This is a genomic window from Cytobacillus sp. Hm23 (assembly GCF_051842895.1).
Taxonomy (GTDB): domain Bacteria; phylum Bacillota; class Bacilli; order Bacillales; family SM2101; genus Nanhaiella.
On record NZ_JBPXRQ010000012.1, the window covers coordinates 1 to 115343 of the forward strand.

A 115343-nucleotide genomic window follows, 5' to 3' on the forward strand; every position below is an offset into this window, starting at 1 on the left:
TTATAATTACGATAGGTACCAAAAACGATTAAATGGCCTTAGCCCTATGGAATATAGAGCTAAAGCCGCTTAAGTGACTTTTTATTATTTCCGCTGTCTACTAGACAGGGAGCAGTTCAATAATATAGTCAACCTCTACATACGTTATTCAGATACTAATTCTCTAACAGCTTGACGATCGTATGTAAGACGAGCCCCATCTCCTGCTTTGAGGATTATCTTGTTCTCATCAATTGAATCAACGATTGCGTGTAAACCACCAATTGTGATGATTTTATCACCTTTTTTTAGTTCATTTTGCATTTGCTGAACAGCTTTTTGCCTCTTTTGTTGTGGTCGAATAAGAATGAAGTAAAAGATTACAAACATTAACAGCAAGGGCAAGAAACTTAAAATCCCTTCCATTTTTTCACCCCCTTTTATGTAAATGCTCAAAAGTCAATGCCTTATGAACAAAACCTCTAAGCTAAAATTGTTTGGCATTTGGTTTATTGAAACCGTAGCGATCAAAAAACTCCTCTCGGAAGTCTCCAAGACGATCCTCACGTATCGCTTGTCTGACCTGCTCCATCAATTTTAACAGAAAATAAAGGTTATGATAAGACGTTAATCTAATTCCAAACGTTTCATTACATTTTAACAAATGTCGAATATAAGCTCGCGAATAATTTTTACACGTATAGCAATCACAATGTTCATCTAAAGGATTAAAGTCTCGAGCATATTTTGCATTTTTCACTACGAGACGTCCTTTACTAGTCATCAAGGTCCCATTCCGAGCAATGCGTGTAGGTAACACACAATCAAACATATCAATACCCCTAATAGCACCATCTATTAAAGCGTCTGGAGACCCTACCCCCATTAAATATCGCGGTTTATTAGTAGGCAATAACGGTGTTGTAAATTCCAGCACTCGATTCATAACATCCTTTGGTTCACCAACCGATAATCCACCAACAGCATAACCAGGAAAGTCTAGTGAGACAAGGTCTGCTGCACTTTGTTTACGGAGTTCCTCATACTCTCCACCTTGAACAATTCCAAACAACCCTTGATCATGAGGTCTATTGTGAGCTGTTAAACAACGCTCTGCCCAACGGCTCGTACGCTCTACAGATTTTTTCATATAATCAAATTCAGCAGGGTACGGAGGACATTCATCAAAAGCCATCATAATATCTGAACCGAGTGCATTTTGAATTTCCATTGCTTTTTCTGGTGATAAGAACAGCTTATCGCCATTCAAATGATGACGAAAATGGACACCTTCTTCTTCAATCCGCCTGAAGTCACTTAAGCTAAATACTTGAAAGCCTCCTGAATCTGTTAATATTGCTCTATCCCAATTCATAAATTGGTGTAAGCCACCTGCTTCCTTAACAATATCATGTCCTGGACGTAGCCACAGATGATATGTATTACTAAGAATGATACCAGCACCCATTTCCTTCAAATCCTCAGGGGACATCGTTTTTACTGTTGCTAACGTGCCGACTGGCATAAATACAGGTGTTTCAAATGAGCCATGAGGAGTATGTACTCTACCTAAACGAGCACCTGTTTGTTTGCAAGTTTTAATATGTTCGTAAGTAATTGCTGTCATATACTAATCCTTTCCTATAAGGTATTTCTGTATTTCTTATATAACATGCTTAGTTGTTTTTGCAGTGTTACTTAATCAACATTGCATCGCCAAAACTAAAAAAGCGATAATTTTTTTTAACTGCCAAGTTGTAGGCTCTTAATATATTTTCTCTTCCTGCTAAAGCACTAACAAGCATAATGAGTGTAGATTTTGGTAAATGAAAATTTGTTAACATTGCATCTATTGCCTTGAATTGGTACCCAGGGAAAATAAATATATTAGTCCAACCACTACAAGAGGTAAATTTTCCAAGATGGTCTCTTGCAATTGTTTCTAACGTCCGAGTTGAAGTTGTCCCAACTGCTACGATCTTTCCTCCACTTTTACGCACATCATTTAACAATTTTGCTGTACCCTCTGTCATTTGATAATATTCTGCATGCATATCGTGCTCTTCAATTGATTCAACACTTACAGGTCGAAAAGTACCTAATCCAACATGAAGTGTAATAAAAGCAATGTGCACACCTTTATTACGGAGTTTTGTTAAAATTTGCTCAGTAAAATGGAGCCCAGCAGTAGGAGCAGCAGCTGATCCTATTTCACGTGCGAATACCGTCTGATAGCGCTCACGATCTTCAAGCTGTTCTTTTATATATGGAGGTAATGGCATTTCTCCTAAAGCGTCTAGCACTTCTACAAATATACCTTCATACGTAAACTTTAAAGTTCTTCCTCCTTGTTCACTAGTATGCGTGCATTCCGCTTTTAATCGCCCATCGCCGAATAAAATGATGGTTCCTTCTTTTACTCTTTTTGCAGGTTTAACTAATGTTTCCCATTCATCGTTATTTTGTTGCTTTAATAGCAACACTTCTATTTTCGCACCAGTATCTTCTTTTTCACCAAATAAACGGGCGGGTAATACTTTCGTATCATTTAAGACGAGACAATCACCTTCATTGAGAAAGGATACAATATTTTCAAATTGTTGATTGTTGATCTCACCAGTTTGTTTATCTAACACCATTAATCTTGATGCTTCACGATTCTCAAGCGGTGTTTGAGCAATTAATTGTTCAGGTAAATCAAAATCAAATAAGTCTACTTTCAATGCTGTCACCTCATAAGCGTTGTTCTCTATTTCACGTTTGATACATTATTAATAGCTTCATTCAATTTTATGAAATTGATAAGAATCTAATTATTTCAGACGATTTAAGACAAAAAGTATGAGCGTTAATAATACGCTAAGAATAATTGAAGTTACAATCGGGAAATAAATAGTCGAGTTACCTTTTTTAATAACAATATCACCAGGCAATTTACCAAAAGAAATAAATTGCATTAAAAATCCAATGATAAAAATTACCGCACCCACTATCATCACAACTTTCGGTATTCCTGTCAAATGTTTGGCACCTCCATACCGAAATGATCGTAAACGAGGTTCGTTACCATTCTTCCCCTAGGAGTACGTTGTATAAAACCCATCTGCAATAAATATGGTTCATATACATCTTCAATAGTTTGTGCTTCTTCCCCTATCGTAGCCGCAATTGTTTCAAGACCAACAGGTCCTCCACGAAATTTTTCTATTATTCCTTTTAATAGTTTATGATCAATATGATCTAATCCTAATCGATCAACTTGTAATAATTCTAGGGACTTAATAGCATTGTCATTTGTAATATCTCCATCACCTCGTACTTGAGCAAAATCTCTCACACGTCTAAGTAAGCGGTTTGCTATTCTTGGTGTTCCCCGTGATCTCCTTGCTATTTCTACTGCAGCCTGAAGGTCAATATTTACGGAAACAATATCAGCAGTCCTTTCAACAATTGTGGTGAGCTGCTTTTCATTATAATATTCCAATCTACTCAAAACACCGAACCGATCACGAAGAGGAGCTGATAATGAACCCGCTCTCGTCGTTGCACCAACTAGAGTAAATGGGGGGAGATCTAGTCTAACAGATCGTGAACTTTCGCCTTTTCCTATTACTATATCAATACAAAAATCTTCCATAGCTGGGTATAAAACTTCCTCAATTGTCCTTGGCAAACGATGAATTTCATCAATAAAAAGAACATCACCAGGCTCTAAAGATGTTAATATCGCTGCTAAATCACCGGGACGTTCAATTGCAGGCCCTGAAGTTGTTCTAATGTTCACATTCATCTCGTTAGCAATAATCGTTGCTAACGTTGTTTTCCCCAGTCCAGGTGGACCATATAGCAATACATGATCTAATGTTTCTTGACGCTGCTTTGCTGCTTCAATAAATATTTCTAAGTTCTCCTTAACCTTTTCTTGACCTATATACTGCTTTAAAGTTTGTGGACGTAAACTCTGCTCTAATGATACATCATCAATATCTGCTTCACTACAAACAAGGCGCTCCTCCATCGCTTCAAGCCTCCTACGTTAATAGCCTTTGTAATGCTTTTTTGATATACTGATCAGTCGTAAGCTGTTCTTCAAGTAAATGTTTTTTCACCTTATTAATTTCTCTTTCTGCATAACCGAGAACTTTTAGAGCTTCTATCGCTTCAAGTAGCGCCTGTGGCCCATTCTCTTGTTCTTCTATACTATCATCTGAAGTAAATAAATTTGGCACTGCTACTAAGTCCTCAAGTTTACCTTTTAAATCAAGAATCATTTGTCTAGCAGTTTTTTTCCCTACTCCTGGAAATTTCACTAAGAATTTTTCATCTTCTTGTTCAATTGCTTTGACAACCTGCACTGGCTGTCCAGCAGCTAAGATTGCAAGTGCTCCTTTTGGACCAATTCCAGAGACTTGTAAAAGTTTACGAAATAATGCTTTTTCTTCTCTTGTTTGAAATCCGTATAAAGCTAGAACATCTTCACGAACGTACTGATATGTATAGATAGTTTCCTCTCTTTGTACGTGAAAAACATAAGGGTTTGGTGTTTGAATCTCATAACCAATCCCATTATTTTCAATAACAATATATTCCGGGTTTATATATTGAATACTCCCTTTGATAAATTCAATCAACTTTCTCTCTCCTCATCTTTGCTGTACATCATTTTACCATACTTTATTCACAATGAAGCAAAATCTTGTACAAGAAAGAATATGTTAATTGAAGTCACTGTTAAAAACATATTTTAGAGAAGAAGCGACAACGTTTGCCAACCAGCTTGAAAATATACCCATTTATTATATTCAATTATGGGACACTAGCTTGAAAGTGCTTAAACGCCTCAATGACTTGATTATATTTATCCTTTGATTCAACAGGAATACCTCGTTTTAATAACTCATGTTGGTGACTTTCGAGTTTACCTATATCAATTTGATAAAAAGATTGAATGACTCGACTCCCACCTGCTGGTTTCCCTTCAAAAATCATCAATACACCGTTATCATTAATACCGAAATACCCATTTGCCTTCAATAAAGGGGAAATATCTTCAATATGTCGCATAAAAACAATTTGTTCGTCATTTTGTTCAACTAGTTGCCAGTCAGCGTATAGCGCCCAAAAGTCTTCCATTGACCAAATCGTTTCATTTACAATTTCTTCACTTACTTCACCATCTAAATAGATTCTTTCAAGAATGACCTTTATATATAACGGACCGGAAACTTCGTAAACGTCCGATTCAGCATTCCTTTTATCATTCATGAAATGTAATCTCATATCATTTCCGGTAGCTATAACTGAAGCTAGCAAACTAAAAATAAATAAAATCATACTTGTTATCGCTATTTTACTAAACAGTCTCATTATCATCACCTCTAAAATCAAGTGCTACAATATTATTCTGACCATTTAATAAAATTTTTAATCTAAATTGCAAATATGCCTCATATTATCCAATACAAAAGGGTCAGAAAACCCAATACATATATATAGTATATGTATTGTGAGTTCAGACCCTCTTGTACTTTTTTATCTTGTACGTGTATTTAATGAACCTTCAAACAAATCGTTAATTGATTTATTAATTGTTTCTCGAGGTCCACCGTTTCGGATATCATTATCTATTTGACGAATTAATGATAGTGTTCCCGTATCTGTTACAACCTTCACTTTTTTTCCATTAGCGAGCGTACCGATGGATTGTTGGACATCATTAATAACTTCTCGTTGATTTCCTGTTGTATCACAGGCAACAATAATATCATTTCCACGAACTAACGTACGTGCTGCCCTTACATTCGGGACAGTTTCTGCTTTCCGTGAAATATCTTCAGCAAGTCTTCCTTCATAATTGGTGTAATATGATGACCTTGCTGGTGTAGTCAAGTTATTTAAGTGCCCATGATAATTATACCCTGATTGATCTGCAAGTGGCTCGCGGTTAACTGTTGCTGGAAAACGCATTGGAGCATTGTTATAATTTGTACTTTTTTTATAAGCAATATTCCTTTTGTTATTTGTAACGTTTCTATCCATAAATTCTGTTATCGCACCATCATTATCATTCATCATATAAGCATTACCAGTATTTTGGTTATACCGATTATTGTTTATATTCTCATTTGAATAATATCCGATTGGCCTTGTACGTTCGTTGTATTCAAGTGCTCCTTCTTTAGCAGTTGTATTACAAGCTGCTAGCACTCCAACAAGTAATAGCGATCCTGATATCGAAAATACAGATTTCCGCAACGTTTATCCCCCCATACCATTCTTTGCGTCATCATGTGTGAACATCATTTACAAAATTGATGCTCATCATTATGTTGGCATTTAGGCATTCAGGTTATACTAAAACTCCTACGGTAACTGCTTACAGTTTTGGAGAGACAGCTGCAAGCTCTCGTTTTTAGTGTGAGCGGTTATGTAATAAATAATAATTTGACGATCTTTTTCAGGAATTACTTCGTCTTTAAAATATTTATCGCTCATCTCATATGTTGTCCTCATCTCAAAGCGTGGATTATGTGCATCACCTAATGTAGCAGCTTCTTCAGTCCATACTTGTGCTTCCATTATTTAATTTCAATTTTTGAAAAAAGCTACTGATGAGCTTCAGTCAAATCTACGACATGATGATCAAATCAACCCTTCCATTTTTTAAAATTTATAAAGCATCTACTTGATCTTGGGGGTTGCTCTTACATAGCATGATAAGACCTATGAATCATTGGAAAATCCTTTTTTATAGACGAGCAACGACAGCTGAATGCATACCTCCGCTAATTCCGTTTATAACTTTTTCCTGATCCAACTACAAGTTGTGAGATTTTCTCCTTCATAATTAATCTTCACTTCAATTTTTTGTTAAATATATGATCAAAATGACATTACGATGGGTAAATGAACTTTTTAACAGCCTTTCTGAAATTTTGAAGTACTCGTACAACTTTGCATATACGTTGTCATAGTCTTTTACAGAATTGTATAACATATATATGGTCTACGTAAGCAACAATCAAACGTAAGCGGACTAAAAAAAGAAGGCTTTATGCCCTCTCATTGATATGTGTATAATTAGTTGTTATCACAATTTTTTCCGCATAAAATTACTCATTACAAGACAAAAAGCATTGCTTTCGCTGCTTTTTATAAATGTTCAAGACGTTTGAATTAGATCATAAGCCAAGCCAACAACAAGGATACAATTATCATCTTGTTGTTGGCTTATAATTGACACCGATGAAAGTAAGTATGCCATTTGCTTTAATTGTCTTCATTATCGTAATGTGGCATTGGATAAATAGGTTGGTACGGTGGAGCTGATGGATAATAATACTGATATGGTGCCACCCTATGGTGTGATTGATGATTATTATATGCCTGTTGTTGCATCATTGGGTTAACACCGTAGGGTTGTTGATTAGCGTATGATGGCATTACCCCTGCTTGTTCTGGAATCGTAGGTGCATTTTCATAAGACATTACATTTTCCTTATTCTCTATTTCTTCATCTGGGCTTAGCGCTTCTGGAGATACTCCCTCAGGTGCAGGTGGCATTGGGTAAGGTTCGTAACCAAATCCATACCCTGGCTGAATAGGTGTAATTGGGACACAATATGGTGCAGGTGGCATCATATAAGGTGCTTGTGGTGCCATTGCTGGTGATACCCCCATTGGAGGACTTTGCTCAACACTTGGCATTACATTTGATATAGGTGCGATATTTTGGTTTTGCTTCATTGCCATTTCTTCTTCCATAGGCATAACGTTAGCTTTCATTGTTTCTTCTTCCATTTCTGGCATCATCATCGGACTTACTGCTTGTGGATAAAAGTTAGGAGGTGGAGTTGGCTGATATCCGTATGCTGGAGCAACATATTGTGGTGTAGGTGGGTAATATTGTGGCATTTGTGGCATCTTTGGCATTTCTAATTTCTCCTCCATCACATCTTCAGCTTCTACCTCTTCCGGTTTCATCATACCGGGTAAAACATTACTAGGTTTTTCCGGATACTCAGGTGCAGCTGCAGGTTGTTGATTTACAATTGGCATATTCACTGTATAATAGTTATTCACATCTATTTCAGGATAGTAGGGTGTATGCTTTTTCGCCATAGGAGGAACATACGGTACTTTGTTTTCTTCAGCCATTAATGCTTTGTTCTGAGTTTTTTCTACCGGTTTAACTTCTTCCTTTTTCTCTTCTGCCATGACAGGCAATGGTTTTTGTGGCTGATTAATTATTGGCTCTTCCACTTCAGCCTCGACATTTGATACTACGTTTACTTTTGCTTCTTTTTTCACATTATTGTTAATAGCCGCTTCTTTTTTTACATGAACATTCCCAGTAGGTACTTTAATTTTCATCCCAGGCAAAATCATATCCGGGTTACTTAATTGCGTATTCATATTTTTTAATTCTGTAAAATCAACCCCATATTTTTGAGCAATTTTCCATAATGTATCACCTTTTTGGACAATGTGGATTTTCACTATTAGGCTCCCTCCTCACAAATCAGTCTTTACAGTGTATGTGAACTTAGGCATTTTGCCACTATTCTTCACCAAAACATATGCTGTATTAACTTAAATTATGTATAACAACTATAAAAAACTCCTGATAAAATACCAGGAGTTTTCTTGTTAATTCATACTTAATAAGGGCTGTTTGCGCATTAAAAATGTTTCTTCGTTCAAGGGAATAATTCTAAGTCCAATGATAAAGTAATTGACATGTTTCCACATTAACAAACGATATTGCTAACAATATCTATACTAAATATTTCTTGAGCTGCAACATAGTTTATAAAGAGTTAGTAACTTAAATTATGCTCTTGCAAGCATTCTTTCTAACGCCTTCAATGAATCTTCTGCAACTTGTTCTGGGACAATAATTTGATTATGAACTTTTCCATTTTCAAGTTCTTCTAATGCCCAAAGTAGATGCGGTAAATCGATACGATTCATAGTTAAACAAGGACACATTGCTGGATTTAACGATACAATTTCTTTATCAGGATGATCGTTAATTATGCGATTAACTAAGTTCATCTCTGTGCCGATTGCCCATTTACTTCCAGCTTCCGCTTTAGAAATTGTTTCTATAATATATTTAGTTGATCCTGCATCATCTGATAATTCAACGACTTCACGACTACATTCAGGATGAACAATAATATTCATATCAGGTTTAGTGGCGCGTATTTCTTTAATATTCTCAACAGTGAAATTTTCATGGACAGAACAATGCCCTTTCCATAAAATTACCTTTACTTCTTCCAAGTCACCTTCATATTCGAATTTATCCGAGATTGGATTCCAAACAGCCATTTGTTCCAAAGGAATCCCTAAATCGTAGGCAGTATTTCTTCCTAAATGCTGGTCAGGCAAAAATAAAATCCTTTCTTTCTGTGTGAATGCCCATTCAAGCATTTTTTTTGCATTTGAAGATGTGACCGTAGCACCACCGTTCCTTCCAACAAACGCCTTAATTTCAGCTGTTGAATTGACATATGTTAAAGGTAAAATTGTATCCCCAAATTCGGCTTTCATCTTGTTAAAACCGCGCTCAGTTTGTTCAAGGTTTGCCATATCAGCCATCGAGCATCCTGCTCGCATATCTGGCAAGATTACTTTTTGATTGTCGTCGGTCAATATATCTGCTGTTTCAGCCATAAAGTGCACTCCACAAAACACAATATATTCTGCTTCTTTATTTGCAGCTGAAACTTGTGCTAGTTGAAGAGAATCACCTGTCGTGTCTGCGAATTGAATAACTTCATCTTTCTGATAATGGTGACCTGGAATATACAATTTATTACCGAACTTTTCCTTTATTTCCGACACACGTCTAACCATTTCTTCAGTTGATAATTCTCGATATCGCTCAGGCAATCCTTGATGTTTTTCACTTTGAATTAAATCTAGTACGTTCATTTTCAGTTCTCCCTTCCTTCTATTTAACTCTCATGCTAATATCTAAAGCCTTGACAGAATGTGTAAGCATTCCTAAGGATATATAATCTACACCAGTATCTCTGTATAACGGTAAGCTTTCAAGATTGATTCCTCCTGATGCTTCTGTAATTATACTTGTGGGCACTAAAGAAACATATTTTGTAATTGCTTCAGGCGTACAATTATCAAACATAATAACATCAGCCTTTGCTTGCACTGCTTCGAGTACTTGTTCTTCTGTCTCCGTTTCTACCTCAATTTTCACCATGTGACCAACTTGCTGTCTTACGGCTGCAACAGCCTTTGTAATTGATCCACAAAAAGCTATATGATTATCTTTAATCATTACACCATCATAAAGACCTATGCGATGATTATATCCACCTCCACAAGAAACAGCGTATTTTTCAAACATACGTAATCCTGGTGTCGTTTTTCTTGTATCGCATATCCTCGTATGATCACTATTTAATCGCTTAACTACTTCATTAGTGAGTGTTGCAATGCCGCTCATCCGTTGTATTAAGTTTAATATCACACGCTCACCGATGAGAATATTTTGTATCGAGCCTTCAATAGTTGCAATAACATCACCAGCAGCTACGATATCACCATCGGCCTTATGTGTCTCTACAGTAATATTAGAATCAAGTATTTGATAGCCTTCTTTAATAATGTCCTCTCCGCAAAAAAGCCCATCACCTTTAGCTATCATTTTTGCTATACCTTGTTGATGAGTTGGAAAGATTGTTTCAGATGTTACATCTCTCTCACCAACGTCTTCTAAAAAAAATTGCTCAATGTCTTTCCGTAACTTAATTTTGTTCATACTGTCATCTCCTGTTACTTACTGCATAAGTAGAAGCTTCATATTTATGTCTAATTATTTCTTCTCCTAACCATCCTAGATCATCTTCACTAGGATAATCAGTACGATAATGTCCTCCTCGACTTTCTGTTCTTAACAGAGCAGATGATGAAATAAGCCAACCTACCGTCACCATATTAATGATGGTAACTTGCTCATTAGTCAATTGAGATACATCAACATATTTCTTATCATTCGTTAGATATTGTTCAAACCATGTTTTTGCATCAAACAAGCTGTTTTCATCTCGAACAATACCTACATTCTGCATCATCACAGCTTGTATTTGTTGCTTAGTAGGAAGATTTGTTGAATACTGTCCAATTTGGTCTCGTTTTTTTAGATGGTTGCTATTTTTTAAACTTAAGTTTGATTGTAAAATATAGTCTGATAAGAGTTGTGAAAATACGATTCCTTCTAACAATGAATTACTTGCTAATCGATTAGCTCCATGTACTCCTGTACATGCTGTTTCACCTACAGCATATAAGCCTTTAATAGACGTTTTACCTTGATGGTCTGTCCTTATGCCCCCCATAAGAAAATGAGCTCCTGGTACGACTGGAATAATTTTATTGTTAAGGTCTATCTGCTGTTCTTGGCAGAGTTTAGTTATTGTTGGAAACCTTTTATCAAAATCATCGATGGTGGATATATCTAAAAATATTTCTTCACCTTTATTCATTTCCGAGTAGATGACTCGTGAAACAACATCGCGAGGTGCAAGGTCGCCTAACTCATGTACACCTTCCATTATTTTTCTGCCTTCTTTTGTGACCAATGTTGCCCCTTCACCACGTACAGCTTCAGATACTAGACCACCAGCAATCCCATTCGCATATAACATCGTTGGATGAAACTGAATAAATTCTAAATCAACGAGCTGTGCACCTGCACGATATGCCATCGCTAAGCCGTCACCAGTAACCGAATCATTATTCGAAGTTCTACTGTACATTCCACCGCAACCACCTGTTGCTAGCACCGTGTGTACAGCATAATATTTCGTTGTTTGTCCTTTGCTATTTCTAGTCATAACGCCAGTGCATACGTCATTGGTCACGAGTAAATCTATAGCCATCTCATCCTCAATGATGGTAACTTTATCTTTAATCCTATTGTGTAAATAGGTCATCAGTCGTCTTCCTGTAGCATCTCCCCCAGCGTGAAGGATCCGTGATGCTCGATGAGCCCCTTCTTTACCAAGTTGCAGATGATTACTAGCGCTTCTATCAAACTGCATACCATTTTCAATTAATTGTTGTATATATAAAGGTCCTTGTTGTACAAGAAGCTTAACAGAATGCTCATTATTATGATTACGTCCCGCTATAACTGTATCATAATAATGTGCCATCCAATGATCATTTTCATCAACTACACAAGCAACCCCGCCTTGTGCTAAAGATGAATTATTATCATATTTTGTGGACTTTGTGATAACAATCACATTTTTATGCTTACATAAACGTTCTGCAGCAACTAATGCCGATATGCCACTACCAATAATAATTACATCTACTTTAGGCATATTTCCGCCCCCTAGATTACAACTGTCTTGACACCTATATTGACATATATTTAAACTAAAGACAAGAGATATTTACTTTTTTTCATAACGAGGTGCAAATGATGATTTATCTAGACTATGCTGCTACAACACCTATATGTAGTGAAGCAATGCAGGTTTATGAGCATACTTCTACAACTATTTTTGGAAATGCTAGTAGTTTACACGATTATGGAAGTAGGTCGAATGAAGTATTAGAGGCTTGTAGAGCTGAATTAGGAAAATTGTTTAATGGAAAGAAGAAGGGTATTTTTTTTACTAGTGGAGGTACGGAGAGTAACTTTCTTGCTATCAAATCACTTATAGAAGCTCACCGTCATAAAGGCAATCACCTTATTACTACTGAAGTTGAGCATTCATCTGTATTAAACGTATTCCGACAATTGGAGTTAGAAGGGTTTAACGTAACATATTTATCAGTTAATCAACACGGTCAAATAGATTTAGATCAATTGAAAAGTGAAATAACACCAAATACAATTTTGGCCTCTATTCAACATGCTAATTCAGAAATTGGAACGATTCAACCTTTAGCAAAAATAGGGGCACTACTAAAAGAACATCATGTTCTTTTTCATAGTGACTGCATTCAAACATTTGGAAAGATTCCAATTGATGTACAGAAATTTAACCTTGATAGTATTTCTATCTCAAGTCACAAAATATATGGACCAAAAGGTGTTGGGGCAGTATATATTCACCCTGGAGTAGAATGGAGAACACAATATCCTCATTCTACTCACGAAAATGGCTTTAGGCCTGGCACAATAAACGTACCAGGAATTGCGTCATTTGTTGCTGCTGCTCAAATATCCTGTCGTAATATGGATAATGATATCGATCATTTTTCTACATTAAGACAAAGCCTGATTTCTGAGTTACATGCACTTAACAGAACTGTCGAAGTTATTGGTCATCCTCATGATCAACTAAAGCATATCGTTGCTATAATTATCCAAGGTATTGAAGGTCAATATACTATGCTTGAATGCAACCGTTTCGGTATCGCTATATCTACTGGCAGTGCATGTAAAGTAGGTATGCAAGAGCCTTCAAAAACTATGCTTGCCATAGGAAAATCTAAAGAAGAAGCCAAACAATACGTACGTTTATCTTTCGGTAAATACACAACAATTTCTGATATTAATAAATTCATCTCAGTTTTAGACAAACTTGATCAACAGTTTCAAAAAACAGTTAATTAAGGAGGTATAGAATGGATACCGAACAAAAAATATTTGGTGAAACGAGAAGGAATCTTATACTAAAGTGGCTAAAAGAAAGTCAGGGGCCAGTTACTGGAGGAGAACTCTCACGGAGGACAAAAGTAAGTAGGCAAGTCATTGTACAAGATATTTCTTTATTAAAAGCGCGACATGAACCAATTTTGGCAACTAGTCAAGGATATTTATATGTACAGCAACAACAAAAACAACTATATTCCCGAATTGTTGTTTGTCGTCACACCCCTGAACAAACAGAAAGAGAACTTACTTTACTAGTTGATCTTGGTGTAACAGTAAAAGATGTGACAATTGAACACCCGGTGTATGGTGATTTAACTGCATCTGTCATGGTTAGTAATCGTAATGAGGTCAAACAATTTCTCAAAAAATTAACTACGACGAATGCTCCATTACTCTCTGAACTAACTGATGGTATTCATATGCATACATTAGAGGCTAATGAAATAACTAAACTTGACGCAGCCTGTGAAGCGTTAAAAGAAGCTGAATTCTTAGCCTAGTAACAAAGAAAAGCGGAAGTGCCTCGGTCATCCCCGACAAGCACTGGAAGCAAAAAAATGTAAAGGTGCTACTTTTTTGCTGAAGTGACCTCGAGGGGATAGGCGTTTTAGCTAGACAATTTGAAAAACGGAAGGTGCTTGCTCATCGGCGACAAGCACGGAAAGCAAAAAAATGTAAAGGCATTCTCTGCCTTTACATTTTTTAGTGAAGTGGCTGAGCAGATAGCGTATGAAGCTAGTCTTGCTATTTTAAATATGAAAGTATGGATAGCTTCCTAATATGTTTACAGAGCAACCTAGAGCTTCCAACTCAGCAATTGCACCTGGTATTAGCACATCATCCATTTCTTTTTCTATATCAATAAGAAAAAAATAATTTCCTAGACCGGTCTTCATTGGTCTGGATTCTATTTTTGATAAGTTCAATTTCCTCCATGCAAAAGCTGAAAGGACTTGGTGTAGTGCACCAGATTGATCATCTAATGGCAGAGAGATCATTAAGGTGGTTTTATAGCCTGAAACTTTTTTACTTGTATGAAGTTGTTTATTACCTTTATGCAACACGACAAACCTTGTATGATTATTTTGGTAATCATGAATGTTTTCACGGACGATTGATAATCCATATTCCAATGCAGCTAATTCATTAGCAATCGCAGCTACCTTTTCACTTTTGTTCTCCCTAACATACTTTGCAGCTGCACTAGTAGAAGTAGTGTAGTCATGGGTAACACCTTTTAAATGCTTATGCAAAAATTTATGGCACTGTGCAATAGCGTGAGAATGTGAAAATACTCGTTCAACAGCTTGCCATTCTTGTTGATGATCTGGATGTACCATTAAATGTTGCTTTATGGGAGCTACTATTTCACCTACTATCGGAACAGTTTGTTCATGAATTAGATAATCAACGGTTAAATTGACAGATCCCTCTAATGCATTTTCTAGAGGTACTACACTTAATTCTACGTCACCATGACTTACTGCGTCGATACACTCTGGTATTGTGTGAAACGGTATTCTTTCTACAGGTGAAAAAAGCTTAGAAACTGCTAGGTCTGTAAATGACGCTTTTGGTCCTAAATAGCCAATTGACAGTACCACAAGTATCCCCTCTCCTATTATATATATAAATTTATATTAAGTAGTCTTTAGTTGTGTTGTACATATGAAATACGTGTCTATAAGCCCAACTGATTTTATGCACCTGAACTCAATACTTCAACATTCAAAACAAACTCTAAACGGTTTAGCTTTGAAAGTAGTGTATTGATTTCTTCAGTCATTCCAGCTGTATCGAGGGATAAAGTAACATTCGCCTTTCCATGAACAGGTATTGTTTGGTGGATCGTTAATATGTTACATTTTGCTGCCGAAACAAGTTTCAGCAATTTAGATAACGTACCAGAGCGATCCTCTAGATGAAAGAACAGAGTTATAATTTTCTCCTTTACAATTGTATTAAAGGGGAAAACAGCATCACGATATTTGTAAAACACACTTCGACTAACATCAACCTTTTGAACAGCATCTGCAACAGATTTTGCCTTTTTTCGTTCAATTAGTTCTTTGGCCTCGAGTACTTTTTTCATTGACTCTGGCAGTGCATCTTCTCGAACTAAATAAAACTTATCTCCCACTTTGCCCCAAGCCCCCCTCAATGTATATTTTTCTTAAATCCTCTAAGGTTCCAAAGCGGTTAGATTTATAAATTGACATATTATTTTTATTTGGATTTAATCTATAAATTCAAACTCAAATTCAAGTATCTTAACAAGGTCTCCATCCTTTGCTCCCTGTTGGCGTAATGCATCATCAATACCCATACCTCGTAGCTGACGGGAAAAGCGTCGTACAGATTCATCTCTAGAGAAATCTGTCATTTTAAATAATTTTTCTACATGATTTCCATATACTACAAACGAACCATCACTTTCGCGTGATATTTGGAAGTTAGGTGTTTCTTTAATATGTTTATACAGGACGCTTTGACTTTCTTCTTGATCTTCATTTTCATCATATAAAAGAAACTCTGGTGTTTTTTCAACCAGATCAGCAATTTCAAATAATAGGTCACGCAAGCCTTGTCTTGTTACTGCCGATACAGGAAAGATTTTCACATCATCACTGTTTAGCTTTTCTTTAAACTGCTGTAAATTTTCTTCTGCATCAGGCATATCCATTTTATTTGCAACGATGATTTGTGGTCGTTCTGTTAGACGTAGGTTATATTCACGTAATTCTTCATTAATTATCTGATAATCATCATATGGATCTCTGCCTTCCATTCCAGACATATCTATAACATGAACAATTACTTTTGTTCTTTCAATGTGCCGTAAAAATTGATGACCTAGTCCAACACCTTGATGAGCTCCCTCAATAAGCCCTGGTAAATCTGCCATCACAAAGCTACGATTATCTTCAGTTTCTACAACACCTAAATTTGGAACAATTGTTGTGAAATGGTATTCAGCTATTTTTGGCTTCGCTGCAGAAACTGTTGAAAGCAATGTTGACTTACCAACGCTTGGAAAACCTACTAATCCTACATCAGCTAGTACTTTCAACTCCATCGTAACATAGCGTTCTTGACCTGGTTCACCATTTTCAGCAATTTCTGGTGCAGGATTGGCAGGTGTTGCAAAACGTATATTCCCTCTTCCACCACGTCCACCTTTCGCAATGGCAGCGCTTTGCTCATGGATTGTTAAATCAGCTAATACCTCTTTCGTATCATCGTCGAGTACAACAGTTCCTGGAGGAACTTTAACAACTAGCGGATCAGCATTTTTGCCATGCATACTCTTAGACATTCCATGTTCTCCACGGGACGCTTTAAAATGTCTTTTATAGCGGAAATCCATCAAAGTTCTTAGACCTTCATCTACCTGAAATATTACGTCAGCACCTTTGCCTCCATCACCACCGGCAGGACCGCCTTTTGGTACATATTTTTCACGTCGAAAGGCAACCATTCCATTTCCACCATCGCCACCTTTAACATATATTTTGACTTGATCGACAAACATTTTTCTTCCTCCGATCTTAGTAATTAAGAAACGCGCAAGGCGCTGGCCTATTAGCAACATATATACCGTTCAGTCGAAAGGTTGTACTTTACCTTCTAAGCAAGTTCCCTTATGACCTCAGGCCGAAGCACCTGGAGCTAGCATTTAGAAAGCCGACGCACCTTATCATCCTCAACATCCACTGAAGCTATTGAAGACGTTTTTTGCCTTCAAGATCGTATGACGAGTAACGAGAGGAGATTGGCACTAAAGCTATATATTCAACAAAACTTAGGTCACGTTAAAGTAAAGATACTTCTAGCGACATTTCAGTGGTATGTATATCGTAATCAGTAATAGATATTTGTTCTTTGCTATTGTTATTGTTTACCCACAAAGTTATTTTATCTGTCTCTGATATTATGCCACGAAAGTCAAAAAAGAAACGGACATCGTTGTTACGTATATCGATTGAAATATTTAAATGGTGATTTCCATTTGGGTGAACCGAATTTTCTAAAAGCTCTACCAAACTTTTTGTCCAATCTATCATACTTTGATCGTATTTAGATAAATCTTGGATTTCCCCAAGCACCTCATATTCAATGAATACTTTATGGCTTTCCCAATTAAAAGTCATTAAATATGCTGCTAATGAAGGTAATTTTAAGTTCGAAAGCTTGGCCTCATACTCAGCTTCAATCACCATTTCTTCAATAATTTCTTTTACTCTATCAAGGTTATTTAGTTCTATGTTTCCTTTTATTAATTGTAGGTTATTTAACCAATCGTGACGCGAGTGTCGCAATAACTCAACGATATCCCACTGTTTTTTCATATTTCCACTCCTAATGACACAAAATAGTGGTTAATATATTAAAATGAAGAAAACTCTAACCATAATGGTTAGAGTTTGTTTAAATGTTACGCTTCTTGAGCAACAGGGTACACACTAACTTGTTTGCGGTCACGACCTAACCGTTCAAAACGTACCACGCCGTCAACTTTTGCGTATAATGTATCATCCCCGCCACGGCCAACGTTGACACCTGGATAAATTTTTGTACCGCGTTGACGATATAAAATTGATCCACCTGTAACTGTTTGACCATCAGCACGTTTAGCACCCAAACGTTTCGAGATTGAATCACGTCCGTTTTTTGTACTACCTACACCTTTTTTAGATGCAAAAAATTGAAGGTCTAATCTTAACATGATATTCACCTCCTATTTGATTTTTATTATTATTGTTTAGTAATTTTGATGTAATCCCCATACTCTTGTTCAATCGATTTCAAAGAAACGAGCATTCCTTCAAGCAATAGCTGAATTTTATCAGCTACAACTTTGTCAATGTTAGATGGTACTTCACAGTACAGGTAACCATCTTGTTGTTGAATGATTGGCTCGGTATTTGTTAATGCATAAATAGCATTAATAGTACCAATTGAAACAGCTGAGGCACCAGCACAAACAATATCTTTACCATGCGCAGCTTGATACGCATGACCACTCATCGTAAATGATTGTATCGTCCCATCATTTGCACGGTCGATCTTAACGTTTATCATAGTACACCTAGATTATGCGTTGATTTTTTCAATGACAATTTTTGTGTAAGGTTGACGATGACCTTGCTTTTTACGCACGTTTTTCTTAGGTTTATATTTGAAAATAGTAATTTTCTTTTGACGGCCATGTTTTTCAACTTTTGCTGTTACAGTTGCACCAGCTACAGTAGGACTTCCAACTTTAACGTTGTCTCCACCTACGAATAAAACCTTATCAAAAGTAACAGTTTCACCATCAGCCACGTTTAGCTTTTCAATATAAATCTCTTGACCTTCTTCAACTTTAAGTTGTTTTCCACCAGTTTCAATAATTGCGTACATACTTGCACCTCCTTAATAAACTAAGACTCGCCAGTATTCAGGCGTTTCGAAAGCATCGAAAACTTATTTATGTACCTGATCTGAGCGGTTGTAGCACGGTGCTACAAACAAACACAAATAAAATGATAGCATAGAAAAATGTTTACTGTCAATAAGTGTTTTCTACTTTCGACTTATTTACTTTTTCAAGAATATCAGCATATGTACCCATTTGCTTTATTTCATAAAATGCTTCTGTTTTCATAGATGTTGTTGTTAAAAAGATTGATAACCGTAACATCGTTTCTAACCTTGTAAGATGCTCATCATTAGGACCGCAAAATACCTTTTTAATGCTTTCTGTCGTCTCTATCCATATTGCTTCAAAATCTGTTTGACGATATTCCATCATTTCACGATCAAGTTTATATGCAATTTCTTCATTTGAAAGCACCCTACCTATACCATCACATTTCTCACAAGATGTTGTTAATTGTATAGGTATACTATCTCGTACTTTTTTTCGTGACATTTCTAGAATACCTAAACGTGTATATCCAAAGACGTTAGTTCTTGTCCTATCTTTGCGCAATTCTTTTGTAAGTACATGACTAACTTGTCTTTTGTCTTCTTCGTTTTTCATATCAATAAAATCAATTAAAATAATTCCTCCGATATCACGTAATCGAAGTTGTCTAGCTATTTCTATTGCAGCTAACTTATTTATGCGTACAATAGTATCACGAATCGCAGATTTTCCTAAATACTTGCCAGAATTCACATCAATTACTGTTAATGCTTCTGTTTGCTCAATAATGATATACCCTCCATTATCTAACCAAACAATTTTTTTTAGCAATTTATCTATTTCATGGTCTAAATGGAAAGCTGAAAAAATATTTATTTTATTCGTATACAATGAAACACTTGGCGTAGTTTCTTCTTTGATACCGGTCAATCTTGTTTTTATTTCCTTATAATAGTTCTGTTCATCTACGATGACTTCTTTAATTGTTGATTGAGGGATTTCTCTAAATATCTTATCAACAAAATGATTACCATGATGTAAAAGATAGGGTGGTTTAGTCATTTGCTGTCTTAGTTGAAGTTGTTGAAAACGTTCCTTTAAAAATATTAACTCTTGAATGACAACCTCTTCATCAGCCTCTTTACAAGCAGTTCTAAAAATAACTCCTTCATTTCCTTCGCACCAATCTTCACCCAAGCTCTGTAAAAAAGTTCGCTTTACATTATCTTCAATTTTTTTCGATACTGCAACATAATTACCAAATGGTAAATATATAACATAACGACCAGGTATCTCAATGATACCGCTTAACTTCGCACCCTTATTACCGATTTCTTCTTTAATTCCTTGGACGAGTATTATTTCACCTTGATGGACAAAACTTGATATTGATGTTTGGTGTTTTTCCTTTACTGATGAAGGCGACAAATGATAGCTTAAAAGTTGATTTAGATGTATAAACCCTTTCTTATCTGCCCCATAATCTACAAAAGCTGCTTGTATACCAGGATGAACATCAGTAACTCGACCTACGTAGATATTTCCTACAACCTCATGATTATTAGGTTGCTCAATATGATATTCAACGAGCTTATTATCTTCTATTATTGCCATTCTTTTTTGTAAGCTCGTTGCGTTAATAATCAGTTTTTTTTCCAATATTCAATGCCTCATTTCGTGAACGATCGATATTTTTATATTTTACCGCCACATACAAGATAAGTGCAAGCTCCGACCAACCCTTACGAATAATGAAGGCTTTTCGTCTTGCTATATTTACATTGATTGTTGCTTTTTGTACTAAGAAATAAATAAGTATAAACTAAAGCGTTCGTGGTATCTTTTCTCATTTAAAATGAGGACAATTGTATAAAATTTATTTATTGCTGTTCTAATTTAATCTCAAAAGCAACAAACTTTACGAAAAAAGCTTTATATTAATGATCATCTTTGCTTTTTATCTTTTAATAATAGAATATATATAAATTAAGGGCTCAAATGATGATCTAATCTTCTTTATTTCCATGACAAACATTTAAAACATGATTAGGGCGTAAAAAAATAAATGTTACGACTACAGCCTTAGAAGATTTTAGATACTAAAAGGTCTTGCTTGACAAAAAAAAAAGCCCATAGATTATAATTAATACTCATACAACAAATCACCAATTGGTTGCGTCACTAGCTTTTCAGAAAAATACGCATGTAATAATTCGTTTTCATCTAGAGAAGCACTTTCCTTCTCTCCACGTTGAACAATAATGGAATGTTTATAACCTCTTTGAAACTTTAGTAAAACATGATGAATTTGTTCTACATCATCAACAACTATAGACTTTAACTGCTGAACGGAATCTTGTTTGCCGTAATACCTCTCTAGCAAAAATCTCATAAACACATAATGACGTTGACGCCATTCAATAATGAGTGAGTAAGCTAAGAAGCCAATGATCATCCAAAAATTTAATTGAAACGGATAGGTAATTAGAAATACTACGACCATTGCTACAATTAGTATGAACGAGCAGTAGAGTGTCCTCTTATGTGCATTGCTAAAAGATTCTTTTAAAGATAGTATTACAAATAATAATTTCCCTCCATCTAGCGGCCAAATAGGAAGTAAATTTAAAGAAAAGATCACTAAATTTTGATTTACAAATAATTGAAAGCTGTCTTCTGACATTAACGAAGTAGTGTATAGTAGGTAGCCAACCCCCAATAGCCATATATGTTGAAGTGGACCTGCTAAAATCACAATTAACTCTTGCTTGATTGGTCGATTCCCATGTTCATCTACCTCAGCTACTCCACCAAAAGGTAACAAAGCAATGCGTTTAATTCGCCATGAAAAAAAATGAGCCGCAAGCACATGACCCATTTCGTGAACAAAAACGATAAGAAAGAGCATGATAAGTTCCCTTACATGTCCAGTTATAATGCCGATCCCTATCAAAAACCAAAGCAATGGGTGAATGTAGACTTTTGATAACAACGCAATGATGTTATTCAAATGAGATCACCTGTATCGGATCAATAAATTCAGTACCTTTTTTAATTGCAAAATAATATGTTCCCTTTGTTTGATCACCATCTTCCATCACATCACCAATCACTTCACCTTTTTCAATAAATTTAAACATTTCAGTTGAGATTGACTGCAAATTTCCATACCACGTTTCTGTTTTATTTGCATGTTGAACGATAACTGTTTTCCCAAGCCCTTCCTTCTTACCAGCAAAGGATACCCAACCATCATCCATCGACTCAACTTGTGTTTTGCTTACTGTTTCAATAACAATACCCTGTCCATCAGTCTCAAAATCTTGTAATACTTTTCCTGATGCAGGGACAGCATATTCAAACTGTGAAAATTCAGTCTTATCTTCCCCTGCAATATTGCGTTCAGGAAGGAGAGCAATCGGTTTTCCGAATATATTTTCATACCATGCTGAAACAGAAGCAAATTGAAATTCTTGCTGAAATGTTCGGGTAACAAAATCCCTACCTGATTTAAATGTATCTGATTCGTTTTTAAACATAATTGCTACAATTAATACTAGACATATAGAAAATAATACTTTAAACATAAATTTTTCTTTTTGAAATAGTGGATGAATATCATTAGTTTCATGTTGAAATGAAGAGTTCGGCATTGGTATTTTGTGATGTTCATCACGAAACAGTTCCTTTGAGGGTTGATCGCGAGGTGGACGTATCCCTCTATCTTTTTTTCTTTTTGCAATACGTTTTCTAATTTCATCAGCACGATGATGTCCCATTTATCTCACACCATTCCCCTTTAAGAGCATGTTCAAAAATAGTGAAGAATTACAAGATCGCGTAGCTACAAGCACCAGAATAAAGCTACTACACTGAGAAAAAATTCTGCTGCTTGTTTTAAGGAATTAATTTTTCTGAAAAAACTCTCGGAAGCATCTTGGCATACGTAATGTCATTTACGCATACAGCAGATGTATTGGAGTCCCACTTTACGGATTTAGAATATCCTGTTCAAATTCTACGGTCCTTCTTCCCAAACTTTTTGAACGATCTCTTTAATCAATTGTTTGTACTATTTTATGACTTGTCCGGATTGATTAGAACAAAAAATCAATTAGAAGATGGTGAAAAAAGTCGTTGTACTAGAATGATTTATTTAGATCAAATGTGTTGTATACATACTCATTTGAAAAAACTACACTGATAGAAGTGGTTGTCTACAATGTTTAAAACTGAAGGATTTTTTATAGAGCTAAACACAATATAACAACCGTTACTGCATCTTTTCTTTTCAAATTTTGAAATGACGTTACGATTTTTTTGATAGGAGCCTAAATATATGAAAAATAAATCACTATACAACAAATCATATTATTAAGAGATTGCTAATCTTTCATAATAAAAATGCTGTGCTTGGATCGATTGTTTGTCCCAGGTTAGTAGCAATTAAGTTTATGAAAAGACCCATAAAAAAACTTCTGATTAAAAAGAGACTAATCAGAAGCCATTAAATATACTTGATAGAGTAATGATATAAACCTTCTCTATTCTATTTATACTCTCACACCAAAGAACTTTTTAATTTTTGAAAACATACCTTTCTCCCCAATGTCTAAAGATTGGAGAGGAACAGATTCGCCTAACACCCTTCGTGCAATATTTCTATAAGCAACACCAGCTATATTCTTTGGATTCATAGCTATCGGTTCACCTTCGTTGGATGCTTTAATTACCTCATCATCGTCTGCTACGATACCGATCAAATCAATTGAAAGATGAGCTACAACATCATCCACGTCTAGCATATCCCCGTCTTTTACCATTTTATTACGTATTCTATTAATTATTAGTTTTGGTGGTTCTATGTCCTCTTCTTTTTCAAGTAAACCTATTATACGATCCGCATCTCGAACAGCTGATTTCTCTGGTGTTGTTACGACAATTGCCTTATTTGCCCCCGCGACAGCATTTCTGTATCCTTGTTCGATTCCTGCGGGGCAATCGATAAGAACATAATCAAAGTCCTGTCTAATTTCGGAAACTAGTTTTTTCATTTGATCAGGGGTTACAGCTGTTTTATCACTTGTTTGTGCTGCAGGAAGTAAGTATAAATTATCATCAAACCTCTTATCTTTTACTAAGGCTTGATTAATCTTTGAACAACGCCCTTCTACTACATCTACTAAATCAAATATAATTCGATTTTCTAGACCCATTACGACATCTAAATTCCGAAGGCCAATATCTGTATCTACAAGACACACACGTTTGCCTGCTAGCGCTAAAGCGGTTCCTAGATTAGCAGATGTTGTTGTTTTGCCTACTCCACCTTTTCCTGATGTTATGACTATAGCATCTCCCACTGTCACATTCCCCTTTCCAACCGCGTTAATATAGGTCTTATATGAGTTAGCAGTTGTAAACGATCTACTATTATTTTGTTATCATCATTTATATAAGCACATTCCATACCATGTGAACTATCATCATCATATTCCGGTGCTCGACTAATAATATTACAGATTTTCAATTGTGAAGGTTTCATTACTGATGCAGCAATTACGGATTGTTTATCGTTATTTGCACCCGCATGGGCAACTCCACGCAGAGCACCTAAAACAAAAATATTACCGCCAGCTACAACCTTCCCACCCGGATTCACGTCACCAATAAGTAGTAAATCGCCTTGTACATGCAATACTTGCCCTGAACGTATTATTTTGCATACAGGAACAACCTCTGTTTCTCGTTTCCACGTTAATGCTTCCTCTTTGGAAATTACATTCCCCTCTATTGAATCTACAACAAGTTGCTTCTTTGAACGAATGAGCACACGAATTTGTTCTTCTTGTTCATTTGTTAGGAAACGATTACCAATCTGCAAATGAACAGCTATGAAAGGACCTTCCTCATCCCCTTGAAATGTTAGTGATAGCTTTTCTTCTAGCTCTTGTAACAAGCTTTGGAATGAGCATGTATCATCGAGATGTAACGTCAATCCTTCTTTCGTTCCTTTTATCGTAACTAATTGTTGTTTATGCTTATTCACGTCGTTCACCTCAATGAATATATATTTCGACAAAGGTTGAATATTTCCTCTAAGATGATTGTCAAAAAATCTGTTAATTAACTTGTTATAGATATAGCTAAGGCTAGCCTTTTCTACCATCTTCCGACACTTTTGTTAAGTATCTTTTTAAAGGATAAGAGAAAATAACTAGAAATATACTATTTAACACGATAGTCGGATATAATCGATTCATACTAAAATCATTTATTGACATTTGTGTACTTGTAATTAGTGCATAGAGTCCATATACATAATACTCTATGAAAGAAATCATAAAAAGACATATAACTGATACAATAACTAAATTAGATTGGAGAAACTTCATAAGCTTAAAAACTAAATATGCAGCAACAGGATACGAAAACATATATATCCCAATAACTTCTGTATATACTACATCATATAATAATCCAAATATTGCTGCATATATAATACCGATTAATTTATCACGATAAACTGTAATAAAGATAAACAAAATTAACGAAAACCTTGGAACATAAATAAAATCTTTTAAAAAACGTTCAGGTGGAAATATGTCTATGATTGTACTTTCAGCTATAAATAAGAAAGTAGCGAAAAGAGGAAGATAAAAACGTCGCACTATTCTTCCCCCTCGATATCTACTGGTGTCATAGTCCGTTCTAGTACGATGACGTGATCGATTGTTGAAAAATTCGCTTCTGGCTTAACATACGCTAATTGCAATAACCCAGATTCATCTGGCACTACATCTATTACTTTACCAATTGGCAATCCACTAGGAAAAACGCCACCTAACCCAGATGTAATGACGTCTTGATCGACCTTCACTTCGACATTCGTAGCTTTCTTAAGTTTTAATAATAGTGCCTCACGTTCATCATCATAGCCTTCTATAACACCATCTACATTGCTTTCTTCATCCTCACCTAGAACAACTGCAGCAACCCGATTTATTCGATTTTGATTCGTATCACTTAACAGTTGAATAGTTGATTTAAATTGTGAGGTCTGCTTCACTTTTCCTATTAAGCCTTTTGAGGTAATGACTGCCATGTCGACTTTCACACCGTGTTTTTCACCTTTATTTATATATATATTCTGATACCATTGATCAGGATTTCTTCCAATAACCGTCGCTTGAATCGGAGTATAATCTGTAAGACTTGTTGTTTTTTCTAATATAGCACTAAGCTCTTCATAATCTTGTTCAAGAATTTGATACTTGTCTTTTAACGCAACGTATTCTTCCAGCCTGGCCTTTAACATTTTGTTCTCTTCGTATGTATTCTTTAAGTCATTCACATTTTCAAAGAAGCCCGCAACATATTGTGCGGGCTGATGAACGATGGATTGTACCCAACCAACGGTGTCTTTAATAAACTGTTCTGGCCATGTTACCTGCTCACGGTCTCTTAATGAAAACCCAATCAATGCCACTAAAATAATCACACATATTAATAATATTATTAATCGTTTATTTAAGAAGAATTGTGGCATGATTTGCACCCTCTTAAGTTAATCATATTAGTCATTAACTTGGTTTTTGAATAAATGAATGTGATCTAATGCTTTTCCAGTACCTATCGCAACACAATCAAGCGGATTTTCTGCAATAAGAACTGGCATTTTCGTTTCTTCACTAATAACCTTATCTAAGTTTCTTAACAACGCGCCGCCGCCAGTCAAAACAATTCCTCTATCCATAATATCTGCGGCTAATTCAGGAGGTGTATTTTCCAACGTATTCTTTACTGATTCAACAATAGAAAATACTGTATCGCGCATTGCTTGAGTGATTTCGTCTGCAGAGATTTCTATCGTTTTTGGCAACCCTGTAACTAGGTCACGGCCTCTAATTTCCATCCCTTCAACATCATCTGATATACTTGCTGATCCAATCTCTACTTTTATTAATTCTGCGGTACGCTCACCAATTAATAAGTTGAACGATTTACGAATATATTGAATGATCGCTTCATCCATCTCATCACCAGCAACACGTATGGATTGCTTAGTAACAATCCCTCCTAAAGAAATAATCGCAACCTCAGTCGTACCTCCACCAATATCGACAACCATGCTACCAGTAGGCTCCCACACCGGTAAATTTGCACCGATAGCTGCTGCAAACGGCTCTTCAATCGTGTATGCTTCACGGGCACCAGCCTGTTTTGTAGCATCCTTAACAGCCCGTTTTTCAACTGCAGTTACACCAGAAGGTATACATACCATTACATTCGGTTTACGCGCAAAAACACTTTTATTTTTCAATGCTTGCTTAATATAATATTTCATCATTGTTGCTGTTGTTTCATAATCTGCAATTACCCCATCCTTCATCGGGCGTCTTGCCACAACATTTCCAGGTGTACGTCCAATCATATTTTTAGCTTCATTACCAACAGCCACTATTTGTTTAGAATCTTTTTGAAAGGCCACTACTGAAGGTTCCCTCACGAGTATACCTTTGCCTTTTACATACACTACTGTATTTGCTGTACCTAAATCTATTCCAAGGTCTCTAGTACCAATGCCAAACATTAATTGTATCTTCCTTTCTGCTACGAAATACATATAATTATTGTAGTAAACTTTTGCTTGTCCACTTTGAAAGTGATTTGTATAGCTATTTTCAGCAAAACACTTGCTGTTTTCATATTACGACATATACAACTAGAGTACGTGCCATCTTCGCTTATTAAATAAGATGACCATCGAGTAGAAAAACTACTAGTTGATCTAATTTGATAGCATTATTAACAAAGTTTACGAAAAGAGAGTTAGTAAAAAACTCATAAATAATATTATATCGTACCACCGATTAAAATAACAGTGCTACAAATATCCTTTTTCCTTTAAACTTACGAATTTATTATCACCTATTATAATATGGTCTAATAAGTCGATTCCTATAATCTTACTACACTCTGATAGTCGCTTAGTTACTTCAATATCCTCACGGCTAGGTGCCGGGTCTCCAGACGGATGGTTATGGGAACAAATGATTGAAGCTGCTGAACGGCGGAAAGCTTCTTTAAACACTTCTCTAGGATGCACAATTGACGCATTTAGGCTACCAATAAAAACTGTTTGCCTATGCATCAATTGATTTTTTGTGTTTAAATATAAAACGACAAAATGCTCTTGTGTAAGAAATCGCATGTCATCCATGACGTAACTTGCAGCGTCTTTAGGTGTTTTAATAACATACCTTTCTTCAAATTGCAGTCTCCCAATACGCATACCTAGTTCCACAGAAGCCATAATTTGAACAGCCTTTGCGACACCAATTCCTTTAAGTTCTGTAATTTCTTCTATTGAAGCGTCCTTTAATAAACGAAGTCCTTCAAAGTGTGTTAGTAGCCGATTCGATAATTGAAGAACAGATTCATTTTTCGTTCCAGTTCTCAAAATGATTGCTAGCAATTCATGATTAGAGAGACAATTGGGTCCGTCAGTGATAAGCCGTTCTCTAGGGCGCTCGTCTTTTGGGAAGTCACGTATCATCACTTCGCTTACATTCATATTTCCCCCCCTTAGTATAGAATACGCATTATTATTTAGTTATCTTTGGGTAATAGCCGATTTTTTTTAGCTCGCGAACAGTTCTAGCTACTGGTAAACCTACAACTGAAAAATAATCACCTTTAAGTTCTTTTACTAACAGTGCACCTAATCCCTGTATACCGTAGGATCCTGCTTTATCAAATGGTTCACCACTATCAATATACTCAGTAATTTCTTGTTCAGTTAATTCCCAAAAGGTTACCTCTGTGGATTCAAAAAACGTCTTTTCCAATTGAGGAGAAATGAGCGCTACTCCTGTAAGCACTTGATGCTTGGAACCAGATAGTTTTGTTAATGTATTAAACGCATCATCTCTATTTTGTGGTTTACCTAGTAACTCACCGTTACTTATAACGATAGTATCAGCCCCAATTACATATGAATTTGGATTGTTGCTTGAGATATTTTTTGCTTTTTGGTATGCAAGTGACATGACGACGTCTTCAGGAGGTAAATGAGCTTCAATAATTTCTTCAATATTACTTACAGAAACAGTAAATGGTATGTGAAGGTTTTCTAAAAGTTCTTTTCTACGAGGAGATCCAGAGGCTAAAATGAGGTTATTCATACTATCACCCTTTATTTTATTTCGTACAGTTTGGAAGATACAACAGTATCGTAACAAATTATTAGCTCATTAACAATTCATATTAGTATATTTTGGATCATATTTATTTTTCACTCTCATTTATTACACTAGATTTCTCTAAAAACAGTACAAATTACTTGATTGGAGAAAATATTTTTATCATTATTAATGGATAGTTGGTTTATAGTTACTCTTATTATATTACGTGTTTTTTCTAGTAAACTAGAACACCGCGCTTCATTCAAATTTAGATTATGTAAATGAGCATATTTTAAACCCTGAAATAGAAAGTTAATCTTAAGTAGGATAAATAACGAAACAGGGCTTCAAGTGCTGTTAGCAAATAAATAAGAAATTCCATAATTAGTATAGAAATTAAACCCCACAGTTTTTTTAGATAGGAATAGACATTATGATGGGTCGTAAGGAGGTCATATACAATTTTTATAGTATATGCAGCTAAAGGAGTGGTTTGTCCTTTTAGAGAGCAATGTTGTCCAACTATCGGTAGACTCATTGCCCATGAAATATTCGAAGTGAACGATCAACGTTCCAAACAAATATAAAGATCCAACATTTAAGGACAAATGGTACCAAGGCGCATTCGGGACCAAGAAGTCAAAGTACACATATCTTTATACATATAAATACGCATTGTAAAAAAAATGTTTCTTACTAACTCCGGTGAAGAATAATAAAACAATTGTAAGTAATAAACTTTAGCATAAAACCTAACCTTCAAAAGTGATAAAACAAAGTAAATAGTATGAAAATCTGAAAAGGGTAATTGACCTTTGCTCAATTCCCCCTTTAGTTAACAGCCCTATCAACTATATTTTTTATAATGGTTGTTTTCGCATTAATTGCTGCTTCTCGCAATCATCTTATCGTATAATACGAGAATATTCAGTAAAGCTTGCTGACTATTCATTATGGATGTGCGGTTACCATTTTGCTTAAAGATTTTCAATTGTTCAACCGCTGTAGTAAGTTCCTTAGCATGCTGCTGTATTGATGTCGACGATGTATTCAAATCTAGCTGAGACATCATCAAAGAGTTTTGTTCTAAACTATTCCACACTTCTTCATTCAGTGACTTTCCAGAAAGTAATATAGCTGATGCCTCAATAAGGCTTTCATACATCTGTCTGCTTTGCCCAATATAATTCTTTTCTTCATCACTACTAGTAGTAATTGTTCCCCCCTCAATGACAAATTGCTTGTTATACGTCTCTAATCCTCTATCAGTAAAAAGTTGACTAAGAGAGTCGACAGATGCCTCTGTACTGCTAAGCCCAATAAACAAAGAATAGTTATCTGCGCTTTTTATTAGAATTGATGGGATACCATTACTTGTTAATTGCTGTTGATATTCGTGTCCAGTAGATTCTTGAGAAAAAGCACCTCCTTGAACAACTTGTACAACGAGAGGTTCAAAAATGCCTATTTGAGTATTACTAGAAGGCTGGTTAGAATTGGTAGCACCTGAAAAATCAGCTGAGTCTTCCAATGGTATATTTTCTTCTAGTGCTTGTTTTGGCTGCTCGTCAGAAATTAATTGTAACATTAGTAAACCCAACCCAATTCCAATGACAATTGCCAATAGTATGGACACCAAAAAGTTTTTTGATGAATACGGAAATTTATTGTTTATTTTAGGAAATCTTAATTTACGCCTCGATGTATCACTATGTCCTTTATGACGCAAGTCTTCAATTGACACTATATCTTTATGCTGAATGGTGTTTTGTTGTTTATCAGGTAAAACCCACAAAAATTCCTCTTCACCTTGATCTTTTGTTGTAGCAACTTGTTTCTTCCCGACAGACAGGTTCTTTTTTTTTCTTTGAACCCCATTTTGTTCTTTTCCGTTAATTTTAATTGATATTTGTTCTTTTTGCTCGTCCACACTTTCACCACCTAGTGTCACATTTCTTAGCTTGCTCCAATGGTAGCATAGGGTTTCAAAAAAAACACAAGACTTTTGTCGTCTTAATATTAAAGGTTTTCGTCAAATTTCTTAGTTGCTTTTTTGCCTCGATTTTAATATTGGCCGTTTTCGCATTGGTTGTTGTATTTCATATTAAGGAATAAACACCTACACAACTAGAATTCAGTGCACCCTTTCTTCTATATAACGATGACTTACAATATAAAACAACTTTTTTTGTACTAATTATGTTAAAAATAGCAACAAAGTCTACGAAAAGAGTCTTAATATTAAATAACAATCATCTTGTTAACATACCACGATATTATTTTTTCACTAAAATAATAACTGATAATTGTTCCAAGCAAAATAAACGGGACAAACGGAATCGGGATTTTCCGATTTAGCCTGCTTAATAACATCCCCAATAATCCATACAAAGCACCAAATAATGTTGAACAAAAAAATGCTAACAACACCCCTTTAGAGCCAAGGACAATCCCTAGAAGACTAAACAGTTTAATATCTCCACCACCTAGCCCTCCTCTGCTTATTATTGAAATAAAGCTTAGTAAACAAAACGAAATAAGCGCGCCTATGATAGCATCCCACCAAGGTGTTAACGGTAGCAAAATACGTTCAATCACAAACACAACTGTGAAAAATAACAAGATTTTGTTTGGTATTAGCATGAAAGTAATGTCTGAAACAAAAAGGATCATCAACATCGAAATCATTGTCCAACAAACTAATAATTCCATCGACCAACCCAATATCAATGGGGAAATTGTGAAAAGAATTGCAGTCAATAATTCAACAAAAGGGTAAAGAGGTGAAATAGGTGATTTACATTTATGACATTTTCCTCTTTGAATGATAAATGAGAAGACAGGGATAAGCTCAAGTGACGTAAGCTGTTTCTTACAGTTAGGACAAGCCGAGCGAGGAGCAACAATCGACTCCCCCTTTGGAACACGTAGGCCAATAACATTGAAAAAAGAGCCGAGAATTAGTGATAATAAAAAAATATATAGATACACATATACCATATGATTAGCTCCATCTACATATATTTTGACCAGTTTCTTCTAAACTCATATGCTAAGCTGCAACGCATTATTTACAGCGGCTGGATGATTCTATTTGTATACTTTGTTGTTATTTACCGATAAATCTGAGCACAACAATTAGTTTTTTTTATTACTATCTTCATTTGATAGATCAATTGATACCATAATTACTACTTTTAAAATAAAGACCAATCAACAAAGCATCCATTATAAAATTTTCATTATAATGTAAACTATTGTGCAAGCGCAGCTACTTTATTTCTCCCTGCTTGCTTCGCACCTGTATACATTGCTCTATCAGCTGTACGAATGAGCTCTATCGGATTTTCTCCATCGTAAGGAGAGGTCGCAATTCCTATACTGGCAGTAATTTTAACTTGTTGGACTTTCTCATCAGATAAATTCCCAGTAATATGAAATGGTCTTGTTGCGATCTTTTTCCGAATGTCCTCCGCCAAAGAAAATGCTGATTGACGGTCATAGAGGGGTAATAGAATAATGAATTCTTCTCCTCCATAGCGTGCCACTGTTCCTTCATTCCCTACAACCTCTGTTAACAGCATAGCAGTATCACGAAGAATGTCATTTCCGCTTTGATGGCCATATGTATCATTCACCGCTTTAAAATGGTCTATATCAATTAAGATGATGGATAGCGTCTTGTACCAATCTTTTTTTGATAATACGTCCATTTCTTGACTTAATAAGCCTTCAAAATATTGATAGTTGTATATTTTCGTTAAACCATCATGTTCACTTTTATGCTTAGCTTCTTCGTAATGACGCGCATTTTCTATCGCTACAGCCAAATAAGATCCTAATAAATCTACTAGCATTAACTGATATTTTTTATATGCTCGTTTCTTATGGGAAGCTAAAACAATGACAGAAACAACAGTATGGTTTCGCACAACAGGGACAGCCATAACACTTTCTACCGTTACTGGTAAACAGCCATTCATAACCGATTTCCAGCTGTTACGAGAATGATAAATAACTGGTTTCTTAGAAGCCCAAACCTCTCCAGCAATCCCTTCATACTTTTGTAATGGAGGAATTGTGAGCTTTTTTTCCTCAGAACATTCATAATACCTAATTAAATTAAGAGTATCATCATTAACCACATCTAAAATATATGCTAAATCTACTGGAAACATCATCGTGAGCTTCTCTAAAAATAAATCTATTACTTGTTCCACTTCTAGCTGTTCTGCAAGTTGATGACCTATTTCACTAGCACGTTGTAAATAATTATTGACTTTTCGGCTTGAATTATAGAGTTGAATCATAGTTACGATACATATAAATGGTAAGCCTGTATAAATTAATGCATGTATACCTAGTTGTTCATATAATAAAAATAAAATAAGTCCAAAAGGGATAAGAAGGCAAGTGGTTATTACTTCCCATAGCATGTCTCGACTTAACAGTGACTTTTTTATTTTTCTTTCGTATTTCACATAATCAATTATTGCTAAAAACAGTTGGTTTGAAATAAAAATAGCTACTAAATAACCAATTATTGGTATAACCAACTGAGTTAAACTGACTATTTCATCACCATGGGTGCCTCCTAGGCTATAATATACTAAGCCTCCTATGATAGAAATTGATACGAACATGATTGAATTTAATGGGTAACGATATAAATCGCTTTTGCTAATACGTAACCTTAATAGAAGTACGACGATAGAAAGCTGCATTAACACCATCTCAACAAATAAGCCAAACGATAAAAACACAGCTAATAACACAGCTTGGCCAAAAAATATCGGCGTCTCATTAACAATGATAGGAAAAAAACAAACAATAATCATTAAGATTAAAAATAAAAGAATATCCTGAGCATTCTCATATAATAAAGGACTCGTATTTGAAAATACTAAGTATAAAACTAAAGGTGTATATATGGCCCAAAATACCCATAATATGTTTTTGAATTTCAAATATCGTCCTCCTCTACCACATATTTCATATTTACCAGTTTATTGTCTATATTTTACCAAATTTTCAGACAAAAGTCATATGTTATATGAAAATACTAGGATAAACATCCCAATATATGTAATCGTACTTCTGATATAAAATATAGTGAACCTGTGATAATAAGAACGTCATCTTTAGGCATGGAGTTTAGCTTTTCATTTATAACTACTTTCCAATCTTCCTCGTAATCCTTATTACTTCTACTACATTGCTCATACAATTCTCTTGCTGATAAAGACCTAGGAAAATCGAACGAAGTACATGTAAGTCGTTCAGCAATATCAGCTAAAGGGTTAAGCATATCTCCAATGTGTTTATCTGCTAATGCAGAAAATATGATATGTATCTTCTTATCGTTAAAGTGATCGTTAAGAGTTTCAGATAAGGCTTGAATTCCTTCTGGGTTATGTGCACCATCAATGATAACCACCGGTTCTGTCATAAGTGTTTCAAAACGACCAGCCCAAAATGCGTTCTTTATTCCATCACGAATATGTACTTCTTCTATGGTCATTGAAAAATGTGTTTTCAAATATACGGCTGCCATTATTGCTAGGGCCGCATTTTTCACTTGATGAGCACCTTTCATCTTAGAGTTGAGATCATTTATTGTTAAAAAAGGAGTTTTAATTGAGAATGATTCACCGCTTTTTGTCGATTGATAATTGGCAATAGTAAAATCAAGGTTATATTGATATACTTGAGAATTTGTAGACTGTGCTTTTGCTAAAATGACTTGTAAGGCTTCTTGCTGTTCAACCGAAGTAATCACTGGTGAGCCTGGCTTTATAATTCCACTTTTTTCATATGCAATTTCTTCAACCGTTTCGCCAAGAATGGCAGTATGATCAAATCCGATGTTCGTAATAATGGAAAATAATGGGTTAATAACATTCGTAGAATCTAACCTACCTCCTAGACCTGTTTCAAAGATTACGAGGTCAACTTCCTTTGTTTTTGCAAAGTAAACCAATGCCATTGCAGTGATTACTTCAAATTCGGTTGGCGAACCTAACTCAGTATGTTCTAACTGTTCTGCTAACGGTTTAATCTCATTAACTAAACTGACAATTTCCTCATCATGAATTGGAACACCATTGATGCTAATACGTTCATTAAATTGTTCAATGTAAGGTGAAGTAAAAGTACCTATGTTGTAGCCTGCCTCTTGTAAAATTGTTCGCAAATAACATACCGTCGAACCTTTACCATTTGTCCCAGCAACATGAATTGTTTGAATATGTTGTTCAGGATGAGCCAAACGCTCCATCATCCACTCCATTCTTTTTAGTCCTGGCTTCATACCTAAACGAAGTCTTGAATGAATCCAATCTATAGCTTCCTTATATGTAATTACCATAAAACTCCTCCCAAATAAAAATTTAATTAACGTAAAGCTCTTGCTTCTCTAAGCTTCCCTGACAAAAACCACAACTCGCGTGATCTATTAAAAGCTTATTTTAACGGCTAAATCATATCTAGGATTGTTGCATCTAGATTATAGAAAAGTGCAGCTCTTTGATTATCCTTCGCAAACACTGCAGCTTTGTTATATTAAAAAACACGAACCCTCTCAGGTTCGTGTTATATTTTAGTCTATTCATCATTCATTTGTCTACAAATGAATTTTGAATAATCCTTGGTAAAATGCCCCTCATTCATCATGCCTTTCACATGAGTCCGATCTTTATTAATGATTATCCTTTCAGTTCGGCGATACGAGCACGAACCGTTTCACGCTTTTCAACATAATCCTGTTCTTTAGCACGTTCTTCAGCAATTACTTTTTCTGGAGCTTTGTTGACGAAACCTTCATTACTTAATTTCTTTTGAACGCGATCTACTTCTTTATTCAACTTTTCCATTTCTTTTTGTAGACGTTGCACTTCTTCTTCGATATTAATTAAACCTTCTAGTGGTAGAATTAATTCTGCACCAGTTACTACAGCTGTCATAGACTTTGCAGGTGGTTGTAATCCTACACCGATCATTAATTCACTTGGATTACAGAATCTATCGATATATGAACGATTGTCTTCTAGACGAGTAGCTACATTCTCATCTTTTGCATTAATGTGGAGCTTAATCTTCTTACTCATTGGTGTATTCACTTCAGCTCGAACATTGCGGACTGATCGAATAATATCAACGAGTAAGCGCATATCATTTGCAGCTTGTTCGTTTGAAAGTTCTGAACGAACCTGCGGCCACTTAGCAACTGTTATTGAGTTACCTTCATGAGGTAGATTTTGCCAAATTTCCTCGGTAATAAAAGGCATGAACGGATGTAATAAGCGTAGAGTATTATCTAATACATATGCCAATACACCTCGTGTCGTTTTCTTTGCCTTGACATCATCCCCATATAATGGGAGCTTAGCCATTTCTATATACCAATCACAGAAATCATCCCAAATGAAATTGTATAACACACGACCAACTTCACCAAATTCATATTTATCTGCTAAAGTAGTAACCTTTTCAATTGTCTCATTAAGTCTTGTTAATATCCATTGATCTGCTACCGACTTCTCTCCTGTTAAGTCTATTTCTTCATACTTAAGGCCATCTAAATTCATTATTACGAATCGCGATGCATTCCATATTTTATTAGCAAAGTTCCAAGTAGCCTCAACCTTCTCCGTGCTATAACGTAAATCTTGACCTGGAGAGCTACCTGTCGCCAAGAAATAACGTAAGGAATCAGCACCATATTGGTCGATGACATCCATTGGATCTACGCCATTTCCTAAAGATTTACTCATTTTTCTTCCATCTGAAGCACGTACAAGTCCATGTATTAATACATCATCAAAAGGACGTTTCTCAGTAAACTCGAGAGCTTGGAAAATCATTCTTGACACCCAGAAGAAAATAATATCATAACCAGTAACGAGAACATTCGATGGGTAATAACGATTGTAATCCAATGAAGATTCATCAGGCCATCCCATCGTTGAAAACGGCCAAAGTGCTGAGCTGAACCAAGTATCTAATACATCATTGTCTTGTTCCCAGTTTTCAACATCAGCTGGTGGTTCATGATCTACATAAACTTCACCTGTCTCCTTATGGTACCAAGCAGGAATACGGTGTCCCCACCACAATTGACGAGAAATGCACCAATCACGAATATTTTCCATCCAGCGTAAATACGTTTTTTCAAAGCGATCAGGGACAAAATTCACCTTATCACCTGTTTGCTGTAACTTAATCGCTTCATCAGCTAATGGCTGCATTTTCACAAACCATTGTGTTGACAAATACGGCTCAACTACAGCCCCACTTCGTTCGCTATGACCTACTGAATGCATATGCTCCTCAATTTTAAAGAGCACTCCTTGCTCTTCTAAATCTTTCACAATTTGCTTACGGCATTCGAAGCGATCCATCCCTTGGTATTTACCAGCATTTTCATTCATCGTTCCGTCTTCATTCATTACAAGAACTCTTTCAAGGTTATGACGGTTGCCAATTTCAAAGTCATTTGGATCATGGGCTGGTGTAATTTTTACCGCTCCAGATCCGAACTCCATATCAACATAGTCATCACCTACGATTTTCAGTTCTCTTCCTATTATTGGTAATTTAGCTGTTTTTCCAATCAAATGCTTATAGCGCTCATCCTTTGGATGAACTGCTATAGCAGTATCTCCAAGCATCGTCTCAGGACGAGTTGTAGCAATTTCGATATACCCTGAACCGTCCGTTAGTGGATAACGCATATGATAAAATGCACCTTGCACATCTTTATGAATCACTTCAATGTCTGACAAGGCTGTCTTCGTTTGTGGATCCCAGTTAATGATATATTCTCCACGATAAATAAGACCTTTTTTGTACAATGTTACGAAAACTTCACGAACAGCTTTAGAAAGCCCTTCATCAAGTGTAAAACGCTCGCGTGAATAATCTAGACCTAAGCCAAGCTTTGACCACTGCTGACGAATATGACTAGCGTACTCCTCTTTCCACTTCCACGTTTCCTCAACAAATTTTTCTCTTCCTAAATCATATCTAGATGTTCCTTGTTCACGAAGCTTAGCTTCAACCTTTGCTTGAGTAGCAATACCCGCGTGATCCATTCCAGGTAACCAAAGAACATCAAACCCTTGCATACGCTTCATACGCGTCAATATATCTTGTAATGTTGTATCCCAAGCATGACCTAAATGTAGCTTACCTGTTACATTTGGTGGGGGTATCACAATTGTATAAGGTTCTTTTTCACTATCTCCAGTTGCCTCAAAATACTTTCCTTCCAGCCAAAACTTATAACGATCTTTTTCAACTTTATTTGGATCGTATTTTGTCGATAGCATTTGTTCATTTGTTTCCATGTTAGTTCCTCCTGACTAATAACTTAAAGCTCTTGTCATAAATTTAGTTTAAGAAAATTAAAATAGCAACGTTCGAAAAACGCCAATCAATGCGAAAAGCAGCCTATCTAAAAAATAAAAACTCCTCCATCCAAAAAAGGACGAAAGGAGTTTATTTTCCGCGGTACCACCTTAATTCTTAAACTACATTATTACACAATGAAGTTTAAGCGCTTATACAATAACGGTTGCATCCGGCTTCTTCTAATTGACACATCGATCTTTCAAAGAAGCAGCTTAAGGGTGACTTTCTAATAATAGCGATCCTAAGAAATTTCTCAGCTATAAATTTCTCTCTCTGAAGGAGCTATCTATTGTACTCTTCCCTGTCTACGCTTTTAGATATTGTTCAATTATCTTGAACGCATCTCTTATATGTTTGTCAATAGTATCATATTTATATTCTATATACTACCGAAAAATTGTTTTTGTCGTCAATCATCTTAGCCAAATTTTTTTAAAGTTATTCATTAGTGAGCTAATTAGATGGGTGAATGCACTATTTCATTGATGATGGCATACTTTAATATATGTTTAGTTTCGAGCATTTTATTGTAAAGGCTGTTTTCCAATGAGGTGTTTATAGTCTTAAAATAAACCTCTAATTGTACCAAGCATTTTCCCTTCTTTTGCAATTTCAAAAAACCTCACCTATTCGAAAGGCTCTTTTCATAAATTTTGTTAATATTTTCAAAACCTCTTATAAATTCTAGCACTATTCAGTCCATGAAGTTCTAGTTGTTTGCATAGTGATATGGTAGTACGAAAAACAACTATTAATTCGAAAACAGCCATAAGAAAAGTGCATATGTGAAAATCACTAGCTTATTTAATTGTAAGGAGGCTAGCTATGAGACGGAAATACACACCTTTTTCTCTCCCACCATGGGCGCGTCAGCTTCGCGATATTTGTGGACAAATGATCATTCCTATTGCAGTCTTTCAATTACTTCGTACCATCTTTTTTCCGACTACGTTTGATGTGTTTATACTTGCTTTATTAGTCGTTATTGCAGTAGCATTTGAATTTAATTGGATTTAAAAAATCCCATACACAACATATGAAATGTTATATATGGGATTCTTTTTATTCATTATTAGGCATTTGTTCTTCACCAATTAACTGCATAATAACAAACTCAATGTTTTTCATTTGCCAATATGCCCGTAGTAATTGTTCAGTACCCTGAAGCTCATTGTTATTTGTTGTACGTGATAAATGTTTGCGAACAATATTATATAATTGTTCAGGATATGAACCGTAACTATATAGCAAAAAACGTTCTTCTTCCTTTAATGAGTTAAATTGTTGATAATGCTGAATCCACTCGACACATTCATGGTTATTCACCGGGTACGTTCGTAATGTACGGTGTAGTAATGTAACTAAATCATATACGGGAGAAGCGATAGACGACCTTTCAAAGTTAATAAAGTAACCTTTCCCTTTTTCGTTGCTTACGACGTGTTGAGGTGAAACATTTCCATGTATGATTGAAACACGAGAATGCTTTTTTTGTTTCATCTTTTCAAACCATTGATCTAGATTTCGTTCAGCAAAATGAATAGCTTGCATGATTTCGTGAAAATACGTAACAAACTGCAATTCAAATGGTGACATATACCATTTACTTTCACACACTTCCATATACCTTTCCAAAAAGACCCTTTGCGTTCTCCATGATTCTTTTATATCATTATATGATTTTGCTATTTGATTATCTGTATACGTAATGTCCTTCGATGTCATATAATGAAGTCTCGCTAATTCTCGAATCATTTGCTGAAAGAAACCTTGACGATTTTCATGTTCAAACCATGGCATTAAATAAAAACAATTATTGTCGAAGTGTACAAGAAAGTTTCCATTGTTAGTTCGATAAATAGGAATAATATTCGTAAATCCACGTTCGAATAAAGATTGCATTGTCTTAATAAATGAACCGTCTTTATATTTACCATCCAATCTCTTCAATGCAAACGTTCCTGACTTGGAATATACTTTGACAAGCTTCTTTCCAATCTGCTCAACATTATCGGGTATTATTCCATAATTAGCTAGAATAGGACTATGATAATTTAATACTTTTACTGTTTTATCATGACCCTCATTTTTCGTAGTCATGTTAATTATTAAACTTTGCTATTGATGTAGATAGGTATATATAATATTTGGCCTTCATAAATGTCATGTTCTTGTTCGAGATGATTTACTCGCAAAAGCTGTTGAACAGATACATCATATCTTTCTGATATGGAATGTACGGAATCACCTTGTTGAACAAAACACATTTTCACTTGTGAAAAATCTCCTTCGTGCTCCTCTTTGCCAAAGATCTTAGTTAAATATAGTGCATTTTCATCACGTATTGCTTCAGATTCGTCCCCTACCATCGCTTCTTCTCTGACCTTTATTTCCTTTGTTTGAACCTCAGCACGTTCTTCACTGTGCCTTTCAAAGTTTAATACTAAATCAGTTTCTTCTCTACCTTTTAATTCAACCTGTGGACTATATACGTCTATATTTGGCACATTACTTTCAGCACTTTCTGCTGAATCTAAAACATCTTCTTCCACTTGTTTTCTGACTTCAACTTCGAATGGATCATACAAGTCTTCTTCAATTCCAACTTGAACCACATCTTCTCCATCATTTACATGTCCAACTGAATCGACTTCATTTACTTCCACCCGTTCGATCCCGTCCTGTCCCTCATCATGCTCAATGATTTCCTCATAATACTCACTTTCTCTTATAACCTCAGATTGGTGATGATCATATATTCCACTTATAGAAAGGTCTGCAAACACTTCTAAACATCTTGTTTGAGGAATTTCATAATCAAATGAATTTATTGAAATATACACGTCATCCATACGATCAATTCGAGTCTTCGGAATTGTTATATCAACAGGAAAAACATGCTTTAGCTCACTTACGCCATCTTCTCGTGTAATAACAGTATTAACAACCCTCCCAGGAAACGCTCTGACGTCTTCATGTACAGCATTTTCATCTATTCTGTATTCACCTGATAGCTGAAGCGAACCACGAATAGTAATATATTGATCATGCTCTTCGATCATAATATCAGGATCTAAAGAAATTGATAAAAGTTCAGAGACTTCCTGTCCCTTTTGAAACCAAACCGACTCTTCAATTGAAAATCGCAGCGACGATTGCTCTTCTTGTGTCACCTTACTCCTCCTTTCAAACAAGTACCATTTTTACTATGACATTACAGATTTATGAATGAAATTGATCATTTATGTATAAAACGTTGATAAAACATGAAAAAGGTGTAGATAAAGTTGATGATACACTTTATCTACACCTTATTTTTCTATGTTCATTTACTTACGATTTAAGCTTTGAAAAAGCAATTTCCGCACTGTGAATTGTATGTTGAATATCTTCATGCGTATGTGCAGTTGATAAGAATAGTCCTTCAAACTGAGATGGTGGCAAAAAGACACCTTGTTCAGACATAGCTTTATAAAATGTTGCAAAATAAGCTAAATTAGATTTTTTTGCCATTTCATAATTTGATACTTGTTCATCTGTAAAGAAGAAGCCGATCATTGAACCAGCGCGATTGATTGTATGTGGAATTTCATATTTACGCGCTGCTGCTGAAAGACCTTCCTCTAAAAGGTCTGCTTTTTGTTCAAATTGTGCATATGATTCTGGTGTTAACTGGATCAATGTTTCATAACCAGCTGTCATTGCAAGTGGGTTACCAGAAAGGGTACCTGCTTGATAAATTGGTCCACTCGGAGCAATTTGATTCATTATTTCCGCTTTTCCACCGTATGCACCTACTGGAAGACCACCGCCAATAACTTTTCCTAGGCATGTTATATCTGGGGTAACACCAAAATACCCTTGTGCACAATTATATGCAACCCTAAATCCTGTCATAACTTCATCAAAGATTAATAATGAACCATATTCTTCAGTAATTTCCCTTAGTCCTTCTAGAAAGCCCTCCTGAGGTGGTACAACCCCCATATTACCAGCAACTGGTTCAACGATCACACCAGCAATATCTTCACCAAATTGCTCAAAAGCATATTTGACACTATTGAGATCATTATAAGGAACTGTAATAGTATTTTTCGCAACACCCTCTGGCACACCAGGACTGTCAGGTAAGCCGAGTGTCGCAACTCCTGATCCAGCCTTAATTAATAATGAATCTCCGTGTCCATGATAACAACCTTCAAATTTCATTATTTTATTGCGAGAAGTATAACCTCGGGCTAAACGAAGAGCACTCATTGTTGCCTCTGTACCTGAGCTAACCATTCTAATTACTTCAATGGATGGTACGCGCTCAATAACAAGCTGGGCAAGATCATTTTCGATTAATGATGGTGCTCCAAAGCTTGTGCCATCTTCAGTTACTTTTTTAATTGCTTCTACCACTCTTTCATTTGCATGTCCATGAATAAGTGGTCCCCACGACAAAACATAATCTATATATTCATTTCCATCAATATCGTATATTTTTGATCCTTTACCTTTTTTCATAAAGATCGGATTCATATCAACAGATTTAAATGCACGAACAGGACTATTCACTCCACCTGGCATAAGTTGTTGTGCTTTTTCAAATGCTTCAATTGACTTTTGATAGCTTCGCATAATTAGCCACCTTCCTATAAATTATCAATGGAGTTACTCAGAGGTTGTAGAGTATCTACATTCCCTGACTTTTAAGTTTCTTAACATGTTTACTTCTCAGTTAACCAACGGGCTGCATCTTTAGCAAAGTAGGTTATGATTAGATCAACTCCAGCTCGCTTCATACTAGTCAATTTTTCTAAAACGACCTCTTGTTCATTCAACCAACCATTTTGTGCTGCTGCTTTAATCATCGAATATTCACCGCTTACGTTATAAGCTACAATTGGGATGTTAATATTGTTTTGCATATCTCTAATGATGTCTAAATATGAAAGAGCTGGTTTGACAATGAGAAAGTCAGCTCCTTCTTCTACGTCAGATTGAGCTTCACGAAGTGCTTCCAAACGGTTTGCTGGGTCCATTTGATATGTTTTACGATCCCCAAACTGTGGAGCACCATGAGCTGCATCTCTAAAAGGGCCATAAAAAGCAGATGCATACTTTACACCATAAGACATAATTGGAATATACTCAAAGCCCGCTTCATCTAAGCCTTGACGAATTGCTGCTACAAAACCATCCATCATATTAGAAGGAGCAATAATATCAGCCCCGGCTTTTGCCTGGCTTATCGCTGTTTTCACGAGTAAATTTAATGACGGGTCATTCAAAACTTGTCCATCTTGGATAATTCCGCAATGCCCATGATCTGTATATTGACAGAGGCATGTATCAGCTATAACGACAAGTTCAGGAAAAGATGCTTTAAGTTGTCGTATAGCATCTTGAACAATTCCGTGGTCATGATATGCTTGAGAGCCAACATCATCTTTCTCATTAGGTACCCCGAAGACAATGACAGATGGTACCCCAAGTTCAACAATTTCGGCTACTTCTTCATTAAGACGATCAAGTGAATATTGATAAACGCCAGGCATGGATGAAACAGGGTTTTTCTGGTTCTCCCCTTCTACCACAAATAGAGGATAAATGAAATCTTCAACGTGTAAATGTGTCTCTCGTACCATTCTTCGGACATTAGCTGTTTGACGTAGCCTACGATAACGGGAAAAATTAATATCTTTCATGTAACAAATCCTTCCTTTCATATACTCACATGATTTTCACAAAAGTCCGAGTTAAATAAATTTGCTTATCACTTAAAAATGTTATTCTATGGCTCTTTTCGTAAACTTTGTTGCTATTGTTATCCAATTAGTACCAAAAAAAATGCTTTAACATGGTTAGTCATTGTTGTACAGAAGAATAGATACCACGAACTCTAGTTGTGTACGTGTTTGGCTCTTAGTACGAAAAGCAACAATTAATGCGAAAACAGCCTATTCTAATTAATTTGACACTCGGTTATAATACAGAACAAGCTCTTGCAGCATACTATCAAGCGTATACTCTTTTGGACATATATGCACGGTTATACCAAGTTTAGTTGCTGCTTCTTTCGTAATTGGACCGATACAAGCGACTATACAGCCCCCGATGTAATGGTCTATTGAATGCCCATTTAATAATGATACAAAGTTTTTGACAGCTGAGGAACTCGCAAATGTTATGACATCTATGTCATCATTTGAGAGTAATTTAAATAAATTATGTTTACTCTGGCTGTTCTCAATTGTTAGATAAACGACCAAATCTGTTACATCATATCCGTTGCTAATTAACCGAGACTTAAACCTATCACGTGAAAGATTCCCTCGAACATTTAAAATTCGATCTCCCGAATTCAAATATGGATATAATGCCTCTAATAAACTTTCTTGTACAAACTGTTTTGGTACAACTGACGCTTCGTGTCCATACTGTTGTAATGCTTCTAAAGTTCTTTTTCCTACTACAGCAATCTGCGGAAATAATACGTTACATTCTAGCTGCTCCTTAAATTGTTGAAAAAAGAAATGTACGCCATTTACACTTGAGAAAATAAGCCATTGATATTCATGTAGCTCATTCACAATCATTTTGTTTTCATGTGTATAATTTGCAGGGATGATAGAAATTAATGGAATTTCTACAGCGATACCTCCAAGTTCTACAATTTTCTCAGCAAAGCCTTTTGCTTGCAGTTTACCTCTTGTCACAAGTATTTTTTTGTTATGAAGAGGTAACATATTATCCATTATTGATTAAGCTCCTCTTTCACTTGATCTATGAGGTTTTTGGCACCCATTTTCGTAAGCTTCATAGCAGCTAATATACCTACTTCTACTGGGTTTGTTCCGGTGATCGTTTCTTTAAAGATTGTTTCGCCATCAGGTGCTGCTACGAGTGCATGTAATACAATTTCATCATGTTGGTTAATTTGAGCATACCCCGCAATTGGAACTTGACAGCCACCTTCCATCTTATCAAGAAATGTACGCTCTGCTTCAGTAGTTCGGGAAGTTTCTTTATCATTTAATTTTGCCAGTTCAGTCAAAAGGTCCGTATCATCACTGCGACACTCAATTCCAAGTGCGCCCTGACCGACAGCAGGTAAACAACTTATCGGCTCAAGATATTCAGTTACTACATCATCTTTCCACCCCATACGTGCTAATCCTGCTGCTGCTAAGACAATCGCGTCATATTCGTTATTTTCTAATTTCCTTAAGCGAGTATCAATATTACCTCGAATCCATTTAATCTCTATATCGGAGCGAAGTGCTAGCAGCTGTGCTGCTCTTCGTAAACTACTTGTTCCAATTATTGCTCCACTTGGAAGCTGTTCAAAAGGAATGTCATCTTTTGAAATTATGACATCTCTTGGGTCCTCACGTTTTGGAATACAGCCAATCGTTAAATGTTCTGGTAAAACAGCTGGCATATCCTTCATACTATGAACGGCCATATCAATTTCTTTATCTAGCATAGCTTGTTCGATTTCTTTAACAAACAACCCTTTTCCGCCAACCTTTGATAAGGTTACATCAAGAATTTTATCACCTTTTGTAACAATTTCTTTCACTTCAAACTCAAATGGAACGCCTAATTTCTTTAAAGTATCTATTACCCAATTAGTTTGAGTTAACGCTAATTTACTTTTACGAGAACCTACAATTATTTTTCGCATGATTTCCTCCTAAATCATTAGCAAAGTGGAAGCGGTTATATCTAATTCCAGCAACCACTATCGTTTTATTTAAAATGCAGTACTATTAATGAAATCTAGATAGACTTCCGAATAGAAAAAAATTAATAAGAAGTACTAAAAATGAAGCCACATTCCATGTCGCAAGCGTTTTCCCTTGTAAATTCCTACCCACACGCATATATAGATAAACCCCGTATACAATTAAAACCGTAAACGAGCCAAGGACTTTCACATCATACCAATGAAAATTAGGAATTTGGATATAAGCCCATATCAAGCCTAAAATTAACCCTAGTAGTAGCATTGGTACCCCAATTACATTTAACACATAAGACATATGATCCAATTTAGTGAGGTCTTCTATACGCAGCAATCGTTTTCCCCATCTCTTTTGTTTTAGCAAATTATATTGAATCAAATATAGTGTTGTAAATATAAAAGATAATGTAAATGCTCCATATGACAATATAGTCATTGTAATATGAATCACTAATAATTCTGACATGAGTTGCTCGGCGCCAGCGACAGATTGTTCATGATTAGGCGCGAATGTATGTAAGGCCATTACAAAAAAGCCTAGAACGTTCGTAAAAAAAACAATAAAGTCCACTCGTAACAGACGATTAATTACAAGTGATAACGTAATCAATACCCATGCATAAAAATAGAGTCCTTCAAAAAGCGTCAAAATGGGAAAGCGCCCTGTTTCGATCATTCTCAGAAACAAAAAAATTGTTTGTAAACACCAAACAATAGAAAGTAACCAGAAGGCAACTTTATTAGCCTTCCGGTTATTATGAAGAAAGTCAACAAAATATAGCAGTACACTTACTGCATATATACATACGGTAAACTCATATAGCCTTGTCAAATATATATCTATCATTTTCGTCTCCTCACTTATGAACTATGAAGAGATAGCTGTTTTGCAGTCGCAAGCTGTTGAACTTGCTGCTTGTCTAGCTCAACCTTTACCGCTTCTTCAATATTAAATATTTTCATAAAGAGCTGTAATGACTCTTCAGCATTATCTTCCGCTGCTATTTCTTTTGCTCCCAAGATTGGATCTTTTAGAAATTGATTAACAATGCTCTTTGTATGTTTATTAATTACTTTTCTTTCTCGTTCTGAAAGGTTCGGTAGTTTACGATCGATGCTTCTCATCGTTTCAGCTTGAACTTCAAGAGCACGTTGTCTAAGTGCAGAGATAACAGGTACAACCCCTAATGTATTAAGCCATTGTTTAAACATCACTATTTCTGACTCAATCATTAACTCAATTTGTATTGAAGCCTTTTCTCGCTCCGCTAAATTAGCTTGTACTATATCCTCTAAATCATCAATATCATATAGAAATACATTATCAAGCTCTGCAAGCTTTGGATCTAAATCGCGAGGAACAGCAATATCGACCATAAATATAGGTCTACCTTTTCTCATTTTTTTTACTTGTTCCATCATAGTTTTGTTTATAACATAACCCTTAGCTCCAGTCGAACTTATCATTATATCAGCTTCTACTAAAGCCTGCTGTATATCTTCTATTGACTTAGCTTGTCCAGAAAAGCGCTCGGCTAGGGATTCAGCTTTTTCCATCGTTCTATTAACTACCGTAACTTGTTTTACACCATTGCCATGAAGATTTTCGACTGCTAGTTCTCCCATCTTACCTGCACCTAAAATTAACACATGTTTATTTGTTAACTGACCAAAAATTTTCTTAGCAAGCTCAACTGCAGCATAGCTGATAGACATTGCATTTGAAGAAATTTCTGTTTCCGAATGGGCACGTTTTGCTAATGTGATAACTTGTTTAAATAACTGGTTGAAAATTGTGCCAGTCGTTTGCGCTTCCTGAGCTAATAAGAAGCTTGATCGAACCTGACCTAATATTTGTGTCTCACCTAAAACCATTGACTTTAAGCCACATGTGACATTAAATAGGTGCTCAATCGCACCATCACTTTCAAATATCGTTAAATACGGCGATACCTCATCTTTATCTAAATTAAACCAGTCTGCTAAAAAAGCTTTTATATAGTATCGACCTGTATGCAATTGATCAACAACAGCATAGACTTCAGTTCGATTACATGTTGAAATAATAACATTTTCTAATATACTCTTTTGCTTTTGCAAAGCTTTCATTGCCTCATGTAATCTATTTGCATCAAAAGTCAATTTTTCGCGAATTTCGACAGGTGCTGTTTTATAATTTACCCCAACAACGATGATATGCACTGTAACTTTGCACCCCCTAATATACCTATTCTCCCATATACATAAAACTATATCTATTATAACATGTATGAAATATTGTCATTTTTTTAAATGTGAACACAATATGAACATATGTTAAGATTAATTAAATACGTACTACATTGTGTAGAATATCAAAAACAGCTTTGTTTATCAAGTAAGCTCTATTAAATTCAAGGAGGTTTTCATGAAGAAACAGAGCATTTTTTCAAGTATAATCCTTATAGGGTTTGGGATTTATTTGCTCATTCAACAACTAAACATCAAAATAACTCCAGGTTTCTACACATGGCCTACTTGGCTGTTAATCATCGGAACAGCTTTGCTAGCTCACGCATACATAACTAAGCAATATAACAATATTTTACCTGGATTCATTTTATTTGGCTTTGGCATACACTTTCAAAATTTCTTTAATTTACCCTTTTGGCCAGATAATCATGTCATGCTATTATTTATTATATCCATAGGATTATTATTACAGTATACAAAATTAAAAACCGGATTGATTCAAGGGTTACTATTATTGTTTATAGCTCTATTGTTTCTATTTAATAACGAAATTATGAATTGGATTGGCAATCTCGAAAATACTACATCAAGCATATCAAGTTTCTGGCCATTCATTCTTATTGCTATCGGTTTATATATTCTATTTTTCAGAAAGGGCTAAGGCTAGACAATTAGAAAAGTGTAGGTGCATGTCCAATCATACAACACAAATTCTAAATGTATGTCTTCATACTGACTCTTCAGACAATCGCTAAAGTTCTTTCGCTTGATGGCACTTGTTGCTTATGGGTGAAAGGGCGAAGCGACCTTGAGGCATGAAGCTGACACTAGAAAAGCACAGGAGCCTCTTTTTTCCCTCAAACATATGCAATTCCGATTTAACAAGCTAATAATCAGACTCTCTTCTGTTGTGCTAGCAAAGGTATTATTCGAATGTTAAAACTTTCTACTAGCAAAGACGACATGAAATTCTAGTTGTATCGTGCTTATTTCTCAATACTACAAATATTGCATACTAAAACACACTATTATTAAACACAAAAAAGTAAGCAGAGTATAAAATTACCCTGCTTACCGTGACTATCATTACACAAACTTAATTACATAAACTTATTTAAAGCTGACCAGGCCTCTACTTTTCCTTTGCCTGTTTCAGATGAAAATAGTATTAACTGATCGTTAGGATCGAGTTGTAGGTCCTGACGAATAACTTTAGCATGTTTTTCCCATTTGCCCTTTGGTATCTTATCTGCCTTTGTTGCAATTACAATAGTAGGAATTTCATAATGCTTTAAAAAGTCATACATAATCACATCATCGTTGGAAGGTGGATGACGAAGATCTATCAATAAAATTACCGCACGTAATGGCTCACGTGTAGTAAGATACTTCTCGATCATTTTCCCCCATGCTTCCCGTTCCTTCTTAGACACTTTTGCATAGCCATATCCGGGTACATCAACAAAATATACTGATTCATTAAGCAAATAAAAGTTTAAAGTTTGTGTCTTACCTGGTTTTGATGATGTTCTAGCTAAATTTTTGCGATGGATCATTTTATTTATAAAGGAAGATTTACCAACATTTGATCTTCCTGCTAATGCAAATTCTGGAAACCTCTCCGCATTTGGATACTGCTCTGGCTTCACCGCACTAATAACTATTTCTGCATCTGTAACTTTCATATAGTATCTCCTAAAATCGCATGTTCCAAGACTTCATCTAAATGAGAAACGAGTATGAAGGTCAAATCATTCCTCACACTTTCTGGAATATCCTCAATATCTTTTTCATTATCTTTAGGAACAATAATTTTCCTTAAGCCAGCTCGATGAGCACTTAACGTTTTTTCTTTCAGGCCTCCTATAGGAAGCACTCTTCCACGAAGGGTAATTTCTCCAGTCATACCAACTTCTTTACTAACAGGATAATCCGTTAATGCAGAAATAAGTGCTGTTGCCATAGTAATTCCAGCTGATGGACCATCTTTAGGCACTGCACCTTCAGGGACATGGATGTGGATATCATTCTCTTCATGGAAATTAGGATCAATATGAAGCTCTTCTGCTCTAGATCGTATGTAACTGAATGCAGCTTGTGCTGATTCTTTCATTACATCACCAAGTTTCCCAGTTAAAACAAGCTTCCCCTTACCTGGAGAAAGTGAAACTTCTATTGATAACGTATCTCCTCCAACAGGAGTATATGCAAGCCCAGTTGCCACACCAACTTGGTCATCTATTTCAGCTTGGCCGTATCGGAATATTTTTTTTCCTAAAAATTCTTCAATATTTTTATCAGTAATAATTACTCTTTTGCGTTCTTCTGCAACAATTAACTTAGCTGCTTTTCTACATATTGTTGCTAGCTGACGTTCTAATCCACGGACGCCTGCTTCACGTGTGTAATACCTAATAACACTCTGTAATCCATCATCTCTAATTTGTAATACTGCTTTTTTCATACCATGTTCTTTCAACTGCTTAGGAAATAAATGGTCCTTTGCAATATGCAGTTTTTCAATTTCAGTATAACCAGCAATCGTTATTATTTCCATTCGATCTCGGAGCGGTCCTGGAATTGTAGATAAATCATTAGCAGTAGCAATAAATACTACATTAGATAGATCATATGGTTCTTCAATATAGTGGTCACTAAATGAATGATTTTGTTCTGGATCAAGTACTTCTAGCATTGCAGAAGATGGATCTCCACGAAAATCACTTGACATTTTATCAATTTCATCCAACAGAAATACCGGATTGATAGTTGATGCTTTTTTCATACCTTGAATAATTCTACCTGGCATCGCCCCTACATATGTTCTCCGGTGACCCCTAATCTCTGATTCATCACGGACACCACCAAGGGAAATACGGACAAAATTTCTATTTAACGATTTAGCTATAGACTTAGCCAGTGATGTCTTACCTACCCCTGGAGGGCCGGACAGGCATAAAATTGGACCTTTTAACGATTCGGTTAACTGTTGCACTGCTAAGTATTCAAGAACACGTTCTTTCACTTTTTCTAGACCGAAATGCTCATCGTTTAGGATCTTTTCAGCTTTTTTGACATTTAAACTATCCTCTGTAGAAACAGACCAAGGTAACATAATTAACCAATCAATATAATTTCTAATTACACCACTCTCAGCAGAGCTAACAGGTATTTTCTCATATCGATCTAGCTCTTTTAAAGCAGTTTCTTTTACTTGGTCAGGCATCCCAACTTCATGTATTTTACTTTTTAGTTTTTCAATTTCACCAGTTTTTCCTTCTTTATCTCCTAACTCTTTTTGTATTGCTTTCATTTGCTCACGGAGATAGTACTCTTTTTGCGTTCGTTCCATTGACCGTTTTACAGTTTGTCCTATTTTTTTCTCTAAGTTTAAAACTTCACGTTCATTATTAATGATAGTAATAACTTGATGAAGACGTTCTTTAAGATCTGTTGTTTCCAATATCTCTTGCTTCTCTTTAATCTTTAACGGTAAATGGGAAGCAATGATATCTGCCATTCTCCCTGGCTCTTCAATATCTGACACTGTCATAAACGTTTCTGCCGATATTTTTTTTGATAGTTTTATGTATTGCTCAAATAATTGTAGCATTGTCCTCATCAACGCTTCTTCTTCATTGCCTTTCACCTGCGGATCTTCATATGTATTAATTTTTGCAGAGTGATAAGTACCTTCATCATAATATGTCTCGATTTCAGCTCTACTAATCCCTTCTACTAAAACCCGAATTGTACCATTTGGCAACTTAAGCATTTGCTTAACATGGGTTAATGTCCCCATTTCGTACAGATCATCGATCGTTGGTTCTTCTATCGAAACATCTACTTGCGATGATAAGAAAATATGTCGGTCTTCCATCATTGCTTTTTCGAGCGCTTTCACAGATTTATCACGACCGACATCTAGATGCAATACCATTGTTGGATAGATTAATACTCCTCGGAGAGGCAGGAGGGGAACGATCATTTGTTTATTCTTACCCATCGGAAAAATACCTCCAATTATATAAAACACTAAATACTTGTATTGAACTATTGTATAGTACATTTTTTCCTTTGTAAAATAGAAACAACTATCACTACATTTATTGAAGGAGAGTTTTTTACTATTTGAAAAGCGCCACAGTTCAAAGAGTGTAACTTACAAGGCACTTTACCCTATGGCTCATTTCAAAATTCTACTGTTATTGTTACTAAATTTGAAAGGCTCTCTTTTCTTAAAATTTGTTGCTGGACAGCAACAAACAAATTAATGTAAGTGACTTTATTTAAAATGAGAAAAGATTTTATTTATACGTTTTTATTTCTTAAAAGCAACAATCAATGCGAAAACAGCCATATAAAAAATACGATAAGGTTTGTTAGAGAAGAAAAGTTACTTATTTACTAAATACTGAAACCAACCATTAATAAAACCTTTTCAAATAACGATCATTAAACTGATTCTTTTTCCTGTAGTTTTGCTGGAGATGATATGATTGATTCAGTATGATGAATCTTTGGCTTTATTAAAGCAATATCGAATACTTCATTTAGGTGATTGACAGGAATAATCTCAATTCCTTCTATGCCTTTTAAAAGCTTTTGCATATTTTCCGATGGTATGATCACCTTTTTTGCTCCTGCTTGTCTTGCAGCTTTCACCTTCGCAACAACACCACCAATTGGTTTAACATTACCGTGAATACTAATCTCCCCAGTCATCGCTACAGTTCTATCAACTTTCACTTTATTAATTGCAGAATAAATACCAGTCGCCATTGCAATCCCCGCAGAAGGACCATCAACTGGAAATCCGCCAGGAAAATTGACGTGTATATCAAAATCTGATGCAGGGACGCCCATAGAACGAAGAACAGTAATTACATTTTCAATAGACCCTTTAGCCATACTTTTTCGTCTAATTGATTTAGCCCTATCTCCAATACTTTCCTCTTCTGCAATACCTGTGATATTAATTGTACCTTGATCTTCTGCAGGAATAATCGTTACTTCAATTTCTAGTAACGCTCCAGTATTTGGCCCATATACAGCTAAGCCATTAACTAGACCTATCTTTGAATTAGCACAAATTTTCTTTTCATAACGTGGTACAAGCTGAGAGGACTCAATCACCCACTCTATATCCTCATCGTATATGCTCTCTCTTTCCTCAGAAATTGCAATCCCTGCAGCAACTTGAACCATATTGACTGCTTCACGACCATTCCTAGCATAATTTGATAAAATATCTAAACCTTTATCATCTATCTCCATTTGTACTTTCTGAGCGGCATTGCTAGCTACAACCTTAATTTCATCTTTATCTAACTCACGGAAAAACACCTCTAAACATCGAGAACGAATCGCAGGAGGTATTTCACTCGGTGTTCTAGTAGTCGCTCCAATTAACCGAAAATCTGCTGGTAAACCATTTTGAAAAATATCATGAATATGATTAGGAATTTGTGAATTTTCTTCACTATAATAAGCACTTTCCAAAAATACTTTTCGATCTTCAAGAACCTTTAGTAGCTTATTCATTTGAATAGGGTGAAGCTCTCCAATCTCATCAATAAAAAGCACACCACCATGGGCGTTCGTCACAGCACCTTGCTTTGGCTGCGGTATACCTGCTTGCCCCATGGCCCCCGCACCTTGATAAATTGGATCATGTACTGAGCCAATTAGTGGGTCAGCAATTCCCCTTTCATCAAAACGAGCAGTAGTAGCGTCAAGTTCAACAAAAACCGAAGATTGGTGAAATGGTGATTTAGAGCTTTTCTTTGCTTCTTCTAATACTAATCTAGCCGCAGCCGTCTTTCCTACACCAGGTGGGCCATATATAAGGACATGTTGAGGGTTTGGCCCACATAAAGCAGCCTTTAAAGAACGAATTCCATCTACTTGTCCGACAATTTCTTGAAAACTTGACGGCCGAACTTTCTCGGCTAATGGCTCAGTTAATGAAATAGAACGAAGTTTTCTCAAATGTTCCATTTCTTTACGTGATTCTTTATCAATTGATATTTTTTGAGTGCGTTGATTCCTTAATAAATTCCAAAAATATAGCCCAATAATTACACCAAAAAATAACTGGACGAGTAAGGCGATGCTAGTCCAACTCATATCAATTCCCTCCTGAACGTATGAATCCATCATTAATTGATAGTATCTCCGTGCAGAAGTTTGTATAAACACATTTTTTTCATACATTAAAATTAGTGGAAATAAGTCACTGACTACTTAACACCGGTAAATTAGCTTCCCACTTTCCTAAAATTATTATTGGAATAAACCCTAAAAACCTCTAAAGGTAAGTAATATCCTTTAGAGGTTATGTTTCCAAACAACTTTTAAGCTGATGTTTTTCGATCTTTTAACTCTGAACCATCATCAAGTATTAATTTTGGTGGAGTATTATGCATAACAGTATCTGCCGTTATAATACACTTTGATATGTCCTCTCTAGAAGGAAGCTCAAACATAACATCCAGCATAATACCTTCAATAATTGAACGTAGACCACGAGCTCCTGTTTTACGTTCAATTGCTTTTTTGGCGATTTCAATCAGAGCATCTTCTTCAAAATCTAACTCTACATTATCTAACTCAAGCATTTTCTGATACTGTTTCACGAGTGCATTTTTAGGTAATGTAAGGATTTTCACTAATGCATCTTCATCAAGTGGTTCTAAGCTTGCGATTACAGGTAATCGACCTATAAATTCTGGAATTAGTCCAAACTTCAGCAAATCTTCAGGTAGAACTTTTGATAACAGCTCCTTCTGATCATGCTCTTTTTGTTTCATGTCTGACCCAAAACCGATCACCTTTTTACCTAAACGGCGTTTTATAATTGGCTCAATGCCGTCAAAGGCACCACCACATATAAATAAAATATTTGTTGTATCAATTTGGATAAACTCTTGATGTGGATGCTTCCTTCCACCTTGAGGAGGAACGCTAGCAACAGTGCCTTCTAAAATTTTTAACAATGCCTGTTGCACGCCTTCTCCAGAAACATCACGAGTAATGGAAGGGTTTTCTGATTTACGAGCAACTTTATCTATCTCGTCAATATAAATGATACCCTTTTCAGCCTTTTCAACATCATAATCAGCTGCTTGTATTAACTTTAACAAAATATTTTCAACGTCTTCACCTACATATCCAGCCTCAGTAAGTGATGTAGCATCAGCAATAGCAAATGGTACATTTAAAATTCTTGCTAATGTTTCAGCTAGCAAGGTTTTACCAGATCCAGTTGGACCAATCATTGCGATGTTACTTTTTGAAAGTTCAACATCATCAATTTTACTATTTGAGTTAATTCGCTTGTAATGATTGTATACTGCTACTGCAAGGGATTTCTTTGCAGCATCTTGACCAATAACATACTCGTCAAGGATTTCGCGAATTGCAATTGGTTTCGGAACTTCTTTGAATTCTACTTCTTCTTCAGTCCCTAATTCCTCCTCCACTATTTCAGTGCATAATTCTATACATTCATCACATATATATACACCTGGACCGGCAACTAATTTACGAACCTGATCTTGTGTTTTTCCGCAAAACGAACATTTTAATTGTCCTTTTTCTTCGTTAAATTTAAATCCCATATTTTCACCCCTTATTTCATTTTTTCTTATGGAGGATGTTCAAAGCAACAGCGCCTTATCCTTCTATGTTCTTGTTATCCTCATATTACAATCAAAATTACCGATTTAAAAAAGTTATGTATTGCATTTTATCACAAATGTACTTGCTAACAAAAATAATGCGCTCAACACTATGTATAACAGCTGATCATCTTTATTAATACAACATTATAACTCATAAGGATAAATAATAACAGTAGAATGCACTGACCTATTTATCGTTTATGAATTAAGCAATTTTCTCATTAGTTGTTTTTTTCCTACTGAGAAATAAATACGCACACAACTAGTGTTCGTAGCTTCTTTTCTTCTGAAACATGATGACTAACATAACATCTAGAGCCATTTTTTATGGGGCTAAATTGGTGAGAATAGCACCAAATTTTACAAAAAGAGCCTTTTTTTAAAACGAGCTCTTCTAACTTTTGATCATTAGCAACTTGGTTAGATAAGAGCCATTAATAATTACTTTACCCATACTCATTTAAAAAAAATAACATTATTGTTAGCAATACATGGAAAAACAAGACGCCTGCAATATTCCTCTGATTAGATAAAACAAGGCACGATGTACTTCGTGCCTTGTTTTACTTCTTACTTATTATTATGCAACATCTTTACGATTCTCTACAAGAAAATCAATTGATTTACGAATTTTTAAATCTCCTTTGATGCTATCTAAATTCCCTAACATCTTCTTAATTTCTTCTATAGGCATGTTGTACATACCTGCCATATTTTCAAGTTCTTTTTCAATTTCTTCGTCTGTAACATCAAAATTCTCAGCTTCAGCAATTGCTTCTAAAGTTAAGTTAATTTTAACGCGCTTTTCAGCCTCTTCCTTCATTTGCTCTCTGAGTGCCGCTTCATCTTGACCAGAGAATTGTGTGTATAACTCAAGGTTCATACCTTGCATTTGTAGACGCTGTTCAAACTCTTGAACCATTCTATCTGTCTCAGTTTTAAACATCGCTTCAGGAATTTCTACTTCAGCATTTTCAGCAGCTTTTTCTATTAATGAATTTCTAAGGTTATCCTCTGCTTCACGCTTTTTAGTTTCTTGTAATTTTTCTTTCGTTTTTGTTGATAATTCTTCTAAAGATTCAACTTCATCATCAACATCTTTTGCAAACTCATCATCTAAGACTGGAAGTTCTTTTGCTTTTATTTCATGAACTTTCACCTTAAACGTTGCTGGCTTGCCAGCTAATTCTTCAGAGTGGTATTCTTCAGGGAAAGTTACTTCAACTTCTTTTTCAGCACCTGCTTCTAAACCAACTAGCTGATCTTCAAAACCAGGAATAAATGTACCTGATCCGATCTCTAATGAATAATTTTCAGCTGTTCCACCTTCAAATGCTTCACCATTAACAAAACCTTCGAAATCCATGATTACTGTATCACCGTTTTCAACAGAACCTTCTTCTTTTAAAGTTAATTCTGCTTGGCGTTCTTGAAGTTGCTTAAGTTCATTATCGACATCTTCATCAGTTACAGTAGCATCAAGTTCTTCAACTTCTAAGCCTTTATATTCACCTAATTTAACTTCCGGTTTCACTGTTACCTTCGCTGTGAAAATAAGTGTTTTACCTTTTTCCATTTGTTCAATATCAACATCTGGGCGATCAACTGGTTCAATTCCAGTTTCCTCTACAGCTGCTGAGTATGCCTCAGGTAATAAAATATCTAAAGCATCTTGATATAAAGACTCTACGCCGAACCTTTTTTCAAATAGGCTTCTTGGCATTTTACCTTTACGGAAACCAGGAACGTTCACCTGTTTCACAACTTTGTTAAACGCAGCATCTAGTCCTTCATTAACTTTTTCCGCATCTACTTCAACAGTTAGGACACCTTGGTTCCCTTCCGATTTTTCCCATTTTGCAGACATAAAAATTCCCTCCAACATCTATTTATATGCTTCATTAGTCAAATATGATAGATAACGAATTGATTGTATCATTATCTTTTTGCGCACTTATATGTAGCTTCAAATTTACTACAATACAACCACTACATTATAACACAGAATAATTTGCTTTCAACACAAACTGATTTTTTTATATAAATTAATTAACAGTTAAAGATTCCCAGCTATGTAGCTAGTATGACTATTTAATGTTCAACTCATTTATTATAAAGGAAGGTCCTCAATCTTATAGATGGCTTCACATGCTTGCATTAATTGTTCATTATTTACATCATACTTGGATACTATACTATGTCGGTCATGATCAAACCCCTGCATCTCCAAGGCTATTATATGTAATGCTGCAGCCCAAAGATTTGCTTCCTTAGGTTCAGGGTATAAAGGAAATAAAATGAACAAATGTCTAAACCAAATCTCTTGAATTACTTCATATAAAGTCGGATTTTCATTCAAAACATTCTTTTCCAGTATTGTTAAAACTTCTTTTGTAAAAGGATCCTCTCTACTATCTAAAAGCTCGGTTGGTTTTATTGTTATATCTCGATTAAATTTAATGATACTTATATCAAACTCTACTTCTTGCTCCATTAAAACTTGTAATAAAGCAGATTTAATAAGTGGTGATTTGTTTGGGTTAATTAAATATGTCTCTATAGTTTGTCTCTCACGTCGAACATTTTGATTACGGAGAAGTTGAATTGCTTTCCAGTGTTCTTCAATATCATCGCCTTGGTTGAGCATTTGATCGAAAGTGTCACCTTCGGCAATGTTATCGTTATTACCACTCTCCACATTATTGACATTCATTTTTCTACTGAAGTCTAGAAGTTTAAATAGATTTTCAGCATATTCTGAAGGGATATTTCCCTCTTGAAGTATAGCCTCTATCGTAGTAATGATTTCATTGTAATGCCCTTGCTGTAGCAGAATAGACGTATATATTTGTAAAACTTGATAATAGTCGCCAATTCCTTTTTGCAGCATGCTATTACATATTTCTTTAGCTTCCTCAAATCTATTTAATTCGAACAGGCATAAAACAGTACCTAATTCAATTTCAGGGTGATCTCTTTCTAATTCACCTGCTTGATCAAACAACAAAAGTGCTTCTTGAAATTGCTTATGCTGTAGTTGATCAAACCCCTTTTCTATAAGCCGTTCTTTTAGATTAGGGAAGGGAAGGATATTTTCTCTTTGTTTTCTGTTATCTGCCATCAATTTTACCGCCCTATAGCCATTTTCGTACTTTTGTGTTATTAAGTTTATCAAGTAAGTGAACAGAAAACAAGAAGCGCCTCGGAAAGAACCTAGGCGCCTCTACTACTTATTTAATTTCTCATATTGTGATATGTGTTTTTCATAAACAAAAGTCAAGTCTATTTCATCCCAGCCTTTAATTAACAACTCTTTTCTATATTGATCAATGTGAAATCCTTTACTAAAGCCTTTCTCATCCGATATAATTTGATTCTCTAAATCTATTTGTAAAGTATAGTTAGAACTATTTCCTTCATATAATATATACTTTACATCTTCTCTATCTAATTTAATTGGGAGCAAACCATTTTTTAAGCAATTCCCATAAAAAATATCAGCAAATGATGGAGCGATAATTACTTTAAATCCATAGTCTTGTAATGCCCACGGGGCATGTTCACGAGAAGAGCCACATCCAAAATTTTCATTTGCAACAAGTATTGTTGCTCCAGCGTTTTCCTGTTTATTTAATTCAAAATCAGGATTTAATGTATGATCATCAAGATACCGCCAGTCATAAAATAAATATTGACCAAACCCTGTTCGCTCTATTCTTTTTAAAAATTGCTTAGGTATGATTTGGTCGGTATCAACATTTACACGATCTAACCCTGCTACCTTACCAGTGTGAATATGAAATGGTTCCATACCCCTATCTCTCCTTTAACTTTAAGATAAGTGCTATTTGGGGAATCCCCAGTAGTTCCAACTGCCTACTATGTCACTTTCAAGACTACACAGTAGCTTTTTGTAGTTTTCTAATATCTACAAACCTACCATAAATAGCAGCTGCTGCTGCCATTGCAGGACTGACTAAATGTGTTCTAGCACCTTTCCCTTGTCTTCCTTCAAAATTTCGGTTTGATGTTGAGGCACAACGTTCTCCCTCTGGTACAACATCTGGATTCATACTTAAGCACATGCTACACCCTGATTCACGCCACTCAAAACCTGCTGCAATAAAAATATCTGCTAAGCCTTCCTCTTCCGCCTGACGCTTCACCTCTTGTGAACCTGGTACAACTAGCGCTCTTACCTGACTTGATACCTTGTTCCCTTGCGCAATTTTAGCAGCTTCACGAAGATCGCTTATCCTTGAATTTGTACATGAACCTATAAATACATGTTGAATTTCTATATCAGAAATTTGCGTACCAGCTTGTAAGCCCATATATTGTAGTGCGCTAACTACAGCCCTTTGATCTGCTTCATCATCAAAGTCTAGAGGAGAAGGTATTACTTGCTCGATCGTCACACTCATCCCCGGTGTTGTTCCCCATGTAACAGTTGGGGCTATTTCACTTCCGTCAATTTCAATGACTCTATCAAAGGTTGCATTTGAATCACTTGCTAGATGCTCCCATTTTTTCACAAGTCTATTATACTCTTCACCCTCGGGAATATGCTTCTTTCCTTTTAAATACGAAAATGTTGTTCTATCTGGACTAATTAAGCCAGCTTTTGCACCTGCTTCTATTGACATATTACATATGGTCATCCGTTCCTCCATCGACATATTACGGATTGTATCACCTGTAAATTCAATAATATGACCTGTACCGACATTCACACCATATTCTCCAATAATAGATAAGATGACATCTTTTGCTGAAACACCAGCAGCTAACTTACCATTTATATTGATTTTTAATGTTTTAGGTCGGTGTTGCCATAACGTTTGAGTTGCCAATACGTGCTCAACTTCACTAGTACCAATACCGAATGCTAAAGCTCCAAATGCTCCGTGAGTCGATGTATGGCTATCACCACATACGATTGTTTTTCCAGGCTGTGTGAGACCTAATTGAGGGCCTATAACATGAACAATACCTTGATCAGGACTGTTTAAATCCGCCAAATGAATGCCAAATTCTTCACAATTTTTTTCAAGAGCAGTCATTTGATTTTGTGCGACTTCATCTTGGATGATGTAGCGATTGAAAGTAGGTACATTGTGATCCATCGTCGCAAATGTTAAATCTGGGCGTCTTACTTTCCTATTATTTAAACGTAACCCTTCAAATGCTTGTGGGGAAGTAACTTCATGAACGAGATGAAGGTCTATATACAATAAATCAGGCTTGCCTTCTTCTTGATATACAATATTTTTTTCCCATATTTTTTCTATAATATTTTTTGGTTCCACGAATAAATTCACCTCTCAATAATGTCAAACCTTATTCAAACATCATTCGTGTAAATACACTATATAAGTTTCCACCGAATAGGTCTAAAGACCTATCCGGTGGATGTACAAAGGTTTCCTACTTAAGCCTGCCTATAATTTACGCGTATATTGACATAATGTTTGATATTGCAGCATGGTCTAGTACAGCTGCTTTAATCCGATCAACCATTTCTTCCGTATTAATCGCTCTTTTTCCTTTTTGTACAACATCAGGAGTACGGTGTCCAGCAGCAAGCACTTGATTTACAGCATTTTCAATTGCTTTTGCTTCTTCATCCATTTGAAAGGAGTTTCTTAGCATCATAGCAGCAGACAATATCATTGCTACCGGATTCGCTTTATTTTGACCTGCTATATCTGGTGCTGACCCATGAATTGGTTCATACAAGCACGGACCAGTAGTTGACAGACTTGCCGATGGAAGCATTCCTAAAGATCCAGTCAACATTGATGCTTCATCACTTAATATATCACCAAACATATTTTCAGTTACAATGACATCAAACTGTGTTGGATTTTTTATTAATTGCATCGCTGCGTTATCGACCAACATATGCTCTAATTGAACATTTGGAAAATCTTGCGCTACCTCCTCAGCTACTTCTCTCCACATGCGACTAGACTCAAGTACATTTGCTTTATCAACAGAAGTAACTTTGCTACGACGGTTCTTAGCCAATTCAAATGCAGTGACTAATATTCTCTTCATTTCTTTTCGTTTATAAAAAAGTGTATCTACGACAGATTCTTCTCCTCTATCTATCGTTCGAGCACTTGGTTTTCCAAAATATAATCCCCCTGTAAGCTCTCGTACGATGAGTAAATCAACACCAGTAATTATATTCTCTTTTATTGGTGACGACTCAATTAAACTAGGGTTAAATGATACAGGCCGTAAATTTGCATATAACTCCAATTCTTTACGGATTTGTAATAAGCCCTTTTCAGGACGAAGCTCAGGTGGGTTTTGATCCCATTGTGGTCCTCCAACAGCACCTAACAATACAGCATCACTTTGTTTGCAATCATTTAACGTCTTTTCTGGTAACGGACTGCCTGTTTGCTCAATCGCTGCTCCACCAATTAAGCTATATATAAAGTCAAATTGATGATTAAATCGCTCTCCTACAGCTTTTAATATTTCTACTGCCCCTCTAGTAACTTCTGGACCAATTCCATCTCCGGGTAACACGGTAATTTTCTTTTTCACTTTTTATTCCTCCAATCTCAATTTATCATTGTTAACTTATTGGTTTATTTAGAGGGCATACGATAGTTTTCTTTTGTTAAGCTGTTATTTCATCGTCACTTCTTCTACAGTATTCTTATATTTTTGTAGGTATAATACTCTATTTATCGCATTAATATATGCTTTCGCAGAAGCTTCTAACACGTCTTGATCCAAGCCTCTTCCACTCGTCTCTTCACCATTTACACGAACATTCACATATACTTGTGCTAACGCATCCCTACCTCCACTAACTGATTGTATTTTGTAATCTAATAGTTTTACGGAAGCATGGACCATTCTTTCTAATGTATTGTAAACAGCCTCTACGCTACCTGCTCCAGTTGCCGCCTCTTGAATGATTTCACCTTCCAATCCTTTAAGGGTAATAGTGGCAGTTGGCACTTGGTTAGTACCGTATTGTACTTGTAGAGAAATTAATTCATATTGTGTATCTCCCTTCCCGAATCTTTCCTCTAGCACTAATGCAATTAAATCATCATCAGTAATGTCTTTCTTCTTATCCGCTAAATCTTTAAATAACTTAAACAATGAATTAATTTCTTCATCTTTCACTGAGATCCCTAGCTCTTGAATACGCGTTCGGAATGCATGTCGTCCAGAATGTTTACCAAGCACCATTGCATTTGTATTTACACCGACTAATTCAGGCGAAATAATTTCGTACGTTGTTTTTTCTTTTAACACACCATCCTGATGAATTCCTGCTTCATGTGCAAAAGCATTTTTACCAACTACAGCTTTATTTGGTGGTATGACCATACCTGTTAGTTTGCTTACTAAGTCACTTGTTCTTTTTATTTCATTTAATTGGATATTTGTTTTAGCATTATAGAAATCTTTTCGAATATGAAGAGCTACAGCGATTTCTTCTAAAGAAGCATTTCCAGCACGCTCGCCAATCCCGTTTAATGTTGCTTCTACCTGTGTTGCACCATGTTCAATGGCACTTAGGGAATTAACAACTGCCATCCCTAAATCATCGTGACAATGAGCGGACAAAGAAACTTTTTGAATATTCGGAACATTTTTATTAAGATAGCTGAATATTTCACCGTATTCCTTCGGGGTTATATATCCTACAGTATCTGGAATATTAATGACACTTGCGCCTGCTTCAATTACTGCTGTTATAATTTTTGCTAAAAATGGGAGCTCTGAACGACAAGCATCTTCAGCAGACCATTGAATGATAGGAAACCGCTGTTTGGCGTATTTAACAGCCTCCACTGCTGATTCAAGTACTTGCTCTGGGCTTTGCTTTAACTTATATTTCATATGAATTGGGGATGTTGCGATAAAAAGGTGAAGTCGAGGTTGAGCTCCACCTTTTAACGCATCCCATGCTGCATCTATATCTGATTGAACTGATCGTGAAAGTCCTGTAACTGAACTGTTTTTAATAACAGCTGCAACTTCTCTCACTGATTGTAAGTCACCGCTTGAAGCAGCCGGAAAACCTGCTTCAATAATATCAACACCTAGACGTTCAAGCTGTTTAGCAATTTCTATCTTTTCCGATAAGTTCAAATTGACTCCAGGAGATTGTTCACCATCTCGAAGCGTTGTATCAAAAATTTTAATTGTCTGCACTTGTTCCAACTGCCTCCTTCTTTTGTTTAATAAATGGCATCATTTTTCTTAATTCACGCCCCACTACTTCAATTTGATGCTCATTTTCCCGTTTATTAATCGCTGTAAATTCAGGACGATTTGCTTGATTTTCTAAGATCCATCCTTTTGCAAATTTACCTGTTTGGATATCTTCTAATACTTTTTTCATTTCTTGCTTAACAGAATCAGTGATTACTCTAGGGCCTGATACAAAATCTCCCCATTGTGCTGTATCAGAAATTGAGTAACGCATACCTTCTAAACCATCTTCATACATTAAATCGATAATTAATTTGAGCTCATGTAGACATTCAAAATACGCAAGTTCTGGCTGATATCCCGCTTCTACTAATGTTTCAAATCCAGCCTTAACAAGTGATGTTAAGCCTCCACATAAAACCGCTTGTTCACCAAATAGATCTGTTTCTGTTTCTTCTTGGAACGTTGTTTCAAGTACCCCAGCTCGAGCTGAGCCAATTGCTTTGGCATATGCTAAAGCAACCTCTTTTGCTTCACCTGATACATCCTGATATAGAGCGAATAACGCTGGCACTCCAGCACCTTCTTTGTACGTTCTTCTAACAAGATGTCCTGGACCTTTTGGTGCTACTAAAAATACATCAACGAAGCTTGGTGGTACAATTTGATTGAAATGAATGTTAAATCCATGTGCAAATACTAAAGCATTCCCTGGTTTAAGACCTTGTTCAATTTCTTCTTTATATACTTTCGTTTGAAGTTCATCAGGTAATAAAACCATGACAATATCAGCTTGCTCGGCTGCTTCTTTAACCGATTGTACCGTAAATCCATCTGCTACTGCTTTGTCCCATGAACCACCTTTTCTTAAACCTACTACAACATCTACTCCACTTTCACTTAAATTTAGGGCATGTGCATGACCTTGAGAACCATACCCGATGATTGCTACCTTTTTTCCTGTTAAATAACTATCGTTTGCATCCCCGTTATAATATACTTTTACCATGATTTAATCTCTCCCTTTTTAGACGATTGAATGTGATTTTATATTTGTTACAGCTTTTTGCATACCACGTGCAAATGCTGTTGTTCCTGTTCTAGCTATTTCTTTAATTCCATAAGGTTTTATTAACTCAATGAGTGCTTCAATCTTTGATGATTCTCCAGTTACTTGTATAACTAGGCTATCCTTACTAACATCAAGTATTGATGCTCGAAATGGTTCGATTAAACCATATATTTCATTCCTAGTTGCTGGAGGTGCAACTACTTTAATTAACGCTAATTCTCTCGCAACGATAGCTTGATCAGTTATGTCCATTACCTTCAAGACATCAATTTGCTTATTTAGTTGCTTTGTTATTTGCTCAGCGACTCGTTGATCCTCAACGTGAACAACACATGTTATCCGAGAAACTCCAGCTACTTCTGTTGCTCCAACTGTTATACTCTCGATGTTATAATGACGTTTTGTAAATAAACCTGTAATGCGATTTAAAACACCAGAACGATTATTAACAGTTAATGTGATAATACGTTTCACAATTTCACCCCCACCATCTCATGTAATCCTTTGCCTGGGGCTACCATCGGATAAACATTCTCGTCAGAAGTAACATGGAAATCGATGAGAACTGGTCCATCAATTTCTAAAGCTTCTTGCAACACTTTTTTTGCTTCTGCTTCCGTTGTTGCTTTTAACCCTTTAATTCCGTATGCTTCCGCAAGCTTCGCAAAATCTGGTTGATTTGGAATAAGTGAATGTGAATACCGTTCATCATAAAATATTTGTTGCCATTGTCTAACCATTCCTAATGATTGATTGTTAATAATTACAGCTTTGACAGGTAAATTAAGTTCCTGCATAACTGATAGTTCCTGACAGGTCATTTGAAACCCTCCATCACCGACAATTGAAATGACAGTAGCTTCTCTATCAGCAAGCTGGGCACCTATAGCTGCTGGTAACCCAAAACCCATTGTACCTAGACCTCCAGATGTAACCCACCTATTTGGATATTTAAATTTGTAGTATTGTGCAGTCCACATTTGGTGTTGCCCAACGTCAGTCGTAATAATTGCTTCACCATTTGTATTTTCATAGATTAATTCAATTACTTTTTGTGGTTTAAGTTCGTTCGTATTCTTTTGATAAACTAACGGATATTCTAGTTTTCGGTTCGCTAGCTTCTTGTGCCATTCACTTGAAGGTCCACATTTACCATTTTGAGCAATGAGTTCTTTTATTGCTTCTTTTGCATCTCCAACTACTGGAATTTGCGTCGGTACGTTTTTACCGATTTCAGCAGGATCAATATCAATGTGGGCTACAACTGCATCTGGTGCGAAATGCTTCAAATTACCAGTTACTCGATCATCGAACCTAGCACCTATACTTATGAGTAAATCACATTCATATAGAGCCATATTGGCTGTATATGTGCCATGCATACCCGCCATGCCAAGGGATAACTCATGCTCTGCTGGAAAGCCACCTAAACCTAATAACGTGTGAATAACTGGAATGCTTTGTTGTTCAGCGTATGCCTTCAATTCGTTTGAAGCATTTGCATGAAGAACTCCAGCTCCTGCAAGAATTACCGGTTTTTGCGCTTGACTGACTGCTTCAACTAATTTACGAATTTGAAGATGATTTGGCTCCCTAGTAGGCTGATACCCTGGAAGAGATATTTTTTGATCGTAATCAAAATGACCTTCAAGTATTGCCATATCTTTCGGAATATCAATTAATACCGGTCCAGGACGACCTGTCGTTGCAATATGAAATGCCTCTTTTATCACCTTTGGTACGTCTTTAACATCTCTAATTTGATAATTGTGCTTCGTAATTGGTGTAGTAATTCCTAGAATATCTGCTTCTTGGAATGCATCTGTTCCAATCACTGAAGATGCTACCTGACCAGTAAATACAACAAGTGGTAATGAATCTATCATTGCATCAGTTAAGCCAGTTACAATATTCGTTGCCCCTGGACCAGAAGTCGCAATAACCACTCCCGGCTTTCCAGAAATTCTTGCATAACCTTCAGCTGCATGTATGCCTCCTTGTTCATGTCTTGTAAGTACATGGTCTATACCAGAATCATAAAGTGAATCGTAAATTGGGAGAACAGCACCACCTGGATAACCAAAAATGACTTCAACGTTTTCCTTCTTTAACGCTTCTATTAGCATATAAGATCCGCTCATCTTTGATTTAACGTTATTTCTTACACCTACCTTTACCTTTGCGCCCACGTAATTTCCTCCTTTTTGAACACTCATTTGTAATTGCTGTTTTCGCATTGTTTGTTGTTTCTTGGACTAAAAAAGAAACATGTATAAGACAAGTATTGTGGCATCTTCTCGTGATAACAAATTGGATAGTAACTGTTCTAGATTTTTTAAGTAATGACAATAGCAACAATGTATACGGAAACTTTGTAATAAAAAAAGCCCCTTCACCCCCAACAAACACTCACAATAACAGTAAGTGTAAGGGGTGAAAAGACTTTACTTTCCACGGTACCACCCTTTTTCATGATCATAAGATCATCTCATGAATAGTCTAATGCTATTCCTTTTGATAACGGGTAAATTTTTAAAAATTTCACCCGGCCAACCCTACTATGACGTTCAAGTTGACACTCGGAGGCGAGTTCATCTTTCGATAGTAGCACCGGTTTCCACCAACTCCGGCTCTCTGTAGCTTCCTAACTCGAAGATTACTTATCCTCTTCAACATTTTCTCGTTTTTTCTAAATTTTCAAAATACAAAAGATGTTACAATTCTAAGTCAATGTATATACTAGCCCGCCGTTACTTCCTGGTTTGATTGATAGACCTTTACTCCATCAGAAACGACTTTTTTTCTAAACTCTTCAAGCAGCTTTTTAGTATGTTTTCCTGGCTTTCCATCGCCAATTTCCCTGCCATCTACTTTGACTACAGCAATGACCTCTGCTGCTGTTCCTGTTAGAAACACTTCATCACATGTGTATACATCATGACGAGTAAATGGTTCTTCCTTGACCTCGTAATCTAATTCAGAAGCAATTTCTAAAATTGCATTTCTCGTAATCCCTTCAAGGGCTCCAACATAACCTGGAGGAGTATAGAGGGTGCTATCTTTGACAATAAAAATATTGTCCGCTGACCCTTCTGAAACATATCCTTGATCGTTTAACATTAAAGCTTCACTTACATTTGCCAAATGCGCTTCAATTTTAACTAGAATATTGTTTAAATAATTTAACGATTTAACTTTTGGGCTTAAAACATCAGGTCTATTTCGTCTAGTTGCAACAGTAATAATCTCTATGCCAGTTTCATACAGCTTTTTCGGAAAAAGTGCAAGAGGCTCCACGATAATAACAACTTGAGGTTTACTGCATTTAAAGGGATCTAGACCCAAATCACCAGCACCTCTAGAAACTACAAGACGAATATAAGCATCTTCAAACTTATTTTTTTGGATTGCTTGAACAACTAGATCTGTTAATTCCTCTTCTGTATAAGGAATAGTTAGCATAATTGATTTAGCCGAGCGATATAAACGATCCAAATGTTCTTTCATCCGATAAACGTTTCCGCTGTACACTCGAATACCTTCGAATACACCATCTCCGTATAAAAAGCCATGATCATAAACTGAAATTTTTGCATCTTCTTTTTTTACAAAAGTATCACCTAAAAAAATCCACTGATCACCCATCTTATATCCTCCTTCCCTTTATTATATAGACGCTTTAAATCGATAAATACATAGATATAAAAAAAGTATCCTAAAATGTACCTTTTTGAATGGACTAACACTAGGTATTTATACCGACAAAAAACTAAGGAATTTTAACGTAAAATCAAGTAAAAATATAGATTTTAAAAACTAAAAAATATTGTGACAATTTTTTATTTGAGGACTATCTTACGCTCATTTGTTTAAAGAGTCAATAGTCTTTTGGAGAATTATTTGAAAATTTGTATTTATCACTCAACTTGAATACGCTTACATCACTGTTATTATGAGGTTTTTAAATTTGTGAAACTTTTTAAAAAATAGGTTCAAAAAGTTAGAATGAGAAGCTGGAAATGTGAAGCTTTCAATCAAACCTCATTAATTCGATATAAATTTATGCAATTGAAGTAGTTTCCAATACATAACTTTCATTCATGATCTTCCCTAAAATCAGTATACATTTTAAGAAGTATTAATTATTTCTTATCCATATTACATATTTCTATAACTACTGTAGAGAATATTACTATATAATTTAAATTTTGCGCATTTGGAGGAGAACAAATGACCTTAATACCTCACGATCCGTTCAGACACTTATCAAACATGAGAAGGGACATGGACAGACTATTTTCTAACTTCTCTAACTTCCCTTTTGACTTTACCAATGAGCAAAACTACTTAGGAATGATTAGAGTTGATGTTTATGAGACAAGTAATGAGGTTGTGGCTACGTGTGACATTCCTGGACTAGAAAAAAAAGAGGATGTAAATATTGAAATTGACAACAATGTTTTGAATATTAGTGGCTCTATAAATAGGACTAACGATGTAAAAGATGAGAATTTATACAGAAGAGAAAGACATACAGGTAGTTTTCATAGAGCAGTAGCACTACCAACACCTGTAAGTATTGAGGGAGTGAAAGCAACATACAAAAATGGTGTCCTAGAGGTAACTATGCCAAAAAAAAGCCAAGGCACCAAGAAGAAAATTAATGTTGATTTTCATTAATGAGCAGAGGAGCTTTTCATATTTGCTGAAGTAACATAATTTAGTTGATATACTAATATTTACTTTTATATAGAAAAATATAACAATACTTTACTAGCTATATTAACTATCAGCTTTTTCAAAATATCCACATGACTGCTTCAAAAATTGTCTGTTTTCACATATCATTAGTAGCATAAAAAATGGATGATCAAACAGTTTTCAATACTGTTTGATCATCCATTATCTGTTCAAACCCGTCAAATTAAGGGTTACAATGTTATGTAATGGCGTCCCAGGAGAGATTCGAACTCCCGACCGACGGCTTAGAAGGCCGTTGCTCTATCCAGCTGAGCTACTGGGACAAAAAAATTTGTTTAATTGTTAACGACAAAATTTATTATATAAATATTAGCATTGTTTGTCAATCATTTTTCTGTAATAAATATAAAAATATTTTATATTATTTATATGTTCATCATTATGCTGCTCACAGAGCACTTTACCATTGGTCTAATGGTAAAGTGACTCAGTACTATAGCAGATATAAAAACATGTATTTTATTATTCAAGTATAAATTCGCTTGATAAGGATGGTATAAGCTTGCCTTCAATATTATAGTAATGGACATGGATATGTCTATTTTGTATATGTAGTATAACATATGTTTTTTCTTTGCGCATTCTCGGGAGTCGGAGGCTTCCCGGGTTAATAAATATAATTCCATCAGCCATCTCTGATCCTGCTATGTGTGAATGCCCAAAGCAAACAATCTTCGCATCAACTTCCTTAGCACGATATAAAAGATTCATTAAAGTCATTTTTACATTGTATAAATGACCATGTGTAACAAATATATGTTGCTGTCCACATTTTTCAACTAGATGATCTGGGTAAGCAGAGTCTATATCACAATTTCCTTTAACAGAGTTAAATTTTTGCATTGCCTCAGCATGAGCTTGGAGCTCTGAATCTCCACAATGAATCATCATTTGAACATCATCTTCGTGTCTTCGAGCAACTTGTGTAAGCTCTTCTGATAAGCCGTGACTATCACTTACGACTAAAATTTTCATGTTAGCTTGTCCTCTTCAGTAAATATCTCAGACCATAAATGTGAAAGCTTTTTTAATGCAATAGCTCGATGACTCATTTTATTTTTTTCTTGTTTCGATAATTGAGCCATTGTCTTTTCTTTATCTTCTACATAAAAAATAGGATCATATCCGAAGCCGTTTTGTCCAACAGGGGTGTCCGTAATTCTCCCTTCACATATACCTTCAACAACATGGGTGTCTCCTTGAGGAAAAGCAATAGCTAATGCACAATGAAAACGTCCAGTCCTATTATGAGTTGGTACACCATCCAGCTCCTGCAATACTTTTTCCAAATTGGCTTGATCATCTTTATGTTCTCCAGCATAGCGGGCAGAATAAACTCCAGGGCGACCATCAAGGGCATCTACTGCTAATCCTGAATCATCTGCAATGACTATAGTTTGAAACCGATTTGCTACAGCCTCAGCTTTTATGATTGCATTTTCAGCAAAGGTCTGTCCTGTTTCCTCAATATCTATCGGCTCGTTAATATCGAACAGAGACTTTACTTCAATTCCTTTAGGTTCTAGCATGAACTTAAATTCATTTACTTTGCCCATATTTTTTGTAGCAATTAATACTTGTTTCACTCTAGTTCCCACTTTCATCAGTAGCTGATTTAATATGTTGGACGAATTCTCCTAATGCTTCGCGCTGTTTTTGAATGATTTCATGAATCCCCTCTTCAGCTAAAGATAATAAATTATTTAGCTCATCTCTTGAAAAAGTTGCTTCTTCTCCAGTTCCTTGTAACTCAACAAATTGACCAGCCCCTGTCATAACAACATTCATATCTACTTGTGCTGATGAATCCTCGATATAATTCAAATCTAAAATAGGCCCTAGCTTCGCATCTATCCCAACAGAGGTAGCTGCTAAAAAGTCTTGTATCGGTGATTTTGTTAATTTTTTCTCAGACACTAGTTTCCCAACTGCTAACACAACTGCAACAAAAGCACCTGTAATGGACGCAGTTCTCGTACCACCATCTGCTTGAATGACATCACAATCAACCCAGATTGTTCTTTCGCCAATTTTTTCTAAATCAACAACTGAGCGCAATGCTCTTCCAATCAAGCGTTGTATCTCCATCGTTCTTCCCGATACTTTACCTTTACTAGATTCGCGTATGTTTCTTGAATCAGTCGCTCGAGGTAACATTGAGTATTCTGCTGTAATCCAACCTTTACCTTCACCTCTCATAAACGGTGGAACTCGATCTTCAATACTCGCAGTACAAATGACCTTCGTATCACCAACAGAGATAAGTACTGAACCTTCAGGATGCTTTAAATAATTTGTCTCAATATGTATTTGTCTTAATTGATCTTCGTTCCGTCCATCTACTCTCATTTATAATTCCTCCTCATCAAACATAAAAAAACATAAACACCCCATTCCACCTATAACAATCCCACTCACTTTGGGGAATGGCGAAGTGTTTTCAAGTGTGAAATGCGCAAGCACCCTGGTTATTCCCGACAAGCGCTGGAGTCATAACAACGAAGGCGCTCTTTGCCTTCAGATGCTATGACGAAGCGACTTCGAGGGAATGGGTGCTGGAGCTAGACAACTGCGAAATGCGCAAGGCGACTGCTTATCGGCGACAAGCATAAGTTAAGCTGGCTGGAAGGTTGCTTTTTAACCTTCTTTACAGATTAGCTTATGACCTCGAGCCGGTGGCGCCTGGAGCTAGACAACTGCGAAATGCGCAAGGCGACTGCTTATCGGCGACAAGCATAAGTTAAGCTGGCTGGAAGGTTGCTTTTTAACCTTCTTGACAGATTAGCTTATGACCTCGAGCCGGTGGCGCCTGGAGCTAGACAATAAGAAGAGGTAGCTCAAATACGCCTACCTCTTGTACTCATCTTTATATAGTATATCAAAAAAAGATTTTTAAAAACTATCCATGTTCACATTTTTTGGCCTTGACACTGGTTCGGCTAATAATTCACCTTGTTCATTCACAAGCTCTGCTTTCCCATTTACTTGAATAGCTACCTGTTCTATACCTTCCTGTTCTGTTAGTGTTAGGACTAATGTATCTAATACATTTGTATTAATAATCGGTTCTTCTGAAAAGCTTCCGAGAATATATTCATTAAAATTTAAAATAACTTGCCCGTCTTGGATGATCGGTTCACTCAATAATTCAACTTCATTATTGATTGCCCCTAATAATTTTGATGTGTAACTAGGTCCTTCAACTAATTCATTAATGACAGCAACGATGCTATTTTCTTCTGTGTTCTCTACTCTTCTAGTAACAGGAACATAGTAGATTGAATCAGCATTTTCCGCTAAGAAATAGACTGTAACAGGGTATGAATTTGTAATATCAGCAACTTCATTTTCATCAAAATTAATACCGTGCTCTCTGCTAACCCCTTCCCCAATCGGTGTTCCGTTCACAGGCATTACAGATTGATCGTAACCATTTATCCTTATTTGTACTTTATCAATTGTGTCAAATTGAGTTAATGTCCATGTGATTGCTTGTAATATTTTTAGTTCATCTTCTTTATTGTACTCTTGAAATTCCTTTGAAAAATCTGCAATTACTGTTCCACCTTCTACTATGTTCACCTCAACTGATGTACCTGCAGGTAATACAGCTCTGAATCCATTAGGAAGCATATCCTCTACTGGCCCATCTTGTACCAAGTATTCTAAAGCTTGCTTTGCTGGACCTTCTACTATCGGTAACTCTACTGTTTGTGGAACGACCATCCCATATTGATCTAGCAGAAATAATTCACGTTGAACAGTGTCTGCCACTCCATCTTCCTGTACATCAACACTTACACCTGCTTCTTGTTCTGAATCCATTACACTTTCTCCGTCAGTAAATTCCCCTTCCTCCAAATAAGTTGTTTCTTGAGGTGGATCAATCTCAAGGCCTTTATCTTCTCCACCAAAAAGACCACATCCAGCTAATAACACTGATAATGTTAATATAGCAGTAGTCATTTTGAGTGTTTTCCATGTTTTCATTTATCTTCCCCCTTACATCAGTTTGTACTACTATGTATACGAGCTGTTTTTATTTTTAGACCGATAAAAAAGAAAAAACCCTCTAGCTTGGCTAGAGGACGTGAAATAAAGCATCTCATTTAATTGTTTTATAAACTAATAGTTTCTATATTATCAATAGGGTGCCCGAATAAATTTGAAGCAATTTGTTGGAAAATCTCCTGTGCACCTGTTGTAAGGAATAGATGATTATTAATACCATCTTCATCATTTAATAATCCGCTATGGTATAGAATCGTGCTGACTTCCCGAGCAGTCTCATCTCCCGAACAAATAATATTCACTCGTTCTCCCATAAATTCACTAATTAAATGACTTAGAAGTGGGTAATGAGTACAACCTAAAATAAGTGTATCAATACTTTTATTTTTTAATTCTACTAAAGTTTCAGCAACCACTCTTTTCGCTCGTTCCCCTTCGTAGTCACCACTCTCAACGAGTGGTACAAATCTAGGGCATGCAAGTGATTCTACATAAACTTTGTGGTTAATAGACTCTAATGCTTGTTTATAAGCTCCACTAGCGATTGTACCTACAGTACCGATTACACCTATATGATTATTGCTTGTTATTTTTAGTGCAGTCCTAGCTCCTGGATGAATTACACCAACAACAGGTATACTTAGCTCATGCTTTATTTCTTCTAATACTGCAGCTGTAGCAGTATTACAAGCAATGACAAGCATTTTAATATCATATGTTAGCAAGTAATTTGTCATTTCCCATGTATATTTCCTGACTTCTTCACTAGGCCTCGGCCCATAAGGACATCTAGCAGTATCTCCTAAATAAATGATTCTTTCTTTAGGTAACTGACGATTGATTTCTTTCGCAACCGTTAGTCCCCCTACTCCTGAATCGATAACTCCAATCGGTCTTAACAAAAAATCGCCTCATTCTTATCTCGTTTCTTGATGTATATTTAAAGTGTCACCTTATTTTCTAACTTTTTGAATTGAAATGCAAGTATTTCACAAGGTGAAGCATAACTACTAAATTGTATAATAGCTTTTTAACCTTAGACAATCATATCGCCTTAAGTATCGTTTGCCGATAAAATCGAAGCAGTCATTCCTAGCTGAATAAGTCACAGTGTATATAAAGAAGCGTTCTATGAAACTAGTTATATGCACATATTGCAATATATGTTCCTTAAACCAGCTCCAAACGTATATGGACATAAAGAAACTTAATACGAAGCAAATACCCCAAACAATTAACAATTCAGTGAACTCGATCTGTAAAGTAAAAGAGTTAATAAAATACTTGATTATATAATAATCAACAACGAATGGAATCGATATAACTGCAGAGTACAATAGTATAAATTATACTCTGCTAAAGTTATTCAACACCTTAAATTTCTTCAATTAATAACCTCCAGTATCAAATCATCAAGTTACATCTTAGATTGTGTAATCCACTACTTATATTTTTACACATAAATATTATATGTCGATCTCGTTTGCTGACAGAAGTTGCTTATAAAATAAAGGCATATAAATAACCGGCCTCCCTATGTAAGGTAAGCCGGTATACATTAAAGCTTAAGTTCACCCATTCGCAATAGCTCGACTACTGCCTGCGAACGCCCCTTAACTCCTAGCTTTTGCATGGCATTTGAAATATGATTTCGAACAGTTTTCTCGCTAATAAATAATTCACTAGCAATTTCTTTTGTTGTTTTATCTTGAACTAACAATTCAAATACTTCTCTTTCTCTTTTAGTGAGTAACGGCTTTGGTTGAAACTCCTTCTCCTTCAAATATTGTAACCCTCCTTGCTAAAGGTACGAGCTGAACTAGCGGATGGGTATATATTTAGTCATGTTATCTTATGTTTGAAGGAGTATGGCTGTGATTATTTTCGTCCAAAATGTACGAACATCTTGCTTTTCTTTTATATGACACTACATATTAGAGTTTATTTTCTCAGTTATTAAGTAAACAGTAATGAATTGCTTAATTAGGTTATATGTAATGGGTTGTTTTAATTAATCGTAATTATCAGTTGACCAGGTGCAAGCTCCTATAGAGGTGATTATAAAAGACTGTTTTCGTTATGAGAGCTATACTCAAATAAACATTTTTTGCTTACTAAAGACTATAAAAATTATATAATAAACATCAGTTGCTCAAATGCAAGTAAAAAAAAGTGACAACGTTTACGAAAAGAGCCTTAAAAAAATATTAAAAACCAGCTAATTGTGAATTTGTAGACGTCGTAGAGGTGGGAGCTATATCGAATATTTGACGTAAGTATGTGTTTAAAAATAGACTATTTGGATCTAAGTCATTTCTTAACTGCAAGAACTCATTCCAAAATGGATATACTTCTTTTAGTGTATGTGCTGTTAGTGTATGCATCTTCCCCCAATGAGGTCTGCCGTTATATTTTCTGCATATTTGTTCAACACTACGAAAATAATCTTTGTATTCCATTCCTTTGTACATATGAACAGCAATATATGCAGAGTCTCTCTCAAATGCTGGGCTTAGCCATATATCGTCTCGTTTAACATAGCGACATTCTATTGGGAAATGCACGGGGAACTTTTTTTCATTAATCATATCCTTTATTTCTGTAAGCACATTGGCAAGCTGATTAGCTGGAATATTATATTCCATTTCATTGAATTTAACATCTCTTATTGATGCAAAAACTTTATAGCTATCGTCGATGGCTCGCTCATTCGGAACTACTCTTCCCGACAATCTGCTTACTGATTTACTTAACGAAGGTATTAAACGACACCCTTCTGATAACACCCTGTACAACCCATTTTCAATAAATTTTTTATTAAATGAATCTGTAATATTTTTTTTCGTTGTATCATCGTTTGTTTTATTAACAAATTTTGCTTGAACATATTTGCTATATGGAAACCAAAAAAATTCAAAATGTCGATTTTCGGTTTTATATTTGTCTAGATTTTGTAGGCAATCATCTAAGTACATTCGTTTGCTCTCTAACAGTAATTTATATGCTGGTAGAACCTTCAACTTAAGTTTAACAATAATCCCTAAAGCACCCAATGATAGCTGTAAAGCTTTAAACATTTGAGTGTTTTTATCCATACTACATTCTAGTAACTCTCCCTTCCCAGTTACTACAGTCATTTCAACAACTTGTGTAGCCAAACTACTAAACTGGATTCCCGTCCCATGAGTACCAGTACTTATAGCTCCAGCTATCGATTGAGCATTAATATCACCCAAATTTTCTTGTGCATATCCAAGTTTGTGAAGAGCCTCACCCAAAACATGCAGCTTTGTTCCTGCCCAAACAGAAACAATATCATTCTCTCGGTCTGTTTGTTCTACCCCTTCAAGGAGATCCAATGAAAGTAATAGATCGTTTGTTGCTACTAATGATGTAAATGAGTGACCAGAACCAACCACACGTATAGCCTGATTAGTTTTGTTACATTGTTTAACGATTAAAATGATTTCTTCAATGCTTTTTGGGTACATGACCTTTGCAGGTTTACTTACAACACTCCCAGACCAGTTCTCCCACCTCTGTACTTCTACAGCTTTAACGGAGTTCACAGTCGTCCCCCTCACTATACAATTTATTCTCAAATTCTTATCTATCATATTTAAATCTCATTAATATTATACTAAATCTTCAGAAGAATCTAAAGAAAACATATATTATTCACTTAGTTTTTATTACAATATAATTATAGGTAAAATTCTTATGATAGTGATAGTTGCAGTATTTGTAATAACAAACGTATTAATAAAGGAGAATGTACATGGCAATAAAAGTCGCAAAATGGATAAGTTATATCATTCTATCAATCGCACTAATTTTTATCATTTTTTTGATTTATGTGACAGTTACAGATTATAAACCTGCAGAAAAAATTTCACTTACAGTTAATAACCAAAGTGGAAATATGCTTAAGGCAAATGAACCTTTTACGATGACTACTTTTAATATTGGTTATGCAGGGTTAGATAAGGAGCAAGATTTCTTTCTAGATGGTGGAAAAATGTCAAAATCAAGTAGCAAAGAACAAACTTTGATAAATTTAGAAGCGATAACGTCATTCATAGAGGATAAAAAATCTGATATTTATTTATTACAAGAAGTTGATACTGATTCTTCACGTAGCAATCACATTAATCAAGTTGACCATATTTCAAAGAAATTACCTGATTATAGTTATACGTATGGTGTAAATTACAAAGTCCCTTGGGTACCAGTACCAATCCTAGATCCAATGGGATCGGCAAATAGTGGTATATTGACTTTATCAAAATACAACATTGAACAAAGTACTAGATTTGCATTAGCTGGAAAAGAAGACTGGCCTAGACAATTATTTGATTTGGACCGTGCATTTACCGAAAATAGAATTCCTATCGACAATGGAAAAGAGCTGATTCTTATTCACCTACACTTATCAGCATACGATAAAGGTGGGAAGGTGAGAAAACAGCAATTACAATATTTATCTCAATATTTAGCAAATGAGATACAAAAAGAAAACTATTTAATATTAGGTGGAGACTGGAATCATGTTATTCCTGGAACAGATCCTTATTTATTCGAAACAACAGAAGAGTGGCCTGTTTGGCTGCAAGAATTCCCTGAAACATTTAAACCCGAGGGCTTCCAATGGATAGCAGATCAAAATGTTCCAACTAGCCGCACAACCCAATATCCATTTAGAGAAGGAGTGAATTTCTTAGCTGTAATTGATGGTTTCTTAGTGTCTCCAAATATTGAAGTTATAAATGTATCAGGAGATTACTTAGGATATGAAAACAGTGATCATAACCCAGTGACCGGAGAATTTATTTTAAAATAGTAATGCTCGCTTCACTTTGTTGCTATTGTTATATAAACAGTAGAATGAGGTTAGATGCCACCTGCATCTTTTTAGAGAAGAAAAGTTACTAAAGCTTGTTGTTATGCAAGTTCATTTCATATTAAATTTATGGGAGATAGATAGCCTTAAGACTTTGTTCATATTTTTAGCTAGACTTAGTATGAAAGCATAATCAATAAGAAAACAAAAAACCTCTTCAAACGTTGAAGAGGTTTTCATTACTAATTAAACTCGATCACTTCCAAAGAAATTCTTAAATGATTGAATAGCTGTATCCCTATTTAAGGATGCAATTGATGTAGTTAATGGAATTCCTTTTGGACATGATTGGACACAGTTTTGGGAGTTCCCACAATTCGCTAGACCACCTTCACCCATAAGTGCATCTAAACGCTCGCCCTTGTTCATTGCTCCTGTTGGATGTGCATTGAACAAGCGAACTTGTGAAAGTGGAGCAGGTCCAATAAAGTTTGATTTACTGTTAACGTTCGGACAAGACTCTAAGCACACACCACATGTCATACATTTTGATAGTTCATAAGCCCATTGACGTTTCGTTTCAGGCATACGTGGACCAGGTCCTAAATCGTACGTTCCATCAATCGGAACCCAAGCCTTAACTTTTTTCAATGAATCAAACATTCTACTTCTATCAACTTGTAAATCACGCACGACTGGGAATGTTCTCATAGGCTGTAATCTAATCGGCTGCTCTAATTTATCAACCAAAGCTGTACATGATTGCTGTGGCTTTCCATTTATGACCATTGAGCAAGCACCACATACTTCTTCTAAACAGTTCATATCCCAATTAATTGGAGCTGTTTTATTACCATTTTTATCTACCGGATTTCTGCGAATTTCCATAAGTGCTGAAATGACATTCATGTTCGGTCGATATGGAATTTCAAACTCTTGTTCATAAGGAGAAGAATCAGGCTCATCTTGTCGTGTAATAATAAATTGAACGACTTTTTGCTCACTCATCTTACTTCTCCCCCTTCTTTTTCTTCGTATAATCACGCTTACGTGGTTCAATCAATGATACATCAACATCTTCGTAACTAAATTCTGGTGCTGATTTATGATCAACAAACTTTGCCATCGTTGTTTTTAGCCATTCATCATCATTACGATCAGGGAAGTCAGGCTTATAATGAGCACCGCGACTTTCGTTTCGATTATATGCACCAATCGTTACAACACGTGATAATTGAAGCATATTTTGAAGTTGACGAGTAAATGATGCACCTTGGTTACTCCATTTAGCTGTATCATTAATATTAATATTATCAAAACGTTCGATAAGTTCTTGTATTTTTTCATCTGTTTTTAGTAGCTTATCATTGTGCCTAACAACTGTTACATTATCGGTCATCCATTCTCCAAGTTCTTTATGAAGAATATAAGCATTTTCATTACCATCAAGATTTAAAATATTATTCCACTTTTCAGTTTCTTGCTTCTCAAAGCTTTCAAATAAAGTAGAGGATATATCTTCAGCACTTTTCTCAAGACCATTAATATATTCAACAGCTTTTGGCCCAGCGACCATACCTCCATAAATTGCTGACAGTAATGAATTTGCACCAAGACGGTTAGCACCGTGTTGAGAATAATCACATTCTCCTGCAGCAAATAGGCCAGGTACATTTGTCATTTGATTATAATCTACCCATAAACCACCCATTGAGTAATGAACAGCAGGGAAGATCTTCATCGGTAATTTACGTGGATCATCACCCATAAATTTTTCGTAAATTTCAATGATACCACCAAGCTTAACATCAAGCTCTTTAGGATCTTTATGTGATAGGTCTAAATAGACCATATTTTCTCCATTTATTCCTAGTTTTAAGTCAACGCACACATGGAATATTTCACGTGTTGCAATATCTCGTGGAACAAGATTTCCGTATGCAGGGTATTTTTCCTCAAGGAAATACCATGGCTTTCCATCCTTATACGTCCATACACGTCCACCTTCGCCACGTGCTGATTCACTCATCAGTCTTAGCTTATCGTCGCCTGGGATAGCTGTTGGATGAATTTGAATAAACTCACCATTCGCGTAACTAACACCTTGTTGATAAACAATCGACGCTGCTGATCCAGTATTAATAACTGAATTAGTTGACTTCCCAAAAATGATTCCAGGTCCACCTGTCGCTAAAATAACTGCATCGGCTTTAAATGATTTAATGTCCATTGTTTTTAAATCTTGACCGACGATACCACGGCAAGTCCCATCGTCATCAATGACAGACCCTAAAAATTCCCAACCTTCATATTTCGTTACAAGCCCACTCACCTCGTGGCGACGAACTTGCTCATCTAATGCATATAGCAGCTGTTGACCAGTCGTTGCACCAGCAAATGCCGTTCTATGATGCTGCGTTCCACCAAATCGACGGAAGTCTAGTAATCCTTCTGGTGTACGGTTAAACATGACGCCCATACGATCTAATAAATGTATAATACCAGGTGCTGCATCACACATTGCTTTTACCGGTGGCTGATTTGCTAGAAAGTCTCCACCATAGACTGTATCATCGAAATGCTCCCATGGTGAATCTCCTTCACCTTTTGTATTTACGGCACCGTTAATACCACCTTGTGCACAAACAGAGTGAGAACGTTTAACTGGTACTAATGAAAATAGATCAACCGCTACTCCTGCTTCTGCAGCTTTAATTGTTGCCATTAAGCCAGCTAGCCCACCGCCGACTACAATGATTTTTCCGTTACTCAAAGTGACTCACCCCTTTAATTGCTTACTTAGATTCAAGTGAATGCTAAAATCGTACGAATACCTACATATGAAAGTGCTACAAACACACCGATCGTTACATAAGTAGAAATTTGTTGTGAACGGGGAGTTACGGTAATTCCCCAACTAACTAGGAATGACCATAATCCATTTGCAAAATGAAAAATAGTTGAAATAACACCAACGATATAAAAACCAAGCATGATAGGGCTTTCTAAAATATTCGCCATCATATCATAATTAACTTCTGCACCGAAAGCTGCTTGAACTCGGGTTTGATAAACATGCCAAGTAATGAAAATTAACGTAATAACCCCTGATATACGTTGTAATAGGAACATCCAGTTTCTGAAAAAACTATAATTGCTTACATTATTTTTAGCTGTGAAAGCAATATACAGCCCGTATATCGCATGAAATAAAATAGGAAGAAAAATGACAAAAGCCTCTAAAACATAGCGATATGGCAGACCTTCCATAAAGTGAGCCGCTTTATTAAACGCCTCCGGACCTCTTGTCGCAAAGTAGTTCACAGTTAAATGCTGAATTAAAAATATCCCTACTGGAATGACTCCTAATAGTGAATGTAATCTGCGATAAAAGAATTCACGATTATTTTCCACAGTTATACCCCCTTTGAGTTGAATCATTTTTTTGAAAACTTAAAACAAAAGTAAAATAAAATAAAATCCCATCCCCGTTACTTATGATGAGGAAAAAATAAAAAATGAATAGATTGCATTTTTTATCAATATAATGTAACAAATTTATTGTACTCTCATCATTATCAAGCGTCAAGAAAACGTGTTCATAAAATATTCATGAATTTTCTTTTTTTTCGTCATAATCAATCAAATTGCACCGTAATTTTCCATATTCCGGTGAACCACTCTTCATAAAAGACGAACAATCTGTATCCTTAAAAGTTTTCATTGAAAGTAAACAAAAAACTTATGCCTTAATGCTGCTATTGTTATATAATAATTTGATGAAGAGGGGGGCAAAATGAAGAACTTAATCCATACCGAAGAACATACAGAAGAAAACAATACATCCGTACCTGCTTTTGGGTTAGATATCTATAGAGAACATGTGCTTCCGAATATTTTTCGAAAAGAATTATCATTTATTATGTATTTATCAGGAAAAGATCTAGCTAGAAAATTTCCATGTAATAATATTGATGAAATCATGTCATTTTTTCATGAAGCTGGATGGGGGAACTTATCCACTGTAAAAGAAACAAAAAACGAGCTACACCTCGAATTAAATGGACAGCTTGTTGAAAAACGCTTATCATCTGACAATATAACCTTTCAACTAGAAGCTGGTTTTTTAGCGGAACAAATTCAAGGACAAAAACAAATGATTACAGAAGCTTATGAGCAGCAAAAGCCTCGATCGAAAAAAGTGATTTTCACTGTAAAATGGGATAGGCATGATATCATTTCTTCATAAACAGCCAGCTCTTCATTAAATTATATTCAATGTAGGGTCGCTCTTTTCGTAAACTATGATACTATTTTCCTAAACTAGAAGATAATGATGTTGTTTTACGCAACAGTCATCGTTTTATAGAAGAAAAGATACTGTGAAATCTAGGTATGAACAACAACTATCTATGTGAAACAAAAAGACAAATCTGTTTGTTATTTCTTAGTACGATAAATAAGTTATTTTAACGATAGAGACCCTGACGGATATTATCAGGGTCTCTAACTCAATTTTGGCTCCTAATTGTTATGTGATTGTCATCGATAATAAACATAAATGATATGAATAATTAAATCAGCTTAAAAATAGTTAATTCTTAAATAATAACTTTTGATTAGTCTTTGTCGTTCATCTTGTTATAAATTTCTTTAGCTACATTTATTGGAATCTGTGCATTTTGAAGATCTTCTACGGTTGCTTCTTTTAACTTTTTGATTGAGCCAAAATGCTTAAGAAGTGCTTTTTTCCGCTTTTCACCGACACCAGGGATATCATCAAGTATAGATTTAAAAACAGATTTACTTCTTATTTGACGATGGAAAGTAATTGCAAAGCGATGCACTTCATCTTGTATACGTTGAATCAAATAAAACTCTTGGCTATTTCTTGCTAGCGGTACTGTTTGGACAGGATCACCAACAATTAGTTCAGATGTGCGGTGTTTATCATCCTTAACCATACCTGCAACTGGAACTTCGATTCCTAGCTCATTTTCTAAAACATCTTGAACTGCGGCTAAATGCCCTTTGCCACCGTCAACTAAAATTAAATCTGGAAATGGCATATTTTCCTTTAATACACGAGTGTATCTCCTTCTTACTACCTCGCGCATAGAATCATAATCATCTGGCCCAATGACTGATTTAATTTTGTACTTTCGATACTCTTTCTTTTCGGGCTTCCCATCAATAAAAACAACCATTGCAGATACAGGATCCGTCCCTTGAATATTTGAATTATCGAAGGCCTCTATACGGTGAGGAGTTTCAATTCTCAATTGGGTACCTAAGTTTTCTACTGCCTTAATCGTTCTTTCTTCATCACGTTCGATAAGTGAAAACTTCTCTTGTAAAGCAAGCTTCGCATTTTTCTTTGCTAAATCAAGCAGTTCCTTCTTTTGTCCCCGTTTTGGTTGTAAAACCTGTACTTGTAATAACTGTTCAACTAACTGTTTATCAGTACCATTTGGAAGCAATATTTGCTTAGGAATAAAATGCTCTGTTTTTGAATAAAACTGTCCTATATATGTTAAAAAGTCTTCAGTCGGCTCATTGTAAAAGGGGAATATGGACACGTCTCGCTCTATCATCTTTCCTTGACGAATAAAAAATACTTGTACACACATCCATCCTTTATCAAAAGAGTAGCCAAATACATCACGGTCAACTAAATCCTTCAATGTTATTTTTTGTTTTTCCATCGTTGTTTCAATATGTGTAATTTGATCGCGGTATTCTTTAGCTCGCTCAAAATCTAGCTCCTCCGATGCCTTTAGCATTTTTGAAGTTAGTTCTTTTTTTGTTTGTGTATACCCACCATTTAAAAATCGAACGATTTGTTCGACCATTTCTTTGTTTTGCTCTTCAGACACTTCATTTACACAAGGAGCTAGGCATTGTCCCATATGATAATATAAGCAAACTCGGTCTGGGAGCGTTGAGCATTTGCGCAGAGGGTACATACGATCCAATAGTTTTTTCGTTTCGTTCGCAGCTTGAACATTTGGGTATGGACCAAAATATTTCCCTTTATCTTTTTTGACCTTCCTCGTAATGAGTAGACGAGGGTGAGTATCTGCTGTGACTTTAATGTAAGGATACGTCTTGTCATCCTTTAACATGATATTATATTTTGGATCGAACTTCTTAATTAAATTTATTTCTAGAATTAAAGCTTCTATATTTGAAGATGTCACGATATATTCAAAATCAACAATTTCATTTACTAGCCGTAACGTCTTTCCATCATGAGAGCCTGTAAAGTAAGATCTGACACGATTCCTTAGAACTTTCGCCTTCCCTACATAGATGACTGTCCCATGCTTGTCCTTCATTAAATAACATCCTGGATGTTCTGGTACAATTGAAATTTTTTCTTTTAAATGATCTGACATGACAATCGCTCCAACCTTTAATCTTTCCACTTATATAAAGTGATTTCTCCATATGAAGGGTCCGACATGATACTCGAAGAGAATGAAGTCACTTCCTCAATAAATCCTGAAACATTAACCCCTTGTGATTCAAATCCTTTGAGTACATGATCAGTAACATAAATTGTAGCATCGCTATAATATAATTTGTCTTGTAGAAACCTTTCATAAGTAAATATTCTTTTATGAGGAAAGGACACGTTATTATACTTTAGTACCCTCGTTTCCTCCCAAGTATATAATACAACAAATTCGTTCTTCACATCTAAATAATTGCCTAGTTGATGTGTAGCTGGTTGCTCTGTTGCTTGTTCGTAAATTAATTGATATCCTACTACGACTTGGCTAAAGACAATAAATGTTAACATAACAACAAGAAATATGTGAAAGGATCTCTTTAAAATCATAATGAGTAATTGAAAAAGAATTATACCTACTAGAGGCGTTATATGTCTAGGCTTATCAATGTTTTGCGCAAACAATGCCCAGATGAAATACGTTGCACCTATGATTAATAACCAATAATCCGAGCGAGTGTATGGTTTTTGTGTAAGCAATTTATAACAACAAAAAATGAATAGTACGCTATATACTAACAATAATAAAAATGATTTAGCAGCTACTCCATTCCAGACTATATTTGTTCCAATTAATGTTAATAACCGATAAATAACAGACTCATTAGCGGTAACTTGCGTACCACCCCAGTCATTGAAATGACCGGTTGTAAAAGATAGAGCTAATTTAATGAAGCCACTAACACTTCCTTCAGTCATTATTAATCCTATAACCCAAAATAGTTGAAAAATGATTGCAAATACAACTAAACGACTAAGTCTACCAAAAGATTCAAACCTTTTCCAATCATACATCCAAAGAAGTATGATACCGATCCCAAAGGGTAAATAAGATAGACGAATACCTAAAACGATACTAAAAAAAAGCAGAGGTAATAACTGCAAAACAAATCGATCTGAATTTTTTGCTTGAAATAAACTCCATATATACCACCAAAGAAATGCTATCGCTGAACCTTCTGACATAGGTTGAGTAACAATTAACCCTACGTAGCTTGTTGTTTGTATGACTGCTACGACCAAAAGGCTTTGTTGTCTATTAATATATTGTCTAGACATCAAATAAATCGGTATAACGGAAGTGATCATCGCTAAAACATTAAAAACCGCTAGTGCTTTAGCTCCATTATCAATGACCGTATTTATTAACATACCACCTAATATAAAATAAGGATAACCAGGGAAATGTGGCTGCATTGATAATAAATCATAACGTGTAAGTGCCAAAGTAAAATCTACCTGATCCCATGTTGCAGCAAAAGGACTGCTATATATTAATTGCAAATAATAATAACAAATTAAAAAAATAATACAAACAGTAACACAAAGTGAAAGTATATGCTTTTTATTATTTTCTAGGAAATGATTCATTAGGTTTTAAGGTTATTGAAAATCAGCAAAACGCTGATAATCCCCTAGGCTAACCTCCTTAATTCTTACAAATAGAGAAGCATGAAAACGACTTTTCTGTTCATCTAACAGTTTCAAAAACATTATTCAACCTCGACACTAAATAGGTTTATGAATTTATTTATTCCTTATACATCGATATAAGAATACTTTAATATGCTGAAAAAAGTACAAGACTACTGTCTCGTACTTTTTAAAAGTATATTTTTTTAAAGCTTTGTTTGGGGTTCAAGCACCTTAACATTGTTTGGTTGTTCTTGTTTGCTCTTCTTCTGCTGCTCTTGGCCATAATGGGATTTAATTAGTAAATAGATCACTACGAAGTACCCTACATATGCCAACACTTCTTCAATTGACGGCATAGAAGAATAACCGAAAAGTGCTTTTAAGAATATACCAATATCACCCGATAAGAGAGGTGCTATTCCGTTATCTCGCACATAATGCGCGTAATCGATTGGATGTTCTGGTAAAAACCAAGTAATGTCATAGACGTGTGGCATTACACTACCGATAATTTCTAAATCTTGGAGCATTCCGATTCCTTGAACTAATAAACCAGCTGCTATTAAGATAATAAATGCACCAGTTACTTTAAAGAATGTCTTTAATGGAATACGCATTGTCCCTTTAAAGAAGAAGTAACAAATGACTACAGCAATGAGCATACCCGTTATTGCTCCCCAACCTTCAAGTGCTGCACCAATATTCCCCCCGGTAATCGCTGCAAAGAAAAATACTGTTTCGACACCCTCGCGCAAAACGACTAGAAATGAATGAATAACCATACCAATGATATTACCTGTTGAAATAAATCGATTCATTTTGCCTTCTACATTACCCTTAATATCTTTACTATGCGCTGCCATCCAAAACACCATTTGGGTAAGTAGCAATGTAGAAACTAAAATAATTCCAATCTTTAAGTACATCTCATTTCCCATGGCTGCAAAACCGGTAAAAACAACTTGGAACAACATCGCAATCCCGACACTTGCTAATACAGCTAATCCTGCTCCTAACCACACATATTTAGTATATTTTGAATGGTCCATTCTTTTTAAGTAGGTCGTAATAATCCCAACAATGAGCAGGGCTTCAAGAACCTCTCGAAACGTAATTAATAATGCTTGAATTTGCATAGCTTTTCTCCTTCCCCACTAGGAGTATCTCATAAGACGAATTTCAAAACTCATAAATGATGCTCATATATTACTTTCTTTTTTTCTTCATAGAATATATAACGATAGCTATTATCACACCAATGATTAAAAGAATTGGAATCCAGTTTGTAAAGTTAGATAAATCTGTCCATTCTTTTTTTCCAGTGTCCGTCAAAGTAGACTCAATATCTTCCTCGTTAAAATGTCCAACTTCAATATTTGACACATTAAGCTGCTCTTGAATTGTCGAAAGAATGATTTCTTTACTTTCTATAAAACTATTAATATCTGCTTCTTTCTCACCTACACCAAATAATCCAGGGTTTCCAAGGGCAGATAATGCAAGATCAAACTCATTTCTTAACGATTGATTCAATTTTTGATCTTTACTCTCGATAAGTGGTGATATTGCTTCATATGTAGCAAATCCTTTTGCTAATAAACGCTTAGATGTATCAAAATCTTCAAAGTTTAGTTCAATACTTTCAAGTCGACGTGCTATATTCAAAACGAGGATTTTTTCTAAGTCCTTAATGACTGCATCTTTATTTTCATCCTCTATATGTTTTATAATTGTTTCAGTTGGCTCTGAGCCCATATGGAGGTCAACATCTTCTTTGACTGTCTCGTAAATGGCTTTAGCCTCAGAAAAATTAGGTGGTTCTTCATTTAATTTTATAAGCATATCCTTATATGCTTCAGCAATCGGCTCCTTATTTGGATCACCATATGAATATGCAAAAACTTGAGTCGTTAATAGCGAATTGAAAATGAATATCAATGTCACCCAAAAAAATAATACCTTTTTCATATAATATTTCCTCCCACACAATTAATGATAATGATTATCATCATTAATGTCAATACTATATATTAAGAAAAGCATAAGTGTCATCCTATAAGCTTCGTTTATCTGTTCAATGTTATTTAATCGCAAAGTTGTTGTTTGATGCCTGTCATATAGAAGAACTTCATTAATATGTGATGAATATTAAGTGATTTCAAATCAGCCGAAGCGGTTTTTAGAGGCTTGAAGGTGCGGCTATATGCACAAACACCTCCTACATCTCCAAAAAAGCATTTTAGCTATTTATCCGTCATGCTGTAGATACTTTAACAAGTTAGAATTGTAGTTTTCCAACTATTGGTGGCATGTATCTTCTATAAATTGATGATTCAAAATCCTATTTTGCTGACATAATTTTGTAAGATTAGCTACTCTTTTTAGCTGCTTCTAATGGTAATATGTGATAATTGTAATCTATTTCTACTTGTTCCACTGGCCTAGTTATTTCTTTTATTATTGCAGGTATGACACTTGTCATATAAGAATTAAATTTGATAAATGATTTACCTTTTGTCCTCACATGATACTTAATAGGAACTTCCTTCACACGAAAACCTTTTCTTACTAAATTCAGCGTGATAACTTGGGCATAATTGTAATCATGAATAATCTCAGCATTTTTCATCGCTTGTAGTGAGAATGCTCTCATACCCGATTGTCCATCATGTATCCACTTTCTTAGTAGGATGGATTGCATAAATGTAAAGCAATAATTTCCTAACCTGCGATGAAGCTTCATTCCTTGAATTGTCCCAAGAAAGCGTGAACCCATTACATAATCATATTCACCTGATAATATTGGCTGTAAAAGATCAGGGATTTGTGCTGCTGGATATTCATTATCAGCGTCTATCATTACACTGATATCCGCACCTAACCTAACACTTTCCTCTAATCCCTTTCTCACAGCTGCTCCTAAACCTTGATTTGATGAAAATTGATAAAAATAATCCGCACCTGCCTCTTGTGCTACTTTCACTGTTTGATCTGTCGAACCATCATCAATAACGAGTACTTTTACTTCTATCCTGTCATGAAAGTACCTAGGAATTGATTTAATAACCTCAGCAATTGACTTTTCTTCATTGTGGGCTGGTAAAAATACGATTACTGTTTGCTTCATCATTTGTGAACGCCCTTTCTTATCGCATCTACTAAAACTGGTCCACGGCTATGACTCGGGTATGGAGCGCCTAATAAGTAAGCGATTGTCGGCGCAACCGAAACGAGACTTTGCTTATCGTCAATTCGTTTACCTTCTTCGATATTTGCACCATACATGAAAAATGGAACATACCGTTCTCCCTCATCTAAATGTCCGTGACCACCTATCCCATCAGCTTGTCCATGGTCAGCACAAACGATAATTGTTGTGTTTGTCATCTTTCCTTGTTCTTCTAGCCAATCAACATATTCCTTTAGCAAAGTATCTGCTTCTTCAATTTTTTGAATATATTCATCATATAGAACACCACGGCTATGACCTGTTTGGTCTGTACTAATTAACTGGGCGACTAGCAAATCCGGATCTTGTTCGCTCATAATTAGCTTTGCTCTATCAATGATGTTTCTGTCTGCAACATCATTATGCATAACTGCTGTAACGGTTTCGACATCATCACCCATTGAATCAACTAAATGGGCAATGCCTAGCAGTCTTCCTTTTTTACCTACTTTTCGTAATGAGTCAAAGATACTCTCTACTTTAATTCCTAATTTCCACACCATATTTGATTTAATACCGTGTTCAAAAGGATATGTTCCAGTAAACATTGAAGTAAAGCATACAACTGTTCTAGCTGGATATAACGTTTCCATTTGAGAATAGTCTGTACCATTTTTTCTTAAATAATCTAAGAAGGGTGTATTCGCCTCTTCAAATCGCTCTTTTCTCATACCATCAACGACTAAAACAACTACTTTATCACTCATCGCTTCCTCTTGTTCTGGAGCGTTATTTGTTTTTTCACTTATTACTTTTGGCTTCCAATCAAACAAATTTCGATGTAATATCCATGCGAACAATAATAAAAGGACATAAAAAACTAATAGAGATGTGTATGATAATTCTATACCCAAGTGCATTTGTTCAAATGTTAAATTCCATAATGATAGAAGTAATAAGAACTTTGGTAATTGCTCCTGTGCATTACCACTCGTGGAGTCACTATTTTTTAGTACGAGCTTCCAAAAACGTGTAAAGTTCCACCACGTTGTTCCAATGCGCAAATGATAATACAGTGTACCCCAAAAAAAGACAGTAAAAAAGAAATATAACCCTAAAGCAAATAGTAGTAATGGGACATTAACACTGTTCCAAATAATTAAATAAATAACAAATGGAATCCATAAATAATTGCGTAAAAACAATGGAAAATCATAAATGAAATATAGTATAAACACAGGGAGTATTAAGATAAAGCTTAATAGAAATGCTGAAAACGATTGTGACTCAAAAAGAGTCGTAAGATTAAATAGAAGCATCGTACCTATTACAAAAATAGGCGTGAATGGCTTCCCTTCATTCAAAAGATTCCAGCACCGAGCTGCAAACTTCTCAAATTTTGATGCCTTTTTCATGAAGAATAGCCTCCTTTTCTTTTTATCCATGTGATGATAGAACTAACAGAAATTGGTGTAAAAATGATTGTTATCATACCTACAATATACGAAAAAATAAATTTAAAAGCATGGCTAATAATTGCAATCTCGTATGCCTCTTTCATTGTGATGTTTTTTATACTAGTAATGGCAAATGTCATAACCGTTTCATAGGTGGCAAGTCCGCCAGGAGTCACCTGAAACACTTGGCCACCGACAGTTAAACTATTTACCCACACAGAATGCAAAAAGGCGAGATTTCCTTGATAAAGGAGAGCGACACCGTATACGACAACGCCTTCACATATCCAGCTTAATAAAACTGTCGAAATGATTAATAACCCCTTCCAACCTTTTAGCGCATTTTTCAACAAAGCAATATGCCTTCTCACAAGATTGGCAAACTTTCTTAAAAAAATAACGGCAATAATAGTAACCACGAAAAAAACAGCACCATAGAAAAAAATAGATTGCTGCAATGGGAAGCTTTTTAATATAATTATAAATCCAAATCCTGATATTGACATTAAGATAGCCATATCGATGATGCGTAATACTACGACTGAATGTAATACCTCATCTAGACGGATTAATTTCTCCTTCTTTGCCATCACTCCAACTCTAACAACGTCTCCAACTTTGAAAGGTACTACATGATTAACAAAAAGGCTTAAGAAGATGCCTTGCATACAAGTGATTAACGTAACCTTATCATTTACATACCATTTCCATGCTAACGACCGCAAGATAAATGACAGGCCGTAAACTACAAACATGACAGCTAATAATAGTGGTTTATTTATAAGTTTTTTTATTGACAATAGCAAGTCAGAACTATTAAACAGTGTGGATGATAAGATTATAAAGATAACTACAGAACAAATCCCAATTGCTTTTACCAATAGTGAAAGATTACTTCTTTTCATACTCTCTTCCCATTCATCTTTACTCTGTACTTTAAGATATTAACATAAGTGTAACACTTAAAATATATTTTTTACAAAGGCTGTTTGGATACACTGTAGTTCATGACATTCATCCAATGACCTACCTTACCTAACCGTTTTTCTCAAGTTTAAATTGCATCGAAGTTTACGAAAGGCTGTTTTGCCATTGATTGTTGCTATTCGTTTTGAGATACAATTACGTAAACATCTAGCATTTGTGGCATCTTTTCAACTTCTGATATTATTTTAGCTCTCTTAAAACTCATCCTACTGTCCAATTTATAACAATAGTAATTTTTCTCAAACAAAGAGCCGCAAAAAGCGGCTTCTATGTTATTCATTGATTAATTTGTCAAGTGTAGCAACGATTGATTCACTAATAGGCGCTGCTTCATCACCCTTATTCTCGCTAACTGCATCATACCATTTTTCTGCTTGTTCTATGAGTGCTGTTCTGTCATCTCCAAGCTCTAGCTCGATAGCTTTAACAAACATATTTCCTTCTAATGCTTCGATTGTCGCTTCACTCACGTTACCTTCTTCTAAAGCAGTTACTACTTTCCCGTGGTATACTTTTGATTTCCCTACAAATGCTTTTGTAAATAAGTCATGTACTTGCTCTGCTTTAATATCAACAGGATTTGTCATATTTAAAGAGAATAATTCATCTAGCTGTTGAGCGGCAGCTTCATCACCACCTGATAAAGATCCTTTAATTGCTTGGAAGAAGCCCCATGCTTCAGCTTGCATGATCGTTAGGTCTAATTCATCAGCATTTCCTTCTGCTACTGCTGCTTCAATTTTTTCTGCGTAAGATTGAGCCGCTAAATAGTAGCTACGGTAAATTGATTTATCAGTTAATTGAACAAGTACTGAAAAGTCTTCAATATTTCCTTCATTTAATGCAATCTCTTGAGCCGCAAGCCCTGCTAGAATGCTCTGTTCCATACTAGAAGTATCAGTTAATTCATAGTAACTATCACGTTTCACAGCTGTTGGTATAATCACTTCTTCTGCTAAAAGCTTTAATTCTGCAAAAGCTAATTCAGCATCCGCTTGCTTTTCCTCTTCTAAAAATGCAATCACATCTTTATGTAAACTCTTTTGCTTTTGATAGAAGTAGGATTGTGTTAATTTATCAATTATTTGTTTGGCAATATTTGCATCTAGCTCACCTGCTGCTGCTGCATCCTTTGCAGTTACAATCGCTTGATCGAAATCACCATTTGTTTCAGCGACCGCATCTTGAAGGTCTGCCTCGTATAAGCTACCTACCTTATCCCAATCTACTGGATTTCCTTCTTTTGCATTACCAAGCTCTTCAACCATTAAATTATATGCTTCAATTTGCTTTGATGTAATCGAATCTTCTACAGATACCTCAGCAGTTTCATCAGAAGTTTGTTGTTCCTCAACTTGTTCAACAGATGCTTCTTCTTTTTTATCAGTAGATGTTTCCTCTGTATCAGAACTACATCCTGCTAGCACACCGCCAGCAAATATTATACTTGAAAATAAAGTAATAACTTTTTTCTTATTCACTAAAAACCTCTCCCTGAATGTGTTGTGTTTATTTATTGATAATGATTTTCATTACAGGTTGAATTATACAGAGAATGATTTTCAATGTCAATGGTATTTCATAAAAAGGTTGATTGCTAGTTTATAGATTACTAGTCAATTCAACCAATAGTTGTAACAATTCTCATCCTTCTTTACGATGGCTGAAGTCAAGTTTGTTATGTAAGCTTAAATTATTCAAGGTTGCTTCCGCATTAATTGTTGCTTTTCGCCCTTACATAAAAAGGCATGTATACATCTAGCTTTAGTGGCGCCTTTACTATTCTCATCATAACAACTAATTTAAGAAAAAAGAGCATTATTCAAAGGGGGAATATATAATGAAGGTTTTAGATTTAGTGAATACACCTGTTTCAGCTTCAAAATTAGAAGTCATCTTTAAAAGTGCTTCCAAGAGTACGGCACTTTTCGAATGTGTCCTACTACCTCAAGAGGAGATCAAACCACATATACACTCCTTTGGAGAAGACTGCGCAGTCGTTCTTTCAGGAGAATTGACATATTACGTATCTAACAATCAATCGATAACTGCTACAGAAGGAGATCTTGTTTTAGGATGGAAAAATGTTATTCAAGGCTATAAAAATAATACAAAAAACCCACTTCATCTGCTTATTTTTGCATCGCCACGGGAGTTCTTTATTTCACCAACAGCAATCGAGTATAAATATGTAGCGGATGATGATCCAATTGTTATTCATTTACCAATTGAAAAGCGTATCATTCGGTCAACCCAACAAAGAGTCGAAGAATCACAATATTCATCATTCTCCACTCTTCAAATAGAAGGTGTGCACCAAGGGGAGTATAACAAGGAGATGCAAGCTTTTGTAGATTATAAAAATAAACGAGTTTATATATATGAAGATGAGTCTGTTGAGTTACCAGTAAAACAAGCCACATATTTTATTAAATATGAATACTCTTACAAATAGCTCTATATTATGACAAATCAGACCAGATAAATTAACGAAATAATCATCATTCGTTAGTAAAAATGAAAATACTCTTGGAAAATAAAAAAAGGAGATAAGACACTAATACACTTTGTCGTTATCTCCTTGCTTATTTAATTATTTATCGCTTAAACGTGCTTTGACAATAAATCAGCTAACGCTTCTTTAGGTTGGAAACCAACCACTTTATCAACTACTTCACCATTTTTGAAAACTAATAATGTTGGGATGCTCATTACACCAAATTTTGCTGCAGTTTCTTGGTTATCATCAACGTCAAGCTTAACAATTTTAACTTTATCTCCCATTTCTTGATCTAACTCTTCAAGTACTGGAGCAATCATCTTACAAGGTCCACACCATGGTGCCCAAAAGTCTGCTAGTACTACTCCATCACTAGTTTCAGTTGTGAAATTTTGATCAGTAACATGTGAAATTGCCATGTTTATCTTCCTCCTAATTATCTACTTCTTTTGATACATCAAAGTATATCACTGTATGGTTTTGGATGCTAATTTTTTGCTTCAGTTGTATTTTTACCTTCAAGATTATATTTTACTTCAGTAAATTTCGAATTAACTAACCTTCTTCTTTAAGGGTATTTTCTGTCGTCTAGCATTGTAAAAAGGACTTCACCCTTGTTACTTATTTAGTAAACACAGGGAAAGTCCTTTTAGCACATGTCAAAAGATTATTTTATGACTACACCATTTGGTGTTTAAATTTATGAAAGAACTTTTAATTTCTTAAATTCTTCTGTTAGTAACGGAACAACATCAAATAAATCACCAACAATTCCATAGTCTGCTACATTAAAGATATTTGCCTCTGCATCCTTATTAATTGCAACGATAACTTTCGAATTAGACATACCTGCTAAATGTTGAATAGCGCCTGAAATTCCACATGCTATATATAGATCAGGTGTGACAACTTTTCCTGTCTGACCAATTTGTAACGAATAGTCACAGTATTCAGCATCACAAGCTCCACGTGAAGCACCGACTGCCCCGCCAAGTACATCTGCTAGCTCTTTTAATGGCTCAAATCCTTCTTCACTTTTTACACCTCTACCACCAGCTACAACTACTTTAGCTTCTGACAAATCTACTCCTTCGGAAGCCTTTCTAACGACTTCTTTAATAATTGTTCTGAGGTCCTTAATATCAACTGATAATGAAGAAACTTCACCAGTTTTACCTTCATCCTTTTCTAGTGGAGCAATGTTATTTGGACGTACTGTAACAAAGATTTTGTCATCAGTTACAATTTTCTTTTCAAATGCTTTACCAGAATAGATAGGACGTGTAAATACAATATTCCCTCCTACACTTTCCACAGCAGTTGCATCAGATATTAACCCACTGTCAAGTTTACTCGCAATTTTAGGTGCTAAATCTTTACCTAGAGCGGTATGTCCTATCACGATTCCGTCTGGTTGCTCAGCCTCAATTGCAGCAAGAAGTGCCTGAGAAAAGCCATCTGTAGTATATGCATTTAATTTTTCATCTTCTACTATAACAACACGGTCTGAACCGAAATAGATCATTTCATTAGCTACACTTGATACAGCATCTCCAATTAGTACTGCAACTACTTCGCCGCCTTCTGCAACTGTTTTTGCCGCTGCAACCGCTTCGAACGACACATTACGTAATGTGTTATCACGAACTTCCCCTAGTACTAAAACTTTTCTAGCCATTTTTATTCCTCCCGAATACACTATTTTTAAGATAGCACAAGCGGTTTGATCTCCCCCGACAAGTGCCTTCATGTAGAAATGATTAAGTGATCACTAGGTAATGCATGCTGGAGCATGGCACATGTTACCCCTACTCCAACCAAAGTCAACCCTTGCCATCTTTAATAATTTCCATGCAATCCTCATTTACCTAGGCTTTTTTGTGTATAGATTGTTGTTATTCGTATTGATAGTTAAACACGAATACAACTAAATTGCGTGGCATCTTTTCTTCTATTAAAAGATGATTATTGAATAAAATGACACCTTTAACTTCTAGATTAAGAACTATAGAAACTAAGTTTATGATAAGAGCCTTTACTTAATAACGAATTTATAAAACCTTCGCTTCAGAATGTAGTAACGATATGAGTTCTTTTACTTGATCAGGAATGTCGCCTGCTAATATTTTTCCTGCTTCTTTTTTAGGCGGTAAATATATTTCAATTGTTTTCGTTTTTGGAGCTACATCGTCTTCATCTAAATCTAAATCATCTAATTCAAGCTCTTCTAACGGCTTTTTCTTAGCTTTCATAATACCTGGAAGTGATGGATAACGTGGCTCATTTAAACCTTGTTGAGCTGTGATAAGTAATGGTAATGTCGTTTCAATAATCTCTGAATCTCCTTCTACATCACGAACAACTGTAGCTTTATTACCATCAATGTCTAGTTTTGTTATTGTAGTAACATATGGCATCCCAAGTATTTCTGCAACGCGTGGACCAACTTGACCAGAGCCACTGTCAATTGCTACATTCCCTGCTAAAATTAAGTCAACTTCCTGTTCCTTTAAATACTCTGCAATTATTTTAGCAGTTGAATATTGATCGCTCTCTTCTAAATCTTCTTCTGTATTAATCAATACAGCCTTATCGCATCCCATTGCTAACGCTGTTCGAAGTTCCTTTTCAGTTTCTTCTCCCCCAACAGTTACGACAGTTATTTCCCCACCATGCTCATCTCGAATTTGAATTGCTTCCTCAACAGCATATTCATCGTAAGGGTTAATAATGAATTCAGCCCCATCTTCATTTATTTCACCATTTGAAATAACAATTTTCTCCTCAGTATCAAATGTTCTTTTTAATAATACATAGATGTTCATTCTATTCCCTCCAATTTACTCTTCAAAATATTTTAACATCTCAAACTATTGTTACTTTCCTTTAAAAGTTGGTGCCCTTTTTTCTAGAAATGCACTAATACCTTCGCTAGCATCTTCTGTTGCAAAAACTTTTCCAAAAAGCTCTGCTTCCCGCTTAACTCCAGAATAGTATTGATCAGCTTTTGTGTATTTTAATAATTCAATTACAGCTGAAACAGATATTGGACTTTTTGCAGCTATTTTTAAAGCTAGTTTACTAGCTTCTTCTAACATAACTTCTTCAGGAAACGCGTGGTTAGCTAAGCCTAATTTTACAGCTTCCAAACCAGAAATTGGCTCGCTCGTTAACATCAATTCAGCTGCCTTAGCAGTACCTACATAACGTGGTAAACGCTGTGTACCTGCAAAACCTGGTATTAAACCTAATTGAAGTTCTGGTAATCCAAGCTTTGCGTTGTCAGTTACAATGCGTATATGGCAGCTCATTGCAAGCTCTAAACCTCCTCCAAGCGCAGCTCCATGAATTGCTGCAATAACAGGTTTTGAAAATAACTCAATTCTTTCAAATAATTGTTGACCAGCTTCTGATAGGACTGAGAACTCTTCACTGCTCTCTACAGTCGTAAATTCCTTTATATCAGCTCCTGCGGAAAAGAAGCGCCCCTCACCTTGTAATAAAATGACCCTCACATCATCATTTTTTTCTAAGTCATCTAATCTTTTTGAAAGCTCTTTCAAAACTAAAGATGACACAGCATTCGCTGGAGGATGATCCAGAGAAACTGTTGCGACATAGTTTGCTATATGACATTTTGTATATTCCATACGTTCACCCCTTTTGTCTTGCTTAAAGGCTCTTTTCACATCTTTTTTTGTTATATTTTGATACTACAACAGCAAAGCGAGGTTTTATACATTTAGTAATTTTTTCATTTCAAGGAAATGATCATAAAACCATAGTAGTTCACTTATATATGTGTGTGAAGACAAGCCTTTTGCAGTGTCAAAACTGGAATAGAACGACCAGTTTTGACCATTTGTTTAATTAACTAATCTCAGTTGACCCACATCCGCTAACTACTAAATGGTGCAGAGGATATGCTAATGTCACGAGATCGTACTTTTGATCATTCATTACCCACGATGTTACTGTTTCATCAATCGTTCCAAATATCATCTGTCTGGCTAAGCGTATGTCTAAATTTTTGCGAAATTCACCTCTATCGATTCCTGCAAGTATTATATGGTCCAATACTTTTAAATAGCCTTTTAACACATCGTTTATTTTCACACGTATCTCTTTATTAGATTGACGTAATTCCAACTGAGTAACGATCGCTAAATGATGATCATCTGATAATAATTTGAAATGTTTTTCAATCAACAGTAATAATTTCTCTTTAGCTGATTCCATTCCTGCAATTTCTTCACTAATTTTTTCTATAAAACTCCCCATTTTCTCTTGAAATAAAGATATCAATATATCTTCTTTGTTTTTAAAATATAAATATATAGTTCCATCTGCAACCCCAGCCTGTTTTGCAATTTTTGAAACTTGAGCTTGATGATAGCCATTCTCTGCAATTACGATTACAGCTGCATCAATGATTTTCTTGTATTTCGGTTTGTTACGCTTCACTATAACTCGTCCCTTCAAAAGGATGTTCAAAAAGAATGGTAAAATGACGCTTTTGGACGTTACAACAGTCCATGTAATACAACAAGTTTCACGCCCTGCTCTTCTAACCTTCTTATCCTCCTTTTGAACACTCACCTCATTAAATGAATGAATCATCATTCATATTTTAATAATAAAACAGGACCGTTTTTCTTGTCAAGTATATAGTGACTAAATAGACCCTTTCACAGTATACTCATGTGAAAGGGTACTAAATATTATTGTATATTACACTTACATAGAATAGCTATCCTTTTCTTACCCCGTAAAGAAAAGCATATATATGATGCCTATTAATACAAAGATTCCACATAATACAAGTAGAACTTTTGCTAAAGTTTCCATTCTTACTAATCTCTCCTAACCTATCCCTGCTCCGATTACATAGGATAATCCTACTGAAATAATCATTGAAATAAAACCGACAGCCCTATTATCGCTCTCAATTTCTTCATCAATTTTAAACATTGGTGTTAAAAATTCGTAAATAAAGTAACCACTTAGGAGTAATATAAAACCAAAAAGTCCCCACCCCATCATCGTTAGTAAAGAATCATGATGGCCGATAGAAAAACGAAAAATATTTGCTAAACCGAAAATCTTACCTCCGGTAGCCATGGCAACAGCAATATTTCCTTTCTTTATTTGTTCCCAATTTTTATACTTTGTTACAATCTCAAAAATCGCTAAAAATATAATAATTGAAAGCACAACAACACTGTAATATGCTGCTGTTTGCACAAGTTCATTTTCCCAAAATGAGCTCATATTCGCTCCCCCTATTTCAATTCTACAATAGAAATTCCTGAACCACCTTCACTCGCCTCACCATAACGAACTTTTTTAACAGCTCTGTGATTTTTCAAAAGGTCCTGAACTCCTTTTCTGAGAGCGCCAGTTCCTTTTCCATGTATGATAGAAACACGTGGGTATCCAGCGAGTATTGCATCGTCAAGATACTTCTCTACACGAAGTATCGCATTTTCAAATCTTTCACCTCGTAAATCTAATTCAAGGCTGACATGGTACTCTTTTCCTTTGATTGCTACAAGAGGCTTCGTTTCTATCGGTTTTGGGCGACTAGCATATTGAAGATCTGATTCTTTCACTTTCATTTTCATAATTCCTAGTTGCACTAGCCACTCTTTCGATGAAGCCTTTTCTAGTAAATGACCTTTTTGATCAAGGCTAATTACTTTCACTTCGTCACCAGGTTGGAGGCTTTGTTCATTCTTTTTGCGAATGATATTATTCTTGCTTTTATTGAGCTTTGGAGCTGCAGCTTCAAGTCGTTTCTTTGCATCAATAAGCTCGTGCTCTTTCACCTGTGCATATTGTTCCTTTTGGATTTTACGTAAATCCCCAATAATCGATTCTGCTTCTTGTTTTGCAATATTAACAGTTTCACGAGCTTTTTGTTCTGCTTGTTCGAATATCACATCTTTTTGACTAGCAAGCTCAGTCATTTGATCTTCAAGCTTCTTATGAAGATCCTTTGCTTCTTTCCTAAGTCGCTCAGCTTCCTCTAGCTTCTCTTCCGCATGCTTTTTACTATCTTCCAAGGAAGCAATCATATTCTCCACAGTATTACTTTCAGTACTAATTTGCTTTTTAGCTCGATATATGACCTGTTCGTCTAAGCCTAAACGTCTTGATATGTCAAAAGCATTACTTCTCCCAGGAACTCCAATAAGCAAACGATATGTAGGACTCAACGTCTCTACATCAAATTCCACACTAGCATTAATCACTCCATCTCTATTATATCCATATGCCTTAAGCTCTGGATAGTGTGTCGTAGCTACCACCCTTGCTCCTTTTTGGTAGACTTCGTCCAATATAGAAATAGCTAATGCCGCACCTTCCTGTGGATCTGTTCCCGCTCCTAACTCATCAAACAGCACAAGGCTTTCACTATTAAACTGCTGTAAAATACCTACAATATTTACCATATGTGACGAAAAAGTGCTTAAACTTTGTTCTATAGATTGTTCATCACCTATATCTGCATAAATCGAGGAGAATACAGACATTTCAGATCCATCTTCAGCTGGAATTTGCAGCCCAGACTGTGCCATTAACGTACATAAGCCGATTGTTTTTAGCGCAACTGTTTTACCCCCAGTATTTGGTCCAGTTATTAAGATAGTAGAATAGTCTTTTCCTAACTCTATATCGTTAGGTACCACTTCATCAGGGTCAATTAATGGATGCTTTGCTTTAACCAATCTAATATAACGATCATTGTTCATCACTGGCTTTGATGCTTTGATACTGCGAGCATATTTTGCCTTTGTAAACATAAAGTCAATTTCAGCTAGTATATCAATATTATGTAGTAACCCATCAGCTTCTTCTGCTACATTTACCGTTAATTCATGCAGTATTTTCTCAATTTCTTGCTTCTCTTTTATTTTTGCCTCATGTAAAAGGTTATTTAGTTCAACGACAACTTGCGGCTCAATAAACAATGTTGCACCAGATGAAGATTGATCATGAACGATACCACCGTAAGAACTCCGATATTCTTGCTTTACCGGAATAACAAAACGATCATTTCTAATTGTAATAATAACATCTGATAGCTTTTTTTGGGCTGAGCTCGACCTAATAATACTTTCTAATTTTTCACGAATGCGGGCTTCACTCGTTCTTAACTGCTGTCTTATTGTTCGCAGCTTAGAACTAGCATGATCATAAATCTCTCCATAATCATTTATACATTGCTTAATTGAGTCTTCCAATTCTCTAAATGGAATTAGTTCAGAACTTAACTCGTGAAAATATGGGATGTCATGATCATCTTCAATCATATCATTCGTAAATTTTTGAATTTGCCTTCCCGCATATATTGTATTTGCAATATCCAATAGTTCTTCAGGATGTAACGTACTGTTTATCTTAGCTCTTTTCACGTTTGATCGAATATCAAAAATACCTCCTAAAGGAACATTCCCCTTTAATCGAAGTATTTTGACAGCCTCATCTGTTTGTTCTTGTAATTTAACTACTTCTTCAAATTTTGTAACTGGCATTAACGTATCTACCTTTGCTTTCCCTAGTGAAGAAGCAACATGAGTAACTAATATATCTTTGATTTTGTTAAATTCTAATGTTTTCAAAACTCGTTCTAGCATGATGTTTTCCTCCTTATGCTTAGAGAGGTCAAATATATGTTAATATTATTTCTCATGTCGATGTAAAAAAGCTCGAACACCTTCTACGTCCCATGTATTAATTACATTTGCGCTTTTTACCCAACCCTTCATTGCAGTTGATACCCCGATCGACATATCCTCAAGCATTTCAATATTATGAGCATCCGTATTAATGACAATCTTCAGTCCTGCCTGTTGCGCTTTTCGAAGGTGATCTGATGAAAGGTCTAAACGGTTTGGATTTGCATTCAACTCTAGTGCGGTATTAGTCTCCTTTGCGAGTTCAATTAGCATATCAACATCTACATCATACCCATCACGCCTCCCAATCAACCTTCCTGTAGGGTGAGCAATTATATCAACATGATGATTATGTAGTGCTGTTGTTAACCTCTCCATTATGATCTCTTTTGGTTGAGAAAAACTAGAGTGAATGGACGCAATAACAATATCGATATCCTTCATGACCGAATCATCATAATCTAATGTACCATCTGGTAATATGTCCATTTCTACACCAGCGAATATGACAAAATCATCATATTTTTTATTTAATCTTCTAATTTCCTCTCTTTGAGCCTTTAAGCGTTCAACTGTTAAACCATTAGCTACTCGTAAGAACTGTGAATGATCCGTAATGGCCATATATTTATATCCCTTATCCCTACATACTTCTGCCATCTCTTCTATTGAATACGCACCATCGCTCCATGTCGAATGCATATGTAGATCACCTTGAATATCTTTTAAGGAAATTAAGTCTTTTGAATGAAAGGATGTAGTTACTTCACTACCATCTTCACGAAGTTCAGGTGGAATATAATTCAAGTCAAAATAAGAATAAAAATCTTCTTCTGAAGAAAAGGTCGTCGTTTCTCCTGTATTTATATTCTCGACACCATACTCGCTTATTTTTTCACCACGTTCTTTTGCTAATTGACGCATTCGAACATTGTGGTCTTTAGAACCGGTGAAATGGTGTAGTGTCGTCGCAAATTCAAGAGGTGTAACCAACCGAAAATCGACGGAAACTTCATAATCATATTGTAATTGAACTGAAACCTTTGTGTCTCCATTTGAAATGATAGTTGTCATATGTTTAAGCTCTATAAGTTGTTTTCTAACTATATCACGGTCATTTGTAGCAATAATAAAGTCTAAATCTTTTATTGTTTCTTTCATTCTTCTTAAACTGCCAGCTCTTGAATATTGTATCACGCCGTCCATGGATGCTAATGCCTGTTCAATTTCATTAGCTATCGGAAGCATGAATGCAATGGGTAACCTTTCGGGACGAGAGCCCATATCTTCAATAGCAGCAAGGATTTTTTCCTCTGTTTTTTTCCCGAATCCGGCTAATGCTTGTACCTTATTTGCAATACAAGCCTCCTTTAATGAAGCAGCGTCAACAACCGCTAATTCTTTATAGAGCTTTGCAATTTTTTTGCCGCCTACCCCAGGTAATTTCAATAATGGAATAAGACCCGTTGGTACTTCTTTTTTCAATTCTGTTAATAAAGAGGACTCTCCACTTTCAATAAACTCCGAAATGACTGTAGATGTACCTTTACCTATTCCTGGTATATCAGTAAAGGTATTAATTGAAGAAAGGCTTCGATCATCGTTTTCTAACGCTGATGCTGCTTTACGAAATGCTGATATTTTAAAAGGATTTTCTCCTTTTAGTTCCATATATATTGCAATTGTTTCGAGTAGCTTAATAATTTCTTTTTTATTCATCTCCAACGATACCACTCCTTTAATTCTTTCTAACTATAAGAAAAGTGTCATGGCTATCATTACTTTATCTTTTTAAAAGGCTGCTCTTTTCATCAACTTTGTTGCTACTGCTCAAAAAAAGATAAAAATATCGCTTTTCTCAACAGTCATCGTTTTTTTAGCAGAATAGATGCCACGAAACCTAGTGGTATTCGTGTATATTTTTTGTATACAAAATAACACACTACTCCAAAACAGCCTTTTAGAAATAATGACGTAAATTGCTCCTGACTAGCCAATATGAAGGTGTATACAAAATTGAACATACCATAAGAGCGTATATCGTGAAAAGCCTTACTTTTCTATAAAAATAATACAGTTTTTTTCAAAAAATGTACAACTACGAACTAGAAAAAGCTCTTGTCGTAAAATTTGTTTCTAATGACAAAATTAAAACCGCTATCAGCTGACATCATTTTCAAACCAGAAAAGGTGCGACGAACGTTAGATGTCTAAGAGTTTATAACTTAGTGCGAAAACAAAAAGAGGGTAATTCACACCAAAAACAACTGGTCGATGAACTATCCTCTAAAAACGGATCTCACTCCAAATTTATCCCGCAACATACTCAAACCAAAGATCTTTAATCATTGATGAAAAAATTGGGGTGTGTTTTATCATCATATTAGCCACAAATGAATCTTGTATAGGCATTTGAATAAAGTCAATTGGTAACAATGCTACAATATAAAGCACAACAAATAAGATGATGTAAACTTCTAAGAAACCTAGAATAGCTCCTGCCCATCCATTTATTTGTTTTAAGATCGGTAAATGAGCAACAAAGTCAAGCATCGATCCAATAATCTGCATAATGATCTTGACCATTATAAATATGATAACAAAAGCGATTGCTCTATAATATGCATCCTCAAGGTTCATATTTTCAAATAAAGAATTTAATGCACTCCCTTCACCAATTGTTGGATATGGGATCCAAAGAATTAATTTGGGTGCTAGAGTGTCATAATAGATTGATGCTAAAACAAATGCAACAATCAACCCGAAGAAGTGAATAATTTGAAGCACGAACCCTCTCTTTAAGCCTATTAAAAATCCTGCAATAAGAATAATTATTAAAATAAGATCAAGCATTTAAAATTCAATCCTTTTCTTTGTTTACTTGTTGTTCTAGTTTTTCACATTTTTCGGTCAGCTTTACGTAATCATGAACTACGTTAACAGCGGTTAACACCGCTAATTTATGAACGTCTAAATAAGGGTTTTTCCTACCTATTTCTCTCATTTTTTCATCTACTATTGAAGCTACTTTTAGCACATGACTAGTATTCTCTGATCCTACAATTGAATATTGCTGACCATATATATCAACAGTTGTTCTCGTTTTAGATTTCTCTGACAACTTGTTGTCCCCCATTTCATCAAAATCCTAATCTTTATCATACCATGAATAAAGTAGTTGTGGAAAGAATTCCATAATAGAAATGAATACAGCGTATAATGAAGGTATAATGGGGGTATAAAGATCATGGGGTACTATATTTATATAAATCTCAGAATTTGCCTCTTGAGTATTATAGTTGATGCTATTAGCTGTTTTTTAATAACTTTCATCCTCATTGTATTTTCGTATTCTATGATATACGAATACAATAACCGTAACACCTTTGTGCTTGAAACACTATACCTATCATTTATAATCTAGCTATTCGATTTTAGCATCAATAGTAACAACATTTAGGAAAAGAGCATTACTTCATAAAATGAATCTGTGAAGGGGTTGTTTATAGTTGGCTAATTCTGTTATTACAGTTGATATAGCTACCATCAATAAAATGAAAAAACACTATGAAAATATTAGTGGTGGTGCTTTACCACCAGGAGCTATTTTTATAGCTAAAGGACCAACTTTTACTATAACTGCATATCGTTCAGGAAAAGTATTATTTCAAGGCAAAGAAGGAAGTCAGGAAGCACAGCTTTGGGAGTCACAACAAAACAGCCCTTCAACTTCCAGTAGCAGTATTAATAAGAAGTCCACACAAGGAGCTGCGATAACAAAGTATTCTCCGCCAAATAATATTTCAACTCTTTCAATTATCGGCTCTGATGAAGTAGGGACTGGCGACTATTTCGGACCTATTACTGTAGTTGCTACCTACGTTGAAACAAAACACATTCCGTTATTGAAGGAATTAGGAGTTAAAGATTCGAAAGGCTTAACAGATGAAAAGATTTGTTCAATTGCAAAAAACATCATATCAATCATTCCATATAGTTTACTTATTTTACATAATGAAAAATATAATGACTTACAAGCTAGTGGTATGACCCAAGGAAAAATGAAAGCTATTCTACATAACCGAGCTATTCAACACGTATTAAAGAAAATTGAACCAACGAAGCCTGACGGGATATTAATTGATCAATTCGCTGAACCGTCGACTTATTATAAACATTTACAAAAAGAGAAAACAATCGTTAAAGACCATGTTTATTTCAGTACGAAAGCTGAAGGTATCCATATGGCTGTGGCTGCTGCGTCAATAATTGCACGTTATGCATTTTTGAAAGAAATGACTAAATTGAGTAAAGAATGTGGGATGGAGCTACCTAAGGGAGCTGGCGCTCAAGTTGACAAAGCAGCTGCGAAAGTAATTTCAAAGTTAGGTATTCAAAAGCTAAAACAATATACTAAATACCATTTCGCAAATACGGAGAAAGCGAAGAAATTAATATAAAGATAAACGGTGATAGGATAACCATTATATTAAGTTGTTAGTCACCAACACCACAGCTCCTTTCTTTCATTAGTTACGAACTAACGAGAAGAAGAGCATACAAATAAAAAAGTGTCTCGTATCGATCCGAGGGACTTTGTCAAATTCATAACTTTCTTTGAAGTTCCGTTATGTTGTATGAACCATATGTCCAGTGAGGCATGATACTCTATTAATTGGAATACTTCCATTCGCACTCTGTTGGCTATCATAATCTATTGTAACGTATATTGTATCTAAGCTTTGCAATTGAATTAACGTATCTGTAGTACAACATCCTGGTCCCTCAATTGATTGACATGATATGTTAGTTAAGCTATTTAGTACTAAATATATAGTAGTTTGGGCATCACCATCCGAAGTCTCAATTTGTATAGATGTACTAAAATGATAAACACCAACCGACGGTGCAGTAAATATAGAAGTACTAGTATCATAATTGTTTCCACCAAATTCAAAATCTTCATTTGGGAATGTTACTTTTAAAGCGGTTGAAGGATCTGGAATATCCTGACCATCAGTTTCTGCTCTAAAACTAAGCATTGGTACAGGGCCAGGTGGACCAGTAGCTCCTTGTGCTCCTTGAACACCATCTAATCCAGGTGGACCAGTAGCTCCTTGTGCCCCTTGAACACCATCTAATCCAGGTGGACCAGTAGCTCCTTGTGCCACTTGATCACCATCTAATCCAGGTGGACCAGTAGCGCCTTGTGCTCCTTGAACACCATCTAATCCAGGTGGACCAGTAGCCCTTGTGCTCCTTGTAGTCCTTGCGGTCCTTGTAGCCCTCTTAATCCAGGTGGACCTGGTGGTCCTTGTGGGCCAGATGGTGGTTGTGGAACCACTTTACACTTACAATTTTCACTTTCCATTCTCTCACCTCTCATCTCGCATAGTTGTAATTATATATATGAAAAATTCTTATATGTGTTTGGATTCATATACAATTTTTTACAAAAAGACCTTAACAAAAAAAGTGTCTCGATATAACTCGAGACACTTTTGGTTACTGTTTATTAACACGTTTAGTATGAAAGTTCAAAACTAACCTCTTAATTTTGCATCGAACTGATCTTCGACAGCCTTTAAAACATTTTCATGGACAGCTGTTACCTCTTCATCAGTAAGCGTCCGTTCTGGATCCAAATAGCGTAAAGAGAAGGCTACTGATTTTTTGCCTTGCTCCATATGCTCACCTTCGTATAAATCAAAGATTGAAACATTCTTTAACAGATCTCCACCCGATTCTATAATTAGTTTCTTTAAATCACCAACCGCTACTTCACTATTGACAACGAGTGCTATATCTCTAGTAATTGAAGGGAAGCGTGGAATGAGATTATATTTAAGTTCTGAAACTTCAGCTTGAAGTAGCTTTTCTAATGACAATTCAAATACGTAAGTCTCTTGTAAATCAAGCTCATTTTGGGTAATTGGATGAAGTTGTCCAATGATACCTAATACGTCTCCATCTAGTAAGATTTGTGCAGTTCTTCCTGGATGAAGAAGATCTTGTTTTATTTGTTTGTATTGAATACGCTCCTCCAAACCTAAGTGGCTAAATAAGCCATCCAAAACACCTTTTGCGACATAGAAATCTACTGCTTTCTTCTCACCTTGCCATAAGTGGGATGACCAAAGGCCAGTCAATGCTCCAGCAACATGTTCCTTTTCATTTGGCAGTACATTTTTATCTGATGATACAAATACCGATGCTGTTTCATAAATTGCAATATCTTCAATTTGTCGAGCACTATTATGTTTTACTACATCAAGTAAATGAGGTATTAAACTTAAACGTAGCAAGCTGCGCTCTTCACTCATCGGCATAGCTAAACGCACAGGCTCTGCCTCTTCTAAAGCAAACTGTTTCACTTTATCCTCACTTGTTAATGAGTAATTCACTACTTGATATAAGCCTGCTCCTTCAAGATAGCGACGTACTTTACGACGTTTCGCTTGATAAGGAGTCAATATACCTGGTCTAGCTTCACCAATAGGGAGAGTCGATTTGACATTATCATAACCGTATAATCTCCCTACTTCTTCAACTAAATCTTCTGGAATTGAAATATCGTTCCTTCTTGTTGGAACAGTGACAACAAAAACATCATTATCTACAGTATATGAGAACTGGAGATTATGAAAAATGCTAGCAACTTCTTCATTCGAAATTGACGTCCCGAGTAAACGATTGATTTGTTGGACAGACACCGACACGATAACAGGTTGTAGTTGTAATGTATCACTGATGGCCTCACCACTAGCGATTTCTCCTCCAGCATATTTCATCATTAAATATGCTGCCCGATTTGCCGCTTCTAGCGTTCGTTTCGGATCTATACCTTTTTCAAAACGCGCACTTGAATCGCTCCTTAATCCATGGTTTTTAGAACTACTTCGTACGACACCACTGTTAAAGTAAGCAGCTTCCAATAAAATCGTTGTAGTATCTTCACGTACCTCAGAATCAGCTCCACCCATAACCCCAGCAAGCGCTACAGGCTCATTTCCATTTGTAATGACAAGATCATCTTCTGTTAATGGGCGTTTTACATCATCTAGCGTTGTAAGCTCCTCTCCAGGTGTAGCACGACGAACAAGTACCTCTTTTGAACCAAAACGGTCATAATCAAACGCATGTAACGGTTGACCATATTCAAGTAGGACATAATTCGTAATATCAACTACATTATTGATCGGTCTAATACCCGCTGCCATAAGACGAGTTTGTAACCACAGAGGCGATGGACCTACTTTGACATTTTTTATTACCTTAGCAATATATAGTGGATTAGCGTCACGATCTTCAATATTCACTGAAACTAAATCTGAAGCCATGTCATTGCTTTCCTCTAGTTGAAAGCGAGGAAGTTCAACCTCTTTCCCCAACATTGCACCTACTTCATACCCTACACCTAACATATTTAAACAATCAGAACGATTCGCTGTTAACTCCAACTCTAACACATGATCATCTAAGTTAAGCTGTTCGAGTGCGTCACTACCAACTTCAACATCGTTAGGAAAAACAAAGATACCTGTTGCATAATCTTTTTGAATGACCTTCGCTTCAATTCCTAGCTCTTGAAGTGAACAAATCATCCCATGGGATTCCTCGCCTCTTAACTTCGCTTTTTTAATTTTGAAGTTTCCAGGTAATACCGCACCTACTTTTGCAACGGCTACCTTTTGTCCTGCAGCGACATTTGCTGCACCACAAATAATTTGAACAGGTTCACTATCACCGATATCAACGCTACATATGCTTAGTTTATCAGCATTTGGATGCTGTTCCTTTGTCAACACATGACCAACGACAACATTTTTTATGCCCTTATTTAAAGATTCTACTACTTCTACTTCAATACCAGTACGATTAAATTTTTCTGCAAGTTCTTCAGGTGTTACAGCAGATGCATCGACATATTGCTGTAACCATTTATATGAGACTAACATGTTTATCCCTCCTCATTAAGCTCGGTTAAATTGTTTTAAGAAACGAAGATCATTTGTATATAAGTGACGTATGTCATCTATTCCGTATTTCAACATCGCGATTCGGTCTGGACCCATTCCAAAGGCAAAACCTGAATATTTTTTCGAATCAAAACCCGCCATTTCAAGCACGTTTGGATGCACCATCCCTGACCCTAGTACTTCAATCCAGCCTGTACCTTTACATATGTTACAACCTTTACCACTACATTTCATACATGAAATATCAACTTCAACCGATGGTTCTGTAAATGGGAAAAAGCTAGGACGAAGACGAATTTCCCTTTCATCACCAAACATTTTCTTTGCGAATACTTCTAACGTACCTTTTAAATCACTTAAGCTAATATTTTCATCAACTACAAGTCCTTCAATTTGCATAAATTGATGCGAGTGTGTTGCATCGTCGGTATCTCGTCTATACACTCTCCCTGGACAAATAATCTTCACAGGACCTTTACCTTGATGCTTTTCCATCGTTCTTACTTGCACTGGTGAAGTATGTGTCCGAAGTAAAATATCGTTTAATATAAAGAATGAATCCTGCATATCACGGGCAGGATGTCCTTTAGGTAGATTTAATGCTTCAAAATTATAGTAATCTTGCTCAACCTCTGGCCCCTCTGCTATCGTATAACCCATACCAAGGAACAAATCTTCAATTTCTTCAATAACGACCGTTAAAGGATGTGGATTCCCAGCAGTAATTGGTCTACCTGGCAGCGTGACATCAATCGTTTCGGATGCTAATTGCTCTTCGACAGCTTGTTTTTCTAGTTTTGTTTTCTTTTCTTCTAATGCAGTTTGAATTGCTTCTCTTACCTCGTTCGCTAAAGCCCCCATTTTAGGTCTTTCTTCAGCCGATAGCTTACCCATACCTCTTAATACTTCTGTAATAGGGCCTTTCTTTCCTAAATATTGGACACGAATATCATTTAATTGCTTTAAATCTTCTACTAAGTTAACTTTTTCAATTGCTTCTTGTTGAAGCTCCTTTAATCGTTCTTGCATGTTTTATACCTCCTTTTAATTAACAAGCTTCACACTTTCTAGCAAGCGCTAGATTATAGTGCGATCTCCCTCGAATGAAATAGCCATGCAATCTCGGGCATATAAATGCAGCTTCATATCTCAGAAAACATATGACATTTCAATAACAATTGCTCAGTAACTGCTCAAATAACTCTCATACAAGTGATGGAGTTAGACAGTTCTTAACAAACTTTGAAAGCATAATAAAACCCCGTCCCTAAAAGAAGGGACGAGGTATATCGCGGTACCACCCTTGTTAACAGCTACGAAGCCTTGAAAAGCTGTTCACTTCATTTAGATAACGGAACTATGCCGGTACACCTTTACATTTTAGCCAACGCTAAAATGGTCTAAGTGCCAACTCAAGAGGTGAATTCACTTATTTCTACCATAAAAATGCTTTCAGTCATCGGCATTTTCTCCCTACATGGCGATCGATAAGCTACTCTTCTCTGTCAAAGTTTTTAATATTTATAGAGGTTGTTCAGAGTACTGAAACAGAACACTCATTTACACTATTTTAATTTATACAAAATAACTATTGCTTTATTATATTTAAAAATAATTGCTTATGCAACCTTATTGTTGAAAATGATAAAGTAAAATCCCTGTTGCAACGGCAACATTTAACGACTCGCTTTCTCCATATATAGGTATATAAATGTTGGAGGTTGTACGTTTTAACAGTTCTTCATTTACCCCATTTCCTTCGTTTCCAACTAATAAAGCATATTTGGATTGAGGGGTAATCTCTCGATAATCTACACCATTTTGTAAAGATGTACCAAAGACCGATACATGCTTTTCTTTCAATATTCTCACCCAATCGACAAGGCTTCCTTTTACAATTGGTACACGAAAGATCGCTCCTTGAGTTGCCCTAAGTACCTTTGGATTATATAAATCAACAGTCCCATTTCCTAAAATAATCGCATCAATGCCAACCGCTTCAGCTGTTCGGATCATTGTTCCAACATTTCCTGGATCCTGGACAGCATCTACAAGTAAATATTTATTCTTATTATCTAAACTAGATTCAAATGTTAATTTGTTACAAACTGCAAATATGCCTTGCGGTGCTTCAGTTTCACTTATCACTGCAATGATTTCATCATTGACGTATGTGACATCTATATTCGTCATATCCCACTTTGATGGTATTTCAATTTTTTCATTAATAATTAGCTCACTCACCGTACCATTTGTATGTAGGGCTTCTTCCACCATATGAAAACCTTCAACGAGAAAAAGCCCTGCTCTTTCACGTTCTTTTCTCGTATGAAGCTTTTTCCATTGCTTCACTTTTGGATTTTTAGAGGATTCAATTCGTCTCAACTAAGTAAACTCCTTTTATTTCGCTCAATATTTAAAGTTGTTTTTTTGCATTGATTATTGTTGTTTGTATCAAGAAATAAACAAATTCACAACTAGAATTCATGGCGTCTTTTCTTCTGTACAGCGATAAAACTAATATGTAAAACTACTTTTTATGGAACTAATATGGGACCAATTGCAATAAAGTTTACGAAAAGAGCCATATTTAAACTTTACCTATTATACATAATAACAGTGCAATACACAAAAACTATCGCTATATTACATTACACAATGAAGAGGATGATAAATATGAACTTAAACTTGCGGCAAGCAATTATTACAAACGTATCTGGAAATACACAACAAGAATTAGAAAATACTATTGTTGATGCTATTCAACGAGGCGAAGAAAAAATGTTACCTGGATTAGGCGTTTTATTTGAAGTAATTTGGGAGAATGCAACTGAAGAGGAAAAACATGAAATGTTGCAAACACTTGAAGATGGATTGAAACAATGATAAACAGCCAATGAAAGAAGCTTTGAACATATAGGGGAGAGGAAGGGTCTCCCCTATATGTTCTAAATCAATGTTAAAAATCAACTTGATTTTACTAATTGTTGTAAACAACTATGAATTTTATCCGCTTCACTTGCTCCAGATAATGCAGCACCTTGATAACCTCCGCCAGGGCGTGTCCATGCCCCTACTAACGACAGGTTTTCAATAGGTGTTTGTCTACTTAACCGATTTAATCCTGATTGATCAACAGTTTGGGAAAATCCATATACCGCACCTGCAGGGTTCTTTGTATATCTTTGCATCGTTCTTGGCGTACCTAACTCTAATACTTCGATACTGCTAGTGATACCTGGATAATTCTCTTCTAATTGTGTTAATAAATAATTTGTTACTTCTTCTTTCTTCTGCACGTATTCTTCCTTGTCTTCAGGCCAATTTGTAATAAAGTCAATAAAGGCTAGCGCAATGATTGGTTTTCCATTTGGACTTAATTCAGGATCTAATTTGTAATAATTAGTTATACCAAAATTAGCTTGTGCATATTGCCCTTTCCGTAAGTAATTATAATCTTTACTAGGGTCTTTTTCCTTTACAAACACAATATCCTCATCAACTAAATTATATTTTGCTGGGTCATCTTTTAACCCAATATATAGTTGAGTTACTGAAGGGCCAATTTCTAATTTCTCTAAATCCTGAACATAAGAGCTACCTTTGTACTCGTCACCTAATAAATTAGAGAATGTCATTTGTGGACTCGCATTTGAAATAATCCATTTCCCTTCATATACATCACCTTTTTTTGTTTTTAACCCTGTTGCTTTTTGCTCTTTTACAATAATTTCCGTTACTTCTTGACGTAAAAATACGTTTCCACCATTTTCATGGATAACATCAACTAACGCATCTGCGATTGCTTGTGCACCACCCTTTACATAGTAAGTGCCGTCCAGATGATAGCCTATCCACGGTACAAAAAAGTAATGAGCAGAAAGAGTTTTAGGCGGCAGACCGTAATATGGCCATAGCAACGTGAAAATTGCAATAAACTCCTCATTTGTTACATACTCTTTCAATACTTCTTCAGTAGACATTTGTGACCATTTAATAAATAACTGTGCATGCATAAATATTGTTTGTTTCTTTTCATCCTTAGGTATAGTTGCATCAGTCAAAAACTTCATCTCTTTACTGAAAGAAATTAAGTCCTTAAATAAATTCGATATACCTTCTTTTTCATGTGGGAACATTTTATGCAAATAAGTTAAATATTCATCAGGGTCTTGTGGAATATCAGTTTTCTTCCCGTCCCATACAACAGTATATGGATGCTCTTTTTTTATAGGAGTGATTCGATCCATCATCCCACATTTCGAAAAGATGTCATAACAAATCTGACCTTCTTCCAAACTTGCAATACCGTGTAAAGATACGTCAAATTCATATCGCCCTTTTCGTGGAAAATTAGTTGCATAACCACCTGGACGAACATGATGGTCAAAAACTGCTACCTTGTATCCAAGCTTTGATAACCTCGCTGCAGAACAAAGTCCACCAATTCCTGACCCAATAACTAATACATCATA

The 115343-nt window shown here is 35.6% G+C and carries 102 protein-coding genes, 1 tRNA gene and 4 other annotated features (1 of these 107 running past the window's edge); of the genes, 11 read left to right on the forward strand and 92 right to left on the reverse strand.

Features of this window, described 5'->3' with window-relative positions; all coding sequences use genetic code 11:
- Nucleotides 1-144: 144 nt before the first annotated feature.
- The 13 genes from yajC to nadB form a co-directional block, all read right to left on the reverse strand.
- Nucleotides 145-405, reverse strand: a complete 261-nt coding sequence (gene yajC, locus ACSVDA_RS09595; protein ID WP_320207775.1) for a preprotein translocase subunit YajC — start codon at nt 403-405, stop codon at nt 145-147.
- Nucleotides 406-466: 61 nt separating this feature from the next.
- Nucleotides 467-1606: a tRNA guanosine(34) transglycosylase Tgt gene (tgt, locus tag ACSVDA_RS09600; protein WP_320207774.1), complete on the reverse strand. Its 1140-nt coding sequence runs from the start codon at nt 1604-1606 to the stop codon at nt 467-469.
- A 67-nt stretch (nt 1607-1673) separates the two neighbouring features.
- On the reverse strand, nt 1674-2702 hold the full coding sequence (queA, locus tag ACSVDA_RS09605; protein WP_485882730.1) for a tRNA preQ1(34) S-adenosylmethionine ribosyltransferase-isomerase QueA: 1029 nt from the start codon (nt 2700-2702) through the stop codon (nt 1674-1676).
- Nucleotides 2703-2792: 90 nt separating this feature from the next.
- Entirely contained in the window at nt 2793-2999 is a 207-nt protein-coding gene (locus tag ACSVDA_RS09610) for a DUF2905 domain-containing protein (RefSeq protein ID WP_485882732.1), read from the reverse strand.
- The gene (ruvB, locus tag ACSVDA_RS09615) at nt 2996-3997 is read right to left on the reverse strand and encodes a Holliday junction branch migration DNA helicase RuvB (RefSeq protein WP_214481438.1); all 1002 of its coding nucleotides are present in this window, start codon (nt 3995-3997) and stop codon (nt 2996-2998) included. The genes ACSVDA_RS09610 and ruvB overlap by 4 nt, the downstream gene beginning before the upstream one ends.
- A gap of 13 nt (nt 3998-4010) precedes the next feature.
- Nucleotides 4011-4610: a Holliday junction branch migration protein RuvA gene (gene ruvA / locus ACSVDA_RS09620; RefSeq protein WP_320207770.1), complete on the reverse strand. Its 600-nt coding sequence runs from the start codon at nt 4608-4610 to the stop codon at nt 4011-4013.
- Nucleotides 4611-4785: 175 nt separating this feature from the next.
- On the reverse strand, nt 4786-5346 hold the full coding sequence (locus ACSVDA_RS09625) for a BofC C-terminal domain-containing protein (protein WP_485882734.1): 561 nt from the start codon (nt 5344-5346) through the stop codon (nt 4786-4788).
- Between the two features lie 165 nt (nt 5347-5511).
- Entirely contained in the window at nt 5512-6234 is a 723-nt protein-coding gene (locus tag ACSVDA_RS09630; RefSeq protein ID WP_485882736.1) for a YhcN/YlaJ family sporulation lipoprotein, read from the reverse strand.
- A gap of 108 nt (nt 6235-6342) precedes the next feature.
- Complete coding sequence (locus ACSVDA_RS09635) at nt 6343-6558, reverse strand: hypothetical protein (protein WP_485882738.1); 216 nt, start codon at nt 6556-6558, stop codon at nt 6343-6345.
- Between the two features lie 690 nt (nt 6559-7248).
- Entirely contained in the window at nt 7249-8478 is a 1230-nt protein-coding gene (gene safA, locus ACSVDA_RS09640; protein WP_485882740.1) for a SafA/ExsA family spore coat assembly protein, read from the reverse strand.
- A gap of 333 nt (nt 8479-8811) precedes the next feature.
- Nucleotides 8812-9921 (reverse strand): quinolinate synthase NadA, encoded by a 1110-nt coding sequence (gene nadA, locus ACSVDA_RS09645; protein ID WP_485882742.1) that lies wholly within the window; start codon nt 9919-9921, stop codon nt 8812-8814.
- A gap of 19 nt (nt 9922-9940) precedes the next feature.
- The gene (gene nadC, locus ACSVDA_RS09650; RefSeq protein ID WP_485882744.1) at nt 9941-10771 is read right to left on the reverse strand and encodes a carboxylating nicotinate-nucleotide diphosphorylase; all 831 of its coding nucleotides are present in this window, start codon (nt 10769-10771) and stop codon (nt 9941-9943) included.
- Nucleotides 10772-10775: 4 nt separating this feature from the next.
- Entirely contained in the window at nt 10776-12341 is a 1566-nt protein-coding gene (gene nadB / locus ACSVDA_RS09655) for an L-aspartate oxidase (RefSeq protein WP_485882746.1), read from the reverse strand.
- Nucleotides 12342-12442: 101 nt separating this feature from the next.
- Between nadB and ACSVDA_RS09660 the strand changes: the two genes are divergently transcribed.
- The 3 genes from ACSVDA_RS09660 (at nt 12443) to ACSVDA_RS09670 (ending at nt 14406) form a co-directional block, all read left to right on the forward strand.
- Nucleotides 12443-13585, forward strand: coding sequence for an IscS subfamily cysteine desulfurase (locus ACSVDA_RS09660; protein WP_485882747.1), 1143 nt, complete (start codon nt 12443-12445; stop codon nt 13583-13585).
- Nucleotides 13586-13596: 11 nt separating this feature from the next.
- The gene (locus ACSVDA_RS09665; RefSeq protein ID WP_485882749.1) at nt 13597-14127 is read left to right on the forward strand and encodes a 3H domain-containing protein; all 531 of its coding nucleotides are present in this window, start codon (nt 13597-13599) and stop codon (nt 14125-14127) included.
- A 120-nt stretch (nt 14128-14247) separates the two neighbouring features.
- A complete protein-coding gene (locus ACSVDA_RS09670) occupies nt 14248-14406 on the forward strand; it encodes a hypothetical protein (RefSeq protein WP_485882751.1) in 159 nt (52 codons plus the stop codon).
- Here ACSVDA_RS09670 and pheA read toward each other — a convergent pair.
- The 22 genes from pheA to ACSVDA_RS09780 form a co-directional block, all read right to left on the reverse strand.
- Nucleotides 14377-15225 carry a prephenate dehydratase gene (gene pheA / locus ACSVDA_RS09675; protein ID WP_320208047.1) on the reverse strand — a complete coding sequence of 283 codons (849 nt, stop codon included), beginning with the start codon at nt 15223-15225 and terminating at the stop codon, nt 14377-14379. The two genes, ACSVDA_RS09670 and pheA, sit on opposite strands and share 30 nt — an antisense overlap.
- A 101-nt stretch (nt 15226-15326) precedes the next feature.
- Complete coding sequence (locus ACSVDA_RS09680; RefSeq protein WP_485882752.1) at nt 15327-15767, reverse strand: ACT domain-containing protein; 441 nt, start codon at nt 15765-15767, stop codon at nt 15327-15329.
- Nucleotides 15768-15863: 96 nt separating this feature from the next.
- Entirely contained in the window at nt 15864-17159 is a 1296-nt protein-coding gene (gene obgE / locus ACSVDA_RS09685) for a GTPase ObgE (RefSeq protein ID WP_485882754.1), read from the reverse strand.
- Nucleotides 17160-17439: 280 nt separating this feature from the next.
- On the reverse strand, nt 17440-17976 hold the full coding sequence (locus ACSVDA_RS09690) for a Spo0B C-terminal domain-containing protein (RefSeq protein ID WP_485882756.1): 537 nt from the start codon (nt 17974-17976) through the stop codon (nt 17440-17442).
- An 86-nt stretch (nt 17977-18062) separates the two neighbouring features.
- Nucleotides 18063-18353, reverse strand: coding sequence for a 50S ribosomal protein L27 (gene rpmA, locus ACSVDA_RS09695; protein ID WP_214481457.1), 291 nt, complete (start codon nt 18351-18353; stop codon nt 18063-18065).
- Between the two features lie 29 nt (nt 18354-18382).
- Nucleotides 18383-18709, reverse strand: a complete 327-nt coding sequence (locus ACSVDA_RS09700; protein WP_214481458.1) for a ribosomal-processing cysteine protease Prp — start codon at nt 18707-18709, stop codon at nt 18383-18385.
- A gap of 12 nt (nt 18710-18721) precedes the next feature.
- Nucleotides 18722-19030 carry a 50S ribosomal protein L21 gene (gene rplU, locus ACSVDA_RS09705; RefSeq protein ID WP_485882758.1) on the reverse strand — a complete coding sequence of 103 codons (309 nt, stop codon included), beginning with the start codon at nt 19028-19030 and terminating at the stop codon, nt 18722-18724.
- Nucleotides 19031-19043: 13 nt separating this feature from the next.
- Nucleotides 19044-19130: a sequence feature (ribosomal protein L21 leader region), on the reverse strand.
- Nucleotides 19131-19178: 48 nt separating this feature from the next.
- Nucleotides 19179-20696 (reverse strand): Rne/Rng family ribonuclease, encoded by a 1518-nt coding sequence (locus tag ACSVDA_RS09710; protein WP_485882760.1) that lies wholly within the window; start codon nt 20694-20696, stop codon nt 19179-19181.
- 484 nt (nt 20697-21180) lie between these two features.
- Entirely contained in the window at nt 21181-22047 is an 867-nt protein-coding gene (locus ACSVDA_RS09715; protein WP_485882762.1) for a M50 family metallopeptidase, read from the reverse strand.
- Nucleotides 22040-22816, reverse strand: coding sequence for a peptidoglycan DD-metalloendopeptidase family protein (locus ACSVDA_RS09720; protein ID WP_485882764.1), 777 nt, complete (start codon nt 22814-22816; stop codon nt 22040-22042). The genes ACSVDA_RS09715 and ACSVDA_RS09720 overlap by 8 nt, the downstream gene beginning before the upstream one ends.
- A gap of 774 nt (nt 22817-23590) precedes the next feature.
- Nucleotides 23591-24400, reverse strand: a complete 810-nt coding sequence (gene minD, locus ACSVDA_RS09725; RefSeq protein ID WP_320207754.1) for a septum site-determining protein MinD — start codon at nt 24398-24400, stop codon at nt 23591-23593.
- Between the two features lie 2 nt (nt 24401-24402).
- Nucleotides 24403-25086 carry a septum site-determining protein MinC gene (gene minC / locus ACSVDA_RS09730; RefSeq protein WP_214481465.1) on the reverse strand — a complete coding sequence of 228 codons (684 nt, stop codon included), beginning with the start codon at nt 25084-25086 and terminating at the stop codon, nt 24403-24405.
- Between the two features lie 103 nt (nt 25087-25189).
- The gene (gene mreD / locus ACSVDA_RS09735) at nt 25190-25708 is read right to left on the reverse strand and encodes a rod shape-determining protein MreD (RefSeq protein WP_485882766.1); all 519 of its coding nucleotides are present in this window, start codon (nt 25706-25708) and stop codon (nt 25190-25192) included.
- The gene (mreC, locus tag ACSVDA_RS09740; RefSeq protein ID WP_485882768.1) at nt 25708-26586 is read right to left on the reverse strand and encodes a rod shape-determining protein MreC; all 879 of its coding nucleotides are present in this window, start codon (nt 26584-26586) and stop codon (nt 25708-25710) included. Before mreC ends, mreD begins: the two co-directional genes overlap by 1 nt.
- 27 nt (nt 26587-26613) lie before the next feature.
- Entirely contained in the window at nt 26614-27630 is a 1017-nt protein-coding gene (locus ACSVDA_RS09745; RefSeq protein ID WP_214481470.1) for a rod shape-determining protein, read from the reverse strand.
- A gap of 294 nt (nt 27631-27924) precedes the next feature.
- Entirely contained in the window at nt 27925-28614 is a 690-nt protein-coding gene (radC, locus tag ACSVDA_RS09750; protein ID WP_485882770.1) for a RadC family protein, read from the reverse strand.
- A gap of 31 nt (nt 28615-28645) precedes the next feature.
- Entirely contained in the window at nt 28646-29224 is a 579-nt protein-coding gene (locus ACSVDA_RS09755; protein WP_485882772.1) for a Maf family protein, read from the reverse strand.
- A gap of 880 nt (nt 29225-30104) precedes the next feature.
- Entirely contained in the window at nt 30105-31154 is a 1050-nt protein-coding gene (locus ACSVDA_RS09760) for a hypothetical protein (RefSeq protein WP_485882773.1), read from the reverse strand.
- A gap of 311 nt (nt 31155-31465) precedes the next feature.
- Nucleotides 31466-32224, reverse strand: a complete 759-nt coding sequence (locus tag ACSVDA_RS09765) for a prepilin peptidase (RefSeq protein WP_485882775.1) — start codon at nt 32222-32224, stop codon at nt 31466-31468.
- A 254-nt stretch (nt 32225-32478) separates the two neighbouring features.
- A complete protein-coding gene (locus ACSVDA_RS09770; protein WP_485882777.1) occupies nt 32479-34191 on the reverse strand; it encodes a sensor domain-containing diguanylate cyclase in 1713 nt (570 codons plus the stop codon).
- 95 nt (nt 34192-34286) lie between these two features.
- A complete protein-coding gene (locus tag ACSVDA_RS09775) occupies nt 34287-35591 on the reverse strand; it encodes a bifunctional folylpolyglutamate synthase/dihydrofolate synthase (protein ID WP_485882779.1) in 1305 nt (434 codons plus the stop codon).
- Nucleotides 35592-35928: 337 nt separating this feature from the next.
- Entirely contained in the window at nt 35929-38553 is a 2625-nt protein-coding gene (locus ACSVDA_RS09780; protein WP_485882907.1) for a valine--tRNA ligase, read from the reverse strand.
- Nucleotides 38554-38704: 151 nt separating this feature from the next.
- Nucleotides 38705-38952, reverse strand: a binding site (T-box leader).
- A 508-nt stretch (nt 38953-39460) separates the two neighbouring features.
- Between ACSVDA_RS09780 and ACSVDA_RS09785 the strand changes: the two genes are divergently transcribed.
- A complete protein-coding gene (locus ACSVDA_RS09785) occupies nt 39461-39652 on the forward strand; it encodes a hypothetical protein (protein ID WP_214481483.1) in 192 nt (63 codons plus the stop codon).
- 45 nt (nt 39653-39697) lie between these two features.
- Here the strand turns inward: ACSVDA_RS09785 and ysxE are convergent, their stop codons facing one another.
- The 8 genes from ysxE to hemA form a co-directional block, all read right to left on the reverse strand.
- Nucleotides 39698-40735, reverse strand: a complete 1038-nt coding sequence (ysxE, locus tag ACSVDA_RS09790; protein ID WP_485882781.1) for a spore coat protein YsxE — start codon at nt 40733-40735, stop codon at nt 39698-39700.
- Nucleotides 40736-40743: 8 nt separating this feature from the next.
- Nucleotides 40744-41808 carry a stage VI sporulation protein D gene (spoVID, locus tag ACSVDA_RS09795; RefSeq protein ID WP_485882783.1) on the reverse strand — a complete coding sequence of 355 codons (1065 nt, stop codon included), beginning with the start codon at nt 41806-41808 and terminating at the stop codon, nt 40744-40746.
- 160 nt (nt 41809-41968) lie between these two features.
- Entirely contained in the window at nt 41969-43258 is a 1290-nt protein-coding gene (gene hemL, locus ACSVDA_RS09800) for a glutamate-1-semialdehyde 2,1-aminomutase (RefSeq protein WP_485882785.1), read from the reverse strand.
- 89 nt (nt 43259-43347) lie between these two features.
- A complete protein-coding gene (gene hemB, locus ACSVDA_RS09805; protein ID WP_485882787.1) occupies nt 43348-44328 on the reverse strand; it encodes a porphobilinogen synthase in 981 nt (326 codons plus the stop codon).
- A gap of 261 nt (nt 44329-44589) precedes the next feature.
- Nucleotides 44590-45378, reverse strand: a complete 789-nt coding sequence (locus ACSVDA_RS09810) for a uroporphyrinogen-III synthase (RefSeq protein ID WP_485882789.1) — start codon at nt 45376-45378, stop codon at nt 44590-44592.
- The gene (gene hemC / locus ACSVDA_RS09815; protein ID WP_485882791.1) at nt 45378-46310 is read right to left on the reverse strand and encodes a hydroxymethylbilane synthase; all 933 of its coding nucleotides are present in this window, start codon (nt 46308-46310) and stop codon (nt 45378-45380) included. Before hemC ends, ACSVDA_RS09810 begins: the two co-directional genes overlap by 1 nt.
- An 85-nt stretch (nt 46311-46395) precedes the next feature.
- Nucleotides 46396-47217: a cytochrome C assembly family protein gene (locus ACSVDA_RS09820; RefSeq protein WP_485882793.1), complete on the reverse strand. Its 822-nt coding sequence runs from the start codon at nt 47215-47217 to the stop codon at nt 46396-46398.
- Nucleotides 47218-47231: 14 nt separating this feature from the next.
- Entirely contained in the window at nt 47232-48572 is a 1341-nt protein-coding gene (gene hemA / locus ACSVDA_RS09825) for a glutamyl-tRNA reductase (RefSeq protein ID WP_485882795.1), read from the reverse strand.
- A gap of 205 nt (nt 48573-48777) precedes the next feature.
- On the opposite strand from hemA, the gene ACSVDA_RS09830 reads away from it, so the two are divergent.
- A complete protein-coding gene (locus ACSVDA_RS09830; protein ID WP_485882797.1) occupies nt 48778-49263 on the forward strand; it encodes a hypothetical protein in 486 nt (161 codons plus the stop codon).
- A gap of 439 nt (nt 49264-49702) precedes the next feature.
- Here the strand turns inward: ACSVDA_RS09830 and yihA are convergent, their stop codons facing one another.
- The 14 genes from yihA to ilvE form a co-directional block, all read right to left on the reverse strand.
- Nucleotides 49703-50287: a ribosome biogenesis GTP-binding protein YihA/YsxC gene (yihA, locus tag ACSVDA_RS09835; RefSeq protein ID WP_320207733.1), complete on the reverse strand. Its 585-nt coding sequence runs from the start codon at nt 50285-50287 to the stop codon at nt 49703-49705.
- Nucleotides 50284-52608, reverse strand: coding sequence for an endopeptidase La (gene lon, locus ACSVDA_RS09840; RefSeq protein ID WP_320207732.1), 2325 nt, complete (start codon nt 52606-52608; stop codon nt 50284-50286). Before lon ends, yihA begins: the two co-directional genes overlap by 4 nt.
- A 449-nt stretch (nt 52609-53057) precedes the next feature.
- Nucleotides 53058-54731, reverse strand: a complete 1674-nt coding sequence (gene lonB, locus ACSVDA_RS09845; protein WP_485882799.1) for an ATP-dependent protease LonB — start codon at nt 54729-54731, stop codon at nt 53058-53060.
- Between the two features lie 227 nt (nt 54732-54958).
- Nucleotides 54959-56224: an ATP-dependent protease ATP-binding subunit ClpX gene (gene clpX, locus ACSVDA_RS09850; protein ID WP_485882801.1), complete on the reverse strand. Its 1266-nt coding sequence runs from the start codon at nt 56222-56224 to the stop codon at nt 54959-54961.
- Between the two features lie 643 nt (nt 56225-56867).
- Nucleotides 56868-58154 (reverse strand): trigger factor, encoded by a 1287-nt coding sequence (tig, locus tag ACSVDA_RS09855; RefSeq protein WP_485882803.1) that lies wholly within the window; start codon nt 58152-58154, stop codon nt 56868-56870.
- A 243-nt stretch (nt 58155-58397) separates the two neighbouring features.
- Nucleotides 58398-59408: a tetratricopeptide repeat protein gene (locus tag ACSVDA_RS09860; protein WP_485882805.1), complete on the reverse strand. Its 1011-nt coding sequence runs from the start codon at nt 59406-59408 to the stop codon at nt 58398-58400.
- 105 nt (nt 59409-59513) lie between these two features.
- Nucleotides 59514-60098, reverse strand: a complete 585-nt coding sequence (gene leuD / locus ACSVDA_RS09865; protein WP_485882806.1) for a 3-isopropylmalate dehydratase small subunit — start codon at nt 60096-60098, stop codon at nt 59514-59516.
- An 85-nt stretch (nt 60099-60183) separates the two neighbouring features.
- Complete coding sequence (gene leuC, locus ACSVDA_RS09870; protein WP_485882808.1) at nt 60184-61596, reverse strand: 3-isopropylmalate dehydratase large subunit; 1413 nt, start codon at nt 61594-61596, stop codon at nt 60184-60186.
- Nucleotides 61597-61735: 139 nt separating this feature from the next.
- A complete protein-coding gene (gene leuB, locus ACSVDA_RS09875) occupies nt 61736-62848 on the reverse strand; it encodes a 3-isopropylmalate dehydrogenase (RefSeq protein WP_485882810.1) in 1113 nt (370 codons plus the stop codon).
- A gap of 84 nt (nt 62849-62932) precedes the next feature.
- The gene (locus ACSVDA_RS09880; RefSeq protein WP_485882812.1) at nt 62933-64480 is read right to left on the reverse strand and encodes a 2-isopropylmalate synthase; all 1548 of its coding nucleotides are present in this window, start codon (nt 64478-64480) and stop codon (nt 62933-62935) included.
- The gene (gene ilvC, locus ACSVDA_RS09885) at nt 64467-65489 is read right to left on the reverse strand and encodes a ketol-acid reductoisomerase (RefSeq protein WP_214481516.1); all 1023 of its coding nucleotides are present in this window, start codon (nt 65487-65489) and stop codon (nt 64467-64469) included. The genes ACSVDA_RS09880 and ilvC overlap by 14 nt, the downstream gene beginning before the upstream one ends.
- Nucleotides 65490-65507: 18 nt before the next feature.
- Complete coding sequence (ilvN, locus tag ACSVDA_RS09890; protein WP_214481520.1) at nt 65508-66026, reverse strand: acetolactate synthase small subunit; 519 nt, start codon at nt 66024-66026, stop codon at nt 65508-65510.
- Nucleotides 66023-67693 (reverse strand): acetolactate synthase large subunit, encoded by a 1671-nt coding sequence (gene ilvB / locus ACSVDA_RS09895; RefSeq protein WP_485882909.1) that lies wholly within the window; start codon nt 67691-67693, stop codon nt 66023-66025. Before ilvB ends, ilvN begins: the two co-directional genes overlap by 4 nt.
- Before the next feature lie 285 nt (nt 67694-67978).
- Nucleotides 67979-68234: a binding site (T-box leader), on the reverse strand.
- 57 nt (nt 68235-68291) lie between these two features.
- Nucleotides 68292-69197 carry a branched-chain-amino-acid transaminase gene (gene ilvE, locus ACSVDA_RS09900; RefSeq protein WP_485882814.1) on the reverse strand — a complete coding sequence of 302 codons (906 nt, stop codon included), beginning with the start codon at nt 69195-69197 and terminating at the stop codon, nt 68292-68294.
- Between the two features lie 585 nt (nt 69198-69782).
- Between ilvE and ACSVDA_RS09905 the strand changes: the two genes are divergently transcribed.
- A complete protein-coding gene (locus tag ACSVDA_RS09905; protein ID WP_485882816.1) occupies nt 69783-70232 on the forward strand; it encodes an Hsp20/alpha crystallin family protein in 450 nt (149 codons plus the stop codon).
- A 267-nt stretch (nt 70233-70499) separates the two neighbouring features.
- Here the strand turns inward: ACSVDA_RS09905 and ACSVDA_RS09910 are convergent.
- The 8 genes from ACSVDA_RS09910 to ACSVDA_RS09945 form a co-directional block, all read right to left on the reverse strand.
- Nucleotides 70500-70576 (reverse strand) — tRNA-Arg (locus ACSVDA_RS09910).
- A gap of 199 nt (nt 70577-70775) precedes the next feature.
- Nucleotides 70776-71288: a metallophosphoesterase family protein gene (locus tag ACSVDA_RS09915; RefSeq protein ID WP_485882818.1), complete on the reverse strand. Its 513-nt coding sequence runs from the start codon at nt 71286-71288 to the stop codon at nt 70776-70778.
- Nucleotides 71285-71899, reverse strand: a complete 615-nt coding sequence (locus ACSVDA_RS09920) for an XTP/dITP diphosphatase (RefSeq protein ID WP_485882820.1) — start codon at nt 71897-71899, stop codon at nt 71285-71287. The genes ACSVDA_RS09915 and ACSVDA_RS09920 overlap by 4 nt, the downstream gene beginning before the upstream one ends.
- A 1-nt stretch (nt 71900) precedes the next feature.
- Nucleotides 71901-72662 carry a ribonuclease PH gene (gene rph / locus ACSVDA_RS09925; protein ID WP_485882821.1) on the reverse strand — a complete coding sequence of 254 codons (762 nt, stop codon included), beginning with the start codon at nt 72660-72662 and terminating at the stop codon, nt 71901-71903.
- 543 nt (nt 72663-73205) lie between these two features.
- The gene (locus tag ACSVDA_RS09930; RefSeq protein ID WP_485882823.1) at nt 73206-74303 is read right to left on the reverse strand and encodes a GerMN domain-containing protein; all 1098 of its coding nucleotides are present in this window, start codon (nt 74301-74303) and stop codon (nt 73206-73208) included.
- Between the two features lie 128 nt (nt 74304-74431).
- Nucleotides 74432-75226, reverse strand: coding sequence for a glutamate racemase (gene racE, locus ACSVDA_RS09935; protein ID WP_485882825.1), 795 nt, complete (start codon nt 75224-75226; stop codon nt 74432-74434).
- A gap of 656 nt (nt 75227-75882) precedes the next feature.
- On the reverse strand, nt 75883-76107 hold the full coding sequence (gene gerE / locus ACSVDA_RS09940; RefSeq protein WP_214481537.1) for a spore germination transcription factor GerE: 225 nt from the start codon (nt 76105-76107) through the stop codon (nt 75883-75885).
- 424 nt (nt 76108-76531) lie between these two features.
- Nucleotides 76532-77893: a D-arabinono-1,4-lactone oxidase gene (locus tag ACSVDA_RS09945; protein WP_485882826.1), complete on the reverse strand. Its 1362-nt coding sequence runs from the start codon at nt 77891-77893 to the stop codon at nt 76532-76534.
- 209 nt (nt 77894-78102) lie between these two features.
- Here ACSVDA_RS09945 and ACSVDA_RS09950 point away from each other — a divergent pair, with 209 nt between their 5' ends.
- On the forward strand, nt 78103-79164 hold the full coding sequence (locus tag ACSVDA_RS09950) for an endonuclease/exonuclease/phosphatase family protein (protein ID WP_485882828.1): 1062 nt from the start codon (nt 78103-78105) through the stop codon (nt 79162-79164).
- A 246-nt stretch (nt 79165-79410) separates the two neighbouring features.
- Here ACSVDA_RS09950 and sdhB read toward each other — a convergent pair whose 3' ends face one another.
- From sdhB to ACSVDA_RS09965, 3 genes are read right to left on the reverse strand one after another with little or no spacing between them, the layout of a single operon-like run.
- The gene (gene sdhB / locus ACSVDA_RS09955) at nt 79411-80172 is read right to left on the reverse strand and encodes a succinate dehydrogenase iron-sulfur subunit (RefSeq protein ID WP_320207715.1); all 762 of its coding nucleotides are present in this window, start codon (nt 80170-80172) and stop codon (nt 79411-79413) included.
- A 1-nt stretch (nt 80173) separates the two neighbouring features.
- Nucleotides 80174-81937 carry a succinate dehydrogenase flavoprotein subunit gene (gene sdhA / locus ACSVDA_RS09960; protein WP_485882830.1) on the reverse strand — a complete coding sequence of 588 codons (1764 nt, stop codon included), beginning with the start codon at nt 81935-81937 and terminating at the stop codon, nt 80174-80176.
- 32 nt (nt 81938-81969) lie between these two features.
- Nucleotides 81970-82578 carry a succinate dehydrogenase cytochrome b558 subunit gene (locus ACSVDA_RS09965; protein ID WP_320207713.1) on the reverse strand — a complete coding sequence of 203 codons (609 nt, stop codon included), beginning with the start codon at nt 82576-82578 and terminating at the stop codon, nt 81970-81972.
- A gap of 382 nt (nt 82579-82960) precedes the next feature.
- Between ACSVDA_RS09965 and ACSVDA_RS09970 the strand changes: the two genes are divergently transcribed.
- Nucleotides 82961-83413, forward strand: coding sequence for a YslB family protein (locus ACSVDA_RS09970; protein WP_485882832.1), 453 nt, complete (start codon nt 82961-82963; stop codon nt 83411-83413).
- 370 nt (nt 83414-83783) lie between these two features.
- Here the strand turns inward: ACSVDA_RS09970 and uvrC are convergent, their stop codons facing one another.
- From uvrC to ACSVDA_RS10010, 8 genes are all read right to left on the reverse strand, one after another.
- On the reverse strand, nt 83784-85562 hold the full coding sequence (uvrC, locus tag ACSVDA_RS09975; protein ID WP_485882911.1) for an excinuclease ABC subunit UvrC: 1779 nt from the start codon (nt 85560-85562) through the stop codon (nt 83784-83786).
- A gap of 17 nt (nt 85563-85579) precedes the next feature.
- Nucleotides 85580-86962 (reverse strand): nucleoporin-interacting protein, encoded by a 1383-nt coding sequence (locus tag ACSVDA_RS09980; protein ID WP_485882834.1) that lies wholly within the window; start codon nt 86960-86962, stop codon nt 85580-85582.
- Between the two features lie 335 nt (nt 86963-87297).
- A complete protein-coding gene (locus tag ACSVDA_RS09985) occupies nt 87298-88230 on the reverse strand; it encodes an FTR1 family iron permease (protein WP_485882836.1) in 933 nt (310 codons plus the stop codon).
- Between the two features lie 70 nt (nt 88231-88300).
- The gene (locus tag ACSVDA_RS09990) at nt 88301-89062 is read right to left on the reverse strand and encodes a hypothetical protein (protein WP_485882837.1); all 762 of its coding nucleotides are present in this window, start codon (nt 89060-89062) and stop codon (nt 88301-88303) included.
- Between the two features lie 400 nt (nt 89063-89462).
- Nucleotides 89463-90224 (reverse strand): glycosyltransferase family 2 protein, encoded by a 762-nt coding sequence (locus ACSVDA_RS09995; protein WP_485882839.1) that lies wholly within the window; start codon nt 90222-90224, stop codon nt 89463-89465.
- Nucleotides 90221-91678 carry an alkaline phosphatase family protein gene (locus ACSVDA_RS10000; protein WP_485882841.1) on the reverse strand — a complete coding sequence of 486 codons (1458 nt, stop codon included), beginning with the start codon at nt 91676-91678 and terminating at the stop codon, nt 90221-90223. Before ACSVDA_RS10000 ends, ACSVDA_RS09995 begins: the two co-directional genes overlap by 4 nt.
- Nucleotides 91675-92625 carry a lysylphosphatidylglycerol synthase transmembrane domain-containing protein gene (locus ACSVDA_RS10005; protein WP_485882843.1) on the reverse strand — a complete coding sequence of 317 codons (951 nt, stop codon included), beginning with the start codon at nt 92623-92625 and terminating at the stop codon, nt 91675-91677. Before ACSVDA_RS10005 ends, ACSVDA_RS10000 begins: the two co-directional genes overlap by 4 nt.
- A 354-nt stretch (nt 92626-92979) precedes the next feature.
- Nucleotides 92980-94188 (reverse strand): hypothetical protein, encoded by a 1209-nt coding sequence (locus ACSVDA_RS10010; RefSeq protein ID WP_485882845.1) that lies wholly within the window; start codon nt 94186-94188, stop codon nt 92980-92982.
- 359 nt (nt 94189-94547) lie between these two features.
- On the opposite strand from ACSVDA_RS10010, the gene ACSVDA_RS10015 reads away from it, so the two are divergent.
- Nucleotides 94548-95162 (forward strand): cupin domain-containing protein, encoded by a 615-nt coding sequence (locus ACSVDA_RS10015; protein ID WP_485882847.1) that lies wholly within the window; start codon nt 94548-94550, stop codon nt 95160-95162.
- Nucleotides 95163-95311: 149 nt separating this feature from the next.
- Here the strand turns inward: ACSVDA_RS10015 and trxA are convergent, their stop codons facing one another.
- From trxA to zapA, 10 genes are all read right to left on the reverse strand, one after another.
- Nucleotides 95312-95626, reverse strand: coding sequence for a thioredoxin (trxA, locus tag ACSVDA_RS10020; protein WP_320207702.1), 315 nt, complete (start codon nt 95624-95626; stop codon nt 95312-95314).
- A 281-nt stretch (nt 95627-95907) separates the two neighbouring features.
- On the reverse strand, nt 95908-96885 hold the full coding sequence (locus tag ACSVDA_RS10025) for an electron transfer flavoprotein subunit alpha/FixB family protein (RefSeq protein WP_485882849.1): 978 nt from the start codon (nt 96883-96885) through the stop codon (nt 95908-95910).
- Between the two features lie 373 nt (nt 96886-97258).
- Entirely contained in the window at nt 97259-98032 is a 774-nt protein-coding gene (locus ACSVDA_RS10030) for an electron transfer flavoprotein subunit beta/FixA family protein (RefSeq protein WP_485882851.1), read from the reverse strand.
- A gap of 51 nt (nt 98033-98083) precedes the next feature.
- Nucleotides 98084-98857 (reverse strand): enoyl-CoA hydratase, encoded by a 774-nt coding sequence (locus tag ACSVDA_RS10035; RefSeq protein ID WP_485882853.1) that lies wholly within the window; start codon nt 98855-98857, stop codon nt 98084-98086.
- A gap of 220 nt (nt 98858-99077) precedes the next feature.
- Entirely contained in the window at nt 99078-99671 is a 594-nt protein-coding gene (fadR, locus tag ACSVDA_RS10040) for a fatty acid metabolism transcriptional regulator FadR (protein ID WP_320207698.1), read from the reverse strand.
- A 399-nt stretch (nt 99672-100070) separates the two neighbouring features.
- Nucleotides 100071-100478 carry a DUF350 domain-containing protein gene (locus ACSVDA_RS10045; RefSeq protein WP_320207697.1) on the reverse strand — a complete coding sequence of 136 codons (408 nt, stop codon included), beginning with the start codon at nt 100476-100478 and terminating at the stop codon, nt 100071-100073.
- 11 nt (nt 100479-100489) lie between these two features.
- Nucleotides 100490-102847, reverse strand: a complete 2358-nt coding sequence (locus tag ACSVDA_RS10050; protein ID WP_485882856.1) for an endonuclease MutS2 — start codon at nt 102845-102847, stop codon at nt 100490-100492.
- 45 nt (nt 102848-102892) lie between these two features.
- Nucleotides 102893-104608: a DNA polymerase/3'-5' exonuclease PolX gene (gene polX, locus ACSVDA_RS10055; RefSeq protein WP_485882858.1), complete on the reverse strand. Its 1716-nt coding sequence runs from the start codon at nt 104606-104608 to the stop codon at nt 102893-102895.
- Nucleotides 104609-105199: 591 nt separating this feature from the next.
- Nucleotides 105200-105742, reverse strand: coding sequence for a CvpA family protein (locus ACSVDA_RS10060; RefSeq protein WP_485882859.1), 543 nt, complete (start codon nt 105740-105742; stop codon nt 105200-105202).
- A gap of 7 nt (nt 105743-105749) precedes the next feature.
- A complete protein-coding gene (zapA, locus tag ACSVDA_RS10065; RefSeq protein WP_320207694.1) occupies nt 105750-106010 on the reverse strand; it encodes a cell division protein ZapA in 261 nt (86 codons plus the stop codon).
- A 388-nt stretch (nt 106011-106398) separates the two neighbouring features.
- Between zapA and rnhC the strand changes: the two genes are divergently transcribed.
- The gene (rnhC, locus tag ACSVDA_RS10070) at nt 106399-107349 is read left to right on the forward strand and encodes a ribonuclease HIII (RefSeq protein WP_485882861.1); all 951 of its coding nucleotides are present in this window, start codon (nt 106399-106401) and stop codon (nt 107347-107349) included.
- Between the two features lie 168 nt (nt 107350-107517).
- On the opposite strand, the gene ACSVDA_RS10075 is transcribed toward rnhC, so the two are convergent.
- The 5 genes from ACSVDA_RS10075 to ACSVDA_RS10095 all read right to left on the reverse strand — a co-directional run bounded on the left by ACSVDA_RS10075 (nt 107518) and on the right by ACSVDA_RS10095 (nt 113253).
- Nucleotides 107518-108060 (reverse strand): complement C1q domain-containing protein, encoded by a 543-nt coding sequence (locus tag ACSVDA_RS10075; protein ID WP_485882863.1) that lies wholly within the window; start codon nt 108058-108060, stop codon nt 107518-107520.
- A gap of 56 nt (nt 108061-108116) precedes the next feature.
- Complete coding sequence (locus tag ACSVDA_RS10080; RefSeq protein ID WP_485882865.1) at nt 108117-108260, reverse strand: hypothetical protein; 144 nt, start codon at nt 108258-108260, stop codon at nt 108117-108119.
- 172 nt (nt 108261-108432) lie between these two features.
- Nucleotides 108433-110847 carry a phenylalanine--tRNA ligase subunit beta gene (gene pheT / locus ACSVDA_RS10085; protein WP_485882867.1) on the reverse strand — a complete coding sequence of 805 codons (2415 nt, stop codon included), beginning with the start codon at nt 110845-110847 and terminating at the stop codon, nt 108433-108435.
- 15 nt (nt 110848-110862) lie between these two features.
- Nucleotides 110863-111897 carry a phenylalanine--tRNA ligase subunit alpha gene (gene pheS / locus ACSVDA_RS10090; RefSeq protein WP_485882869.1) on the reverse strand — a complete coding sequence of 345 codons (1035 nt, stop codon included), beginning with the start codon at nt 111895-111897 and terminating at the stop codon, nt 110863-110865.
- A gap of 243 nt (nt 111898-112140) precedes the next feature.
- Nucleotides 112141-112386, reverse strand: a binding site (T-box leader).
- A gap of 111 nt (nt 112387-112497) precedes the next feature.
- A complete protein-coding gene (locus ACSVDA_RS10095; protein ID WP_485882871.1) occupies nt 112498-113253 on the reverse strand; it encodes a TrmH family RNA methyltransferase in 756 nt (251 codons plus the stop codon).
- A 291-nt stretch (nt 113254-113544) separates the two neighbouring features.
- Between ACSVDA_RS10095 and sspI the strand changes: the two genes are divergently transcribed.
- A complete protein-coding gene (gene sspI / locus ACSVDA_RS10100) occupies nt 113545-113754 on the forward strand; it encodes a small acid-soluble spore protein SspI (RefSeq protein ID WP_485882873.1) in 210 nt (69 codons plus the stop codon).
- A gap of 80 nt (nt 113755-113834) precedes the next feature.
- Here the strand turns inward: sspI and ACSVDA_RS10105 are convergent, their stop codons facing one another.
- On the reverse strand, nt 113835-115343 hold the 3' portion of the coding sequence (locus ACSVDA_RS10105) for a phytoene desaturase family protein (protein ID WP_485882875.1). It continues 9 nt past the right edge of the window; only the last 1509 of its 1518 coding nucleotides appear in the window; its start codon lies off the right edge, out of view — the gene reads right to left on this strand; the stop codon is at nt 113835-113837.

Coding starts and splice junctions, on each gene's coding strand:
- rpmA (WP_214481457.1), bottom strand. CDS start 18,353: ATGTTAAGATTAGACCTTCAATTTTTTGCATCTAAAAAAGGTGTAGGT.
- ACSVDA_RS09690 (WP_485882756.1), bottom strand. CDS start 17,976: ATGAAAAAACAGTGGGATATCGTTGAGTTATTGCGACACTCGCGTCAC.
- ACSVDA_RS09820 (WP_485882793.1), bottom strand. CDS start 47,217: ATGATAGATATATATTTGACAAGGCTATATGAGTTTACCGTATGTATA.
- ACSVDA_RS09785 (WP_214481483.1), top strand. CDS start 39,461: ATGAGACGGAAATACACACCTTTTTCTCTCCCACCATGGGCGCGTCAG.
- nadC (WP_485882744.1), bottom strand. CDS start 10,771: ATGAACAAAATTAAGTTACGGAAAGACATTGAGCAATTTTTTTTAGAA.
- trxA (WP_320207702.1), bottom strand. CDS start 95,626: ATGGCAATTTCACATGTTACTGATCAAAATTTCACAACTGAAACTAGT.
- ACSVDA_RS10050 (WP_485882856.1), bottom strand. CDS start 102,847: ATGCTAGAACGAGTTTTGAAAACATTAGAATTTAACAAAATCAAAGAT.
- sspI (WP_485882873.1), top strand. CDS start 113,545: ATGAACTTAAACTTGCGGCAAGCAATTATTACAAACGTATCTGGAAAT.
- lon (WP_320207732.1), bottom strand. CDS start 52,608: ATGGGTAAGAATAAACAAATGATCGTTCCCCTCCTGCCTCTCCGAGGA.
- ACSVDA_RS09985 (WP_485882836.1), bottom strand. CDS start 88,230: ATGCAAATTCAAGCATTATTAATTACGTTTCGAGAGGTTCTTGAAGCC.
- ACSVDA_RS09970 (WP_485882832.1), top strand. CDS start 82,961: ATGAAGAACTTAATCCATACCGAAGAACATACAGAAGAAAACAATACA.
- ACSVDA_RS09930 (WP_485882823.1), bottom strand. CDS start 74,303: ATGAAAACATGGAAAACACTCAAAATGACTACTGCTATATTAACATTA.
- ACSVDA_RS10025 (WP_485882849.1), bottom strand. CDS start 96,885: ATGGCTAGAAAAGTTTTAGTACTAGGGGAAGTTCGTGATAACACATTA.
- hemL (WP_485882785.1), bottom strand. CDS start 43,258: ATGCGAAGCTATCAAAAGTCAATTGAAGCATTTGAAAAAGCACAACAA.
- rplU (WP_485882758.1), bottom strand. CDS start 19,030: ATGTACGCAATTATTGAAACTGGTGGAAAACAACTTAAAGTTGAAGAA.
- uvrC (WP_485882911.1), bottom strand. CDS start 85,562: ATGTCAGATCATTTAAAAGAAAAAATTTCAATTGTACCAGAACATCCA.
- sdhB (WP_320207715.1), bottom strand. CDS start 80,172: ATGAGTGAGCAAAAAGTCGTTCAATTTATTATTACACGACAAGATGAG.
- ACSVDA_RS09905 (WP_485882816.1), top strand. CDS start 69,783: ATGACCTTAATACCTCACGATCCGTTCAGACACTTATCAAACATGAGA.
- pheS (WP_485882869.1), bottom strand. CDS start 111,897: ATGCAAGAACGATTAAAGGAGCTTCAACAAGAAGCAATTGAAAAAGTT.
- yajC (WP_320207775.1), bottom strand. CDS start 405: ATGGAAGGGATTTTAAGTTTCTTGCCCTTGCTGTTAATGTTTGTAATC.
- ACSVDA_RS10030 (WP_485882851.1), bottom strand. CDS start 98,032: ATGAACATCTATGTATTATTAAAAAGAACATTTGATACTGAGGAGAAA.
- clpX (WP_485882801.1), bottom strand. CDS start 56,224: ATGGGATTTAAATTTAACGAAGAAAAAGGACAATTAAAATGTTCGTTT.
- ACSVDA_RS09720 (WP_485882764.1), bottom strand. CDS start 22,816: ATGGGACATCATCGTGCTGATGAAATTAGAAAACGTATTGCAAAAAGA.
- ACSVDA_RS09775 (WP_485882779.1), bottom strand. CDS start 35,591: ATGGTAATTACATATAAGGAAGCTATAGATTGGATTCATTCAAGACTT.
- ACSVDA_RS09660 (WP_485882747.1), top strand. CDS start 12,443: ATGATTTATCTAGACTATGCTGCTACAACACCTATATGTAGTGAAGCA.
- yihA (WP_320207733.1), bottom strand. CDS start 50,287: ATGAAAGTTACAGATGCAGAAATAGTTATTAGTGCGGTGAAGCCAGAG.
- ACSVDA_RS10015 (WP_485882847.1), top strand. CDS start 94,548: ATGAAGGTTTTAGATTTAGTGAATACACCTGTTTCAGCTTCAAAATTA.
- hemB (WP_485882787.1), bottom strand. CDS start 44,328: ATGAAAGATATTAATTTTTCCCGTTATCGTAGGCTACGTCAAACAGCT.
- ACSVDA_RS09765 (WP_485882775.1), bottom strand. CDS start 32,224: ATGGTATATGTGTATCTATATATTTTTTTATTATCACTAATTCTCGGC.
- ACSVDA_RS09625 (WP_485882734.1), bottom strand. CDS start 5,346: ATGAGACTGTTTAGTAAAATAGCGATAACAAGTATGATTTTATTTATT.
- ACSVDA_RS10060 (WP_485882859.1), bottom strand. CDS start 105,742: ATGCTTGATCTTATTTTAATAATTATTCTTATTGCAGGATTTTTAATA.
- leuD (WP_485882806.1), bottom strand. CDS start 60,098: ATGGAACCATTTCATATTCACACTGGTAAGGTAGCAGGGTTAGATCGT.
- ACSVDA_RS09810 (WP_485882789.1), bottom strand. CDS start 45,378: ATGGATAATATGTTACCTCTTCATAACAAAAAAATACTTGTGACAAGA.
- ACSVDA_RS10000 (WP_485882841.1), bottom strand. CDS start 91,678: ATGAAAAAGGCATCAAAATTTGAGAAGTTTGCAGCTCGGTGCTGGAAT.
- ACSVDA_RS09665 (WP_485882749.1), top strand. CDS start 13,597: ATGGATACCGAACAAAAAATATTTGGTGAAACGAGAAGGAATCTTATA.
- ilvB (WP_485882909.1), bottom strand. CDS start 67,693: ATGAGCGGATCTTATATGCTAATAGAAGCGTTAAAGAAGGAAAACGTT.
- ysxE (WP_485882781.1), bottom strand. CDS start 40,735: ATGACTACGAAAAATGAGGGTCATGATAAAACAGTAAAAGTATTAAAT.
- mreC (WP_485882768.1), bottom strand. CDS start 26,586: ATGCCACAATTCTTCTTAAATAAACGATTAATAATATTATTAATATGT.
- ilvE (WP_485882814.1), bottom strand. CDS start 69,197: ATGGGTGATCAGTGGATTTTTTTAGGTGATACTTTTGTAAAAAAAGAA.
- ACSVDA_RS09990 (WP_485882837.1), bottom strand. CDS start 89,062: ATGAAAAAGGTATTATTTTTTTGGGTGACATTGATATTCATTTTCAAT.
- ACSVDA_RS09915 (WP_485882818.1), bottom strand. CDS start 71,288: ATGAAAATTTTAGTCGTAAGTGATAGTCACGGCTTATCAGAAGAGCTT.
- ACSVDA_RS09780 (WP_485882907.1), bottom strand. CDS start 38,553: ATGCTATCGACAAAATACGATCCAAATAAAGTTGAAAAAGATCGTTAT.
- tig (WP_485882803.1), bottom strand. CDS start 58,154: ATGTCTGCAAAATGGGAAAAATCGGAAGGGAACCAAGGTGTCCTAACT.
- ACSVDA_RS10005 (WP_485882843.1), bottom strand. CDS start 92,625: ATGAAAAGAAGTAATCTTTCACTATTGGTAAAAGCAATTGGGATTTGT.
- nadB (WP_485882746.1), bottom strand. CDS start 12,341: ATGCCTAAAGTAGATGTAATTATTATTGGTAGTGGCATATCGGCATTA.
- hemC (WP_485882791.1), bottom strand. CDS start 46,310: ATGCGAAAAATAATTGTAGGTTCTCGTAAAAGTAAATTAGCGTTAACT.
- ruvB (WP_214481438.1), bottom strand. CDS start 3,997: ATGGAGGAGCGCCTTGTTTGTAGTGAAGCAGATATTGATGATGTATCA.
- ACSVDA_RS09755 (WP_485882772.1), bottom strand. CDS start 29,224: ATGAATAACCTCATTTTAGCCTCTGGATCTCCTCGTAGAAAAGAACTT.
- polX (WP_485882858.1), bottom strand. CDS start 104,608: ATGAATAAAAAAGAAATTATTAAGCTACTCGAAACAATTGCAATATAT.
- ilvC (WP_214481516.1), bottom strand. CDS start 65,489: ATGGTAAAAGTATATTATAACGGGGATGCAAACGATAGTTATTTAACA.
- ACSVDA_RS09950 (WP_485882828.1), top strand. CDS start 78,103: ATGGCAATAAAAGTCGCAAAATGGATAAGTTATATCATTCTATCAATC.
- pheT (WP_485882867.1), bottom strand. CDS start 110,847: ATGTTAGTCTCATATAAATGGTTACAGCAATATGTCGATGCATCTGCT.
- ACSVDA_RS09700 (WP_214481458.1), bottom strand. CDS start 18,709: ATGATAAACGTTAAGATCGACCGTGCAAATGATGGGACGATACAATCA.
- ACSVDA_RS09995 (WP_485882839.1), bottom strand. CDS start 90,224: ATGATGAAGCAAACAGTAATCGTATTTTTACCAGCCCACAATGAAGAA.
- ACSVDA_RS09860 (WP_485882805.1), bottom strand. CDS start 59,408: ATGGCAGATAACAGAAAACAAAGAGAAAATATCCTTCCCTTCCCTAAT.
- radC (WP_485882770.1), bottom strand. CDS start 28,614: ATGAATGTAAGCGAAGTGATGATACGTGACTTCCCAAAAGACGAGCGC.
- tgt (WP_320207774.1), bottom strand. CDS start 1,606: ATGACAGCAATTACTTACGAACATATTAAAACTTGCAAACAAACAGGT.
- ACSVDA_RS10045 (WP_320207697.1), bottom strand. CDS start 100,478: ATGAGCTCATTTTGGGAAAATGAACTTGTGCAAACAGCAGCATATTAC.
- ACSVDA_RS10035 (WP_485882853.1), bottom strand. CDS start 98,857: ATGGAATATACAAAATGTCATATAGCAAACTATGTCGCAACAGTTTCT.
- obgE (WP_485882754.1), bottom strand. CDS start 17,159: ATGTTTGTCGATCAAGTCAAAATATATGTTAAAGGTGGCGATGGTGGA.
- nadA (WP_485882742.1), bottom strand. CDS start 9,921: ATGAACGTACTAGATTTAATTCAAAGTGAAAAACATCAAGGATTGCCT.
- ACSVDA_RS09830 (WP_485882797.1), top strand. CDS start 48,778: ATGAAGAAACAGAGCATTTTTTCAAGTATAATCCTTATAGGGTTTGGG.
- ACSVDA_RS09745 (WP_214481470.1), bottom strand. CDS start 27,630: ATGTTTGGCATTGGTACTAGAGACCTTGGAATAGATTTAGGTACAGCA.
- lonB (WP_485882799.1), bottom strand. CDS start 54,731: ATGAGTTGGACTAGCATCGCCTTACTCGTCCAGTTATTTTTTGGTGTA.
- ACSVDA_RS09635 (WP_485882738.1), bottom strand. CDS start 6,558: ATGGAAGCACAAGTATGGACTGAAGAAGCTGCTACATTAGGTGATGCA.
- rph (WP_485882821.1), bottom strand. CDS start 72,662: ATGAGAGTAGATGGACGGAACGAAGATCAATTAAGACAAATACATATT.
- ACSVDA_RS10080 (WP_485882865.1), bottom strand. CDS start 108,260: ATGGAAAGTGAAAATTGTAAGTGTAAAGTGGTTCCACAACCACCATCT.